Here is a 115,343-nt window from a genome sequence, read left to right as displayed (position 1 = left end):
GCCCACCATCAACAATAATACTTTGTCCTGTGATATAGCTGGCATCATCACTGGTTAAGAAGCGAACCAGTTTGGCAACTTCATCGGCACGACCGACACGTCCTAAGGGAATTTTCTGTCCAGCAAGTTTTAAACCTTCAGGACCAAGAGAATTTTGCGCATCTAAAGATTGTGGGGTTTCAATCAAACCGGGAATAACCGCATTACAACGAATTCCTCTAGGTGCCAGTTCAACAGCCAAAGATCTACATAAGCCAGGGATACCTGCTTTGGCAGCAGCATAATGGCTATGTGCTTGCCAACCATAAACACCCCCTGCGATAGAGGAAATGGCAACCATTGCACCTGAACTTTGCATGTATAGACTTGCTGCACGGAAGGTACGCATTACACCAGTTAAATCAACATTTAACATTTCATTCCATGCTTGATCTGTCATGTCGATGATTGAGCTTTGACGTAACAAACCTGCATTGGCAATCGCATAATCTAAGCGCCCAAAATGTGTTATTGCACTTTGTACTGCGCTTTGTACAGACTCAGTATCGGTCACATCTACTGCAACCATGACACATTGTCCGCCTACCTCTTTGACCAGTTGTTCGGTGATGTTTGGGTCATGTGGATCTTTCTCAAAATAACCGCCAACAACTCGAATATTCTGTTTTGCATATGCAACAGTCAAAGCTTGTCCAATCCCACTGGCAGCTCCAGTAATAAATGCTACGGGAGTATTGTTTAAAGTCATGCTCATTTCCTTATTTCACATCTTCAGGTTTTACATGGCGTGCCATAAGCATGACCACACCAGACAAGAAGCAAGGTAGGGCACCAAACCAAATTGCCGCACTTGCCCAAGCTCCACCACCAGTGAGAATACTGGTGATACCTGCACCAGCTAAAATTGCACCGATCGGTCCCATCGCATGTACAATCGCACCACCCGTTGCGCGTATGCGTGTTGGAAAAGATTCCCCCATAAAAAACAACATTGCAGAGTAAGGACCTGTTAAGAAAAATAAACCAACACTATAAAGGGCGACCACTGTGACCAGGTCATGAGAAGCAACGATCATGGCATAGAACGCCACACCGCCACACATCCAACCCATGGCAACAGTATTACGACGACCAATACGATCTCCTAACCAACCGTGAACCAAATAGCCAACAAAACCGATCAGATTCGAGAGAATCAAAATGATTAAGGAGTTTTGAAAAGACAAGTTGTGAACATTCACCAACACAGATGTTCCCAATACACTAAAGACTTGGATGGCAGACCAGTTCAGCAAAATCGCTAAACTTAGTACTAATGTTGGGCGTAATGCCGAACCTTTAAAAGCAGCCATCACGCCCACTTTTTGTTGTTCTGGGTCATCTAAATGGTACTGACGAGCCAATTGATCTGCTTGTTCATTTTCGCCAGACTGTTTCAGTTGATTAATTTTTTGCACAACTTGAAACTGGGGACTTTCTTTTAAATTTCTGGCTAGAAAAGCAATGATAAATGCTGGAATAGCAGCAAAAATAAAACAACCTTGCCAACCCACATAAGGAAGTAAAATTGCAGTCAATGCTGCTGCAAGTAATGCCCCTACAGGCCAGCCACTTTGCACCAAAGAGTAGATAAAGCCTTTACGTTTTTGAAATTTTTCATCTTTTGAAGTGGCATACATTTCGGTGAGATAAGTTGCATTTACCCCTTCTTCGGCATAACCCAGACCAGCAACAGAACGAATGGCAACCAGTGAGCTTTTTCCAACTCCTGCCATGGCGGTCATCGCTGTAGCGATTGCTGTACCTGTCATGGTGAAAATAATCCCTTTACGCCGACCAATACGATCTACAATTGGTCCAATAGCGAACGCAACAATTGCACCGCCGATGGCAATCCAAGTGACTAAACTGGCTTGTTCAGCTTCATTCCAGTTGAAATGACCGCCCATGACAGGCAATAAAGTACCAAACAAAATAAAGTCATAAACTGCAAACACCCATGCAAAAAAAGCAATCCAAGAGGCATAAGTGATATCTTTTTGCTGAATTTGCTCAGGATGCCAGTTGATTAATTTATCTTGCGAAGCAGCCTGATTCACATCAATGCTGCTTTTAACATCTATGTTTTCGCTCATCATTCCTTTTCCTTCTATGGAATTTTTAACCTTTGCGAGGACAGCGCTGCGCGAAGTCGTTTGCAATTTCATCCATGGTGACGAATTTCACCCCATCGTGGGCTTTGAAGTGTTCAATCAGACGTTCCAACATCAATAAAACTTGTGGTCGACCAGAAACGTCTGGGTGTAGGGTGATCGGGAAAACGGCATAATCCATTTCTCGATAGACCCAGTCAAATTGGTCTTTCCACATTTGTTCGATATCACGAGGATTGACAAAACCATGACTATTTGGAGATTTTTTAATAAACATCATCGGGGGTAAATCATCGAGATACCAATTGGCAGGAATCTCAATCAAGTCCGTTTCCTCACCACGAAATAGTGGTTTCATCCATGTTTCAGGCTGTTGGCTATAATCAATTTTGGTCCACGAATCACCCACACGAACGTAATAAGGTGTGAAATCGTTATGCATCAAACTATGGTCATATTTGATGCCTTTTTTTAACAAAAGTTCGTTGGTAACATTACTGAATTCCCACCATGGTGCGACATATCCTGTTGGACGTTTGCCCGATAATTCAGTAATGAGCGCAATTGCTTTATCCAGCACTGCTTCCTCTTGTTCAGGTGTCATCGCAATTGGATTTTCATGGCTATAACCATGCATACCAATTTCATGTCCAGCATCTACAACGGCTTTCATTTGTTCAGGGAATGTTTCTACAGAGTGCCCTGGAATAAACCAAGTGGTTTTTAAACCATACTTTTTAAATAGATTCAGTAAACGTATTGACCCGACTTCACCTGCAAACAAGCCTCGTGAAATATCATCTGGCGAGTCTTCACCGCCATAAGACCCTAGCCAACCAGCGACTGCATCAACGTCAACTCCAAATGAAACTAAGATTTCCTTTTTAGCCATGTCATCATCCTCGATAAAATAAAGTTAAGTGTTTGGTGGAACTAAAATGATTGTGCTAATCATTGTTGTGAAGAATATATTCAATACTCAGGGCGGCAGATAAAAGACTTTGATCATTACCACTGTAGCTTGAGAGTAAAATTCCTGTAGGGCGCCCATTTGAGTCGGTTCCATTCGGAAGTGAGATACTTGGCATATCTAAATAACTGCCGGGCATGGTTAATCTAAGCGTGTTGAGATTTGTTTGGATAAATAAGGCTTCATCTGCCTCTAAAGGTGCAAGTTCAGGTGCAGTATGTGCAGTAGTTGGCGTCAGTAAAAATCCTTCGGCCAGTTCTGTTTTTAAGCTTGCTTTTAAATGCTGTGCCATTTGATAAAGATGGATTTGGCTAGAAGCCAAGGTATCTTTTGCCGAAAGCAGGCGTTTTCTTACCCGCTGATCCATAAATTCTGCTTGATCACAGTGTAATAAGGCTTCATGTAAGGTATATGCCTCAGCAGCACCTAGCCATTGACCTGAGTCAATCAGGGTTTGTGCTTGATTAAATGCACCTATGCGTTTATGCACCACACGGATTTCTGCTTGTTCGAGTATTTCAATCGTTTGTAAGAAATTATGCTTCACACAATCCTGAACGCTTGGGTGGTTAAGCATGTCTAAATCGACATAGATTTGCATGTTTTTTGATTGCGGTTGAGAGGGGATATTTGACTGAATTTGTCCAAGCATAAGCTGATCTAAAACAATACAGTCACGAACACTATGACTGATTGGACCTACGCTATCTAAGCTTGCGGCAAGAGGAAAAACGCCTTTTTTACTATAACGTGAACTGCTACTTCGATAACCCACTAAGCCATTAAAGGATGCAGGAATCCGAATTGAACCTGCGGTATCCGTACCCATAGAAATAGGGACAATTTTTTGTCCTACAGATGTTGCTGCGCCTGATGATGATCCCCCAGGAATACATCGTGGATCAACCACATTCTTAGGTGTGCCAAAGTGTGGGTTTAAACCTAACCCAGAGTAAGCAAATTCAGTCAAATTGGTTTTTCCCAGATTGACCATACCCATACGAGTCAGTTGCATGACGCCATCTGCATCTTGCTGTGCAACGGCATGATGCTCTCGGTTTTTTGAACCTGCTGTGGTCACAGTTCCTTGCACATCAAAAAGGTCTTTCCACGCAATGGGAACACCATCAAATAGAGATAACGGTGCATGGGCTTTCCAACGTTCAGTCGAAGCGTGTGCTTCTCGATAAGCACGTTCTATGCTTAAGGAAATAAAAGTGCTGTCATTTACCTGTTGTATAACATCAAACGCTCTTTCCAGCTCTTGAATTGGATCGGTGATTCCTTGTGCATATTGCTGTGATAAGGAAATTGCGTCATCCATGCCATTCTCCTAATAATTGTATATTTTAATAACATATACATTTTTTAATTTATTTAATCTTAAGTTAAAAAATTAAAAGAGTAAATAATGTACGATTAAAAAATAAATTATTTTTTATTTCTTTATAATTTTTTCATTATTATAAATATCTTATTAAGAATAGTATAAAATGTATTTTTTAAAAAAAAGATCATTAAGTAGTGATTTCACTTAACTTTTCACTCGATTTAGTGCTATTTCGAATAGGATGACTGAGGTGAATGACGTAGATTTTTTTAAATGAACTGGTTAACTGCTTTGAAATTTTGAAGATTTTATTGTTGGCTTTCTGATTTGTTATTGTGATAAAGATAAATTTTTCTCATCAGTTTTAAAATAAGACAAACCACTTGCTCACCACACTGTCATTGCGTAAGGTAAATCATCAAAAAAATAATCTAAGGTATTGGGGATGTTGGTTTTAGAAGAAGTTTATAAAAGTAAAAAAGCGGAAAATTCTGAGCAATTCAATTTACGTATACATCGTGGCTTGAGCTGGCTCAAAAAAGCTGTGATTTTGGAAAGCGATCTTGATTTGAAATTCATCAGTTTATGGATTGCTTTAAGTGCAATCACACCACAATGGGTTAAAATCAAAGACGGTGAGCAAGATTTTAGTCAATTTTTCAGCGGTATAGTGCGATTTGATCGAGAGCAAAAAATTCAGCATATTTTATGGGATAGATGTCATGATGCAATTGCTCGACTGATTGAAAGTCCTTATACATTTCAAAATTTTTGGGATGATCAAAATCAAAAAATAAATCAGAAAACATGGAAGCAAGCATTTATTGCAGAAAAAAAGCGTGCAACGGAAGCACGACAGGCTCAGGATTCGATCACATTATTAGAGATTGTTTTTCAACGTTTATTGACTTTACAACATCAAATTATTTTGGGTGGAGCAACCTATAACAGTTCGATGAATCGCAAATTGCTACAAGACAGTTGTAATATCTTGATTGCTGTAATCCCGGCAAGTATGCATATTATTTTGGAAAATCCTCAAAATTTTGATTTTGATACGCCATTTTATCCATTATTACAAGTGTCATGAATTGAAAGAAAACAAGCCCTCTAAACATGAGGGATTGTTGCATAGATATTTTTAAGCAGATTGGATTTTATCGATATAAAGATGATCTAAAAGAGAAAACAGCGTTGCTCTAAATACTAAACTTAGTCTAACCAAGCAGGTTATTGTCCAGCCTTCGTGATGCTCAGCATATTTGCTAAAACAAACAAACTCAGTCTTGTTTGAATAGATTGAAGTTTATTTCAATCAAATCAGAAGGCATTCTGCAAATGGTCGGTTAAGCTCCGAAGTATTTGAGCAAAAATATTTTAAGATTTTAGAGCGAAATCCTGTCTACAATACTGATTAGTATTCGTTTTAATTTATGAGACTCAATAGTGGCTGAGTTTATCCGCAAGATTAGCTATACGGTTCAGGCGGCAAGACTGTGCATCTAACATTTGTCCCTGTCCTTCGGTTTTAGGATCCCAATTACAATACTTGTTGGTGTTTTCCCACCATGCTGCGATCTCATCCATCTGTTGGTCTTTTTTCACACTGTCTGGACGACTGATGATTTTGGCAAAGGCCTGTTCAACGCGGTTCTTATGTTGAGCATATTCTTGGTCCATACAGCTTTGCATTTCAAATGTTACAGCACCACTTTGCTTGATACATTGAGCATAACTGCTGCTTAATTTGGCATGAATATAAGAATCATCTGGAAGAGGATGAGGCATTTCATCATCGGCAAAAGCTGCAAAAGGAAGAAGAGAGATAAACAATAATGTAGTACTTTTAAATTTTTTCATATGTTTAACCTTTAGTTTTATCTTGATCTCGATGTTCGTTCTTGAGTACTTCTATGCTTTGATTTGCATTATTGCAATAAAATCAGATAGCGTTGCAATTGTGCAGTGCGGGCTGCTGTACGTTGTATCTCATTAAGTTCAATTTGCAAGTTGTCTGGCTGTGATTGACCATACAACGTTGTTTCCAGTTCAGCATCACTTTGACGTGATTGTAGCCAAATACGTTGTGATGCAACCAGTTTCGTTTTCTGGGTAGCATTCAAATGCGATTGTAATTTTTTATAGATACTATTCAATTGCTTATCTTGACGCTCCTCCTCATCTTTTAGACAAGCTGCCTGTTCAATAATGCCTTGGGCACTGTTGTCACAGTTTATAAAAGCTTGGCTTAATAATAAGTTTTCATTTCCTATTGGTGCAGCAGAGACCAAGCTTGAAAAAGTACATAAAAAACTGATCGGTAAGCATGCTAATCGTATTTTTTTCATAAGGGATAAACTCTTGGTTGATCTGTGAGGATGAATGTTGGTTATTGTGCGAGTTGAAAAAACTTACTTGAATGTCGTCAATCACACTTTAACAAAGACAGGACAGGGTTATCATTTTGACCAAAGTGTATCAACTTTAAATTTGAATAATCATGGATATTTGGATGTTTTTTCCCAAAAATATTGATTGTCCTGTACAAATTTCTTTAAAGTTCTGAGATTTATCTTCCGTATAATTACTGCTCCTCAACTGTTTATTCATATAGCTTCAAGATAGTAACCCGCATATCCATTTAAATTGTGTGCATCGCATTTTTTGGAGTTTTATCGCGACTATTAATGTGAATATATTATGATCGATTTTTTCACACAATAGTTACAGTGAATATTATTCAAATAGAATGATTTCAGTGTCCGTATTTTTATTAAAATAATAAGTCTCTTAAAAAATCAAAATCCCCCAAATTTTGAAGGATTTTGATTTTAGAATGCTTTAAATGGTCTGTGCTCTATTGAGATATAGGCGGTCTAAAAGAGAAAACAGTGCTGCTCCAAATACTAAACTTAGTCCAACCAAGCAGGTCATTGTCCAGCCTCCGTGATGCCAAGCATATACGCCCAATGCTGAACCACATGCACCCCCAGTGAAATAGGCAGTCATGTAGATAGAATTGATTCGCGATTTTGCATCTGGGCGTAGGCGGAAAATAATGTTTTGATTGCTGGTGTGTACCACAGCCAATCCAAAACTAATGAGACCATAGCCGAGAATGTATGCAGTTAAGTTGGTTCCCCCTAGATAGAGTAGTCCCCAACTTAAAATCATGACTGCGATTCCAATCCAAGTCAGAATTGTGGTATGTCCTCGATCGGCGATTTTTCCAATCTTTGCAGTTGCTAAGGCACCAAATACACCAATCAATGTGGCTACACCCACCAATACATCTGGCAGTTTAAAGGGTTCTGAGGTGAGTAAAACGGCAATCGTAGAAAACAAAATACTCATGGCTGCGAAAACAAAACCACCAATAATGGCGCGGTAAATTAAACGTCGTTCTTCTTTAAGTAGCAAAGCCATCGAATGAAAAATTCGAGCATAGCTCATTTTTAAAATAGGCACATGGGGTAGGCGAGTTTTCAGTAAATAAGCCAAAATGAGCATCAATACCGCACTAACAAAATAAATCAATTTCCAGTTAAATAAGTTTGACAACAAGCCTGCAAGACTGGTTGAAAGCAATAACCCGACCAAGAGACCACTCATGAGGAAACCAACTACTTCACCCGTTTTTTCAGGTTTTACTGCCATGGTCGCAAGCGGGATGAGAACTTGCGCAGCAACAGAAAATAAACCTGTAATAATGGTACCTGCCCAAAGCATAGGAAGATTGATGGCAAAAGCGCACATCAATAAACCAATGGCAGCACAAAACATCAGCCACGGAATAAATTTAATTTTATTGACAATATCACCCAGAGGCACAATGAATAACAGCCCAAGCGCATAGGATACTTGGGCAAAAGTCACAGTAAGCGCAACTTGCGATTCAGGCATATTAAAGTATTGTTGAATCGAGTGGATTAAAGGTTGGCTATAGTAGTTTGCTCCCGCACATAAACCACAGGCAATCGCCATTAGCCAAAGTAATGCTTTATTTTGGCTAATATCGAGTTGAGCATTCATAAAAATTTCCTAGTTCTCGAAGTTACATACAATAAGCGGTTGCTTCAATTTCAATGAGCATCCCTTGTAAGGCAAGACACGGGACAGGAATTAATGTGCAAGCTGGAAAGTTTTGATTTTTCCAAAGCTGTTGCATTTCCTGAATTAAAAACTGATGTTTTTTAGGGCTATGATCGACCACGAGTATTCTTAAAACAGCAATATCCATTAATGATGCATCTACTGCATGTAAAGCGTGTTGCAGATTGATAAAAGCTTGATGAACTTGTTGCGCAAAATCTTTGGATAATTGTCCTTGTTGGTTTTCACCACCTTGTCCAGATATGTGCAAAATACGTAAATAATGACGCACTTCAGCCACATGACTATACGCAAATGCTGTGGGATTATAAAGAGTATTTGGGTTGGTCATCTGAAATGATTTGATTTGTGGAAGATCTGATTTCGAATTCATATTGTCAACATTCTATCAATGGGAAACTTTTGCTAGTATCAAAGCTCAAGTTAACTGTAGGTCAAGCAAAAATTGAAATTAAATCATTGCGGGAAACAAAAACAGCCAGAGCAAACAAATTCAAAACAGATTGATCAACAGAATCTGATTCAAATGCTTGATGAAGAGCAAAATCAGCTTGCGGAAAAGCACTTGGGACAATGGTTGACCATCGGCGAGCTTGCTCAACGGAGTGGGGTAAGTGTACCTGCGATTCGCTTTTATGAAGATAAAGATTTGATTTGGAGTACGCGTACGCAAGGGAATCAAAGACGCTATCAGCGTGCAATGTTAAGACGTGTTGCGATTGTTAAAATTGCACAACAAGTCGGCATCAGTTTGCAACAAGTCAAGGATGCCTTCGCGATACTGCCTCGTCAGAAAGTTGCCAGTAAGTCCGATTGGCAGGAAATGTCTCAAGCATGGCAAACCCAATTGGATCAGAAAATTATGGATTTGCTGAAATTACGTCAACAGTTGGATAAATGTATTGGTTGTGGTTGCTTATCCTTGCAACAATGCCCCTTACGAAATCCAAATGATGAATTGGGACAAACTTCAGCAGGGGCTCATTTTCAGGAAGTGATCAGCAATTTAATCAATATGCAGTTTTTTCAAGATTGAACATCACGATCAGTGTTGAGTTCCGTTATTTATACCGCTTGATTCAATCGGTTTTATGTAGCCTCACCCAATGATTAACTGAGTACCTGTAATTTTTCCTTTCTGACCAATCCAAAAAGGGCGGTTGACTGCACCATGACCAAACCAATCACATTGGTAAAGTGGAATGTTGAGCGCTTCTAAGTGTTCCGCGACAATCTCTGCAATCGTTTGAGGTACGTTTTTCTGTGGACACTGATAAAAATCACCTAACACCACAGCTTTGAGGTTTGATGTATGAATACTTTGTAGAAGTTGAGTGAAAGCGCGTTCAATTCGATAATATGGTTCACCAACATCTTCAATCAGTAAGACACTCGGTTGATCAAGCACTAAACCATGAGGTGTTCCTTGTAAGCTACAAAGTACTGTCAGATTACCCCCTAATATATGTAAGTTCTCAAGCACTTGATTTTGATTAAACCTATTTATAGCAGATAATGCATACAGGTTTTGTTTGTGAGAGTCCGCAGTTAATAGACTAACGGTTTTTAATGCATCATAAGATAATGGTGAATTATCTAAGTTCTTAACCGCAATTTCTTGAAATACGGGGGCGTGTAAAGCTTGACCACCATGCATGGCAATATAATTTAATAATACGGTTGTGTCTGAATAACCAATAATTGGCTTATTTAAAATCCATTCACCTAAAAAGGGCAATAACATCGCAGCGCCTGTACCACCACGACCACACCAAACAGCATCTACGGTGGGATCTAAACAAGCTTGTTTTAAATCTTCTACACGTTGTTCGATCGTACCAGCCAAATAACGGTATTGTGCAAAAACATGTTGTCCTAAACTGACTTGATGACCTAAGCGTTCTAAATGAGTTTGAGCCAATTTGATATTTTCAATATCTACGCACGCACTTGGCGATACAATTTTAAAATGCATATTTCTTCCAAACTTTTACAAAACTTAGTGTGCAAGTTTCTTTTTAGATAAGGTGATCATCATGACACCGATGATATTCAACAAGCAACCAAACCATTGTATCGCATTCATATGTTCACCCAGCAAAGCAACTGCCAAAATAATGGTGAGAATGGGACCAATTGAACCAATCATTGCAGCTTGTGCTGCTCCCAAGCGAGAAATACTCTGAGCCACCAAAATCGTAGGTAATACTGTGACCAATAATCCCAGTGCAATACCATACCAAATGACGGTCATCGGCAGTTGATTGAGGAGTTGTATTGGGTGGGGTGTCGCAATAGCAAAATGGGTTAAAGTACCAAAACAAGCAATACTCAAAGCCAAACCTGTGTAATTCCATGAGCCAAACTTTTGAATCAAACGTGGTGTCATCAATAAATAAGTGGCAAAGGACACGGCACTGGCAAAGACTAGACTTACGCCTAGCCAGAAGTTTCCTTCATGTGGCACAGTACTTTGCTCTTGAAGCATCACAATGACGGTTCCGCCATAGCTTAATGCAATTGCGATGATGGTTCTAAGATTTAACTTCTGTTTATAAATAAAGCTTGTGGCGATTACAGTCAGTGTAGGGTAGAGAAATAAAATAATTCGTTCAAGTGAAGCACTGATGTACATTAAGCCAGCAAAATCTAACCAACTTGAAAAATAATACCCCATCAAACCAGCAGCGACCAATAAACCCCAATCCCTAGGTGTGATGTTTTTGTTATGGTGGTGATTGAACCAACATAACAGAAGAAAGAAGGGTAATGCACTTGCCATTCGTAAAGCCATAAGGACTGTACTATCGACTAATGGCGATAAAGCATAGGCTTGTTTAATAAAAATAGCTTTAGTACTAAACAAGAAAGCTGCACCCAGTGCGAAAATTGAACCAAGCTGTGTGCTAGAGATAGAAAATTTCATGAATTTGACTGCATTAACGATGTCGTCATTCGACATGTATATTTGAACAAGCAGTATAAATGTTGTTTTTCATCAGGTGAAATGCAAAAAAGCAATGAATTTGCATAATAAAAGGAATACTACACAAGGAAATAATACTTTATGCAATTTTTTACTCGGCAATCAGCTCGTATTAGAATAAAAAATTGATCAAAATCAACGCTGAATAATTTGTTTTTGTCGGTTTGAGATTGTCGTGTTGTTTTTTGCACAAAAGTGGTGCAATTTATAAGCAACTCACCTGAATGGTGTTCGGTACTATTAATTGACAAAATGGCAAATTGAAAAAGAGTAAAAATTTTTGTAATTGGTTTTGACTTGGATATAGGTTAATGAGGTTATTTATTCCAAGTACTTTTTTTTATTAATGAAATTAAAAAATGGAATGAAAAATGACTTACATTTTTGACTAAAAAAATGTCATAAAAAGCCAATTGAAGCAGGATGAAAACAGTTATAAATTGTCAGAAATGCCAATACTGTGAATGATATTTAGGTTAAATCTATTGTTTTATAGCGTATTTAAGCCACAATGGATACGCTAGAAAAAGATAAAAAAATGCCATAAATGCCAATCCATTGAAGCAAGTTTTGATGAAAAACAGTAAAGATATGATGAAAAAAAGATCAATTAGTCAAACTGGAGTCAAAGGATGTTAGAAAATGCAGGATGTGCATTACAGGAAAAATACAATAAATTGAATAGTAGGTATATCTTACAATTATATTTATGAATCATCAGTTCAAAATATGGGTATTTATTAAATAAATATTGGGTGGTATTTTAAAAAAGTTCAATTAGAATCCAAAAATTCATAACAAACGCATCTGGGGGAAGCATCGTTTATTGACGATGTTGACTTAAAGAAAAATTAGCTTGAGGAACGCTCATGCAGATTGGAATCCCAAAAGAAACTGTCATCGGTGAAAACCGTGTAGCTGCAACGCCAGAGACAGTAAAAAAGTTGATTAGTGCTGGTCATAGCATTGTCATTGAACGTGGAGCTGGTAAGAAAGCTGCGTATATTGACAGTGCTTATGAACAAGTCGGCGCTAAGATCACGGATGATGCCTATACTGGTAGTCAAATGATTCTGAAAGTTCGTTCACCGCAAGGAGACGAAATTCAAAAACTTGCTGCGGGTACAACCGTCGTGGCGATGTTTGACCCGTATCGCAATACTGAACTTGACCAATTTGCGTCACAACAAGTGTCTGCATTTGCGTTAGAGCTTTTGCCTCGTACACTTTCACGCGCGCAAAATATGGATGTATTGTCCTCTCAAGCCAACCTTGCAGGTTATAAGTCAGTGCTTCTTGCTGCTGCGGAATATCAACGAATGTTCCCGATGCTGATGACTGCTGCGGGTACAGTTAAACCAGCACGTGTCGTCATTATGGGCGTTGGGGTTGCAGGTCTTCAAGCAATTGCAACAGCAAAACGCTTAGGTGCTGTGGTTGAAGCTACAGATCTACGACCAACTGCTCGTGACCAAGTTGAATCATTAGGCGGAAAGTGGTTAGACGTTCCAATGTCTGATGAAGAAAAGCAAAAAGCTGCCGATGCTGCTAAAAATGGTTATGGCTGGATGCCTGGTGAGCAGTACATTCAAGATCAAGCTGTCATCGTAGATAAAGCAGTGTCAAATGCAGACATCGTGATTACAACTGCGTTGTTGCCAGGTCGTGATGCTCCACGCTTAATTAAGGCTGAGACCGTTGCCAAAATGAAACCAGGTTCAATCATTTTGGACATGGCAGTAGAAACTGGCGGAAACGTTGAAGGTTCCAAGAATGGTGAAAATGTTGTCACAGACAATGGCGTGACTATTTTGGGTATTCCAAATATTCCATCTACAGTTTCGACTGAAGCTTCAGCACTATACGCACGTAATGTATTTAATTTCGTTGAAACTTTATTTGATCAAGAGAAAAACTTTGCGATCAATCAAGAAGATGAGATTCAAAAAGCACTTCTAGTAACTCATGGCGGTCAAGTACTGCTGAAGCGTGGTTAAGGAGAGTCATCATGGTTGAAACTATTACTATTTTCGTCTTAGCCATCTTTGTTGGTTACTACGTGGTTTGGGGAGTAACACCTGCATTACATACGCCGTTAATGGCGGTAACTAATGCATTGTCCTCAATTATCGTTGTTGGTGCGATGATACAAACTGTTGGAATTCCAGGTGTTGTTGAAGCAAATGTACAATTTCAGTCCGTGAATGTTGTCAGTGTACTTGGTGCAATTGCAGTGTTCTTGGCAAGTATTAACATTTTTGGTGGTTTCGCAGTGACTGCACGTATGCTTGAAATGTTTAAGCCAAAGCAAAAGAAAAAAGAGGGCTAATCTATGGAGTTTATTCGAGAGTATGCGGATTGGTTCTACCTTGTTGGTGCGGTCCTTTTTATTTTGACGTTGCGTGGTCTTTCAGGTCCTAAAACTGCGATTGCTGGTAACCGTTACGGTATGATCGCGATGGCGATTGCTGTGATCACCACATTCTTTGTTGCAGATCATCCAGTCGTTTGGATGATTGGTGGTGCAATGGTGCTTGGTGCAATTGTGGGTATTGCACGTGCACGTACTGTTCCAATGACACAAATGCCTGAAACTGTAGCATTGATGCATTCACTTGTTGGTTTGGCTGCGGTATTGATTGCGATTGCTGCGATTTTACATAACAACCAACTGACTGCTTTATTTGCGCAAAACGAATCTGCTTTAACTGCTGCTGGTGTACAGCATGCACATATGAGCAAAGTTCATTTGTTTGAATTGTTCGTGGGTTGTTTTGTTGGTGCGATTACCTTTACAGCATCTGTATTTGCTTATGGTAAGTTGGCTGCAAAGAAATGGGCAAAAACCATTTCTGGTGCTTGGGTTAAACCTGTTCAAGCGATTGTTTTTCTTGCGATGCTGGCTTGTGGTGTGTACTTCTTTACCACTGGCAATATGCAGGCTTTCTGGGCGATGACAGCACTTGCACTAGTCTTTGGCTGGGTGTGGATTGCTCCAGTCGGTGGCGGTGATATGCCAGTTGTGGTTTCGCTACTGAACTCATTTTCTGGTTGGGCTGCGGCAGGTATTGGTTTTACGCTTGAAAACAACATGCTGATTGTTGCAGGTTCACTGGTGGGTTCTTCAGGTGCGATTCTGTCTTACATCATGTGTAAAGCAATGAACCGTTCAATCATCAATGTCTTGTTTGGTGGTGCAATGGGTGGGGCAGCTGTTGCTTCTACGGACAAAGGTGAACAAGTTCAGCGTAACTACCGTTCAGGTTCTGCGGATGATGCTGGCTTCTTGATGTCGAATGCGGATAGTGTTGTGATCGTACCAGGTTATGGTATGGCGCAAGGTCGTGCACAAAATGCCGTTAAAGAGCTTTGCGAAATTTTGAAAGAACAAGGTGTAACAGTTCGCTTTGCGATCCATCCAGTTGCAGGTCGTATGCCGGGTCATATGAATGTATTGTTGGCTGAGGCTGACGTTGCATATGAAGACATCTTGGAAATGGATGAGATTAACTCGGACTTCCCTGCAACAGACGTGGTGTTGGTTATTGGTGCAAATGACGTTGTTAACCCAGCAGCTAAAGATGATCCAAGCTCACCGATTTATGGTATGCCGATTCTTGAAGCACATAAAGCTCGTACCATTATGGTGATCAAGCGCTCTATGGCAACAGGTTATGCGGGTCTAGACAACGATTTGTTCTACAATGACAAAACCATGATGATCTTTGGTGATGCCAAGAAAGTTGTTGAAGAGATGACCAAAGCAATTAATGGTGGTGGGCACTAAACTGCTATCGGATTAAATCCACCCCGACCCTCCTTTGATTAAGGAGGGAACCTAACCGCCTTCGGGCGGTTTTTTATTATTCACGGTTTGATGTTATGATTTTAATCAAAATTGACTGAATAAAAATGATGAAGCAAGTAATTAAAACGATCTGTCAAAGTGTGGGTATTAGTCTTGTACTTTCCTTATCTATAGCACAAGCACAAGTTTTTGAAATTAAGAATGGTTCAAAACACTATGATGCCATTATTGATATGGCATGTGAGAAGAATGAATGTGGTGACAAGGCTGAAGTAAAGTTATTTAAAAAGGGCAGTAAAGCAGTATTTCAAGCATTTCACTCTGATGAATTGACCATGTATTTAGATGAAAATTTTATGCCCAGTGTTAATGTTATAGAGCTTTATGGTGAACAAAGTCCTTTGATTTTTGACGATTTTAACTTTGATGGAACACAAGACCTTGCAATAAGGAATGGTCATTATGGTCCTTATGGTGGTCCTGTGTATGATATTTATGTGTTTAATCAAAGCAAGCAAAAATTTGTTTTAAGTCAGGAGCTGTCTGTGCTCACTCAAGAAAATTTAGGCATGTTTCAGCTAGATAAAAAGCGCAAACGGATCATTGCTCTTAATAAAAGTGGCTGTTGTTATCATATTCGTTCTGAGTACCAAGTTGTGCCTAAAAAGGGGCTATTACTGGTTCGAGAATTTATTGAAGATGAACTCACCTCAAGTGGAAATCAAGTCAAAGTAACAGACCGTCATTTAATCAATGGAAAATGGAAAGAAAAAGTAAAATATTATCCAAGTGAAAAATATTATGCTCAGTAGTTATAATTTACATGGTATCGCTATTCTGTACTCAACCACCTAATTATTTATACATCTGATTTGCATCAAGTCATTAATTATAAATAAAACCTATGCATTTTATGAGCCTTTAGAATTCTGGGTGTTTAATTCGTTTTTGTGCTTGTGAATTCTAGATGCTTATCCAATTGTGAAGTAGAACAATGTCTTAGCAATCATAACACGACCATTTTCTTTGCGTTGTGAGGTAAATTTTAAGCATAAAAAAGCCCATCCAAAGATGAGCTTTTCCAATTAAAACTGAAGCTTAGTGAGGAATGTGTTCTTCATCTTCAAATTCAGGTTTAACTTGAACAATAAAGTCTTGACGGTTAAGACCACGCCACAAAGCAAATGCAGTACCGATATAGATTGACGAATAAGTACCTACAAATACGCCAATAAACATCGCCACAGAGAACCAGTGTAAACCATCACCACCCAAGAACATCATTGCAAGTACAACCAGTAATAGGGTCATTGAGGTATGAATGGTACGTTTTAAGGTCTCAGTCAATGCAATATTGACGATCTCTAATGGGGTTGCACCACGAATCTTACGGAAGTTTTCACGAATACGATCTGATACGACGATGTTATCGTTTAGTGAGAAACCAATTAATGCAAGAATCGCTGCCAAGACTGTAAGGTCGAATGGCCACTGCATCATTGCAAAAATACCAATCGTTACGATTACATCGTGCAGTAATGAAAGGACTGCACCCACTGCAAGTTTAAACTCGAAGCGAATGGTCACGTAGATCAGCATAAGCAACATTGCAAGTGCAACAGCGCCGGCAGAACGTAAATACAGTTCATTACCTACCTGACCACCGACAGAATCCACTTTATGAACAACAGCAGCATTATTCGGTAATTGAACAGCTTTAGTAATGGTATTGCTTAAGTCTTCAACTTTCAGATCTTGCGCAGGCATACGAACAATAAGGTCTTTATTTGAACCTAATGTTTGTACAACAGCATCTTTAAAGCCAGCTTGGTCTAGATTGGCAATTACATCAGCAGGTTTTGCTGCGTGTTGATAATTCAACTCAGCAGAAACACCACCTGTAAAATCTAATCCTAGATTTAAGCCTTTGGTTGCGATAAAGAAGATACTGGCGATGGTCAAAATGATCGAGATGATTGCCGCTGGTTTGGCAATCTTCATGAAATTAATTATATGCTCATCATCAGGGCGACCATATTTCTTTTTCGGTTGAGTCACATCAGTCATCATCGATCTCCTATATGCTCAACTTATTCAAGTTACGTTTACGACCGTACACGAGTTGGACAATTGCACGAGTGACTGTAATTGCAGTAAACATTGAGCAAATAATACCAATCATCAGTGTAACCGCGAAGCCTTTAATCGGACCTGTACCAATCGCGAACAGAATAAATGCAACCAAGAATGTGGTTAAGTTTGAGTCGAGAATGGTGTTATAGGCTCGATCATAACCTGCAATAATCGCTTGTTTGGGCGAGGCGCCCCAGCGCATTTCTTCTCGTATTCGCTCGCAGATCAGTACGTTGGCATCGACCGCCATACCAATCGTGATCACGATTCCCGCGATCCCCGGTAAGGTCAATGAAGCGCCAATCCAAGACATGACTGTCAGAAGCATTGCCAAGTTAATCACTAGCGCAATATCTGCGATTAAACCAAATAGGCGGAAGAATACGATCATCCAAAGCGCAACAAGGATGAAACCAACTTGGGTAGAGAGTACACCTTTGTCGATATTTTCTTGACCTAAGCTCGGACCAACCACACGTTCTTCAACAAAGTACATTGGCGCAGCTAACGCACCTGCACGAAGCATCAAAGCAAGTTCAGACGCTTCTTGAGGTGAGTCTAAGCCTGTAATACGGAAAGATGAACCCAATACAGCTTGAATGTTCGCAGCATTGATCACAACAGATTCTGTATATGGTGTACGGACTTCAGTCATTGCTCCTGTAACAGGATCAGGAACCGAGGTAATTTTTTGTTTATTTTCAATAAACAAAACTGCCATACGTTTACCAACAGCGTTACGTGTTGCATCTGACATCAACTTACCGCCAGCAGTGTCCAAAGTAATATTTACTTCAGCGCCACCAGTATCTTGGCTAAAGCCACTTGATGCATTTTGGACGCGTTCACCCGTTAAAATACGGTTGCGGTTTAATAATAACTCACGACCACTGTCTAACGATTCATAAGCAAAAACCTCAGTACCCGGAGGTAAAGGTTGCCCATTATATTTACCGGTAAAACGGTCAATATATTGATCATTTAAATCTGAAACTAAACGGAACTCTAAGTTTGCAGTGCGACCTAATACACGTTTTGCTTCAGCAGTATCTTGTACACCCGGCAGTTCAACCACGATACGGTTACTACCTTGACTTTGCACCAAGGCTTCAGCCACACCTAATTCGTTGATACGATTTCGTAGTGTGGTTAAGTTTTGGTTTAAAGCATAAGACTGAATGTCTTGCTTGGTCGCATCGTTATAGGTCAACTTAAGCGTAGAGCCAGTATCTGTAGCTAAAGCTTGTTGATTATATTTATTTCCATCGCGACGTAAGAAATCCATCACCGCTGCACGGTCATCATTATTGGCAAACTGAATGGTAATCACATTGTTATTCAATGCAAGACTATTGAAATTAATCTTGTTGTCACGGAATTCACGACGTAAATCAGTTGCTGATGTTTCCATACGCTGTGCAATCGCTTTATCCATATCTACTTCAAGTAGGAAATGAACACCACCACGCAAGTCCAAACCGAGCTTCATTGGTTTAGCACCAATTTTTTGTAACCACTCAGGTGTTGTTGGCGCAAGGTTTAACGCAATCGTATAGTTTTCACCCAAACCTTTGCTTAGTACATCTTTTGCCTTTAATTGGGCTTCTGATGTGCTTAAACGTAAGAGGGCAGCATTGTTGGTGAAAGTATTATCATGGCTGCTAATATTTTCACTTTTTAAAATTTGCTCTGCTTTTTGTATCACTGATTTGTCAATCGTGGTACCAGCCTTGGCACCCGAAATTTGAACAGCAGGTTCATCAGGATATAAACTTGGCAGCGCGTATAATGTACTGATTACTAGTACCACTAGAATCAATAAATATTTCCATGCAGGGTAACGCATTCGCTTTCTTCTTAAAATGAAAAAGTCGTGCTAAGTGCACGACCGTTTTATGATTAAAGGTTATTTAATGTGCCTTCAGGCAGAACTGAAATAACACTTGCACGTTGAATTTTCACTTCATTTCCTTTGCCTAATTCAACCACTGCAAAGTCTCCGTCGATTTTCAGAATACGACCCATTAAGCCGCCTGCAAATACAACTTCACTGCCCACACCTAAGCTTTCAATTAAAGTACGGTGTTCTTTTGCACGTTTTGCTTGAGGACGCCAGATGAGAAAATAGAAGATCGCGATAAATACAACGATCATCAAAATGTTTGCCATCATGCCTGGACCTTGTGCAGGCGCTGCCGCAGCGTGAGCAGAAGAAATAAATAAACTCATTTCAGTTTCCTAATGTTAAAAATTTTCTGCCATTTGCATGGCTTTTAAATCGACTTGTTCTGCAATTTACCTTGTCTTGGGTTTCAGCGCAAATACTGTTGAATTAATCTTCAATTCAGCTTTATATTGGGGCATTAGTCCTCAGGACAAGGTGGAACTTCTAAACCGCGACGTTGATAAAAATCTGTCACGTATTCATCAAAAGTACCTTGATCTAAAGCATCACGAATATCTTGGGTAAAGCGTTGGTAATAACGCAAATTATGGATGGTACCCAACATTGAACCGAGCATTTCACCACATTTTTCTAAATGGAATAAATAGGCACGAGTGAAGTTGGTGCAGGTATAACAGTCACAATGCGGGTCTAATGGACGTTGATCATGGCGATATTGGCTGTTACGAATTCGTACTAAGCCATCTGTAACAAAATAATGACCATTACGTGCATTACGTGTTGGCATCACACAGTCAAACATATCCACACCACGACGGATTGCTTCAACGATATCTTCTGGTTTCCCTACGCCCATTAAATAACGTGGTTTATCTGCTGGCATTTTCGCTGGGAGATAATCCAAAACTTTGATCATTTCTTCTTTTGGTTCGCCTACTGAGAGTCCACCAATTGCAAAACCATCAAAATCGATTTCTTTTAAACCATTTAAAGACTCTTCACGAAGATCTTCATACATGCCACCTTGAATAATTCCAAACAAGGCATTTTTATTTTTAAGCACATCATGATGTTGAGTTTTACAACGTTTTGCCCAACGCAATGACAATTGTAATGACTTTTGGGCTTCCTCATGTGTTGCAGGATATGGTGTGCATTCATCAAAAATCATCACAATATCTGAGTTCAAGGTATGTTGAATATCCATTGAAATTTCAGGTGATAAAAAGACTTTTGAACCATCGATTGGAGAGCGGAAGGTCACACCTTCTTCTTTGATTTTGCGCATTGCTCCAAGACTGAATACTTGGAAGCCACCTGAGTCCGTCAGAATAGGTTTGCCCCATTTCATAAACTCATGCAAACCGCCATGTTCACGAATAACATCTAATCCAGGGCGTAAATAAAGGTGAAAGGTATTTCCTAGAATAATTTGTGCTTGGATATCTTCAATATCACGTGGCAACATCCCCTTAACAGTACCGTAGGTACCGACAGGCATAAACACAGGTGTCTCAACGACACCATGTGCTAAAGTTAAACGACCACGACGAGCACGCCCCGACTGACCTAATTTTTCAAACTTCATAAATGACCTAAATCTGGCGAAAAAACAGTTCGCTGATTGATAATTGCAAAAGGGGCTATTTTCCCTGATTTTAGGGTTGAATACCAGTCATGTTATTTTTCATCATGTTAAAAATTGAAGATATGACTTGATTTATATATATGCGAATAGATAGTTGCAGGTGTTTGTATTTTATTCTTTATAAAAGAAGCGGACTTTGGTCCACTTCTTTTAGGTTAACCGTCCGATTAATCTTTGGCTTTGCGCCCCATGACGATTAACCCAATAATCGCAAGAACTAAAATAAAAATGCCATAATGATTCCAAAAATTGCGTTGCATTTTATTTTCTTGGTAATCAGGATTTTTACTTAATGATGCAATCACATCTTCAGGTAATTCATAAAAAGTATCTGGTTCAGCATCAGTCATTCCAACCAGTGTGCAATCCCATGTTCTCACATCTGCCCATAAAATTCCGAAGTGACTACATTTGTAGCCTACATTTAAGCTTTTAAGGTCTTCATATTGGCTGATGAGTTCTTGTGGAAATGCACCAACTTTAAACATTTCATCACCTGTATTGAAAACCAAGAGTCCTTTTGCTTGAGCAGGAGCTTGCCATATGAAACACAGACAGAACATCATGAATAGTTTTTTTAACATTGTATAACTCCAATCTTTAGATTGTTTTTTATAAGTTGATCGTTTTGTTCTAAAAATAGTCATTTTTTTAGCGGTTTGAAAAATATCAGAAAATGATCGAAATGTCATTTTTTAATCTAAAAATAGCTGTATTTATCTTCAAAGATGATCGAGATTTGCAAATGATGATTTATATTTTGGTTTTAAAATAAGTCTATTTGACGCATTCATAGTATAAAACGAAAATTCAAAAAAACCTTCTTAGCATTTATCTAAGAAGGTATACAAAAGGTCTGGGGAGATGTTGGTGACTAATTGAAATTTGGTTTGTAATCAAAGTTTTGAGTTACAACATTATCTGAAAATGGACGAATCGTCTTCTTCGCTAAAGTGATGGTGTTAATCATATTATTCGGGAAGATTTCGATAGTGTTGTTAAATTCTTCAACATTACGATTGAAGATTGTAATCGCTGCACCGACATTTTCATTTTGCTCTTGAATATCATCCATCATTTTTGCATACAGTGTATCAGCCTTAAGTTCAGGGTAATTTTCAACAACAACATTTAGGCTTTTCATTAAGTCTTGGTTGAGTTTTTCAACATGTTGTAATTGAGAAACATCAGTATTGTTTAAATTTAAATTCAAAATTTGCTGACGTAATTCAGTCACTTTTTCTAAGGTGGATTTTTCAAATTGAGTATATTGCGCCAGTGTCTGTTCTAAAGTCTCAAGCGTCTTTACTTTTTGACGTTCAAAATTCGCCACTTCGGCCCATGCACGTTGGGTTGCATTGAAATAACGCACAATATTATTTCTGACTAAAATGCCCCAAACGATAATGGCGATAAAAATCCCAATAAATATGATTAAACCCATTCTGATTATTCCTTATGATTTATGAAATCAAGTTTAGCATGCTCTGTTTGAATTTTTCATATTCAGGCATGGTTAATGTTCTTAAATGTCCACGTAGTGCCGAGATATCTTGAGGGCTTTGCTTTTTTCGAGCAATTCGAAATAAGTTTTGATCACCCATATAGCACAGCATATTTTCCTCAAAATGATAAACAATATCACCTGAATATTGTTGAAAAAAATCACTTAATTTTAAGGTAATACTTGGGCTGATAGTTCTTGCCAATTGATGTTGATTATAGCCAAAAATATATAAGTTTTGGTTAACCATAATATCGGCTGTTTTCCAGCGCTGTGTATACGGCGGTGTGAACTCATGATGTTTGTTGCTGGCAGCAAATCCAAGTGCAGGCATTTGAAAAATAAAAGCACCCCATTGGTCTTTGTGAATTTCTCTGATTTTTTGCTTTTCACCTTGGCTATTTGGGAGTGAAAACTCATCAATATAATGATATTGAAACAACATCACATGATGTTCTTGTGCTCCATCAAACCAAACTGTAGAGGCAAATTGTTCGATTTCATTTGATACATTGCCTTGGGCAAAAAAAGGGAAGGTTTGTTTTAATCTGCTCATGACCAATAAGGTATTGCTTGTGGTCGAGATATGAGTTGGTGTTTTATTGAAATGTAAGTCATACCGCAACAACATTATTTTCTGCTCTAGAAAATTAATGACTTCGTCAATTGGGTCACTGGGCTCATAAATTAAATAGGCAGCAAAACAGCATAATAATCCAGCTAAAAGCACCAGTGGATAGGGGATAAATGGATGAAAAAACCAGCCCATTAGCGCAGTTGCTATCCCCAAAATAAACAAAAATCGAGGAATTACATTATAGAAAAACAGATCTTTGCTTTCACCCCAGGGATGTAGACCATCCAAAATATCTTGTGCAGATTGAGCCTGTTGCCCAATCTCCCACAATCGAGCAATATTACGCATCACATGTTGATTTTTTCGAGTGCGGTAATGCAGTAATCGTTCAACGGTTTCTATAGGCATAATTGCTCATCATGATTTGGCCTTTCAGCAACTAAAATTTTAAATACTTTATCGATAATTATGCGATAAATCACATTAAATACCAATTAACTTATTTATTTTTAAAACTTATTTGTTTCAGTGTTAGGTTGAACTTCTTGCAATATTGTTATGAGTGATTGTTTAAGTTGCTCATAATCAGGCATGCTCATGCTTTCCAGTTGAGCTGCTAGGTCATGTACAGTCTGGACTTGATTCACTGGCAAATGCGGTTTGGTGATGTCAATCTTAAATAACCAACATAATGCCGGGTGTTGAGGGTGAATGTAAAAATCACCTTTGAAATTCGACATCGCCTGATCAAGCATGAGTACATGATTGGGACTGAAAAATTTAGCCAAACGCATTTCGTTGGTTCCGCTGAGTTGATATTGATTGTCAAAACGAATATCGCCACTGGACCATTTCGTTCCAAGTCGGCACGCGCGGTTTTGTTTGGAAGAAATACTGATACCTTGGGTTGGAAAATTCTCAACAATGATTCCCCATAAATCGTAATGGCGATATTCAGTTTTTGTTTTACCATCCGAATCGCGAGTTTCAACTTCATCAACATAATGATAGTTAAACAACATATAGGGATAGATGAAACCATTAATTTGCCAAGTACCATAAATGGTATTGCGAATTGAATTTTCATAGTCCCCTAAGCCAAATAATGGAAAATCATAAGGAGAGATAATTTTGTTATCCGTCTCATTAGGAAAGAAGCGAATTTGATATTTTGCCTCTAAATTCTTTTGCTGGAGATAATCTATGAGTTGATTGAGTGGCTTGGTTGAAGTACGTTTATAAAAAGCAAAGGCAATACTGGCTATTGCAAATAAAAATAGAATTGGGTGAGTAAAAAAAGCCAAAATGGCAAAGCCTATACCCACACAGATAAAAAGCCAAAAGGTATAATTTTGAATAGACAGGCTTGGATCATCTTGCCAATGCTTTAACTTTTCGATCAAGTGCTCAAAATTTTCAGTTGAAGCTAATAATTGGTTGATTGAATCAATATTACTTTGGGTTTTACCATTATTGACATGTTGTTGACTAAACGCATTTTGAATTTTTGTTGGTAAATCATTCATCTTTATTCATTATTGTAACGAGTTTTCAGAAGCTTAATTGTAACGAAAAAATGATTTTAAATGCAAAGCATCCTTTGAATGAATACTTTGCAGATCTTGCTGTGAATTATGGCGTAAACTATTCTGCTGTCGTTTGTTCTGTCTTTGCATTTTCAATCAGCATGGCATCGCCATAACTAAAGAACCGATATTTTTGCTCAACTGCATGTCTATAAGCATTTAAAATATTGTCTCGATTGGACAATGCAGCAACCAGCATTAACAGCGTTGATTCAGGCAAGTGGAAGTTAGTGATCAAGCGATCCACCACACAGAACTGATAGCCAGGATAGATAAAGATTTGGGTATCTCCTGTCCAAGCCGCAATTTTACCACTTGAAGCTTGTGCAGCACTTTCCAATGCACGTGTTGCTGTGGTCCCCACGGCAATGACTTTATTCCCACGTGCTTTGGTTTCTTGAATAAGTTTTGCGGTTGCCTCAGGTACATCACACCATTCACTGTGCATAATGTGATTTTCGATATTGTCTGTCCGCACAGGTAAAAATGTACCTGCACCGACATGTAAGGTCACAAAAGCTTGTTGGATACCTTTTTGTTTTAATTTTTCCAGCAAGCTTTGATCAAAGTGCAGACTTGCGGTCGGTGCTGCAACACTTGCTAACTTGGTTGGATCATTGAATACGGTTTGATAGCGTTCAGTATCGATCGCTTCAGCTTCTCGATTAAAATAAGGTGGTATAGGTAATTGCCCATACAAATCCAGAACCTGCAAAATTGGCTGAGAAAACTCGACAATAAATAAGTTTTCATGACGCCCTTGTACAGTGGCTTTAACACCATCTACACCAATAAATAGTTCAGTACCTGCTTTAGGTGAATTACTGGCTTTGATGTGACAATGTGCAATAGTTTGATCAAATATACGCTCCACCAAGACTTCAACTGCACCTCCAGATGCTCGTTTACCTTTAAGGCGTGCCTTCATCACTTTGGTATCATTGAGTACCATCAAGTCACCTTCATCGAATAAATCTAATATATCGGTGAAACTGTGATCTTGATATGAGCCATCTGCATTGAGATGTAAAAGGCGAGAAGCGCTACGTGTTTCAAGTGGGTAGCGTGCGATAAGTTCATCGGGAAGTTCGAAACTAAAATCAGAGAGTTGCATCATGGGAAAGAAAAACTGACATTGGAGATTTAAAAACTGCGCTTAGTATAGTCTTTTTTCAAATTAAAGGCTGAAATTGGTGATTTATAATCCAAAAAAACCAGATATGCATTAATTTTATACAAATGTGAAAACTTGTCGTTGACAAGAAAATGAAACGCGCTATTATACGCACACAACCTCTCCCGAGGTGGTGAAATTGGTAGACGCGGTGGACTCAAAATCCACTGTCAGCGATGACGTGTCGGTTCGAGTCCGACCCTCGGGACCATTAGTTTGGGTTAAACAGATTAGATAAACCCTGAAGCCTTGCTATACAAAGGCTTCGGGGTTTTTTGTTTCTGAGTATTGGAGTTTTTTTTAAGGTATTTTGAGGTATTCATTTACACATTTTTTAACTTATGTTTATTTGTATAAGTCATTGAGGTTGTAAACTTTATGAGTCTGTCAATTTATCAACTTGATAATGGTAAGTGGAGAGCAGATCTTATTGCCTTCAATCAAAGAAAAAGTAAAACATTTAAATCCAAGAATGATGCGAAACGATGGTCAGAGATTCAAGAGCGTGAATTTTTCTACCATACAAGCTTTAAATAATAAAATAGTTCTTACAGTAGAAGAAGCATTGACTAGATATATGAATGAAGTATCTAGGTATAAGAAAACTGGGAAAAAGGAGATCCAACGGCTAAAATATTATCAAAATAATCTACCTTTTGTGGATTGGCCATTAGCTAATTATCGCTCTGAATATCTCAAGCAATGGGAAAGCGTAGTTATGAACCAGACAATACGCCCTTTAAGTGCTGCGAGTGTACTTCGTGACTATTCAACACTATCTGCATTTTTTAACTGGTGTATGGGGCAGAATGATTTAGAAGCACTCCATAAAGCAGGTGTGGATGTTTATTACCTAATTACTGCTGAGAGGACTCAGCCAAATTTACTTTCAGATGACGCCAAGAAACTGCTTAAACTGTGGGATTCCGTAGAACTGAGTCAGAGAGATACTTTGATGACTTTGATAAGGAATTATGCTGAGAGTTTTTCTAAAAAGTGAATGAATGAGTAAATGGGTAAAATCTCATTTACTCTAAGCTTTTATAAAAAAAAGAAAAATGCTATAAATTGAGCAATTTAAAATTATTAAGTTTATAAGAGTTTTATATGTATATTAATGAAGTTGTTAGTTATTTAGGGGCTTGGGAAACTTTTCAAAATAAGCATCCATATTTATTAGACGAATTACAGCAAATTTTCGAAAATGTCTCACATCAGCTCTACAGAAAATATAAAGAAGATAATTCAAATTTTAGAGTTTTTGCATCGATTAAAGACTCTTTGATTCACGAATTAGACGTTCTAAATTGGGATGATAACGGTTATTCCAACATCACTATAGGACCAGTAGTTAATCCGAGTTTAGGTCTAAAAAAAGACTCATGTTATATCAAAATTGCTACTGCAAGTTCATCCTCTATTTTAATGTCATGGATATACAGCGATATCCAAACAGCCAATAGGATTGGAGATATCTCTATACCTATTCTTTTAGTTTTAGATTTTTCAGAAAAGGAATTCTTAGATAACTTAGATAAAAATGATGTAACCAATCCATCAATTGGAACAAGAAAATACTTAAAATTCGTTAAAAGAAAATTAGAAAGAATTTCACCACTTACGTTTGAGTATCCCTTTTTAATTTTAGGAGTCGGATTTAGCGAATTTGCAATCAAAGTATTAGAAGTTGAACATGAAACTCAAAAGAAAAATGATCAAGATATAAAAATTGATAGATGTATAACTTTTGAGCCTGAATATTATCAAGCTGGTATTGGAATTCTTAGCTATTTTGGTACCGTATTACGTGATAAATATCCTGATCAGAATGCAACTGTTAAAATTGAACAACATGATTTAACTGTTCGCATGATTATAGAAACTGAAGACGGGAATATAGAAACTTTAGAAAAAGCATTGCATGAATATGAACTTGTACTCAAAGGTCAAAAGAGTGCTGAAGAGTTTTATCTATCCCCAATAAAAGCATTAGAGTTAAAAAATCAGCTTCATTTATTTAAGTTCCAGATCGAGTCTCAAAAAGAAATCATCGCCTTACAAAGAGGTCAAATTCTTAGCTTAGAAGCTATTGTTGATAAAGCACTAGCCCCTATAACTCAGCCACCATTAACCATCGTTAATCGATTAAGTAATACTCAAACTATAGCGATGAATCATAGAATAGAGCTCAATCGTTCATATGATGATTTAGATAAATTGATAGATATTACTGAGAATGAATCATTAAAAAAACGCTTAGAAAGGGCTTTAATTGCATTAGATGCTGCTCAGAATTTAGATGATGAAGAAGAAGTGAAAAATTCTGGTGGTATGAAGCAACTTGCTAAAATATTGAATGAAGCGAATGAGGTAGGATCTGAAGTTAATGATTTAATAGAAAAAGGTGGCCAAGCGGTTGAGTTAATAAAAAATTTAGGCCGAAAATATAATAGTGTTGCAGAGTGGTGTGGTTTACCTGTTATTCCTAGTTTCTTTGTTAAAGGTTAATATGAGAGTTACAATTCTAACGGTAATCCCCCCTCAAAATAATTGAACTCAAAAGTAGAAAATCGAAAGAAAGTTCCCACGGTTTGATTAAGATATGACTCTTGAGCACACTGGAGAACTTTCTCTTTTTAATATGTTTGTGTGATTAAATTGAATTTTAATCAAAGCTTTAAAAATTATAGAAGAACAATAAATTTAACATTTTATGAGTCGGTTTATTATCAGCTATTGCTAAGGATTGCATATTTCCGTTAATAAATGGATCATTTTTTCCAAAAATATATTCTGTTGCAAAAGAGAACTTTTTCACATCAAGTTGTGCTCCAATCGTATGACGTGTTGAGTCTTTATAATCATCAATATTTTTATTATATAGCGAATAAGTCGCATACGGTGTTAGATTAAAACGACCATTTGGATCTTTATAAGCATAATTAATATCGATGGCATAGAAATCAGCATCATTCGCAACATAATAATTAGTATCAAATGCCCCCATGACGGAATAATTAGGTTGTAATAGATCTTTGTTTTTAATTTTGTTCCTACCAGTCGTTAATGTTAAATTAAAGTTATTATAATGAGCACGAGAGAAAATAGCCCAACTATTACGATGCCCTGTCTGATTATTGGTTTTATTATCCAACTGTGAATACCAATAAGAGCCTCCTGCGCTTAGATTCAGTCCGTCAATCCATTGAGGTAATTTTTGATCGATACGTGAAACGAGTATATTTTTTTCTTGCAAGCGGGTTTCATTCGGATCATTGGGATTGACATAACTGGCAGAATAGCGTGCAGCATTTTTACTATCTCCTACATAACTTCCCGCATCACGGACGAAATAGGCGAGGTCGATTGTCGTATCATCAGAGAGCTGAGTATTGAAGTTCACGCCCAAATGGTGAATATCTGATAAACCTGAAGTCACAGTAATGTCTCCAAACCAATTGGTTGACCAGCCACGACCAGGTCCGAAAGGTACATCCTGTATCCCAATAGTTATACGATTACTTGGATTAATCTTATAGCCAAGATTGGCATTGACCAAAGAAGAAAAATCACAGATTTCATCAAATTGATAGCAACGATATTCAAAATTACCAAAGAATTGGGTTGCGTCATATTGAATGGCTAATTTTGCGGCATCAAATTTGAGCTTATGTTCATCATTCGAATAGTTTTTATCCTGAATATTGGCACGTAGCCATCCTGAAAATGTAAGTGCCCCAAGATTAGATTGGGGATCTCCGATTTGAGAGGAAGCTTGTGTCATCTGAGGATAAAATATAGATAATAGGGTCAAGTTTATAGCTAAGTATTTGAATTTAAACATTGATATCTTCCTTGATATTGATTTACTGAATTTATTTTTTTGTGCTTCAGACTGAAGCTTGAAAATATATTTGTTATGAATTTCTATATGGAGAAATTTAGAACATGGATTTTCTTTGATTTATTAATAGCAAAACACGAAAAGAAAAAGAATATTGCATGCATTAAATGTCTACGAAAATAAGTCGTAAAGACATTCCCTTTTTTCGTTTGTAGGTCAGAATCAGTAAAAACATACTAAATTAGTTTATTGAAATTGATAGTTTTGTGAATCGATCAATTATCTACAGTTATAAAATGGAGTGTACTGTAGTCGTTTATTAGAATTTTTCTAAATTTAATATATGGATCAATAAACAATTAAAATTTATAAGGAAGGATTCAATGGAACAACATGACAATATATCTAATCGTAGTGATACGGACAATAAATTATGCCACAGTTTATCAAGCCGACAGGTGGGTATGATAACAATTGGTGGAATTATTGGTGCAGGTCTATTTATTGCATCAGCATCAGCCATTAATACGATTGGTCCCACGATATTATTTTCTTACATGATTGTAGGTATTTTAGTGTTCTTAGTGATGCGTATGTTGGGTGAAATGGCAGTGCTACATCCAGACTCAGGCTCATTTTCAGTTTATGCTGAAAAAACATTAGGACATTGGGCTGGTTTTACCACAGGTTGGTTATACTGGTGGTTTTGGATGTTAGTTGTTGCTTTTGAAGCAATAATGGGGGCAAATATATTAGTTGCTTATTTTCCTGATGTACATCCCGCTATTTTTGCTTTTAGTATTCTTTTAATCTTAACTTTAACAAATCTTTTCGACGTAAAAAAATTTGGTGAGTTTGAATTTTGGTTTGCTTTAACTAAAGTTGCTGCCATAGTTATTTTCATTGTTATATGTGTTTCAGCAATTTTGGGTTATTGGTCATTAAATCCAAATATTAGTGGTATTGCTAATTTATATCAGCATGGCGGACTATTTCCTCATGGCTATGGGGCTATTCTGTCTGGGATATTAATTGTGATGTTTTCATTCTTTGGTGTGGAAATGTTGTCAATTGCTGCTGCAGAGGCAAAACATCCAGGCAAGGAAATTCGCCGTTCAACCAATCTGGTGATTTATCGTATTGCAATATTCTATGTACTTTCCATTTTTCTAGTGCTGTGTATCGTGCCATGGACAGATAAAGGGTTACAGGAAATGGGAACGTTTCAGTATGTTCTGCATGTTCTAAATGTGCCGGGTTCAAAACTCATCATGGATCTGGTTGTTTTCGTTTCGGTAAGCAGTGTTTTAAATACAGGCACCTACATAAGTTCTCGTATGTTGTTTTCTTTAGCAAGTCGTGGAGATGCACCTAAAATTTGCGCTCATGTAACCCGGGCAGGTGTACCACGAACAGCAGTTATCGTCACCACCATTTTCTCAATCATTTGTTTAGGACTTAATTATTATGCTTCTGAGGGATTGTTTTTCTTCTTTTTATCTACCTTAGGCGCAATTAGCTTACTCATTTATTTAATTATCGCGTTATCTCAATTAAAAATGCGTAAATCATTAGACAAACAAGGTATTCAGCTTGATTTTAAAATGTGGTGTTTTCCATATTTGACTTATGTTGTCATTGCTTTAATTACACTCACATTGGGATATATGTTTGTGAATGAAAAGTATCAGTACGAAACCATAGTCACTTTAGTTTTGGCAATTGGTACAGTGAGTGCTAGTTTCATTGTTAAATTCATAAAGAATAAATCGAATTCTTAAATATACGAGACAACTGTCAAAAAGAATTCTTTAATCAAATGAGTTCGAGCTCTTGTGGAGCTCGAATGTTATGAATGCTCTGAGGAGTTAAGGACACTATGTTGCGTGCTTATGCTGCACTTGTCTTACTGGGTATCATTTGGGGAAGCAATTTCATCTATATGAAATGGGCGACCGCTTTAATTTCGCCAGCTCAGACGGTATTCATGCGGATTTTCTTTGCTTTCATCCCTCTTTTAATCGTTGCTTTGTATACAGGAAGTATTTCATTGAAGCAACTACGTTATCTAAAGCATTTTGTGGTCATGTCTGTTTTAGCAGCGATCCTTTATTACTATGGTATTGTTGCTGGAACGGCATTATTACCAAGTAGTATCGCTGGATTATTAAGTGGAATTATTCCTATTTTTACTTTACTTGCAGCACTCATTTTTTTGCGTGAAGATCGATTGTCACTAGGCGTCATTATGGGCATTGCGCTCAGTTTTTCGGGGATTATCTTAAGTGCTCGTCCGTGGGAAAGTTCAGAATTTATTTCATTAATGGGAATATTCTGGGTAATGGTCGGATCTTTGAGCTTCGGTATCTCATTTGTTTATGCCCGATATTATCTTTTGCCATTAGAGATACCATCCATTGCACTTGCAACTTGGCAATTAGGTATAGCAGTACTGATACTTATTTTATTCATTGATTTTAAAGGTATTACAACAATATATTCTGATAGACATGTACTTTTAGGTACTATTATTGGGCTAGGTGTAATGGGTACGGGAGGAGCCTTTCTTTTGTATTATTACATTATTCAAAAATTAGGAGCAGTGAAAGCTTCAGTTGCAACATATATAGCACCTGTCATTGCTGTGATTATTGGTGCTGTAATGGGGGAAAATGTAACAGCAATTGAGTGGTTCGCGCTCACACTTATTATCGGAGGAGTAATTGTCATCCAAACTACAAAGTTAGGTTAAGGTGATTGTTGTTAAAAAGGACAGCGAAAAGATGAAAAAAATCTGCTTGATTGGGTATTTTTTGAATTTTTATTTTTTACTGAATGAGTTAAATTGAAATTCGTATTATTGAGTCAGTGATCTAAAGGTATTTGGTCAAAGCAATGATATGGCAGACTAAAAAACAAGTAACTTTCAATGGATTTGGGCACTCTTCAATATAAAAAAAGGAATTTAAAAAATGCATAAAATGACATCCAGAACTTTTCCATCGACGACATCATTACGATGCTTTGAAGCTTCTGCTCGATTTTTAAGTTTTACCAAAGCTGCTCAAGTCCTCCACATGACTCAAAGTGCTGTAAGTAAACAAGTCATCCATTTAGAGGATAGCCTTAACACGACTTTATTTGACCGTTCTTTAAAGGGTTTAAATCTTACTCCTTCAGGTAAAATATTCCTGGCAGAAGCCCAAAAGATACTCAATCAAATCGAAATCTCTGTTTTAAATATATTGGCACATGGGAGTGAAGCAGAGACGGTGAATATCGCTGTTCACCCTACGTTATGCGCGAGATGGTTGATTAAAGCATTAAAAGGATTTGGAAAATCTCATCCCAATATACATCTCGATGTTCAAGAACAAATTCATGATTCGGAAATTGAAAATTTACAAGCAGATATTGCCTTTTTATATGGTGAAGGCGTCTGGAGGGATATGACCAGCATCAAATTATTTGAAGAGCAGTGTGTAGCCGTGTGTTCTCCTGAAATTACACAAACGCCTTTTAATAGTTTAGAAGACTTTCATTGCCATGTTTTAATTCAATGTCGATCACGTCCTAGAGCATGGGATGAATATTTTCAAATGCAAGAGTTCGTAAATGAACACCCATTTATTGGTCCAAGATTTGATACTTTTTATTCATGTATTAATGCGGCAATAATAGGTTGTGGTGTTGCACTTATTCCCAAATTTTTGATTGAAGAAGAGTTATTAACTCAAAAATTAATCTTGGCTTGGCCTTATGAATTAAATAATACCAAAGCTTATTATATGACTTATCCAACATCGATGGCGAAAACGCCAAAAGTCGTGACAATTACACAATGGATTCAAGATCATTTAAATTAATGTTAACCTGAGTTCGATAAAAATTCTTGATGAAATGTGATACTCGGAAACGTCATCCGCAACTGTTTGAGGCAGGGCTACTTCTATAAAGTATTATTTCTGCGACTGATTAAATATGTTGCTGGTGGTTGACGAGTTTTGCGGCGAGCAGCGATACCGCTGCGCAAGATGGTTGCCCTTGCGGAGCTTCGCTCCTCATCCCGAAAGAAAAGTAGGGCGAGCCGCAGGCTGATCCTGAAATTGGGTGAAAACTCAGTAAGACTCCGCCGAGACTTATTGTTTTTCAACGAGTTGAAGATGTATTTGCATCGAACTCACGTTAATGTTAAAACGCAAAAGATTGGATAATTAAGGGGCTAACCACTGTCCTTGCCATTCTCCATTTTTATCTTTTTCAAAAAAACATCTTATATGGGGATTTTCATTCAGGTCCAACCACTCTAAACTTGTTATGTGGATATCAATAAGATCAAAAAAAATCGATGGTTCTTTATTGCCATATTCTTCATCTATATATTTGACTTCGTGAGGTGAAGCAATTTTTTTGCCAGGTGAAACCGATGTTTTAAACAGTAAATGGGTGTGTTGTTTTAATTTATGCCAAGCTTCTTTTTTTGTTTGCGTATCTTGAATAATATTTGCTTCACCTTCGATTCGTAATTGGGTTCCTTTAGGATCAAATGCAGCTAAAGCAACTTTATGATTATTATTTATTTCTTCTATTTTTTGAGAACGTGTATCAGTAAAAAAAGAAATTATTCCTTTCTCTGCGTTGAAGTCGCGAAGTACAATTGTCCTAAGCTTAGGTTCATTTTTTGAATTTATGGTCGCAAGTTGCATCAGGGTAAAAGGGGAGCGCTCTATAGAAGCTTGGGTCAGGTGATCCATAATTTGTTTGAATAAATCACTTTTAAGCGGTATACCCATATAACACCTCGTCTGACCGATAGGATAAGGCTGTAAGATTTTAATTCCAGCCTTATATCATTAAAATCTTATTGATCAGGTTCAGCGTAAAACTTTCCTGCATGTGCCCAATCAGATGATGGTATTTCTTTAAAAATAATATCAATGGTCTCTGTTGGACATTTTAATATCATTGAAGTCAAGGTTGTGACTTCTTGCATAAACGCTTTCTTTTGTGCATGTGTACGCCCTGGGGCAAGTTCAATTGTAATTAACGGCATTTTGTAAAACTCCCAAAGGGATAAAGCTACATCGCTTTATCCCAATAATCACTGATATTTGTTATTAGATCGAACGAGCTAGACCGCCATCTACACGAATGTTTTGACCAGTAATATATGCAGCACCTTCTGAAGCTAAGAATGCGACCGTCGCTGCAATTTCTTCTGTAGTACCATAACGTTTCATTGGAACACTATCACTGCGTTCGTTTGTCATTGGCAAACTATCAATCCAACCTGGTAAGACATTATTAAAACGTATATTGTCAGTGGCATACTGATCTGAGCAGATTTTTGTAAAGGCAGCTAGACCTGCACGAGCAACCACCGAGGTTGGGAATAATGGACTTGGTTCAAATGCCCATGTAGTAGAAATATTAATAATCACGCCACTTTTCTGCTTTTGCATAATCGGTACAACTAATCGAGTTGGACGTACAGCATTTAAAAAGTAAGTATCAATACCAGCATGCCAATCTTCATCCGTTAACTCTAAAATTCCTTTACGCGGACCGTGACCAGCACTATTAACTAAGACATCAATTCGTCCCCAACGTTTAAGTGTCTCATCAATCAGGCGTTGAATATCTTCAGGAGACTGGTTTGAGCCAGTCACACCTAAACCATTTAACTCTTGAGCAAGCGCTTCCCCTTTTCCTGAAGAAGAAAGAATGGCTACTTTGTATCCTTCATTGGCCAATTTTCTTGCGACTGCGGCGCCCATGCCACTCCCTGCGGCTGTAATAACTGCAACTTTATCAACCATTTTCATTTTCCTCACTATAGATGGTAATCATTTTATTTATTGAGTTTAAGTGTTGAGTACACCGCAAACAAACGATATTATTTTGTATGATCAGATAGAAAAACTATTGGCTAAGTTCATGAGAAAGCTTCCATCGTTAAAAGGTTTATATGTATTTGAAGTTGTATCAAGGCACTTAAATTTTAGATTAGCTGCTGATGAGTTAGGGGTCACACAAGCTGCTGTGGCTCAACAAATTAGAGGCTTAGAGGAGGAGTTGGGTCTCAAATTATTTGAAAGAACACCAAGAAAATTAACAATGACTGAGAGTGCATATCGATATGCGATAAGTGTAAAACAGGCATTTAAAATATTAGAAGAAGCAACAGAAATATTACATCCGACTCAACCCTATCTTACTATCAGCGTTCCCCCCTCATTTGCTGCGAAATGGTTACTTCCTCGTTTAAATGAATTTGCAGAGACTTATCCTGATTTGGATTTAAGAGTTGTTGCGAGTCCAAAGGTACAAAATTTTGGCACAGATGGAATTGATTTAGCTATCCGTTTAGCAGCCCCACCTTTTGAAAATAGTGTGAATGCCGATTTGCTTTTTGAAAACCAGGTGGTTGCTGTAGCAAATCCTTTGCTCATTGAAAAAATAGGGCATCCGCATGATTCTAAAATTCTTCAATCGTATACTTTAATTCATGATGCCCATAATTTTTGGCCTAAATATCTTCAGGTCGCTTTTCCTGATCATGATTTGTTTAATTCTAAAAATATTTATTTTAATCAGACCTCACTTGCCATTGATTCAGCAATTGCTGGGCAAGGGATAGCCTTAACTTGCCTAAATTTTGTCAAAGATGATTTAGAGGCAGGGAGATTAATACGTTTAAACTCAATTACACTCGATACAGGATCAGGCTTTTACCTTATTTCTCCACGAAAACCTCATCAATCACCATCCTTGCCATTGGTAAAGTCATGGTTAATGAATTCACAATGATTTATTAATTTGAGTCAAAGCACTTGATGATTCAGACATGTGATTTGAATCATTCATATCCAATCTACTTGATACTTTTTATATGAATTTTTAAAAGTTTTGCTTAAACATATTTTTTGCATTTTTGAGTTATAGATGGTCTTTCTATGGTGAGGCGACATTGATGTCGCCATGTTGAGCGAGGAGAATTATAAGCAAGGACAAAGCCATACTTTGTTCTTGCTCAGGGCTGTGGCTAAAATTATCTCACCATACATTGTAAAACTTAAAAATAGTTTCTCAATTTTCTTCGTTTCATGCTTTAAAATGTATCGGTCTCATGCCAAATTTTAACCTATAACAAGAGCTATTTATAAAAGGTCAACAGACCCGATGATATTTAAGACTCAGCCCAATTTTTCTAACAGAACCTGAATAGGATGGCGAAGTTGAGTTTTTTCTAAACGTTTGACTTGAGTTCGACATGAATATCCAGTTGCTAAAATCCGTTGGCGATATAGTTCTACCTTACTTTGCCATGACTGTTGGTAAATCACTTTTGATTGATTCAAATGTTCAGTTTCATGACCATAAGTTCCAGCCATACCACAACATCCTAATGCAAGGGATTTAAGTTCTAAGCCAAACACTTGAAAAATATCTTTCCACATTTGATTCGATTTAGGTTCTTGTGTGCGCTCAGTGCAATGCCCAGCTAAATAATAAATGGATTGAGTTGTTGATAATTCTGGCAGTTCAAACTTGTCCAAGCGTTGCTTTAGCCATTCTTGTACCAGCATGACTTGATAATGGAGTTCAGGTAAATCTTCAGTAAATCTTTTATGATATTCTTGACGAAAAACTAGAGTCATTGCTGGGTCCAAACCGATTATAGGATAGCCTAAATCAGAAACTTGATTTAAGAGGGTAATATTTTTTCTTCTCAGTTTTTCAAACTCATCTAGGAAACCATGCACATGTAAAGGTTTTCCGTTGGGGAAATAGGGCAATACATAAGGGATAGCCCCTAATTTTTTGATTAGCGTGATTAAATCCAAAAAGACAGAAGTATCAAAATAGCGTGTGAATGCATCTTGTACAATGAAAACCACATCAAGCTCATTACTGGGTAAATTATTTAAGTCCTGATCAACGAGGACTGCACCATATATTTGTAATTTTTCCTTTACTTTAGGATGAAACAATGGGATATCTGTCATTCTGAGTATTTTTCTCTGGAATGATTTTAGTAAGGACAGTCTTTGTGTCACATTATATAAAGATGAAATAGATGCGACTTGCGGTAAGACAAATTCTAATTTTGCCAATATATAATCACGAAGTTGACGAGGATATCGTTGATGATAGTGGGCTAAGAAACGCGCTTTTGCATCAGGAATGTCTACTTTAACAGGACATTGTCCAACACAGGATTTACAAGACAAACAACCATGCAAAGCCTCATATACCTCCTGATCAAAACCCATACTGGATTGTTGATTTTCCTCTCTTCTAAGCCACTCTTTCACTAAGGTTGCACGTCCTTTGGGGGAGTGAATACGATTCCGTGTCACTTTATAAGAAGGGCACATGGGATCATTCAAATCATAATTAAAACATGCGCCATTTCCATTACAGTGCATGGTCGTACCAAAATTATTCCAGTCGATCTTTGAAATTTGACGATCATAATCCCCCCGTAGTGGAATTTCGGTGAGTCCGATCAATTTACTGGTGGGTAATGTTGCAGGCGTTGCAATTTTCCCAGGATTGAGTTGATTAAATGGATCAAAAAGCGCTTTGATTTGTTGTAATAGAGGATAGGCTTGTCCAAAAAATATAGGGGCATAACCAGAACGTAAGCCTTTGCCATGTTCCCCCCATAGTACACCACCATAATGATGCGTTAATTCGACGACCTTCTCTGTAATTGACCTCATCATTTGCAGTGATCTATGGTCTTTCATATCCAATGCCGGGCGTACATGCAGTACACCAGCATCAACATGTCCAAACATGCCGTATTCCAGACCATGATGATCTAAAAGCTGTCTAAAATCTGCTATATACTCCGCCAAGTACTCAGGGGGAACGGCAGTATCTTCAACAAAAGGTTGAGGTCTTTTTTCCCCTTCGACATTACTCAATAATCCGACTGCACGCTTACGCATTGCATAAACGTGATTAATTTCAGTTTCTCCCCATGCAACAGTGGTACTGAGTCGTTCGATCTGTCTGTCCTGAGATAAATGCTGTAAAAAAACTTCTAGATGTTGTCTTAATTCAATTTCAGTTGCTGCATCAAGTTCAACTAAATTAATCCCCTCAATCGGTTTTTCTAAATGATTATCTGGAAAAAATTTTGCGACATTGTGCCAAACGATATCATTTTTAGCTAAATTTAAGACTTTGGAATCAATCGTTTCAATTGATAGGGGCTTATGTTGCATGAGCACTTTGGCATCTTTTAATGCATCCTGAAAGTTGGTATAGCCGATATTTATTAACAGTCGATACTTTGGAATCTCTAAAACGTTTAATTCTGCCTCGACAATAATGCCTAAAGTTCCTTCACTACCACAGAGTAGGGCGTTTGGATTAAAATATTCATCATCCAATAAATTAGGCAAATCATAACCCGTCAATGATCGATTCAACGATGGGAAACTATTTTTAATTATGTCTTGATTAATTTTAGCGACTGTAAAAATCTGGTGGTATAAATTTTTCTGAAAGGGAGTTTTATCTAAAATTTGTTGTTGCCATGATTCTCGTTTTAATGCTTGGGAATGTAAAATCTCACCACCCCTTAATACTGTAGATAAACGCGTTACGTGATGATGTGTTTTTCCATATCGGCAACTCCCTTGTCCACTTGCATCTGTATTAATCATTCCTCCAATGGTTGCTCGATTTGAAGTAGACAGTTCGGGAGCAAAAAATAAACCATATTTTTTTAATTCAGCATTGAGTTGATCTTTGACCACACCAGCCTGAACAATAGCCTTTTTTTGTTGAACATCGATCGATAATATTTTATTCATGTGTCGAGAAACGTCGATGACAATTCCATTTGTTAAAGATTGTCCGTTCGTTCCTGTACCACCACCGCGAGCAGTCAATACTACAGATTGATATTGATGTTCACTCACAAGACGCATAATCATTTCAATATCATGTTGATGTTTCGGATAAATAATCGCTTGCGGATGGTATTGATAAATTGAATTATCTGTAGAAAATACTTGGCGAGTCGCTTCGGAACAATCTATTTCACCTTCAAAACTGGATTGGAGTTGTTCAATAAACTGCTGCGTTATAATTGCTAAATCCTGTTTCATATATATGCCTTATTAAAATCACGAACAAGCATTGTCTTGCTTTGGCAATGACAGTTTTAGATAAGAATTCTTTAACTCTTGGTCATTTAAGAGATAATTCTTAAACATTGACCTGCGTGATATAAGGTAATGCCACAGTCATAGAACATTGCTCGAGCATTACGGAAAGAGACTTTGCTTGATTCCAGATCACTAAAAGGTAGCGGTAAGTTTTCACGATCATCATCTTGAAGATACTGAGCAAATGCTTTCCCCATTAATGTTCCAGTTGTGATCCCTCGACCATTAAAGGCAGTTGCAGCCACAATTCCTGGTGCGGGTTCAAAAATACGCATAATATGGTCTGTGGTAAATCCAAATTTTCCAGTCCATTGATATTGCCATTTGAGTTTACCCAATTCAGGAAAGTATTTTTGGGTGATTAGATCAGCCCAAGAATGATAAATGCTCTCTTTTCCTTCATGTCCACCGACAGTTCCGAGTAACAGACGATTTTCTTTATCTCGGCGAATACTTGATAACGCTAAACGTGTATCCCATGAACCATTTTTATAAGGTAAAATTTTATCTGCAATTGAGCCAGTCAAAGGTTCAGAGGCAATTTGATAATATTTAACAAAATAAATAGTTTTTAGAATTTCAGTCCATTCACCTTGTGTGTAAGCATTGGTTGCTAAAACAACTTTATCCGCAGTAATGCTTCCGGAGGTGGTTTTAACACACCATTGCGAGTCGCTTTTCACAATCTCATTCACAGATGAATTTTCGTAAATTTCAACATTTAAACGCTTGGCAGCTTGTGCTAGACCTGTGACATAGGCATATGGGTTTATGGTTCCTGCTCGCTTATCAAGTAACGCTTTTTGAACCACTTTTGTCCCACAATATTCATGACATTTTGCACCTGTCAACACTTCAACATTTGCACCGCGACGACTCAGTTGAAGGTAACGGTGATCAATATCAGCTTCACCTTCCGAGTTATGCGCCATGTGTAGATTACCAGTGCGAGTATCTTGTGCTTGTATACCTAAGCGATCAATCGTATCAAAGACCAGTTGTGGTGCATGACCTAATGCTGTGGTCAACTTTTCTCCGACTTTTTCTCCCAAATATTTATTTAGCTCATCTGGTTGAGCCCATGTTCCTGCATTGACCAAACCGACATTACGCCCAGATCCTCCAGAACCAACTTCTAAACTTTCTACGACTACGACACGGTGTCCTGCTTCTGCTAAATGAATTGCTGCTGATAGACCAGTGAATCCGCCACCAATAATACAAACATCAGTATTTATATCTGTTTGTAATTGAGGGAAATGAGGTACATTATCCACGAGGGTTGACCATAATACTTGATTTTTTAACATGATTATTGCTCTATCCTTATAGCAATCAAATCGCAACATCAAAATGTTGTTGTTTTTTAGATCATTCAATATACTTTTGCATTTTAAGGGTTAAATAAGGTTATATGCTCATTTAACCCTGTGATTATAATAAATAATTAACCAAAGTTAATCCCTTGAGCTAAAGGTAATTCTCGAGAATAGTTGATGGTATTTGTTTGTCTGCGCATATAGCCTTTCCAAGCATCTGAACCAGATTCACGCCCACCGCCTGTCTCTTTCTCACCACCAAATGCACCACCAATTTCTGCACCACTCGTACCAATATTGACATTCGCAATACCACAATCACTCCCAACAGCACTGAGGAATTTTTCAGCTTCACGAATATCGTTGGAGAAAATACATGAAGATAATCCTTGAGGAACATCATTTTGGAGATCGAGGGCTTCGTCAAAATCCTCATAGCCAATCACATATAAAATCGGTGCAAAAGTTTCTGTTTTAACGACATCATCTTGTGCCGTCACTTCAACCAATGCTGGTTTGACATAGTAAGCATGAGGAAATTGATCTGATAATACTCGTTCACCACCTGTTACTTTTGCACCTGCTTGTTGCGCTCGAACAAGCATTGTCTGCATTTGATTAAAAATATGTTCGTCAATTAATGGTCCAACAAGATTACCTTCTAAAGGGTGTCCAATTGAAACTGTGGCATACGCTTTCTTTAATTTTTCAACAACCTCAGCTTGAATCGATTTATGCACAATTAAACGACGTAGTGTAGTACAACGTTGACCTGCCGTACCTACTGCTGAGAATAAAATACCGCGGATGGCTAAATCCAAATCAGCTGTTGGCGCAAGAATCATGGCGTTATTCCCCCCCAATTCGAGAATACATTTGCCAAAGCGTTCTGCGACTTTCGGACCAACAATTTTACCCATACGTGTACTACCCGTTGCACTAATCAATGCAACACGCTCGTCAGTCACTAGTTTTTCACCAATTGAAGCATCACCAATGAGTAATTGGGATAGCTGTGCAGGTGCATCACGACCAAATTGTTTAACCGCTTTTTCAAACAATGCCTGACAAGCTAATGCAGTAAGTGGCGTTTTTTCTGAGGGTTTCCAAATTACAGCATTACCACAGATTAAAGCCAATGCTGTATTCCAAGACCAAACGGCAACAGGAAAATTAAATGCGGAAATTATGCCGACAACACCTAATGGATGCCAAGTTTCGCGCATGTGATGTCCTGGTCGTTCTGAAGCAATCGTTAAACCGTACAATTGGCGTGATAAACCGACTGCAAAGTCGCAAATATCAATCATCTCTTGAACTTCGCCTAGACCTTCCTGAGCAATTTTACCTGCTTCCCACGAGACCAAAGCGCCAAGTTCATTTTTATATTCGCGTAAAATTTGCCCAAAAATACGCACCAGTTCGCCACGTCGCGGAGCAGGGACTTTTCGCCATTCTTTAAAAGCAATGAGTGCCTGTTGAATACAGGTATCAGCTTGTTTAAGATCATTTACAACAACCTGTCCAATGACACTTCCGTCAATTGGAGTTTTTACGGTTAATGAACCTGTTTGATACGCTTCAGCAGCAACACCTAATTTATTTAATAATTCCTGAATCATGTTATTTCCTTTCCATCATTAAAATGAATAACTCATCAAAGCCTTGTTATACCTTTGACACAATTGATTGATTTAAAGTTGCTAAACAAGCCTCTATTGATTGCTGTTGAGCCTGGGCATAAAGTTGGATTTCATCAAATACTTTTGTGCCTAAACACTGCTCAAAAACGTCTTGATTTGAAGTTGAGCTGTAATCTGTTTGTTCATTTCCGCCCAAATTGGACTGAAAAATTCCTGCTGCAGAGACAGGTAAAAAATCTTCATAGACAATCGGTTCAATTCGAACTCGACCTGTATGAATCAATTCAGGCAAATCCGTTTCTGTCCATACCTGATGAGTGCTAAATGGTTGTGCGTAATAATAAAAGTAAGCTAAATCCTCTACGGCCAATGTGGTGTAACAATCTGGAAACGCTTTGAATGTTTCCTCTAAAATCTGCATATATTGCGCTGCATTTTCTTCAGTCGCGATACCGCCTAATTGCTGTTGTGCTTTGACAAGCAATTCATCATAAAGTTGACGACCTTTTGGTGTAAGCGCGACGCCTCGTTGTTCAATTTCACCAAAACGAGCAGTATGACTTCCTTGTTGATCTGTAAAGATCACTTGTTCCTGTAAAGCTTTAAAGCTGGTTTGACGCAATAAAATCGGACAACGTCGACGAGGTGGTCCTTCGATTATCGCTTTAGGTGTAATCCCACGTCCCATCATTCCATTTTGAACTTGGTCAATATCAAGTGTTCTCGGTGTTAAATGATTGATATGTGGTCCTTTAAATGCAACAACATCAGCAATTAAACGATGTTGGTCATGTAATGCTTGATATAAATCAGCAGTGACTGGTGCATGAGTATGCCAACGGAATGTCTCTAAAACTTCAATAATAAACAGATCTGCATCATCTACACTCAATCCACCTTGCAGTTCATGTTTTGCCGTCAAAGCCAGCGCTTTTTCAGTAAAAATTTGACGTTTTGCCAGCGTTTCTTTTGCGAGTTGGCGTAATTCAGAATGATCCACTAACTCCAGACGTAATAAAGAAGTAAATACTCGGAATGGACTATGATTTAAAGCATCTGTTTGGATTGCCCGAAATGCAGTTGCATGTACAGGAACACCAGCAGGTACTAAGTCATAATAACCTACAGGGTACATTCCCATCACCGCAAAAATGCGACGCATATTATGAAGTTCTTCTGCTGTTCCCAATCGAATTGCGCCGTGGCGTTCTTGTGATAAACGAGTTAATTCACCAGTTTGTTGTAATTGCGCTTTTAAAACAGTTTGCTGTTCTAAAACAGATTGGTTTACGTCATCCACTAATTCTATTAAATCACCATATAATGGAACTTCATTTTGATACATCTCTGACATTAACTTTGAGAATTTCGCTCGGATCTCATCCACATTGATCCAATTAGTCATGACTATCTTCCTTTTTAAACACTTGTCATCATTTCTTGATGAGCAGTTTCTGCCAAAATTTGTTCCAATATATTCAGACCTTCTTTTAATACTTTAGGTTCTATCGTCAATGGGGTTAATAGACGAATAATATTTTTCTCTTGTCCACTTGACATGAGTAATAGACCTTTATTTCTAGCCTGAGTCAGAATGTTTGCTAATACATGTGTACCTGCACCATATTGGGGGTGGTAAAGTTCAATACCACGCATCGCGCCAATACCGGTTAAACGTCCCAACCAAGGTGTTAAATTCTGTTGTTTCCACTTTGAATAATAAGCTTCAATTGTCTCAATATAATGTTGAATATTGTCTTGGTAAATTTGAGATCGCATGATGTCGAGTGTGGCTAAACCTGCTGCACAAGCAATCGGATTACCTGAATATGTTCCACCTAAAGCCCCTTTATGTGGATGATTCATGTATTCTGCTCGACCAATTAAAGCGCCTAAAGGTATGCCACCTGCAATACTTTTTCCGAGTAACAGTAAATCAGGTTCAATCCCTAACTTTTTAAAAGCAAAAGCTTCACCTGTACGACCAAAACCAGATTGAATTTCATCCAGAATGATTAAAATGCCATTTTTTTGACAGAATTCTTGTAAAAAATGAGCAAAATCAGCATTCATGATGTGAAAGCCTCCTTCACCTAAGACCGGTTCAAATATAATTGCCGAGATATTTTTTATATCCACTTCGACTTGGAACAATCGAGCCAAAGCTTTTTTTGCTTCCTCGGAAGTTATATCGTTGTCTTTGCTCGGATATGGAAGATGATAAACAGGACCGGGTAAAGCACCGAGCCCATCTTTATAAGGTGCTACTTTGCCGTTTAAATTCACAGCAGCTAAGGTGCGACCATGGAAGCCACCATCGAAAGCGATGACACCGGATCTTCCCGTAACTGTACGAGCTACTTTTAATGCATTTTCGGTTGCTTCGGCACCGCTATTGGTGAGCATTCCTACAATTGGATATTCAACTGGAATAAAATCAGTGAGTTGTTCCATGAACTGTACATAAGGCTGATGATGTGCAGCATTAAAAGCATAATGAGTAAGTTTTCGGGCTTGGTGCTGGATCGCTTTGACAATTTTTGGATGACAATGCCCAAAATTTAGGACACCAATCCCACCAATAAAATCAATATACCTTTTACCATTTTGATCCCAAACTTCTGCATTCAGACCTGTCTCAAGTGTAATGGGGTGAATAAGTCCTAAAGCACTTGAAATTCTTTGATAATTATCCACTTCATTTTTCTCGATAGAATTTATTTGATGTTGTTATTTAAACCTTCGAAATATCGTCCTACAAACGAATTAAAATACTCGCACTATTCCTTTTTTTCGTATCACTTTTTCCGAAAATTGCTTTCATAAACAAAAAAATTAACCTAGTTTAATTGATTAAAAGTTAAGTAAATATCTTTGAGAAATTTGTGTATTTACTTAGACATTATTAATAACGTGATAGAGCAGAACAAATATCAGTTGGATATTCAATATGACAAAACTCTCTTATATCCAAGCAAATGATGCAGCTTGGTTAACTTTTCTTGAACAAATTGAACGCGTATCTCCCTATTTAGAGCATCTAAAACAACATATTGAGATATTAAAAAGACCCAAAAGAGTTCTTATCGTAGATGTACCGATTGTCATGGATGATGGTTCAATTCAACATTTTGAAGGTTATCGTGTACAACACAATTTATCACGTGGTCCTGGTAAAGGTGGTATCCGCTATCACCAAGATGTCAATCTGAATGAGGTTATGGCGCTTTCAGCATGGATGACGATCAAAACAGCGGTATTGAACCTACCATTTGGAGGTGCAAAAGGGGGTGTCCGTGTCGATCCACGTAAATTATCGGCTCGAGAATTAGAGCGTTTAACTCGTCGCTATACCAGTGAAATCAGTCATATTATCGGTCCTCAAAAGGATATTCCTGCACCAGATGTTGGAACAAATCAACACGTAATGGGGTGAATTATGGACACCTATTCATCAGGTCAGGGATATACAGTTACTGGTGTGGTCACTGGTAAACCTATCCACTTGGGTGGTTCATTAGGTCGTGTAAAGGCAACTGGTCGTGGAGTATTTGTTACAGGTCGCGAAGTTGCGAAGAAAATTAAGCTCTCCCTTAAAGGAGCTAAAGTTGCTATTCAAGGTTTTGGTAATGTAGGGAGTGAAGCTGGTTTTTTATTTGTGGAATCAAATGCAAAAGTTACTCACATTCAAGACCACACAGGGACTATTTTCAATAAAAACGGTATTGATCTTGAGGCATTACGTGATTATGTCACTGTGAATGAAGGTGTCGGTGGTTTTACTGGTGCACAGCTCATTGCTGATGAAGAATTTTGGTCAGCAGAAGTTGATATCATGATTCCTGCGGCTTTAGAGGGGCAAATCACCATTGATCGTGCTCAGAATATTCAAGCTCAACTGATTTTAGAGGGGGCAAATGGTCCAACTTATCCAAAGGCAGAAGATATATTGGTTGAACGAGGTATTGTTGTCGTTCCTGATGTAGTCTGTAATGCGGGTGGGGTGACTGTAAGTTACTTCGAATGGGTACAAGATATGGCAAGTTATTTTTGGAGCGAAGAAGAAATTAATGAGCGTTTAGACAAACTCATGGTTCAAGCAATTGAGGATGTTTGGAATACGGCAAACAACAATACATGTACCTTACGTACAGCGGCTTATATCTTGGCGTGCGAACGTATTTTAAAAGCGCGTAAAGAGCGTGGTGTTTTCCCTGGATAAAGAAATAAATGACTCAAGAAATATGTTTTACTGGATGGCTATTAGCAGTAATACATGTGTTTTGGAGCGGTAATTAACTATAAATATTTAAATAAAAAATAATTGTTTTGCTGCTTTTATTGACACGATGTTTATATAAAATCATGTCATTCAAAAATCTACTTTCAGTGATGGCATATCGGTTTACACGCTCTCCTTGCCCATCTATAGAATCATTCTCTATTCAACAGAACCCAAGCGAATACAAATGGCTTGGGTATTTTTTCAGTTCACAGAATTAAATACTATTGTGATTTGATAGACGTTGTTTGATTACAAAAATATGATTTTTTTTGAAATTTTTAACTTTTCTATTTTAATTAAAAGTATTACTGCTATAGTGTTTTATGTGAACATTTGTAAATGTACAGCGACGTCTTTGATGCTATTTTTTTATTTTTCGAATTAAGTTTTTATCTATTTAAAAGAAATTAATATTAGAAATGGGTGAGTTTAATCAATAACGTGTGAACTGAAAGTGAAAATGAGGTAAACATGAAAATAGAATTCTTAGACTCTCATCAAACTGAGCAACTCAGTGCATGTCGATTGTCGCTCATTTTAGGAGCTTATACGCCAGACAATAAAATTGAGCGCTATCTGAAAATTGTCCGTGCTATTTTGAATGTCGAAAATGCCTTTTTTAGCTTTCACAATGAACCTTATGCATGGGTTGCTAATAGTGAATGTGACTTTGTTGCCGCTTATCTTTCTCCAAAGCCTAATCTTTTACCAGATTTTCAAAATACGTTAATTGTTGAGGGTACACACCCAAGTTATCCAGAATGTTCAGATTATATCACGGAGATCGGTCTTAGCCATACACGACTTATCGCTTATGACTTTAGACTTCAAGACAGCGAGTCCATCGCGCATGTCTATTTTTATGATCATCAGTCCGAGAATTTCTCGGCTAAACAAAAACTATTATTAGAAGAGTTGAGTGATGACCTTGTGACGATATTGCAGCGCAAGTCGGAGTCTCAAGACTATTATGAGCTTTATGAACAAGAACGTGCTCTAAATTTCAGTAAAACAAAGTTTTTTCAGGTGATTGCCCATGATTTACGTGCACCATTTCATGGATTGATTGGTTTTTCAGATGTTTTAGCCAATGAGCGAGAAACCTTGGATGAAGAGAATATTCATAGTATTGCACAATATTTGCATGATACTTTGCAGTCCACATATGCTTTACTTGAAAATTTACTCAATTGGGCGATGTCAGAAGGAGGTCGTTTTGTCTATCACCCGATTAATTTTAAGCTCAAACAGACCACCAAAATTGTTTATGATGTACTGCAACCCTTAGCAGTCAATAAAAATATTCAATTGATTGAAAATGTTGCTGATGATCTAACGGTTTTTGCAGATATGAATATGGTAACCTCCATTATTCAAAACTTAGTGTCCAATGCTTTAAAATTTACTCAAACTGATGGTTTAGGCAAAGTGACGATTTCCGCTCAACCTGTGGGAAATCGTATTGAAATCATTATTCATGATACTGGTTTGGGGATGACTCAGGCACAGATTGAACAGGTTTTTGAACCACAACTTAAAGCCAGTATAAAAGGTACGATTGGTGAACAAGGTACAGGATTAGGATTGGTATTGTGCAAGAGATTTGTTGACTTAAATCATGGGCAAATATCAGTTAGCTCTCAAAAAGGTGAGGGAACAACCTTTGTCGTTGCCCTCCCTGCGGCAAAAAATGCCCATCAGTCTTTGCTAGATACAGACCTAAAATCAGATAAAGTAAAAATTTTCTAATCTTCAACGTCTGCGATAAAATTTTAAAGTGATGGATGTGTGTTTTTTGATGTTTTTTTAATCTGTGCTTTTTTATACAACGATAAAAGATTCCCTAACAGTCAAGCAAACTGCTATAAATAATCATATAAAACATCAGTACAGGCTTTTCTAATGAATGCTGAGCAATTGCAAAAAACCTTACATGCCAGTCAGTATGCAGAACAAGTATTAAGTCTACATCAAAGTGTATTAGAACATGATTATGCAATTGATCAATTTCAAGTACCGCTCAGTACCCCGCAAATTCAACAACTTGTTGATGATAATTTAGCAGCTATTCAAGATGAAATTACATGGATGCGCGTGTTAAGGATACTTCGTGCACGTTTGATGTTCCGTTGGATTTGGCAGGATGCCAATCAACTCACCGATGTAGTGACATTGACCCGTGAACTTTCGGATTTTGCAGATATTTGTATCGTTGCAGCCAAAGATTTTGCGCGGGTTCCACTCATTGCTAAACATGGTGAGCCAGTCGGGTATAACGGTAAGATTCAAGATCTGATCGTGATTGGTATGGGGAAGCTTGGCGCACAAGAGCTTAATTTATCAAGTGATATCGACCTGATTTTTGCTTTTGATGAACAAGGTGAAACCAATGGACGCAAATGTATTGATGTACAGCAGTTCTGTATTTTGTGGGGACAGAAGCTGATTTATTTGCTGGATCATATTACTGCGGATGGTTTTGTTTTTCGTGTAGATATGCGTTTACGTCCTTGGGGGGATGGTTCAGCCCTCGCGATTAGTCATGTGGCATTAGAAAAATATCTCAGTCAGCATGGACGCGAATGGGAACGCTATGCATGGATTAAGGCACGTATTATTACGGGGGGACATGAGGGTGATAGTCTATTGGATATGACGCGCCCATTTGTATTTCGTAAATATGTTGATTACACCGCATTTGAAGCCATGCGTGAAATGAAAGCCATGATTGAGCGTGAAGTGGCACGTCGCAATATTGCTGATGATATTAAGTTAGGTGCAGGTGGGATTCGTGAAGTTGAATTTATTGTCCAAGTTTTTCAATTGATTTATGGTGGCGCTAAATTAGAGCTGCAAGATCGCCAATGTCTCGTCAGTCTTCAGCATTTAGGTGAGGTTGGATTACTCGATTCACAATCTGTTGTTGACCTTGAAGATGCCTATTTATTTTTACGTCGCGTTGAACATGCGATTCAAGCACTGAATGATCAACAAACTCAATCTTTGCCGACTGAGCCTGAGTTACGTCAACGGCTGATTGATACATTGGGCTTTACTGATTGGAATAATTTTATTGATTTTTTAAATCAAAAACGAGAAAAGGTGACGTTCCAATTTGAGCATCTGATTAAAGAAAAAGGGCTTGAGTCACCTATTGAAAGCTATAGTCAGCTTGAGAGTCAGCTCAATGAAATTTTAGATGATGATGCTAAAAACTTAATTCATGAGTTTTGGTATGGTCATGCCATCAAAAAATTACCTGCAAAAGCCGTTCAACGTCTAAAAGAGTTTTGGCCACATTTGGTTGAAGCAATTTTACAGTCGAATAGCCCGCAAGTTGCGTTGATGCGTTTAATGCCATTGGTCGAGTCTGTCATGCGCCGTACGGTGTATTTGGTTATGCTGATCGAAAGTAAAGGTGCATTGCAGCGGTTGGTTAAAATGGCGACAGTAAGTCCATGGATTTGTGAGGAATTAACGCATTATCCAGTGCTTTTAGATGAGTTTCTTTCGATGGATTTTGAGCTTCCACCAAGACATTATTTGGAGGATTCTTTACGTCAACAATTACTGCGCATTGAAATTGATCAAGTTGAAGATCAAATGCGAGTTCTGCGTCTGTTTAAAAAGTCCAATGTACTGACAGTGGCTGCAAGTGACGTATTGGCTGAAAGTCCGTTGATGAAAGTGTCTGATGCTTTAACGGATATTGCGGAAGTTTCAGTTATTGCAACATTAAATTTAGCCTATCAAACAGTGGCGAAACGTCATGGATATCCAATAGATGCAGAAGGGCAGCGTTGTTCTTTGGAACATATGGCATATTGTGTGATTGGTTATGGTAAGGTCGGGGGAATTGAGCTCGGTTATGGTTCAGACTTGGATTTGGTGTTTATTCATTATATGGATGAACAAGCAGATACAGATGGTCAAAAAGCCATTAGTGGCTTTGAATTTGCGATGCGTGTTGCTCAGAAGTTTATGTCATTGATGACAACGCAGACCTTAGATGGTCGTGTTTATGAAGTGGATACGCGTTTGCGTCCTTCAGGTGAAGCAGGACTTTTGGTGACCAGCTTAAAGGCATTTGAACAGTATCAACTGAAAAGTGCATGGTTATGGGAGCATCAAGCCATTGTTCGAGCACGCTCTATCGCGGGTGAGCCAACATTGAGAGCCAAGTTTGAGGAATTGCGTTGCAAGATTCTTACCTTGCCAAGACAAGAAGAAACGGTTCGCCAAGAAGTGCTTAATATGCGCCAAAAAATGAAAGATCATCTTGGCTCATCAAAAGATCAGAAAAAAGATGGAATTTTTCACTTAAAACAGGACGCAGGTGGTATCGTTGACATCGAATTTATGGCACAGTATGTCGTATTAGCCTGGAGTGGGACGAATCCTGATCTCGCCCATTATTCCGACAACGTACGAATCCTTGAAGATGCCGCAAAGGCAGGTTGCTTATCCAGCGACGATGTATCCGCATTGATTCAAGCTTATCTCAGTGAACGCGCCGAGAGCCACCGTTTAGCACTTGCAAATCATAATATGCAAGTAAGTGCTGCGGATTGGCACGATACCCGAGAGGTCGTTTGCAAGTTATGGCAAAGATTAATTGATCCAACAGCGACTTTCGCTTTGGAAAGTGAATAATTGTGTAAAAATTTGGAGTGTGCGCCATGAATTTGGCTGATCGTGATGGTTTTATTTGGCAAGATGGACAAATGGTTGAATGGCGTGAGGCTAAAATTCACGTCTTAACACATACTTTACATTATAGTATGGGTGTGTTCGAGGGTGTCCGTGCTTATGAAACACCAAATGGTACCGCGATTTTCCGTCTCCAAGATCACACAAAACGTTTGTTAAATTCTGCAAAAATTTATCAAATGAAAGTTCCATTTGATCAAGCAACGCTTGAGCAAGCTCAGATTGATGTGGTTCGTGAAAATAAATTGGCATCATGCTATTTACGCCCAATTATTTTCATTGGTTCGGAAAAATTAGGTATCGCTGCAACAGATAATACCATTCATGCAACAGTAGCTGCGTGGAGCTGGGGTGCATATCTTGGTGATGAGGCAATGGCGAAGGGTATTCGTGTTAAAACCTCATCATTTACCCATCATCATCCAAACGTGACGATGTGTAAAGCAAAAGCATCAGGTAACTATACATTGTCAATTCTTGCTCACCAAGAAGTGGCACATTCTGGTTATGACGAAGCGATGTTGATGGATCCTCAAGGTTATGTATGTCAGGGTTCTGGTGAAAACGTATTCTTGGTGAAAGATGGTGTTTTACATACACCAGATATCGCAGGCGGTGCTTTGGATGGTATTACCCGTCAAACGATTATTACCATTGCTAAAGATCTTGGTATTGATGTCGTTGAACGCCGTATTACTCGTGATGAATTCTATATTGGTGATGAAGCATTCTTTACCGGGACTGCTGCTGAAGTGACGCCGATCCGTGAATATGACGACCGTCAAATTGGTTCAGGTGCGCGTGGTCCGATTACTGAGAAGATTCAAAAAGCATTCTTTGATGCTGTTCAAGGTAAAGATCCAAAATATGCACATTGGCTGACTTATGTAAAATAAGCCATTCAATGCTAAAAAGGATTCCATTTGGAATCCTTTTTTTATTTTTAAATCAATGTATTAAGATCGGTCTAAAATAAATAGTATGAGATTAGACTTTATAAAATTCTCGGTACCAATCAACAAACTGTTTTACACCTTCATCTACAGAAACTGATGGTTTATAACCCACCATATTTTCCAAGGCACTACTATCAGCAAAGGTATCTGGAACATCACCTGGCTGTAAGGGTAATAATTCTAAAATAGCGTCTTGACCGACAGCCTTTTCAATCGCATGAATATATTCGATCAATTTGACTGGATTATTATTGCCGATATTAAAAATACGGAATGGTGCATAGCTGGTCGATGGATCTGGATTTTTGCTGTCCCAATTTGGATTAGGCTGTGCAATTTGATCACTTGAACGAATAATACCTTCGACAATATCTGAGATAAAAGTAAAGTCGCGGGTGTGATTGCCATGATTGAAGACAGGAATAGAGCGACCTTCAATAATATTTTTAGTGAATTTAAATAGTGCCATGTCTGGACGTCCCCAAGGACCGTATACTGTGAAGAAGCGCAGTCCTGTCGTGGGTAAATTAAATAAATGGCTATAACTGTGCGCCATGAGTTCATTGGCACGTTTGGTTGCCGCATAGAACTGAACAGGGTGATTGACACCATGTTTTTCACTAAATGGCATGGTGGTATTGGCACCATAAACACTACTGGTGCTGGCATAAGTCAGATGTGGCGTTTTGGCATAGCGACATGCTTCAAGAATATTGGTGAAGCCAATAAGATTACTCTCTACATAACTAGACGGGTTTTCTAGAGAGTAGCGTACACCTGCCTGAGCTGCTAAATGAATCACTCGATCAAATGAATGATCTTGGAAGCATTGGTCAACAATAGTTTTATCTGCAAGGTTGGCACGAATAAAAATGAAAGAACCTTGAGCGTGTTCTGCTGTATTTTTTAAAACGTCTAATCTGGCTTCTTTCAATGCAGGATCATAGTAATCATTGACATTGTCAAACCCAACAACATCATCACCACGTTCTAATAGTTTTTTTGCAACATTGAAACCAATAAATCCTGCTGCCCCTGTAACGAGAACTTTCATTCATCTGCTCCGAAAATATCTCGTGTATAAACTTTGTCGAGTACATCACTGAGATCGCTTGAAATACGATTGGCAATAATTACATCACTTTGCTGTTTAAATTGCGCTAAATCATTGACCACTTTTGATTTAAAGAAATCATCATCTTGTAAAGTTGGTTCATAGACAATCACTTCAATTCCTTTTGCCTTGATACGTTTCATCACGCCTTGAATTGCTGAAGCCCTAAAGTTGTCTGAACCACTTTTCATAACTAAACGATAAATTCCGACCGTATTCGGGTTGCGTGCAATGATCGAGTCAGCAATGAAGTCTTTACGTGTACTATTTGAATCAACAATGGCCTGAATCAAATTGCTCGGCACATGATGATAATTTGCTAGAAGTTGCTTGGTATCCTTAGGGAGACAATATCCGCCATAACCAAAAGATGGGTTGTTATAATGATTCCCGATGCGTTGGTCCAGACAAACACCCTCAATAATTTGTTGAGTATCTAAACCAAAAATTTGCGCATAAGTATCAAGTTCATTGAAGTAAGCAACACGCATCGCCAAGTAAGTGTTGGCAAATAGTTTGATGGCTTCTGCCTCAGTAGAGTCAGTAAATAAAACTGGACTATCTTTTTTAATTGCGCCTTCGATCAGTAAATCAGCAAATTGCTGTGCACGCTCAGACTTTTCACCCACAATAATTCGGGATGGGTATAAATTGTCATGTAGTGCTTTGCCTTCACGTAAAAATTCAGGTGAGAAAACGAGATTCTCAGTATGAAATTTTTCTTTTAAACTTTTGGTAAAGCCCACTGGGACAGTAGATTTGATCACCATTACAGCATGCGGATTAACTGTTAAGACTTGCTGAACCACACTTTCCACACTTTGCGTATTAAAATAATTGGTTTTGGTGTCGTAATCTGTTGGGGTTGCGATGATCACAAAATCAGCATTTTGATAAGCTGTTTTATAATCTGTGGTCGCTGTGAAATTCAGTGTTTTTTCTTTTAAAAATAATGAAATATCAGCATCTTGGATAGGCGATATTTGATTGTTGAGCATGTTAACTTTAGATTCTAAAATATCAACAGCAACAACTTCATGATGTTGTGCAAATATCATTGAATTGGATAAGCCAACGTAACCTGTTCCAGCGACTGCTATTTTCATAAAAACCTAATATAGAAAATGTGCTTGCAAAAGTTGTATTCGGCATTTTAACGAATTGTTTAAAGCATCCCATTCTCAAAAAACTGGAATAATGAAATAAACATCATACGTATAAATGACTTGAGCATCATAGCATATTCTGATGAAACAAATTGTTCAGCATATGCAATCGAATACAGTAACTTGGCTATGGTAATGGTATGATATAGAGATTGCTCAGGTGGAAGATTGATGCATGCAGGTTAATGAATCAAATTTACAGTCAAATAATTTAGTTGAATCAGAACAAAATATTGTTTTGTGTATGAAATGGGGAACCAAGTATGGTGCAGACTATGTCAATCGACTGTATAACATGGTCAAAAGACATACCACCATTGATTTTAAAATGGTCTGTTTGACTGACCGTACAGAAGGTATCAACGCCGACATTCAATGTTTTCCAATTCCACCATTAGCATTGCCTGAAGGAAGCCCAGAACGTGGCTGGAACAAATTATCGACTTTTGAACCTGACTTATATGGTTTAAAAGGGAATTTACTGTTCTTAGATCTTGATGTGGTGATTGTTGATAATATTGATGATTTCTTTACTTATCCGGGTGAGTTCTTAATTATTCATGATTGGAAACGCCCTTGGCGAGTCACAGGAAATAGTTCTGTGTACCGTTTTAAATTGGGTTCTTTTCCAGACATTTTGCCTTACTTTCGAGAAAACTTTAAAGAAATTAGCCATAAGTTTAGAAATGAACAAGAATATTTGTCGTGGTATGTCGATCAGCAGAAAAAGCTCAGCTATTGGCCAAAAGATTGGTGTAAGAGTTATAAATATCATTGTTTACAAAAGCTGCCTTTGGCCTATTTTAAGCCACCAGTAAAACCACAAGATGCCAAAATCATTATTTTTCATGGTGAAATTAATCCACCTGATGCAGTCACGGGTGGCGGTGGTAAATGGTATCGTTATGTATTGCCTTCAGACTGGATTAAAGACGCTTGGCAATAATGTCATTCATATTATTTGATAAAATTTGAGAACAAGATAGATGCAGAACCTTGATATCGTGATTGCTTGGGTCGATGGCAATGATGTTGAGTTAAAACGTAAACGTCATTTGTACCTGACAGGCAATGATGCCAGTGATGCTGTCAGTGAAACCCGTTTTGCCAGTAATGATGAAATCTATTACAACATTGCATCTATATTGAAATATGTTCCTTTTTGCCGTCATATTTTGATTGTTACGGATGGTCAGCAACCTGAGTTTTTAAATGAATTTGTCGTACAAGGTCTTTGTGATACAAATAAAATCCGAGTGGTTGATCATCGAGAAATTTTTGCAGGCTTTGAACAATTTCTACCGACTTTTAATACCCGCTCTATAGAAAGTATGTTGTGGAATATTCAAGGCTTGTCAGACTATTTTATCTATTTAAATGATGATTTCTTTTTTAATGCATCGGCTCAGGTTGAAGATTTTCTTGAACAAGACAAAATCGTGACCTATGGGCATTGGAAAAGTTGTTTTAGTTACAAGACTAAACTCAAATATCGTCAATTTTTAAATCGAAATTTTAACAAACCCATTCAACCTGGACATGTCATTGCGCAGATGTTGGGTGCTGATATCTTAGGGTTTAAAGAATTTTTTGAAATCCATCATTATCCGCATTGTGTAGATCGTAAAATTTTAAGCGAATATTTATTGAATCACCCAACCTTATTAGAAACACAAATTAAATATAAATTTCGTAGTGTTGAGCAATTGAATCCAATTTCGTTGATGAATCATTTAAAAATTCAAAAAGGTGAAGCAGTGTTAAAGCCAGATTTAGCTTTAGCCTATTTAAAAAATGCTGAAAGTTTAAATGTGTTTATACAAGCTCTAAATCAAGATCAGATTAAATATGGCTGTATTCAAAGTTTGGATCAGTTGACTCCACAAGATGCAGTCCAAGTCAAAAATGCAATGATCGCTAAGTTTAGTGATTATCTACCTCAGTCTGTCATCTCAAAGGACGTTTTATCATTGGAAGTTTTTCATGAAAGTTGAAACATATCTTATTAATCTTGATGGCAGTGATGAGCGACTTCAACGAGCAACGGAACAGTTACAAGCAGTTGATTGGTCGTTCCAACGATTTTCTGCCTATGATGGTCGAGGGCAGGATTTAGCTTCATTTGAAAATTATGATGATGTTGCAACTCAACAAACTTTAGGGCGTCGACTGCTGAATTCTGAATTAGGTTGTTATCTCAGCCATTATGGTTGTGCCGAAAAGTTTTTACAAACTGATGCAGATTATTTGGTGGTTTTAGAAGATGATATGAAAATCACCACTGACTTTAAAACATCTGTAGAGCAAATTTTGTCATATTTAGATCAGCATCAGGATCTAGATTGGTATCTGATAAATTTGGCTGCCAAGAAGAAAAAGTTTGCAAAAGATATCGTAAAAATAGATGATTTTTCACTATGGCATGCTTATTATTTCCCGATTCGCGGATTAGGTTTAATATGGTCAAGAAAAGGTGCTGAAGCATTCGTCGTTTCTGGTAAAACGATGACCATGCCAGTAGATATTTTTTTCCAAACATGGCTGAGTAAAAATGGCAAAGGCTTAGGTGTTTGGCCAGCCTTGGTGAAGCCAGCTGGTTTAGATAGTGATATTTTGGGTACTGTGGCAACACAGGGGATTTCTCGGAAAGAGAAGGAAAATCGTGACAGCTCTTATGGCTTAAAAAAACAAAAGCGGATGTGGCGTGATCGTCTGTATGCTTTTAAACATCTTTATTTTTGAATGAATTAAGGTTTTAAGTTCTGGAATGTATTCGATATTTTGAATGCTGTTTAGGGCGCTTGTTATTGTTATTGTGTGCTTATTAAAGTATTAGGTCTTTATATGAAAATTTTTAAAAAACTATTCTATTTGGCTAAATTTCATATGATGTACTATTACAAAATTAGACATACCAATAAAAAGATTGATAATTTTGCGGGACAATTGGTTTTTAATCCTGTTGCTAGCTCTATTGAACTGCCAAAAAAAATATGGATATATTGGGAAGGTAATTTTCCTGAGTTTGTAGAGAAGTGTGTTCAAAATATTCGAGAAAAAAACCTGTCTTATCATGTATATGTACTTAATCCAGAAAATGTAAGTGAGTACAGCGATATTGATTTCTCCTTATTGAAGGATGCAACACCTCAACAAAAGGCTGATTTACTCAGATTTGATCTATTATACCAGCACGGTGGGATTTGGTTGGATGCCAGTATTATTGTTTATGAAAATCTGGACTGGATTCCTGAACTGATGCAAAAAAATCAGACAGAATGTTTTTCTTATTATCGTAAAAAAAATACCACAAATTTTGATTATCCTGTATTGGAAAATTGGTTATTGGCAAGTGTTAAAAATAATGTTTTCTTTAAACATTGGTATGATGAATTATATTTAGCAATTCAGCAAACACCTAAAAGCTATGTACAAAATATTCGAAATACAGAAAAAAATAGCAAAGATTTTTTTCAAAGAATTAGTAATTTGGAATATTTAGTTGCTTATGTTGCCTGCCAGAAAATACTAAGACATTTTTTTCCAAGTATTACTCTGATTGATTGTGATGAAAATGCATTTTATTACCAAGTAAAAAACCGTTGGGTTAAAGAGAAAATTTTGATTAATATGGCAATAAATTATCCGGCTGAAGAATATCCAAAATTAATTAAACTTGCCGGTAAAGAGCGAAATTATTTATGTCAGTATTATAATAAAGGAATGTATTTTAAAGGTTCATTAATTGATTTTTAAAGTTAAATGAAATGTTGAAAGCTATCTTTCTCAAAGGCTTGTACTGAGCTGTTAGGAGATAGATTAATTACTTGAACTTTGTTTTTTTCCAGAAAGGATGCGGCTGCTTTGAATGCAAGAGAAATTGCTTCAAAATCTTGTTCTAAGCGAGTGGGTTGTTTATTTTCAATTGTTTCATAAAATCTTGGTTGAGTAAAATTGCTCATATCAAGACCAGTAATTAATATTCTTTTATAGTTTAGAGCATATGCTATCTGTAATGCGACATAAGCAACAGTATAGTAATCATATACAGCATTGAAAATTTCAGTAGAGAAACCAATATGACTATTTTCAACTAAGTCAGAATTACTTAACGGCTGAGTTAAAATTATTTTGGGTCCCATAAACCGTTCAAGTTTTTTTTCTGTAATCGTTTCTATAATCTTAAGCGTGCATTGAATTTCCTTGCTGAGATATTTTCTTAAAATCAGTTCTAAGCACCGTGGTGTTGTAAAAAAAATACATTCTTTATTTATTAATATTTGAGTAACGAGCTTGAATCTATTCTCAATAAAATCATGATCGATAATAACATAATATTTAAAATTGGTATCTGCTAAACTAATAGCTCCATTTAGCCCAAAATAATCATATTTTTGATTCTTAAAAAAAACCTCATCAATTTCGTTTATTGATGGTCCTGTTGCAACAATTACACAAGTATCATTAACAGGCTTGTGCCATTTTGTATTATCAGAAATTAATCTTTTTTTATAAAATACTTTATCTAAATGACCTAGTTTATTTCTTTCCACATTAAAATATGGCCAATATCGACGATTATGATTAAATGATTTTGAATGAGAGATTTTGTACAAATATTTAAAAAAATTTCTTAATAATATATTTGAAAAAAAATTACTCATAAATTTGATCCATTAGATTGTGTTTTTTACTGAATTAGTTCATATAAATAGAGAAATCATGATACTAATTCAGTAGTAATATAGATGATATGGTTTACAGAGCTTACTCATCTAATGTAAATTTTTGTGCTTTAAACTTTGATTTTATTTTTCCAAAAAATTTATTTAACCAGTGAGTTTCAATTTCAGGACGAGTTATCTTATTTCCGTGATAATTGATTTGTGATGCTTTATTAAAGTCACCATATGCAGGAACTTTGTAGTTTTCTAATGAATAACCAGCATCTATTGCATTTTGATAATATTGATCAAATAACTCAGTCAAGTCCTGTCGAGGGTGAGGAAAAATTTTACCGTCGAACCAATGCTTTTGGTTGTTTAATTTTAAACGTGGAATTGAATATTTATGACTAAATTGGGTACCCATATCTGAATAGTGGAGTATTTTAATCTCTGTTATCGGAAGCTCTTCACCATCGATACAATTGTATGAGCTTATATAATTTTGTACGAGCTCAGGTTTATCTTGGATAAGCTTCATTAATTTTTTATGACCATCAGGATCTGTTTTGAGTTGTTGCAATGGAGGTAAGTATTTCTTTGCAACTTCACAATTCCACACACAAGTACATAATCTTGCTGTGCTTTTTCCACCTTTTGCAATGACCATTGTATCTTGGTTGAAAGGTGTATTCCACAATTCAGCTATATCGGTTAAAACAATTACATCGGCATCCATATAGATAGCACGACCTTCAAAATTACATAATTGAGGAATAGCCCAGCGGAAACCAGAAAAGGGTGTAGCCCATTTTTCAGTATGCCAACCTAAATGATGAGTTTGGTCTGAAAACCAAGGACTATCAGGATCATGACTAAGTTGCATCCAAGTGATTTCAACTGGATACTGTGTATTTTTTCGAATGCTGTAGTCAAGAACCATCATTTGTTCAAGGTCACAATTATTAGGATCACAACCTACAAAAATTTTAATGACATCATTTGACATATAGATTCTCTTCAAATTTTGTATATTTGCTATATTAGCAAATTATTGGTAGTAATTAAGAATAAATTAGAAAATATCATGAAATCTAGTATATGAATTTAAATATATGATTTTTATTCACTTTATTTGGGGTTTGCATGAGGTAAATTGATTTCTGTGTATGGATGGCAATCTAATAAATTTCTGATCCAATTTTTAAAGCCATATTTCTCTCGGATTTTGATATCAATTGAGACAAGTGGTTTTGATAGAAAGTCTTTTAACATTGATAAATCTTTTCCATCCCATATTAAGATATTATTGGGGTGATAAAAATCGTAATCCATGACAGTTTTATTGTTCGTAATTAATTTTTTTTCATAATATAATGCTTCAAATGTTCTAAATGATAAACCATTGTGAACAGGATTAACGATGTCTACTAAAATATCTGCCTGATTAATATGATATAAATTGTCATCAAATTCGATGTTCTTTTTAATTAATTTAATATCTTTGCATTTATACTGAGCTTGATTATCAGGATCTCTCTTTAAAAATCTAATATTAAAATCCAATTTTATTCCGTGTTTAATTAATTCTTGAGCACAAATATCAAGAGAAATAACTCGTTCATCAAAATGTAAACCAACAAAATAAGCAATAATGCCTTGATGTGGAATTGGTTGAGGTTGATACATGTCAAAATAAAAATTTGTAGTGCCTAATAAATTGTATTTATTATAGTCTGCATTAGATAGATCAGTATTATCAAAAACAAAAAAACGATCAAAGTAAGGAATAGATAATAATGTTGTGGGGAAACGTGCTAATCCATTCCATTGATAACCAATAAACTGACTGGTATGAGTTTTAAGAAGTTGTAAGTGTTCTAACTCAAATAAATCTGGTCGAATAACTAAGGTGTAATCGCTTTTTTGGTCAATAAGCTGTGTTTGAATACTTTGAGTAATAGTCTTATGTTTTATAATCTGTTTTGCTTTTAACTTATATGAAGAGTCAGAGAAAAACAATTTACGGAAAAAACTATAAAGTGAATTTAAAAATGGTAACTTTATACGTTTCAAATGCTCAGGAGAACTATTAATAAATTTAATATCAAAATTATGATATTTTAGATTCTTTTGAATAGGAGATGCAAAGTTACTATGGCTTGGCATAGCTAAGACTATTTTAGTGATTTTCATATGCTATCTCCAGACCAGAATCTATAAGGCGTCTATTGAGTAATTTAAATTAATGAATTTTAGATCATTTATTTATACAAATTCCGTTCACCCTCTAATTTACGGAAACGTTTATAGCCCCATAAATACTGTTCTGGTGCAACATTAATCATCCGTTCCATTTCTTTATTGAGTGTGTCTACAGAAAGTTGTAAATCCTTGGAATTAATATCTGGAGACAATGCTGTAAAATGCAAATCAAAACCAGCGTAATCTGCACGACGAATACAGGTGAGTCCAACCACAGAACATTGGGTTTTCGCTGCTAGTTTAGACAGTAAGGTTGATGAAAAAGCCTTTTGTCCAAAAAAGTCCGAATATACACCGCCAGATTCTTTGGGAATATGATCTGGAAGTATGGCAGAAAAGCCACCTTGTTTTAAGTGTTTAAATAAAGCACGTACACCCGTATCATCTGTGGGAACTAATGTTGCTTTGAGTTGTTGTCTAGACTCTAGCATAAATCGGTCTAGATCTTTATTTTTACTCGGTTTATACATAATGACAGGATGTGTGTGCTGGTTCACCCAAGCATTCATCAATTCCCAATTCCCAAAATGAGGAACAACACCTAAAGTTCCATTGGGATTTTTTAACGCATTGAGAAAAATTTCAGCATTATGTACTTGTTTGATTTGATTTAAGGCAAATTCAGGAGGAGAGCCCCAAACTTTGATCGACTCTACATAGGTCATGCACTGACTTTTCAAACTGGCTTTAATCAATGCCTGACGTTGCTGTTCTTCAAGCGTAGGATAGGCTGCTTGTATATTGATTTCTGTAATTCGTTTTGCTGAGGAGTTACTGATAAATAATAAACTGCCAACCCCTCTCGCAATAGTCTGAATCATGCAGAAAGGCAAACGAGAAAAATTTTTAAGTAAGTTATACATGGATTAGAAATTAATCGCGATCAGCATTACCTTTCAACACCAAATAGATCAGTGCTGAAATAATAAAAAAACCAGCAATAAAACTACTCATACTGAAATAGAGAATACGTTGATAAGTATCTAAGTTAAATAACTGGTGATTGAGAATATAACGCATGAATCCCCATTGAACCACTGAAAATACAATGATAATGATTGTATGACGAAGTACATTAGGACGCATAGCCATCGGTTTTCACCTTAAAAGTTAACCTGCTCATTATGCCATTTATGAGAATTTATCTCAATTCGAACCTAAATAAATAAGATGCTACTTAAAAATAAAAAACCCTGTTAAAAAACAGGGTTTTTCATGCTGAATAAAGAATTAAGCTTCTTTGGTTTCAACTTTAGCTTTTTCACGTAAGCGAATACCAAGATCACGTAATTGATTTGGTTCTACTGGTGCAGGTGCTTGTGTAAGCGGACATTCAGCTGTTTTAGTTTTCGGGAATGCAATCACATCACGAATCGAAGATGAACCTGTCATCAACATAACCAAACGGTCAAGACCAAATGCTAAACCACCATGCGGAGGCGCACCGAATTTTAATGCATTTAATAAGAAGCTAAATTTCTCTTCAGCTTCTTCTTCACCAATACCTAATGCTTCAAAAATCGCTTTTTGCATTTCTAAAGTATAGATACGAAGTGAACCACCACCAATTTCAGTACCGTTAAGTACCATATCGTAAGCGACTGAAAGTGCTTGACCTGGATTGTTTTTCACCTCTTCAACACTTGATTTTGGTAGTGTGAACGGGTGATGAACAGAGGTCCATTTACCATCATCAGTTTCTTCAAACATTGGGAAGTCAACCACCCAAAGCGGTGCCCACTCACAAGTCGACATGTTCATGTCATGTCCGATCTTGATACGTAACGCACCCATTGCGTCATTTACGACTTTGGCTTTATCTGCGCCGAAGAATACGATATCACCATTTTCAGCACCAACACGTTTTAATAGATCGAGTACGATTGGCTCGATAAATTTAACGATAGGTGACTGTAGCCCTTCAACACCTTTTTCAAGTTCATTGACTTTAATATAAGCCAAACCTTTTGCACCATAGATACCAACAAATTTTGTATATTCGTCAATTTGGCTGCGTGGTAAAGAACCTGCGCCTGGAACTCGTAGTGCAACAATACGACCTTTAGGATCTTTAGCTGGACCTGCAAACACTTTGAACTCAACGTCTTGCATCATGTCGGCAACGTCTACAAGTTTCAAAGGAATACGCAAATCTGGTTTATCTGATGCATAGTCACGCATTGCATCTGCATAAGTCATACGCTGGAATTTATCGAATTTCACGCCAAGAAGTTCATTGAACATCTTCACAGTCATGCCTTCCATCAAATCCATAATATCGTCATCGTTTAAGAACGATGTTTCGATGTCGATTTGAGTGAATTCTGGCTGACGGTCTGCACGTAAGTCTTCGTCACGGAAACACTTAGCGATTTGGTAATAACGATCTACACCGCCAACCATTAACAATTGTTTAAATAATTGTGGTGATTGTGGAAGAGCATAGAAGCTACCATTTGAAACACGGCTTGGCACTAAATAGTCACGTGCACCTTCTGGAGTAGCACGTGTTAAAATAGGTGTTTCAACATCAAGGAAACCATGTTCGTCTAAGTAGTTACGAATTAATGTTGTTACTTTAGAACGGAAACGTAAGCGATCAATCATCTCTGGACGACGAATATCAAGGAAGCGATATTTCAGACGAATTTCTTCAGAAATGTTGGCATTTTCATCATTCAATGGGAATGGTGGGGTTTCAGATGCAGCAAGAACTTCGATTTCTTTACCTAAAACTTCAATTTGACCGCTCACCATATTGGCATTTTCAGTACCTTCGTAACGACGACGTACACGACCAACTATTTTTAATACATATTCTGAACGTGCTTTATCGGCGGTTGAAAATGCTTCTGGTGTATCAGGATCAATGACCACTTGAACGAGACCATCACGATCACGCATATCAAGGAAAATTACACCACCGTGATCACGACGACGATGTACCCAACCACACAGGGTTACAGTTTGGTCAATTTGAGCTTCGGTTAAAGAACCGCAATAATGAGTTCGCATCATAGCGTTAGAAATCCAACTATATGGGTTAAGGAAGCGAATACGTAAACAGCGCATCGCCTAAAAATGTAATGTGAGATTATGCCTCTTTGGGCGATGAGTCACAAGGACTTGTGCTAAAAACTACAACATTGCCTGATGAATTTAAGCTAATTTGTGCAAAATTTTGCTGACTCAACCTGCAAAGTTTAAACGAAAGTATTTAGTGTCTATTGACAATGCAACCATGTATTTGTGATGTGTCAACAGACTCTAAACTGAGTCAAAATATTTTTTATGATTTAAATACAGAAAAAGACAGCAACCTAAGCTAAAGCAGATCATGGAAGCTTGAGTAAAAACTTTCATAAAGAAACCAATCAGTACATAAAGATCTGTTTGTTTGGGAATTATGCCACTTTCATTTGCTGTATGAATGTAATAAAGACAGCCACTAAAGAAGGAAATTGCAAATAAAGATAGACAGAAAATGAATACTTTGCGGTTAAGTGGTTCGGTACTTCTATATTTAAAAAAATAGTGTAGCCCCATCCAGAATAAGAATGGTAAAGCAACAACTGAACAACCGATTTGTAGGACTTTATGCATTGGGTACACATGGTCAAAGATTGAGACAGATTGTGCTAAAAAGTCGTTAAAAGCAAAAGTTCTAAAATCTAAATGTGTTAAACCATCCCAAATAATATGGGTAGCTGTGCCTAATATAATCGCCAATATCATCCAGAATAAAAATTTAAAAAAACTTAAAGCTGAATGGATATTGAGTGGCTTAGAAAGCCCCAAAAACCTAAACAATAAGGGGCGATACAGTACGTACCACAATAGGCAAAATAATAATCCAACATACAAATCTGGATAAATTATACCTTTAAACTGATGATTTAAATGGATTTCAGTTTGTACTAGCACACGATATAAATCAGGCGTCATTGTGCCAATTGCGAGTGCGGCAATTGGTAAACGATTACCTGAAAGTTTAGAAAGTGGTGGCGCTAAAACAGCATGAGACAGTGTAAACGGCATTGAGTTGAAAGATTGCAAACATGATTTTAATTTGATTCTAAACAAAATAATAAAGCTAGAATGTTTTTTATTGCAAAAATATTGAAATGTTATAATATAACATAAATTCAAAACATCGAGCTTCGAGAGCACCTCATGTCTTTTTCTAAAAGCGTACTGACACTTTCAATAACAGCGATCATTTCGACCTCTATTTGGGCAGAAGATCAGACCAATACAGAGAAAAATCCACAACAATTAGAAACCATTACAGTTGTTGGTCATCCACTGGTTCCTTCTAGCCAAGATTTTGGTGCTGCAGATGAAACTGTTTCACGTGAAAAATTACAACAATCAGGAACAACTTTGGGGGAAGCGCTGAAAGATGAGTTAGGGGTTTACTCTAATACATTTGGTACAGGTTCGAGCCGTCCAGTTATTCGAGGTCAGGAAGGGGCTCGTGTAAAAGTTACACAAAATGCGACAGAAACGATGGATGTTTCTAGTTTATCGCCAGACCATGCTGTCACTGTAGATCCACAGCTTGCACAAAAAGTAGAAATTGTTCGTGGACCGTCCACATTACTTTATGGTGCAGGTTCAGTCGGTGGTTTAGTCAATGTGATTGATAGCAAAATCCCAACTGCAATGCCTGAAAATGGTTATGAAGGGAATGTGGGACTTCGTTATAACACAGGCAATGATGAAAAAATGGCACATGCAGGCGTTACCGTTGGACTGGGTTCAAATGTGGCTTTGCGAGTTGAAGGATTAAAACGTGATGCGAATGATTACATTACGCCAGACTATATGGTCACAGAAGAGCATGGTGATCACGCACATACAACGAAAGAACGTCGTGTAGGCAATACTTTCTCAGAATCGGATAATGTCAACGTCGGTTTGTCATGGATTGGTGAGCGTGGTTTCGCCGGAATTTCTTATAGTAATCGTAAAGATCAGTATGGTTTGCCTGGACACAGTCATGAGTATGAGTCATGCCATTTGCATGGTTTATCACTACATTGTGGTGCGCATGATGATGGCGATGACGATGATCATGCTGGACATGATCATGGTGAAGAGGGTCATGATCATGCAGAAGCTGGTCCATGGATTGATATGAAAACGGATCGCTATGATTTCCGTTCTGAGTTAAATGAGCCATTTGCGGGCTTCAAGAAACTCAGAGCGCAGGCAAGTTATACAGACTACAAGCATGATGAAATTGAAGATGGTACGCCAATGACAACGTTCAAGAGCAAAGGCTATGAAGGTCGTATCGAATTGGTACATAATCCCGTTGCTGCATGGGACGGTGTTTGGGGTGTACAAGCAAGCCAACAAAAGCTAGATATTACTGGAGAAGAAGCTGTTCTTGCTCCAAATAAGACACAAAAATATAGTCTGTTTGGCTTAGAACACCGTCAAATTGGTGATTTCCATGTTGAATTGGGTACCCGTTTTGATCACCAAACGGTCGATGTCGATTCTGAACAAAAAGATTTCGATGGAAATGCATTCTCATATTCAGGTGCTGTAAATTGGGCTTTCTCACCGAATTACACGCTCTCTTTAACTGGTTCTCATCAAGAACGTTTACCTTTGGCGCAAGAGCTTTATGCGGATGGTAAACATTATGCAACCAATACATATGAATTGGGCAATGAAAACCTAAATAAAGAAAAGTCAAACAACGTTGAACTCGGATTACATTTTGACAATGATAAGCTCAGCTATCATGTGCATGTATACCACAATTGGTTTGACAACTATATTTATGCCAAAACGCTAGATCAATATGAAAACTTCCGTTTAATTAAATATAGCCAAGACAAAGCCAAGTTCTACGGTACAGAAGGTGAAGTTGCATATCAATGGAATGAAGTCTATAACACCAGTTTGTTTGGTGATTATGTTCGTGGCAAAATCGAAGATGAAAATGCTCCACGTGTTCCAGCAGGGCGTTTAGGTGCACGTGTAAATGCTGACTTTGACGATCATTGGTCTGGCTCTGCTGAATATTCGCATGTATTTAACCAAGACAAATTTGCGTCTTATGAGCAAGAGACCAAAGGTTATAATATGGTGAATGTCGGATTGGCTTATAAATACCCAATGTCAAATCAGCAAGAAGCAAAAATTTTCTTTAAAGCAAACAATCTGTTAGATGAGAAAGTATATAATCACACTTCTTTCTTAGCGAACATTCCACAAATTGGACGTAACTTTGTGATTGGAATGGACTATAAGTTCTAAGTTATTTATTCTCATTCACCAAATCGTTATTGAAAAATAAAGGAATTCGACCTAGGCTCTAATGGTCTGTTCATGATTGATCAATCTTTACTTGAACGTAAGTGATTGATCACTTGTACAGACCCTGAATTAGTCTAGGTCTTTTTTATGCGTATCTTTAATAGAATTCACAGCAAGCTGAATTGGTCAAAACGCCGCTATTTCGGCATTATTTTGAGTGTGTTGGCTTTGGGTTATCTCGCATCAGCGATTTACCACACCTATAAACCAATGCCAAAAGGTTTAAATTTTACCGGACCTTTGCGTCATGCAGATGTGAAATTCATTGCTGATGAAACCTATATTGATGCGCAGGGTAAACAACAACTTGATCAGCATATTTTTGATCAAATCTTACAATTGATTAAACAAGCAAAAACCACCATTGTCATAGATATGTTTTTGTTTAATAGCGAAGTGGGTGAATCAAAAGTTCAGCAACGTGCGTTAACTCAACAGTTGACGCAAGCTTTAGTCAATCAGAAAGTTGTGAATCCAGCATTGGAAATTAAGTTTATTACTGATCCAATTAATTCGGTGTATGGTGGTATTCAACCTGAACAATATCGGCAATTACGCTTGGGTGGAATAGAGGTCATCGAAACTAATTTAACGCCATTACGAGCTTCGAATCCAGCATGGTCTGGGATTTGGTATCTGTGCTGTCAGGATATTGGAAATAATCCTGAAAAAGGATGGTTGAACAATCCTTTTGGTAAAGAAAAAATCACCGTACGTAGTTATTTAAACTTATTTAATTTTAAGGCCAATCATCGTAAAACCATAGTCGTGGATACGGATGAAGGCTGGAAAACGCTAGTCACTTCTGCCAACCCGCATGATGGAAGCTCTCGCCACTCCAATGTCGCTTTGTTGGTTAATGGTGCGATCGCAACAGATCTTTTGGCATCAGAACAAGCTGTTGCGCATTTATCTGGTGCAGATACACCGTTTATTGTTTTTGGGAAATTGCCAGAAAACCCAAATGCTCCTCAAGTGCAAGTGCTGACTGAAAAAGCGATTTATGAGGCAGTTTTAAACATGCTGGCATCTGCAAAAGCCAATGATCAAATTGACTTAGCGATGTTTTATTTATCTGAGCGCAAGATTGTTCAAGCATTGATTGCTGCAAAACAACGTGGGGTAAAATTAAGAATTTTACTCGACCCCAATAAAGACGCTTTTGGTCGTCAGAAAAATGGTATTCCAAATCGACAGGTTGCTTCAGAATTACATAATGAAGGTATTGATGTCCGTTGGTGTAATACACAAGGCGAGCAATGCCATAGTAAGATGATTGTAAAACGCAACGCACAATCAGCAGAGTTGATTTTAGGTTCAGCCAATTTTACCGCACGTAATTTGAAAAACTATAATTTAGAAACCGATTTACGGGTCTTAGGCAATCCACAGCAGCAAGTATTTATTGATGCTGAACAGTATTTTAATACAGCTTGGTCAAATCTCAATGGTCGTCAAATGAGTGTGGATTACAGCAAATATGCGGATGATTCGAAACTGAAATATGGAGTTTACCGATTTATGGAGTGGAGTGGTTTATCCACCTTTTAAAAAAATATGTACCGAAATGAATGGTTTTCGGTACATAATCTTCAGCTGAGTATATTTTAATAACAAAGCTGAGCTTTTTATGAGAACTTTACAAACTTCATTTTTAAAATCCCTTTTTACATTTAGCCTTATTATTTCACCATTGAGTTTTGCTGAAAATCCTTTATTAACTCAAGCAAAAATATTGCAAACAGGTAGCCCAACTGTTTTAATCAATACGGATAAAGCAATTCAATTACTTCAACAGGCATCCGATCAAGGAGATGCAGAAGCTTACTTTTTACTGGCGAAGTATTATTCTAATTCAGCAGATTATCGGTTTTTACCTGAAAATAATCATTTATATAAAAAATTACGCTTAGAAGCTGCACAGCGTGGAAATTTTGATGCCTATTTATCATTGGATTTAGAAGCAGAAGTGGCTGAAGGCTTTGGTATTTCTAACGATATTAAGCAAAATTTATTAAAAATTCGCCCGAAGATTTTAGAACTTGCTGAACAAGGTGATACAGGTGCAATGCGTACTTTAGTTTATGCATTGGATAATGATGCTGACGGGTATAGTGATGAACAGTGTCAGTGGTTATTTCAGGCAGTCCAAAAAGGAGACACATTAAAAGCTGGAGCGCTGATTCAAAATTGTCCAGAGAAAATATTAAAAAGACTGGGGGCAAAGACTAAACAAGACTATGCAAGAGCCTATAAAGACAGTGATTTAGCTTATTTTAAAATGCTTCAGCAACGTTCTAATCAAGGCGATATTAATGCAAAAATCAAATTACTTGATGATTATGCTTCAGACTCATATTTATCAGACAAGGAGATTAAGCAACTAGAAAATTCAATTTTAGCACACTATGAAAAACAAGCTGCCAAAGGGGCAAGTGATGCATATTTGATGCTCGCATTAAAAAAAGACACAGATAAAGATAAGCAAGATTTGTATAGCAAAGCGGCTTTACTCAATAATCATGTTGCATTAACCGAGCTTGGATCTGATTATTTATTGGTGAATGATGAAGATCAAAAAGATATTCACAAGGGATTAGATTATTTAAAGAAAGCGGCTGCCCAAAACGATCCTGAAGCAATAAATTATCTTGGTGTTTGGTATTTCAATGAAGAAAATGAAGATTACGATGAAGTGCTTGCCCAAAAATATTTTAAGCAGGCTGCGGAATTAGGATCAGTCAATGCAATGGATAATCTTGCACGTATTATGGATCAGCCTGAGGATTATCGTTGGGCGGTTTTAGCTTATGAAAACGGATCATCTGAGGAAGATACGCAAAGCAAAGCTTTAGAGGCGTATCAAACAGGTAAGGGAACAACGAAAGACCCCGTTAAAGCGAGAAAGCTTAAAACCTATATTCAGATGCGTGCGCAATTCAATAATAACCTCAGTGGTCTGATGAAAAGTTTGAATAATGATAGTGAGCAAGCTGAAACCGAATCTAAGAACCGAAAAAGATAGATTCGGTTCTCAGAATTTTACACAGATTATGGATTTGGCGGAATAATCTGATCCAAATCCTGATCAGAGACTTGATCCAACTCATGTAAATCGGTCTTTATTTTCCATTTTTCAAGGTCATCTACCGGCTTGGGTAAACGTGCTTCTAACCAATCACAGACCACATCTGGAGAAAAGTCTGAATGATTACATTGAATGACCCAGGCTAAAAACTGCTTTGCTTCACCATTCATATAGGGCGGTGGTGAAACAGGTAGAAACTGAGTAGGAAGTCGTTCATTTTTAGAAATGTAATTTAAAACATGACCCAGTTCTTGTACAGTTTGCCATGCGAGTGGATGGTCAATATTAATTTGAAACTTGAACCACCAAGCCTGTTTACCATCTGAACCATAGCTATCAATAAATGCTTCTTGCACACTTGGGACTTTGCAAAAAAATTGATGTAAACGGTCAAAGCTCAGTTCAGCCACAATACAGCACTCATCAGATTAAAATCATATTTTATCAGATTGATGTCAGAATTTGCCCAAGTTGATGTATAAACAATTAAACAAGATAAATAATGCTTGTTATTTATCCATAATTTCTCTGGAATGATGTATTAAAATAATCTATCTGCTGAACTTTGGAGGTTGAAATGAAACAGATACTCAGTTTAAGTGTCTTGATGTGGATGCTTTCAGGTGTTTCGGCAACGACATGGGCAGATGGTAAAGATTGGGGCAACTATCGCAGTGTTGAACGCCCTCAAAAGAAATATCCGACCACGACGTACAAATACACAGATCAATATGGTCGACAAATGACGCAGGAAATTCCTGTCCGTCCACAATACCCGCGACCATATCCATCTTATCCAAGCTATCCAAATCGACCTTATCCTCATCCAAATCAACCCTATCCAAATTATCCACCACAAAATGGTGTGACGATTATTTATAACCATCAGTTTCCAACACGAACAGAGTATTCAGGCAATAGTTATGGTTATGTGAATGGAGAGGGTGGTCAGATTGAAAGCTCGCATTACACGTTAATTAGTGATTGGCGTCGTTATGGTTTACCTGATCCCCAGGTTGGAATGCATTGGATTTTTGAAAGTGGACGTTATTTACAAGTGCCGAATGACCGTTAATTCTGTTTACTATGGATTATGTTTGGAAATGAAATGTGAACACACTAATCTAAACATGATTGCAGCCTTCTTTGGCGATGTGAATCAAATTTGATGTTGATTTCACAACGCTGAGAAGGTTTTATTTCAGATATAGATAAAGAAATTTGATGTTAGGCTAACTCATCATCTTCGGGTCGTGGCGTTTTTCCATGTGCCAATGGTTTTTCACTATGTTTATCTCGAATCACAGAGGGATAAGTCCAAGATGCATAACGTACAATCAAGATTGCAATTGCCAAAATTAAAACTGAACCTGTAATAATCACCAAATCAATATCCGCTTTATGGTCATGTTGGATATCTGAAATCAATAATCGAGTCAGTGCTGTAATCGCGATATAAATTAAAAAACGCACAGGCATGTGATTGGTTTTAAAGTAAATCCCCACCATTGCCCCTAATTCTAGGTAAATAAATAAGAGTAAAATATCATCAATGCTGGCGTATTGTTTTACAGTCAAAATTTCGATGATGGTATGCACTGCGGACCATGCAATCATACAACCGATGATAAATAGGGCAATATAGTGAAAAGCTTCTACGGCAATATTGCCTAATTTATCGAGGAGGTTTTCTATTTTTTCTATACGTGGATCTTTGTTCATAACTTCCTCCATTTCTATGTTGTATTGTGAATTAAACATCATGCAAATTTCATGCACATGAAAGTTATATTTATTTTGTTTTTATCTTGGATTTGTTTCAGCAACTTAAAGAGTAGGATCTATGATTACAAGTTGAAAATAAAATTCACGTGATCAGCTATTTGATAAAATCGTCTTTCATTATAGATTCAATCAAAATAAAACAAACTTTTCACTATGGTGGAATCAGTGAAAATTCTTGTATCGTCTCAATACAAGATAAACCAATAGTGTAAAGTCATTAATATTCAGTCATGTTAGATTGTGATGTCGATAATTTATTAAATTAAATTTTAATGATCAACGGATAGTAAAGATGAAAATAACCCGCATAGTTGCATGTTTCAATATTCTATTATTTAGCCAGTTTTCGAGTGCTGATACGATCAAAGTCCCTACAGTTGCAGAAGCAAAACAAGCCACAGCTGAGTTGTTGGGAACAGAAATCGGCGCAATGATTTCAGAAATAAAATTAGGTACATGCATTCCTGCTGTAAATTCTACACATCCAGAACAAATTGCATGTACGATTTCAGTCAAGTTAGGCGCTGCAACCAATGAAACACAATCTGATTTTTACCAAGACAAAGGTAAATGGGTTGCAATGCCTAGCGAGTCCCAGGATAAATTACCATTTCCAGATCCAAAACTACTTGAATGAATGATCAATGAAAAACGCCCGATGAATCGGGCGTTTTGATTACTGGTTTCAATTTATTTTGGACTTAAGCTTGTGTCGTAAAATAATCTTCGCTGAAGTTCATTAATACTTCTGCACCTGCTTTGATTTTTGCAATACGTGCATGTAAATCAGGCAATACACGTTGAATGAAGTAATGCGTTAATGCCAATTTATCTTGGTAGAACTGACCGTCTTTATTTTTTGCAGCATTGGCAATGCGTGCAAACATATAGCTAAAGCTTAACAAGCCTACAGCGTGTAGATAGTCCACAGCAGCAGCATTAGCGAAATCTGCATTTTCTTTTGCGCGTTCTAAAATGTGCTGAGTGATCATGTCTACTTCAGTTGCTACGTCTAAAGTTGCATCTTTGATGAAGTTAAGATCTGTGTCTAAATCATTAGCAAAATCACGGATTTCTGCGATATATTCGGCAATAAATTCGCCATTGCATTTAATGGTTTTACGACCGATCAAATCTTGTGATTGTACGCCGTTTGTACCTTCATAGATCTGAGCAATACGTAAATCACGTACGCATTGTTCCATGCCCCATTCACGAATGAATCCGTGACCACCGAAAACCATTTGTGCATCAATTACTGCATCAAAAGCAGTATCAGTTAAATAGGCTTTCGCAATTGGGGTTAATAGTGCAACTCGATTATTGGCTTTTGCTATCGCTTCGGCATCAGTAGAAAACTTAGTAATGTCGAGTTGTTGCCCAACATATACAGCAAAGGCACGAGATGCTTCATTATTGGCACGTGCATTCAATAACATGCGACGCACATCACCATGAACAAGGATGCTGTCTGCTGGTTTGTTTGGAGATTGAACGCCATTTGCGCTACGACCTTGCAGACGATCAGTCGCATATTGAGCTGCATTTTGATAAGCGTATTCAGAAGCACCAAGACCTTGAATACCCATCGACAGACGTTCGTAATTCATCATCACGAACATTGCAGCTAAACCTTCGTTTTCTTTACCGACCAAGTAACCTTTGGCAGCGTCAAAGTTCATGACACATGTTGCAGAGGCTTTGATTCCCATTTTGTGCTCAATTGAACCAGGACCAGCTGTATTGCGTTCACCCAATGAACCGTCGGCATTGACAATAAATTTAGGTACGATAAACAACGAAATGCCACGTGAACCTGCTGGAGCATTCGGTGTTTTTGCTAAAACAAGGTGAATGATATTTTCAGCTAAATCGTGGTCACCACCAGTAATAAAGATTTTCGTACCCGTAATGTTATACGAACCATCTTCATTTGGTTCAGCTTTAGTTTTGATGATCCCTAAATCCGTACCTGCATGTGGCTCAGTTAGACACATGGTGCCAGACCATTCACCTGAATAAATTTTAGGTAAATAGGTTTCTTTTTGCTCTTGAGAGGCATAGCTGTTTAACGCCATACCAGCACCCACAGAAAGAAGCGGGTAGAGCATGAAAGAAGGGTTGGTTGCAAATAGCATTTCGTCTGCAAGGACAGTCAGCATTTTCGGCATTGCCTGACCGCCCCATTCTTCATCTGCACCTAAACCGATCCAACCACCTTCAGCGTATTGTTGGAAAGCTTCTTTAAAGCCAGCAGGTGTCGTTACTTTGCCATTTTCATAATGTGCGCCTTCTTCGTCACCAGTACGGTTGAGCGGAAGCGTAACATTTTGAGCAAATTTAGCCATTTCTTCTAAAATCGCTTCAGCCGTTGCTGCATCAACATGTGCAAGCTTTTCATTGGCTTGCCAGAATTGCTCTGCATTGAAAACGTCATTCAGAATGAATTTCATATCTGCAAGTGGCGCATTATAAATTGGCATGTTCGTTCACCTGTTTATTGTTTGAATCTGTAGACTCAGACCAGTCTAATCAACAATGATGAATGTTGTTAGATGATCTAAGTAAAATTACGGTCTATTTATAAAGAAAAAGGACTGTCAAAGCTATGACCGTCCTTTCTCTATTTCTGCACTCTTGAGTACAGTTTTTTAAATGTCTAATTCGACATTCTATTTAGAATGCAAAATCTTCAGCATCTAATGACATCAAAGGATCTAAGCCACCTGCAATCACATCTACATGTGAGCGAACACGTGGAAGAATCTTTTTGAAGTAGAAACGAGCAGTCTTGATTTTTGCGTTGTAGAAGCCAGTTTCGGTAGAACCTTCAGCTAATTTCTGTTGAGCAACAAGCGCCATGCGCGCCCACAAGAATGCAAGTGTTACATAGCCAGAGAAGTATAAGTAATCTACTGCTGCAGCACCCACTTCATCAGGGTTTTGCATAGCTTTCATACCGATCTGCATGGTTAAATCACCCCACTCTTTGTTCAGAGCAGCCAATGGTTCAACAAATTCTTTTAGATCAGCATTGTCTTTGTTTGCTTCTGCAAACTTATGGATAATCTTGGTGAAGTCTTTCAACATTGCACCTTGAGTTCCCAATACTTTACGACCTAGCAAATCAAGTGCTTGGATTTCAGTCGTCCCTTCGTATAAGCAAGAGATACGTGTATCACGTACAATTTGCTCCATACCGTGTTCAGAAATAAAGCCGTGACCACCAAAGACTTGCACACCATGTTTCGCTGATTCTGAACCTGTTTCAGTTAAGAATGCTTTTGCAATTGGTGTTAATAAAGACAAGATGTTGTCAGCGAATTTACGATCTTCTTCAGTAACGCCTTGTTCAACGATATCTGCATATTGAGACAAGAAGTAAACCAGTGCACGACCGCCTTCAGCAAATGCTTTTTGCGTCATGAGCATGTTGCGTACAGCAGGGTGAACGATGATTGGATCTGCTTCTTTCTCTGGTGATTTTGGACCAGAAAGTGAACGCATTGCTAAACGGTCTTTGGCATAGGCAAGTGCGCCTTGGAAAGATGATTCAGATGCTGTTAAACCTTGAACTGCTGTACCGATACGTGCAGTGTTCATAAACGTGAACATGCAGTGTAGACCTTTATTTTCTGGTCCAATCAAGAAGCCTTTCGCATTATCAAAGTTGATTACACATGTGGCATTACCATGGATACCCATTTTGTGTTCAATTGAACCACAACGAACGCCATTACGGTCTGCAATAGAGCCATCCGCATTGACATTGAATTTTGGTACGATGAATAATGAAATTCCTTTGGTGCCTTTAGGAGCGCCTGGTAAACGAGCAAGAACAATGTGAACAATGTTCTCAGCCATATCATGCTCACCAGCTGAAATGAAGATTTTCTCGCCAGAAATTGCATAACTACCATCTGCTTGTGGTTCAGCTTTAGAGCGGATGATACCAAGGTCAGAACCTGCATGAGATTCTGTTAGACACATTGTACCTGTCCATTCACCTGAAACCAGTTTAGGCAAATACGTTGCTTTTTGTTCAGCAGAACCATGGTGTTCGATGGTACGAACTGCACCATGAGAAAGACCAGGGTACATGCCCCACGCCCAGTTTGCTGCACCGACCATTTCTGAAATAGCTGTTGCTAATGAGCCTGGTAAGCCTTGACCACCATGTTCTTCAGGAACTGAAAGAGAAGGGAAACCGAGTTCTACATATTTGTCATAAGCTGCTTTGAAGCCTGTTGGTGTAGTCACAACACCATCATCCCATTTACAGCCTTCACGATCACCGATCTGGTTTAAAGGAGAAAGTTCGTTTTCACAGAAATCCGCGCCAGCTTCTAAATACTGATCAATCAATTCACGGCTTACGGTTTCTTGGAACGCAGGGAGTTTAGCGTAATGTTCTTCTGCATTTAATAATTCATGCAAAACGAAGTGCATATCACGTAAGGGTGCTTTGTATTGTGGCATATCGGTTTCCTCAATACTGGTTAAACCAGATTTATAATCTTCATAAATACGATGTGTGTCTTCTATGACACATATTTGTTCTGCTACATCGTGCAACATCTTATAGTGACGTACAAGTATTTCATGGTTATTTCTCTGTGACTGTAAAGTCAAAGAAAAATAGCTTGAAACTTGTAAGTGCATTGAGTGTAAACAGTTTTCATTGAAAAATATGGATACAAATAGTCAAAATCGTAAAAAGTTGTGTCCAATAAAATGACTGTAAAAGTAGATGCTATTAGATGAAGGTTGGCTACAAAATAACTAAACTATTCAAGTGATGAAGAGTTTTATAAAAAACGGTGTTTTATGCTGATTTTGTGATGAGAACAAGCCATTACATTTACTCACTGATGTTACGCAGTAACTCTAAAATTAAATGTTGGAGCTAGAAGAATGTGGGTACGCGGAAACGTCATCCGCAATTGCTTGAGGCAGGACTCCTTCTAATAAGTAAAGTTTCTGCGAAACTTTGAATATTTTGACGATAGTGAACGAGTTCTGCGGTGAGCGGGGATGTCGCTGCGCAAGATGGTTGCCCTTGCGGAGCTTTGCTCCTCATGCCAAAACAAAAGTACCTTGAGCCGAAGGCTATTCCATAAATTTAAACTTTGGCTGTAAGACTCCGTCGTGTAAATTTAGCTTTTTCTTTTTCACCTACTTAATTTCATTCAAGTGCGTAACATCAGTTACTCATAGAATTTTTAAAATAGTTGAGCATTATTTAGATTTTTTTAGCCCAGAGTTGTTCTACAATTTCTTCAGTTGAATATTCAAAGTATTTACCATTCTGATCTTTATTACGCTGAAATAGGCGATGATGAAAATATTTAAAATTGAGTTTTAAAAAATTATAGAAATAACCACCCGGAAAGACGGTGCGAATATAAAAAGAATGAATAAAATTATTTTTATGTTGAGTCGTAAAATCTGATTTTTTAATACGTTGTACAATTTCAGTTAGTTCTTGTTTTGAAATATCCTTAATGATTTTAGGCTCGGGTAGGCAAATATCAAAGCTTAAGTTTTCAATTCCTTCGGCTTCCCACCACTCCCAGAGATCATATTGGTTGATATCTTTAAGGGTGATTTGTGTAAGTTTTTCACTGAGTTTTTGATATTCCACGGAGTCTTCATCACCGAATTCATCACAAAAGCGGGTGTAATTTGCAATTAATTCGAGCACAGTCGGATAAAGTTGTTGTGCCGTTTCGAAGTCGGGTTCTATTTCTATACGTAATTTATTCATGGCTTAGTATTTTATCGTATAAAACAAGGGACTAAAAAATCATCAACCTATCGGAGTCGCTTAGTCTATCATCAGGGCTTATCGTGTCCTCTCTTTTAGATCATTCACTTTGCTTAGACGAGCCAAAGATGATTTCTATGAAGAGAGAATCACGACATTTAAATCCTTACTGAAACTCACCTACAGCGCGTTCTTTTGCCCAGTCACGTAAGATAAATTTTTGTAATTTTCCTGTTGAAGTTTTTGGAATCTCACAAATCACCACGCTCTTTGGTACTTTAAAACGTGCCAGATGTTGTTTGCAGAACTCAATCACTTCTTCAGGAGTTGTTTCTGCGCCTTGCTTAAGCTCAATAAAGGCGCAAGGCACTTCTTGCCAACGTGGATCAGGTTGAGCAACGACCGCTGCTGTCATAATAGCAGGGTGGGTATAGAGGATTTCTTCGACCTCTAAAGAGGAAATATTTTCCCCACCAGAAATAATGATGTCTTTGGAGCGATCCATGATTTTTGCATAACCATCTGGTTGGCAGACAGCTAAATCGCCCGTATGAAACCAGCCCCCCTTGAATGCTTCTTCAGTGGCTTGAGTATTTTTTAAATAACCTTTCATGACAATGTTGCCACGGAACATAATTTCCCCCATGGTCTTGCCATCATTTGGAACTGGCTGCATGGTTTCAGCATCGAGAACACGCATACCATCTTGCAAAGGATAAGGTACGCCTTGACGTGAATGTAATTGAGCTTGCTCTTGAATTGACAAATCACTCCATCCGGCTTGTGATGCACATAATGCAGAAGGACCGTAGGTTTCTGTAAGTCCATAAACATGATTCACTTGAACACCAATATGATGCATACCCTCAATAATCGCTGCTGGAGGTGCAGCACCAGCCACCATGACTTCAACATGATGTTTAAATTTAATTTGCTTATCTTTTGGTGTGTTAATCAACATTGACAAAACAATCGGTGCGCCACAGAAATAATCAACTTTGTATTGATCAATCAGTTGATAGACCAGTTCAGGATCAATTTTACGTAAGCAGATATTGGTGCCACCATTTGCTGCGATGGTCCAAGCAAAGCACCAACCGTTACAGTGAAACAAGGGAAGTGTCCAAAGATATTTACAACGAGGGGCCATTCCACAGGCAATAATATTACTCGCAGCATTGATATAAGCCCCACGATGGTGATAGACCACGCCTTTCGGGTTGCCAGTAGTTCCAGAAGTATAATTTAGGCTAATAGCATCCCACTCGTCTTGAGGTAAGTGCCATTCAAAATCAGTATCACCCCCTTGAAGCCACTGTTCATATTCGATTTGACCAATGCGAGAAGTAGAGTCATTTTTGTCATATTCAACGTCAGCAACATCAATGATATAGATATTCTGAGACAGCATGCCTACAGCTTCTTGCGCCAATGTCGCAAATTCAGGGTCAACCAAAAGCACTTTAGTTTCAGCATGTTCAAGCATAAATGCGATGGTTTTGGCATCTAAACGGGTATTCAAGGTATTTAATACAGCTCCAGCCATAGGGACTGCAAAATGCGCTTCAATCATGGCTGGAATATTCGGTAAGAGAACAGAAACCGTATCATTTTTCTCGATGCCTAAATTTCTTAATTGATGCGCAAACTGGCGACAACGTTGATAAGTTTCTCGCCATGAAATATGACGATGACCATGAACAATTGCATCCTGATCAGGATAAATATAAGCAGCGCGTTCTAAGTAACGTAAAGGTGATAATGCTACAAAATTTGCAGGTGTGCGTGGTAATTCGTCATATGCACTGACCATGTTGAGCTCCGTCTCTATTTGTTCTAATGTCCATGCTTAAAAGATAGGCATAAGATGATTAAAATTCATTTATGCTTTAGTCGAGTATTTGTAAAATGTAAATATGTTTACATAGTGTTGTCCTGTTGAGCGTTGAAAGTTTATTTTCAAAAATATGAATTAAATAAATATTTTAAGAAGTTTTTGGTTGTTGGAACATGTGTATACTGTATGTATATTTACCTATTTAAATACTAAGAAACTGAACTTAAGAGTTTAGTTTTTTTATACTCACTTGGAGAAAATCCTGTCCATTTCTTGAATGCGCGACGAAACTCTCGAAGCTCACTAAAGCCTAAATTAAAACTGATTTGGCTGATTGATTGATTTTCTTCAAGCCATTGTTTGGCTTTTTTTTCTAAGACTTGTTGCTTTAAGTGCTGAAAACTCAGACCATCATTGAGTAGTAAGCGTCTTAGGTGGCGTTCGCTTAAATGGAAATGCTGTGCAGCTTGGTGCATATCAAAACGCTCTGGCAAATGGCTCTCAATTAAATGTTGTAATACCTGAACTATGCTGTGTTGGTTGATTTGATTAAATTGCTTTAATGCTTGCTGACACATTTGAATCGCAATTTGATAGTTGACTGGACTATGATTTTTAAGTGTTTTGGCTAATAGGGTATTTGGAAATCGAATTAAATTCCTGTCGCTTTTAAAAAGTATAGGGCATTGAAAAATACGTTGATAATCTTGTGAATAAGCAGAATGATCATAACTCAGTTCTAAGCTAATCAGTTCATAATCTCGATCTAACATCATGTTTAAACAGGTCATGATGCTGGCAAAAACTTCATCGCAAAAAAATGCTTTGAGTGGACCACAATCACTGCGTTCTATCAGCTCGATTTCACAATAATCTTGACTCAAATGAACACTCAAATCCAAAACACTGCCTGAAATAGGGTGGTACTGCAAAGCTGTTTCCAGTGCTTCTGCAACAGTTTTACACGCTTGCATTGCAAAACCCAAAATACCAATAGAAATTTGACCCTCATGGCTACCCAGCAATAAACCTAAATGCTTTTGTTGAGTACAGTTGAGTGCATCTTGAATAACGCCACAAAGTTCCGAAAATGCAACGAAACCTTGCCCTTGGCGAATCTGTTCCAAATCAAGATTGTGTAATTTAAACCAATCTGCATATTGCCAATGTTGTTGTTCCCCATAATGAATCAAACTGGTAAGGATCATAGGCGGAATATAAAATTGCGAATTGGCAGATTCCTTTTGTTGTGAGCCCATAAAGTCCGTTTAGCCCCCCATATTGTTGTTGCTTTTACCCTAGTTGGTATCGCATATTTTTGATTAATATTCAATCTGGTTCTGCTGATGTATCACATAAAAAAGATAAAGGAATACCATATATGTTTAGGGTAGGCTGGGCAAAGCAAGAGATTGAAATCCAACCACAAGGTTATGCCATGTTTGGTTATGGCATGTGGTCACATCGCGCTTATGTAAAACGTACAGCCTTATTTGCACGAAGTTTCAGTATTCGCCGTTCAGACTCAGAACAACCCTTATTATTTTGCTGTTTGGATTTAGGTTGTATTACCTATGCAATGCGTGAAGGTGTAGTTAAAGCTTTAACTGAAAAGTTGAACGAACAATTTAATCCGCAACGATTGGTATTGATGGCGACGCATACCCATTCTGGACCAGGTGGCTGTGCCTATGAAGCATTATATAATATGCCGACGCCGGGTTTTGTTCCTGAGCATTTAAATGCTGTGATCAATGCTGCTTTGTCCAGTATTCTTCAAGCAATTCAATCGGAACAAGAAACAGAAATTTTTTATCAAACCTGTCAATTTCCTCAAGATACACCAGTCGCATGGAATCGATCATTAGATGCCTATAATCGAAATCCAGACGTGATACATCGAACTGAGGCTGAAACCCACCTTGCCTTAAATCGTGAAATGCAATTAATTGGATTTTATCGTGATCAGCAACTTGTTGCATTTATCTCATTATTTGGCGTACATGCTACATGTTTGGGTAATCAACTCAATGCACATGATGGTGATAACAAAGGATATGCTGCGATACAGAGTGAAGAGTATTTATTGCAACAAGGTGTGCAAAATCCTGTTGCAATATTTGCACAAGCCACAGCTGGAGATGTATCTCCACATTTTCATGGTCCGAAACAAAATATAATTCGCAGTCGAATCAAAGGTGAAAAAGAATATCAATATGCCCAACAAAATGGGCGCTATCAAAGTGAGTTAGCCATCAAGGCTTTAACTAAAATAGATCTTCAAAATTCTGAGAATCAAAATAAAAGTGCGATTGGAAGCATGTGTCTAAAAGGCGGTATAGATGCCATTTTGAGTTATGTTGATTTAAGTCAGGTTGAAATCCCAAGCGAGTTCAGTCAAAAGTCTGAGAAGATGAGAACCAGTGCTGCTTGTCATGGTGTTGGATTTATGGGCGGAACACCCGTTGATGGTCAAGGTGCGTCAAAGCCTATCATTAAAATTTTAACACTGCTGTCAAGGCAAGTACGTAAGAAACGTTTAGCAGATCCGAATGCACCAGATTATGCAAAATATAAAGCATTGTATGACGCTCAATTTCCCAAAGATATTGTGCTTGAAAGCCCTGACAATCAATTATTGGGTAAGCCGCTGGATTTCACCCCGAGTTTTGTTGATCCTCTTATTGCAGAAATGAATCGACAAGTGAAAGCAGGTGCGATTCAGACCAGTCCACTTGTTCCGAGTGTTATTCCTTTACAGATTATTCACATTGGTGCATTGGCATTGGTGTGTTGTCCGGGAGAGATTACCACGACAGCAGGGCAGCGTTTGATTCAAACAGTGGCAAAGCAACTGACAACTCATCAGATGATTTCAACCACGGCTCTAGTGTCTTACTGCAATGATTATATGGGATACATTACCACACAAGAAGAGTATCAAGAGCAAGCCTATGAAGGCGCGCACACCTTATATGGGCAGTGGACACATGCTGCAATTCAATACAAGTTTCAATATCTTGCAAGCCAATTAATGATTGATGAGTCGCAACGCAAGTTTGATCAAGTCACTCGCCCTACAAAAATTTCACAACACGAAATAGACCTGAGAACAAATCATGGCAGTGTAAAAACCGCAGTACGCTAAAGGATCAGCATTATGAATCAGCAAAAATGGAACAATTGGTCTGGGTTTCAACATTCTCAACCAGAACATATTTTAAAACCCAGTAGTATAGATGAATTAAAAAATATTGTTCAAAACCATCATAAAATTCGTGTGGTAGGTGCTGGTCATTCATTTACCCCGTTGGTTTGTACCGATGCGACACTATTATCCTTAGATCATTTTTCTGGTGTAGAGAACGTAAATACAGCATTAACACAAGCCAATATTTGGTCAGGAACACGTTTGTTTAATTTGGATCAATATTTAGAACCAATACAACAGTCTTTAATCCAACAGGGGGATATTGATCAACAAAGCTTGGCAGGGGCAGTATCGACTGGAACACACGGAACAGGTCTGAATTTGCACTGTATTTCTGCTTATGTGGAAGCCTTCGAACTCTTAACAGCTTCAGGAGATATACTGACGTGTAGTCGCCAAGACAATCCCAATATTTTTGAAGCAGGGCGCGTATCTTTAGGAAGTTTAGGAATACTCACCAAGATCACCATGCAAAACAAACCTCGTTATAAGTTGAAGGAGCATGTGCGACTTTGTTCAGTTAAAGAATTTTTTGAAAATATCGATCTTTGGAAAACGCAACATCGCCATATTGAGTGCTTTGCATTTTCACACGCAGACCAATTGATATTAAAAACACTCGACATCACAGATGAGGATATTCAACCGAGAAAATTATCATGGCCATCAGAAGATGCCTTACTTACGATATGCTGTGGTTTGACGAAATCTTTTCCTGCATTGAATCCAAAATTGCAAAAATTATTAGGTGTCTTTATCAAACCCACCACATTCGTCGATTGGTCCAGTCAAATTTTTCCGACTCCACGCGAAACAAAGTTTAATGAGATGGAATATCAGATTCCAATTGAGTCTGGTATGGAATGTTTAGAAGCAGTATTAACCGCGCTAAAAAATGCTAAAGCACAAACATTTTTTCCAGTAGAGTTTCGTTTTGTCAAAGGCGATGATATTTGGTTGAGTCCGTTTTATCGGCAAGATTCGATTTCAATTTCAGTTCATCAATATCACAAACAAGCTCCAAACCAATTATTTGATGAAATTGAACCGATTTTTCAGCATTATCGAGGTCGCCCACATTGGGGGAAAATGCATAATATGGGGGCTTCACAGCTCCAAGCCTTATACCCAAAGTGGGATGATTTTATGCAGTTAAGGGCTCAGTTGGACCCTACGCAAAAGTTTTTAAATCCGTATTTAGAAAAGTTATTCTTTACAGCGTAATTCAGGGTATTGGCGCAATGATGCATCAATAAGATTGAATCAAGTGGGTATACCGCAAATGAATAGTAAAATATAAGGATATGCGATGAATCATTTTTTTGAACAATTAAATCGTGATTTAAAACAATCCGCAGATGCGCTACCGCAATTGATCATTGATGGTCAAGCTTTGGAGCAAAATTTGCAATATGCAACAACCAAGTTTAAATACGCAACCCATTTACAGCCTCGTCTTGTGGTCAAATCTTTAGCATCTATGGAATTGCTCAAGACGGTAAGTGCTAAGTTGTCCACACAACGTTTTATGGTTTTCCATTTACCTCAATTGCTGCCGATTTTGGAAAATTTTTCAGAAGCTGATGTTTTACTGGGAAAGCCGATGCCTGTAAGGCTTGTACAGCAGTTTTATACCCAGCATCCTCAATCGGAACACGCCAATATTCAATGGTTGGTAGATACCAAGGCACGTTTATTACAATATCTTGAAGTGGCGAAAGTTTTAGCAATTCAGCTTCAAATCAATATCGAGATAGATGTGGGGTTGCATCGTGGAGGTGTAGACTCAAAAGCGCAAATGATTGAACTACTCAGGTTGATTGAGCAGCATCCTGACAATTTAAAATTTTCAGGGCTGATGGGGTATGACGCTCATGTAACAAAACTACCATCCGTCATTAAGAAAGTTGAGGTGGCGTATCAGGAGTCACAAGCAACTTACCAACGCTACAAAGATATCATTCAACAGCAATTTCCTCAGCTTTGGCATGCTCATCTTTGTTTTAATGGGGGAGGAAGTCCCACATTTTATCTGCACGTAAAACAGAGTGTGTGTAATGATCTTGCTTTTGGTTCAATGTTGCTTAAACCAAGTGACTTCGACAGTGAAGGGTTGCGTGTTTTGCAGGCGTGTCTATGGATTGCAACACCTGTACTAAAAGTATTGCCATATTCCCAATTACCGGGTTTAACGATCTTGAATAAGCTTCCACATCGGTCTAAAGCATTATTTGTTTATGGGGGTTATTGGATGGCTGACTATGTTTATCCTCAAGGGATTCATCCACATGTGCTATATGGGCGTAGTACCAATCAAGAAATGGTGAATGTACCAAAAACAACTCAAATCGAAGTTGATGATTTTGTATTTTTACGTCCGACTCAAAGTGAAGCCATTATTCCTCAATTTGCTCAGGTTACTTACTATCTAGATCGAAGTTTTAGAAAATGGGAAAACTTTAGAGAGTGAATATATAAAAAAACCGCCATAGAAATGACGGTTTTTCAATAAGCATTTCAGTTGTTAAAGCGTTGCATTGATCGCATCTGCGATAGTTTGTATAGCTGTTTTATTGAAATATAATTCATTGACTTCCTGACCAGTTTCGTAGTCACTAATATATTGAATAAAGTTACCTGGTATCGCCCATTCAGTATTATAAAGATTCCCCTTCATCTCTACGATTGGATCAATACCATAGACATATTTTCCAGTAGTTGAGTTGATGGCATAAAGTACGTTTAACCCACCCATTGTATCTTTTTTCCAGCTTTCACCAGTGTTCAAAGAATGACTTGCAATATAATCATCTAAGGTTTTTTCATCTTCATTCTGACCCTCACTGAATGATATAACTGGCGCATTGTAAATCTCTTGATCATTGAAACCGATAAATGAACCTTGAGGAAAAGTAAATTGGCTATTTTTAATTTTTTCGCCAATCTCTGGTTTTTCCCAAATCATGTAATGAACCAAGTTGTTGGTCAGATATGTATATTCTTTTTGACCTTTTGAGTTAACGGTATAAGCAAAAAGCTCTGAAATTTTCTTACCTGAAAGATCAACACGTTTTATATGAGTTGAAACTTGGAAATCTGAACTTAAATTACATGAATCTGTGAACATGACAAATTGCGCTGAGTCATTATTCTGAGACAGGATGTAGCCTAATGGAATACCAGAACTGGTTAACCTACTTTTATTTGTGGTTTCAAGTTTAGATGGTGTCAGAATATAATCAATAGAATCACTGTAGTCATCGAGTGGTAGTGTATTTTTAAGTAAATTTGTACTATTTTGATAAATTACGCCATTTTTGAGAACATTTGAATAAATCACAAATTGTTCATTGTGTTGTGCATCGTAATCGGCATTAAGTACAAAGAACTCTTCATCATAAAAACCTGAACCTTGAGTTTTGAGATTTTTTGGAATCCCGTCAATACACTCAATTTTTTCGGATGGTTTTTGGTTGTTGCCATTTGATGTTTGTTCGTTATTGCTAGAACCTCCACCACAGGCTGTTAATGCCAAGCCAACGATTATTGCTGAACTAAGTTTAGTTAAGTTTATCGAATTCATTTAGTTATCCATTCGTTTTATGTTTTTAAAGTCAATAAAATGTCACGCGGCGATGATAAATGACTGTTTCGACAAAATCAAAAACTAAAATTTAGATTAATTGAAGACAAAGGTTTATAAATATTCAGCAAAGGTGTAAAATTTGACACACTTTTTATTTTGTTCCACCGATTTTATCTTGAGGATCTTCCTCGATCATAATCTCGCGGTGACATGCTCCATTGTACGGGGCATCACTCCTTAAGGATTTTTAAATATGCCTATTATCACATTGCCAAATGGCGATCAGAAAAGTTTTGATCATGCTGTTTCCGTTATGGAAGTTGCTCAAAGTATTGGACCTGGACTGGCTAAAAATACAGTTGCAGGGAAAGTAAATGATCGCTTAGTCGATGCAAGTGATTTAATTACCGAAGATTCAACATTACAAATCATCACTCCAAAAGATCAAGATGGTGTCGAGATTATTCGTCACTCTTGCGCACACTTGGTGGGTCATGCGGTAAAACAACTCTTTCCAGAAGCTAAAATGGTGATTGGTCCTGTCATTGAAGAAGGTTTCTACTATGACATTTGGATGCCTCGTCCATTTACATTAGATGACATGGCTGCGATCGAAGAGCGTATGAAAAAGCTTATCGATCAAGATTACGATGTCATTAAAAAAATGACGCCTCGTGATGAAGTCATTGCTGAATTTACTGCGCGTGGTGAAGATTATAAATTGCGCTTGATTGCAGACATGCCTGAAGAAACTCAAATGGGCTTGTACTATCATCAAGATTATTTAGATATGTGTCGTGGTCCACACGTTCCAAATACTAAATTCTTAAAATCATTTAAACTCACTAAAATCTCTGGTGCATACTGGCGTGGTGATGCGAAGAATGAACAATTACAGCGTATTTACGGTACAGCGTGGGCAGATAAAAAAGAATTAGCTGCTTATATTAAGCGTATCGAAGAAGCTGAAAAACGTGATCACCGTAAAATTGGTAAAGCCTTAGACTTGTTCCATATGCAGGAAGAAGCGCCTGGTATGGTGTTCTGGCATGCTAATGGCTGGACGATTTACCAAGTGCTTGAACAATATATGCGTAAAGTTCAGCAGGATAATGGCTACCAAGAGATTAAAACACCACAGATTGTAGACTTTACACTGTGGGAAAAGTCTGGTCATGCTGCAAACTACGCAGAAAATATGTTTACGACACATTCAGAAAGTCGTAACTATGCTGTAAAACCAATGAACTGCCCATGTCATGTGCAAGTGTTCAACCAAGGCTTAAAGTCTTATCGTGATCTTCCAATTCGTTTGGCAGAGTTCGGTTCATGTCACCGTAATGAACCATCAGGTTCGTTGCATGGCATTATGCGTGTACGTGGTTTTACCCAAGATGATGCGCATATTTTCTGTACAACAGAACAAATTGGTAAAGAAGTTGCAGACTTTATTAAACTCACATTAGATGTTTATAAAGACTTTGGCTTTGAAGACGTTCAAATGAAGTTGTCTACTCGTCCTGAAAAACGTGTCGGCGCCGATGAACTTTGGGATGTCGCAGAAAAATCTCTAGCAGATGCGCTAGATGCTGCAAACCTAACTTGGGAAGAACAACCCGGCGAAGGTGCTTTTTATGGTCCTAAGATTGAATTCTCATTGAAAGACTGCTTAGGTCGTATTTGGCAGTGCGGTACAATTCAGTGTGACTTTAACTTGCCGTTACGTTTAGACGCTTCATATGTAACAGAAGATAACGATCGTGACCATCCTGTGATGTTACATCGTGCAATTCTTGGCAGTTTTGAGCGTTTTATTGGTATACTAATTGAACACTACGCAGGCTTTATGCCACCATGGTTGGCTCCAATCCAAGCATGTGTCATGAATATTACAGATTCTCAAGCGGAAGCTTGTGAACAAGTCGTCGCAAAACTCAAAGAAAATGGAATTCGAGCAATTTCAGACTTGAGAAATGAGAAAATCGGCTTTAAGATTCGTGAGCGTACATTAGAGCGTATTCCGTACTTATTAGTACTCGGAGATCGTGAGGTCGAGGAAGGTACTGTGAATGTCCGTACTCGCTCTGGAAAAAATTTAGGTACTATGTCGATAGATGCATTTGTTGACCTAGTGAAAGCAGCCGTAGCCGAACGCGGCCGGTATATTGTGGAGTAAGAAAGATTAAACAGCCTGACCGTAACCAACAACAAGGTGCTAAAAGCAATCGTCCTGCATTAAATGATGAGATCAAAGCTAAAGAAGTGCGTCTCGTTGCTGCAGATGGAGAGCAAAAAGGCATCGTTTCACTTGCTGAAGCTTTGCGTGCTGCTGAAGAAGCTGATCTTGATCTTGTTGAGATCGTGGCGAATGCAGAGCCACCTGTTTGTAAAATCATGGATTTCAACAAACATTTATTTGACCTGAAGCAAAAGCAAAAAGATGCGAAAAAGAAACAGCATCAAGTTCAAGTGAAAGAAATTAAGTTGCGCCCTGGTACAGACGTTGGTGATTACAATGTTAAGTTGCGTGCTATTCTGAAGTTTCTTGAAGAAGGCAACAAAGTCAAAATTACTCTACGTTTCCGTGGTCGTGAAATGGCTCACCAACAGTTGGGTCTTGCGCAATTACAAAAAATTGAAGCAGACGTCGCTGAATCAGGTGTAGTTGAACAAGCACCAAAAATGGAAGGCCGTCAAATGGGTATGTTACTTGGACCTAAAAAGAAAAAGTAATGTTACATTTGTAGAAAAGAGCACTGCTTAAAGCGGTGCTTTTTTTATTATTGAAAAGAAAATATGTTAAATGTTGAGGAATAAAGATGTCATCAATCCAAAATTCAAACCAACTATCGAGTATTAACCAGAAAATTATTCAAGAGGGTGAAGTTCTCCCAGCGGTTACTTTGAAAGATGGGACTAAAGTGCAAACAGGAACTGTAGCGACCATGTTGCACAATATTGATTTATATAACCAAGGTTTAAGAGGAGAAGTCGAACAAGAACTGATACTTGCCATTCCAACTTTGATCAAAGTTGGATTATTTGATTTATTTAGTCCTGATGAATGGATGTCAGGAGATAATTTAGGACGTCGCTTTGTCGGAGAAAAAGCCAAGCAATTTTTAGCATCACAATGATCAAGATATTTTTAAATATAAATGTCATAGATTGAGAAATCATCTTGTTAAGAAAAAGCGAATAACTGAATTTAAGAATAGATTATTAAAATAATCTATGTCTATTGCCTACAGATGATGAAGAATTCATGTTATAAAAGAAAACCATTAACGTAATAAAATTCAGAAAATACGTGAAAATGAAGAAGGACGAAATATGATTGATCTCTATTATTGGGGAACCCCCAATGGCCATAAAATTACCATCGCGCTTGAAGAAATGGGATTGGATTATCAGATTTTTCCAATTAACATTTTAGAAAATGATCAATTTCAACCTGATTTTCTGCGTATTTCCCCAAATAATAAAATTCCAGCGATTGTCGATCAAAATGGTCCCAATGGCGAAGCTATTTCAGTTTTTGAATCAGGTGCAATACTACAATATCTTGGTCGTAAAACAGGTTTGTATTATCCAAGCAATGAACAAGACCGTGTTGAAGTGGAACAATGGCTGATGTGGCAAATGGGTGGTTTTGGACCAATGTTGGGGCAAAATCATCATTTTGGAAAATTTGCCAAAGAAAAAATACCCTATGCAATTGAGCGTTATGTCACTGAAACAAAACGTTTATATGGTGTTTTAAATAAACAGCTTATCGGACAAAAATATGTTGCAGGCGAATATTCAATCGCCGATATGGCAATCTTACCGTGGGTTTTGCGCTATGAATGGCAACAAATCGACTTAAATGATTATCCGTATGTGAAAGAGTATGTAGAACGTTTAACTGCTCGACCAGCGATACAGAAAGCACTCTCGATCAAAGTGTAAAATTCATTTTATGTTAAAATAAGAAACCACCTTGTGTGGTTTTTTTTAGATGTAAATTTTTGCACAATTGAAAGGTTTGGTCATGAAAGATTTCTTTTTAAATTTTACGAAAATATTAGAGACCAATCCAAAAATTTATTGGAGTGTCATTGTTGGTATCGTTGCTTGTCTGATTTTATATATTGCTGAAATTGTGCATATTCAAAATATACTGGGTCAAATGCAGGGGCAGGATGTTCAGTTGATCCGAGCTGTAATCGATCCCATTGCACAACGGTATCAATGGTCACGTATTGCATTGATTATTGTTGCTTTAATAGGGGCAATTTTTCAGTATCGTAAAACCAAAAAAATGCTAAATTTAGCATGATTAAACTGTTAGTCGTATATTCATCAGGAGGAGTATGAAGCAAAAATTTGTTTGGCATTTCCTTATTTCTTTGGGTGTAATGTTAATCACAGCAATGCTTTGTGGCATCTTGCAGTATCACTCTGCATATGATTACTTTTGGTTTATTATTTTGAGCATTGTGAGTGTTTCAGGCTTGGTTTTTGCTATGCTCTTTGGCTTTTTTCAAAGTAAATTAAAGCAAAGTCTTTTGAATACCACGATTTTAGTCGTTTTGCTTTCGCTTTATTTTATTGTTTTATTTTACGGTTTTATTCATATCAAAATTGATTGGCAAGCGATTTCAGAGGGTAAAGCTCAACTTACATTGGTGCAGAAATTTTTTAAATCAGAACTTTCATTTTGGTTGGCTTTTCTCATTCCCTTTATATTGTCATTCTTGACTTATACCTTAAAACCTAAACCCAACTTTAACTAATGTTATGGCTTATTTGCTGTTATTTCTTTCTGCATTTGGTGCAGCGACGCTATTACCTTTACAGTCAGAAGCCGTGTTGGTTGGGCTCCTAGTACAAACACAGTATTCCGTGTATTTGCTTCTAATCGTCGCAACCATTGGAAATGTATTAGGCTCATGTGTGAATTGGTATTTAGGACTGAAAATAGAACAATTCAAAGATAAAAAATGGTTTCCTGTTTCTGAGAAAAATATGCTCAAAGCGGAAAAAATATATCAAAAATATGGTTTTTGGTCCTTACTATTCAGTTGGACCCCTGTGATTGGTGATCCAATTACGCTTATCGCAGGATTAATGAAAGAAAAATTTTGGCGTTTTTTGTTGATTGTAACAATTGCTAAAGGAGGTAGATATTGTGTGATCTACCTGATTTTTAGTGGATGGATTTAGTTGCAGTCTTTAGGATCGAAACTGATATAGTCTTGATGTGTCGTTTTAAAAATTTGCCACCACTTTTTATCTGATGTGATTTGAGCATTCATAAAAGCAGAAATAACCTCAGTATCAATTTGGTTAATTTGGGTGCTGTGAATCAATTTAACATCAGAAACTTTATCTTTTCTTGACAATTTAAAAGAGAAATCAATATGCCGTTTTTCCCCATTTAAAAGTGCTGGATTAACTGCTAAATAGGGTTGTTTAAGATAGCGAAAGCTGGTTGGTTTTCCCTTTGTTTGAGCTTGCCAAACCTCGCTATCAAAACGAAAGAAACAACGTCTTGCTGATGGGTTAGATGAGTTTTTAACTGCTTCAAAATTAAAGTCTTGTCTAGCCCGTATCGGAGAGTTTGTGGGTTTAAATGATGCCTTATGTACAGCATATAAAACCTTATCGTCTAAACTAGTTAAGCCAGAGCTTTGGATAATTTTTACGTCTGTCACACGTCCGCTAGGATCGGCTGAAATAAGAAGATCGATATAGCGACTTTGTCCATGTAATTCGTAGTCACGAATCTTTAGTTTAGGTAATTTATGCCAAACTGCTTCATCATCTGGGTAAGTAGCGGGCGTTTTTATGTGCGTTTGTTCAGCATATGCCATAAATAGACTACTCAGAGAGAGTAATATGGCAGCAAGATAAAATTTGTTCATTGTATTATTTAAATTTTTGAAATAAATAGATTGATCAACTCAAACAACAAATTTATTTGAGTTGATGATTAAACTCGTTGCAATCGTTGATTTTAAATTGAATTTCATCATTAAATGAACGTGGTTTAAAAGTCCATAAGGTTCGATAAGAGCGTTTTACTTGTATTTGAGTTTGCTCAACAGCTTGGATAACCTGTTGGTCAATCGCATTTACACCTGATAATTGAGTTAATTTGACACGCTTTACATTGCCTTGTTGATCAACTTTAAACTTAAATTTGACTGTTCGATCTTTGTTTTTGAGTAAAGCTGAGTCAAGCGAGAGCTGAGGCTGTTGCGTATAATGAAAGGCAACTGACTTATCTTGAGTTTGCTTTATCCAGTGTTTTGAATTAAACGCAAAGGTACATTCAGACAGTTGTGCATGAGCCTGTGTATTGTCTTGGGCATTATCCATATTTAAAGTAAACGTTTGATAACCCACAATCGGTATGGCTTTACCATTTTTACTATATGGTTTTACCTTGGCAGCCTCTACAGCATCAATGAGTTTTTGATCGAGAGCCGTGATTCCTGTACTTTCTTGCACTTCAGCATCTGTGACTTGTCCTAAACTGTTGGCGCTCACGCGGATGATGGCAGAACGATCCTGTGTTTTTAATTCTGCTGTTTGATATTGGACTTGAGGGAATTTAACCCATTGTATACGTGTCGTGAGGTGTAATGGGGCATTGCGGTCAGATTGTTCTCCTTTAACTTTTATTGTTGGGAGTTTTTCTGCGCTATGTCCATAAGTTGAAAGGCACATCAGACCAGTGATTAAAAGAGCTTTATTCATAAGTTTAGCTTTCCATGCAACTGAGTGTGCATGAGGTTAATTTAATTGCGCAAAGTATTTATCGAATTTGCTCATCTCGCAATAGAAAATGCACCCTAAGGTGCATTTTTTACGATTATTTATGTCAACAATCGCTATTTTTGCCCTTTGGTAATATCGACTGAAAACAAATCAGCGGTTTTAATCCAGCTGATTGCAACGACTGCCATTGTCATGCATCCGCCAAATATCGTTGCTGTGATCGTTCCTAAGTACTTGGCGGCAAGCCCTGATTCAAAAGCACCCAGTTCATTACTCGATGAAACGAACATTCCATTCACAGCTGCAACTCGACCACGCATATTTTCAGGAGGGTAAACTTGTAAAATAGTTTGGCGCACCACCACGGAAATACTGTCACATGCGCCAGTCATGCCTAAGGCAAACAAGGAAAGCCATAGATTGTTTGAACATGCAAAAATGATGGTAAAGATTCCGAAACCAGCAACCGCAATCAGTATATTTCGCCAAGCGTGATGTGTTGGTGGGAACTTAGTGAGTGCAATCATCGTGATGAGCGCGCCGATCGATGGCGCTGCACGTAGATATCCCAAACCTTCAGGACCTACTTTCAGAATATCTTCAGCAAAGATCGGAAGTAAGGCGATGACACCACCAAACAACACTGAAACCAAATCCAGCGAGATCGCCCAAAGTACAATCTTAGTTTTCCAGATAAATCGAAAACCTTCGCTTAAACTGTCCCAAAGATTGTCTTGTTCCATGGTCGGGAAAGTACGCTTTTTTAACAGTGTGATTAAGCAAAAGCAGATAAATAAAAGCATGGATACAGAAAGTAAGCTATTTTCCCGTCCAATTCCAGCAAGCATAAAACCGCCCAGCATGGGACCAATAATGACACCACTTTGCCATCCGATCGTGGTCCAAGTTGCACCATTTGCATAGAGTTCACGGGGAATTAAAAATGGTTTTAATGATGTTGCAGATGGATTATAGAAACCACGAATAGTACCCAAAGCAAAGATCACAGCATAAATGCCCCAAGACAGGGTGGTGACACCAATCTGTCCATGATCGTAACTGTGAAATAAGTACCAAAGCACTAAGGGTAAAGGGAAAGAAAAGAATAAACATACTTTCATAATACTTTGTTTATTCAGCTTATCGGCAAAATAACCACCCCATAGGGACAATGCGATAAAAGGAATCGCCTCAGCCAATCCAATCAAACCGAGTGTAAGTGGATCTTTGGTAATTTGATACAGTGAATAGGCGACAATAATTTCTTGGATCAAAATTGCCAGTGTTAAGCAAAATTGATTGATCGTGACGATGGAGAAATCTCGATAGCGAAGCGCAGCAAAAGCATCCTGTGCAGGGGTCATAACTGTCCAGTTTTATCATGATGTGACGATTATAAAGATTAAATGCAGATTTTTCTTATGAAAAATGATGGAATTTTCATCGGAAATTACACTGAATAACTGATAAATAGTGCAAGGTTTTGCTTTTGTTTTGTACAGAGATGATTTAGAATATTGCCTCCCTTACCTGCAGGTCGTACTCGCAATGGTGCGAACGTACCGAACAGGTGTTTAAAGAGGTTGTTATGGCTAAGTTAAAAACTCGCCGTGGTGCAGCTAAGCGTTTCAAAGCGACTGCTAACGGTTTCAAGCGTAAACAAGCGTTCAAACGCCACATTTTGACCAAAAAATCTGCTAAACGTATTCGTCAATTGCGCGGTTGTGTCATGGTTCACGTAAGTGACATGAATTCAGTTCGTCGTATGTGCCCATACATCTAAGGAGATTATAAATGGCTCGTGTAAAACGTGGTGTACAGGCTCATCGCCGTCATAAAAAAATTCTTGCTCGTGCTAAAGGTTACTATGGCGCGCGTTCACGTGTTTATCGTGTAGCGTTCCAAGCAGTAATCAAAGCAGGTCAATACGCTTACCGTGACCGTCGTCAAAAGAAACGCCAATTCCGTGCTTTATGGATTGCGCGTATCAATGCTGGTGCTCGTCAAAATGGTTTGTCGTACAGCCGTATGATCGATGGCTTGAAAAAAGCTCAAGTGATCATCGACCGTCGCGTACTTGCTGACATTGCTATGCATGACTCAGTTGCATTTGCTGCTTTAGCTGAAAAAGCTAAAGGTGCATTAGCTGCTTAATCATTTTTGATGATTGAAAAAAGACCGCTTTGTAGCGGTCTTTTTTATGCTTGAATGTTGGCGTTTGAGTAGTGATTTGCCGCATTGACAATAAGAGATGGATAAAAATTATTTAAGGCTTGTACGGCTTGATCAAATAACTGTAGTTCATGACGAGTTGCTTGATTACACCAGGCTTGATCATTTCTCGTTTCACTTTCTAGTAGATAATTTTTATAAAGATTTTCAGCATGAGTTAATAAGCTTGCTGCATAATTGCTTGTGAAGTCCTTTGGGAAAAGATCAAAATGTGTATTGTAATTTTGATGGTCCTTAAATTGAATATTTGCAAGGTGTTCAATCTGATTTGCAGATCCCAATGTAAAAGCGACTTCATTGATATAAACGCAGTCAAAATAAGATTGCGAAAAATGTTTCCAGTCTATGGCTTTTAATTCTCCCAAATTCTCAATAAAACTTTCATTTAAGTCGAACAGTGTATAGGTTGCGATTCTGTCTGTGAGCGCATTGACATTGTTAAAATAAAAATCAGCATCATTGTTCTGATGGTGTAGATACCATAGCTCTTTTTCCTCACAACCGATTAAAATTTGTGGGTGATCATGCCGGTACTGAATTAAAATCATATAGTTATAAAAGTGATCAGACAGATAAAAAATAGGGGATTCTTGTATTGTCGATGCTAATCGTGGCGCGTGGATCAAACTTAATTTATACGCGCCTTTGTGCTTTAAATGATAAAGAATGAGTTGTAATGAACCCGCCAAAAGTTGACCACAATGAAAATCTCTAAGAATTGGATGTAAAATTTGAAAATGAGGCATTTTGTTTAAATCATCTTGAAGGTGATCATTGAGAAATTGGTTGCCATAAATCACCAAAGCCATTTGTCTATAAATTAAATTGAAGTTCATGATACTTCCTTATGCAATTTTTCTTACTTATTTGACCAGATGGAGAGGAAAATAATAATAAGGGTGAATACAACAAATCTGGCAATTTCATAATGTGTTACTAGTCAAAACGCACCGTATAAAAGCCCAATTGTGATAGCACAAAATAAGATCAAGTAGAATATAGAGGTGACAATAAAACTTGATTGGTCTTCACGAGTTTCCAAATCACGGACCAGAAATAAGCGATTAGTCGCTGAACATCATGGATGCTGGCGATGGTGTTCACTCCTTGGTTGATTCAAGTAAAGTTGGGAATTATGTTGTAAGACGAAATTAAATTGCCAATAGTTATTTTGCATGGCAAACGAATAAGCTTAGGTTTATTGTTGAGCTATCAATAGAGCATTAATTTTTAATCAGAAGGTTACGGAGCATCTATGCGTAGGCAATACCATTTCCGTCTTGTGGGTACAGACACATATATTTGGGATGTACACTGTTTGGTTAGATTAAGCCGATATTTGCCCATTCATGAGGTTTTATTATCCGAGATACAGGAACTGAACGAACCTTATTGGTTTCCAGATAAACATCCCACGACACAGCAAATAATTGTACATTTCCAACTGATCCAAGAGGCTGATTTAGCTTATCCTATTATTCTGTCAGCAGATGGAAGAGTCATGGATGGGATGCAGAGTTGCCAAGGCAAAATTACTCAGCCAGCAAAACATTAACGCTGTTCGATTCGATATTACGCCACCACCGGACTATATCAATGTGGATGAAGATGATTTGGATTATGAGGATGAATTGATTGATGAACCGGCTAGACATAAGCCTTCTGAATGATAAATTTGAATATTTGCAGTTGAAATGTACCGTTATTACATAATTTCAACGTGAAACTATTATCGATTTTAAAATAGCTCGCATAGAGTAGAATGATAAAAGTGAAAATATTCTGGAGTATTTATGCGTGTAGAAATTGCGGGTTTACAGCAAGGTGCTATTGAAGTCGAATTACAATTATTGCCAAGAATTGGTGAAACTTTAAAAGTGATGTATGGTGCAGATGCTGAGGTAAAAGGTGAAGTAACTGCTGTTGAACACTATATTAATCAGCATGACAACGAACATAAAGTGATTTTGACGATTCGTCCACTTTTCTGAAAGTTGATCATTCAGCTCAGCAAAAAAAATTAAAATCTTGGTGATAAAAAGTAGCTGTCAGGCTACTTTTTTATTTAAGAAGTGAATTCTAATGAATAAAATTAATGTGGTGGGCACCTCTGCTGTTGGTAAAACCACTTTTGCAAAAAAGCTTGCTGATAAATTACAACTTCATTATATCGAACTAGACGATTTGTTTTGGTTAGATGATTGGGAGGAAACTTCAGACCATGCTTTTTTCTTAAAAATTCAACAGGCAATTGAATCGGCAAAGCATGGTTTTGTAATCGATGGAAATTATACGCGAACAACACATGTTAAATGGCAGACCATTGATACTGTTATATGGTTAGATTTTCCTTTTCATATCAATCTTTACCAATCTATAAAACGTGCCATATCTCGGGCAGTTTTTAACAAGAAGTTGTGGCAACATTCGAATAATCGGGAAAGTTTTGGCAAAATATTCAGTGCTGACTCAATTATTTGGTGGATGATCAAAACTCATCAAAAAAATCGCCAGCAATATATTACAATGATGAATGATCCTCAATATTCACATATTCAGTTTATACATCTGAAATCTCGAAAAGATTGCGATCAATTTTTACGCTCGTTCTAAGTCCTTTATGCTTGGCTAAATTTTATAAATCATCCTAACGGGCTTGATGATGAAGGATTTTAAATAATTTTTGTGATTTTTTGATTTGGAAATGATCTGTATGTTTTATTGAGAGGCATCAAATACCATAACTGCTGGTTATTAAAGCGATATATTGAAACAGACGTTGGATGAGTGATTTATAGCGATTATGATGATTGCGTGATATCAGTTAAAAAAGAAGTGAAAGACAGACAGGAAAATAAAATGAGTGATTCTCAGTTATTAACAACTTTACAAGAACATATAAAGCGTGGACAAAAATATAGTTATTTGTGTTTTTGGGGGCATCGTCAAAAGACACCAGAAAAGATAGACAAGAGCTGTTTAAGCCAATGGTATCCTGCAAAATTTGAAATTGAGGGTGTGGATTATCAAAATACCGAACAATACATGATGGCGCAAAAAGCTAAACTGTTTAAGGATGAAAATATTTTTCAGCAAATTCTTCATACTGATGATCCAAAGAAAATAAAAGCATTAGGTCGTCAGGTCAAAAATTATCAAGATGAAATTTGGATTGCACATCGTTATGAGATTGTGGTTCAAGGAAATCTGGCAAAGTTTTCCCAAAATAACCATCTCCAACAATTTTTGTTGAGTACCTCTGAGCAAATCATTGTTGAGGCTTCACCTGTAGATCAGATTTGGGGGATTGGACTAGCTGCTGATCATGCAGATGCGATGAACCCACTGAAATGGAAAGGTTTAAATTTATTAGGGTTCGCATTGATGGATGTGAGAAAGCAACTTTAGGGTTACTTTCTCATGAGTACAGATTTTATCTGGATATTAAGCCTTATAGTCCAAAATAATAAGCAGCCAGACAGATAAGAATAGTCACGATAATTAAAGCAAAAACGCCTGTCTTTGCTGGTTTGTGCTCATGCTGTGTATGGGATGGATGAGAACTAAACGATTGGCGTTTGTCTGTCTTTATATCCTCAATATTGTCAAATGGAGATGCAATAGCTTTCGGGGTTAAACGCGCAGATTGATAGTGATTGGCAACTTTGACAATAAATTTTGCTTTTAAATCCTCAATCTTCTGCAAGAAGTGACGCAAATTCATTTGTTGTTCTGGGCTCAGACTTTGTTCACTCTCATCATAGGGGTGTTTTATTTTTGCCGAAATAAATTCTTCGAGCGCATCGAAACGATACAGTGTTTCATTGGCATAATCTGCTTGATCATCGCTAGGAATAAGGGCAAGTTTAAGACTACTATCATCTACAATATATTCGCTACTCTTTAAGCCATAATAAGGTAAGTCTCTGTTGATTGGTTCAGAAAAACCTTTGGCATATTGGCTATCAAATAATTCATTGTCTGTATAAACCTGAATATCATCCCAATTTGGGGTCACAAGATCTTGTTCAATACGCTTAATGAGTTTCGCATTAAGATCATAACGCCAGAATATTTCTGTTCGAATATTTGGACGTTGTTGTTCTGGTGCCTCATAGTCATTGTCAGCGCTATACCATTCCGGTAATTCTTTACCAAAAATCCAAGCAGTTTTCTTTTGAGATTCGTGACTGACAATAAAATGAGGAATCGCCAATAATTCAACATTGGCATTGGGGTTCTGCTCATCATTCAAAAGACTTGAGCTATGTAAACTGATGCGATTCACCCCTTGCTTTTTTAAACCTTCAAGCCAAATTTGAAAGTGTTGTGCTAGAAGATGTTGGGTGGTTAAATCTCGAAAGCCAAACGCGTGGTGATTAAAAATGGCATGATTGACCCAACGAGAAAAACTAATTTCTTGGGTCAGATATTGATTGCCATAAGTGACGAGTGCAAGTTGACGTTTCCAGATTTGATCAAGTGCCATTTTTTATAGATCTCAGCGACATTGGATTTATTTTATACCGTTTATAAATCAGAGTTCTAGCGTTTCAACAGTATTCGAACAGGGAAATATACAAATTATCGAGAATTAGTTGTGACTAATCGTATTTTTCGTCAGGAGGAAACTTCATCCAACTGCATAAAAACTGTTAGAATATGCAGTTATATTATTTTTCTAAAATATTGCTTTGAGAGTTACTATGTCACTGGAAGCCCTGACCACTGAAGCGCTCGCTGCGATTGCAGCAGCTCAAGACCTTGCAACACTCGATCAAGTACGAGTGCAATTTACAGGGAAAAAAAGCCAGCTTGCGGAACAATCTAAGGCACTGGGTAAAATGGACCCTGAAGAACGTAAAGTTCAGGGTGCTGCAATTCATGCTGTGCGTGAAGCTATCTCTACAGCATTGACTGAGCGCCAAGATGAATTACAAAAAGCAGCGCTAGAACAAAAGCTTGCAAGTGAAACCATTGATATTACCTTGCCTGGTCGTGGACAGGTTGTAGGCAGTATTCATCCTGTTACTCAAGTTCAGGAACGTATTTGCCAATTCTTTACCAAAGCTGGCTTTACTGTTGCAACAGGTCCAGAAGTTGAAGATGACTATCACAACTTTGAAGCACTCAATATTCCAGGGCACCATCCTGCACGTGCAATGCATGATACTTTTTATTTTGATGCCAATCATTTGTTGCGTACGCATACTTCAGGTGTGCAAGTCCGTACTATGGAAAACAATCAACCTCCGATTCGTATTGTATGTCCTGGCCGTGTTTATCGTTGTGACTCTGACCAAACGCATTCACCTATGTTTCATCAAATCGAAGGTCTGTACGTTGCTGAAAACACCAGTTTTGCTGAATTAAAAGGCTTGTTGATTAACTTGTTGAACGAGTTTTTTGAAAAAGACTTAAAAGTTCGTTTCCGTCCTTCATATTTCCCGTTCACTGAGCCAAGTGCGGAAGTGGATATTATGGATGAGCGTGGTCGCTGGTTAGAAGTTTTGGGGTGTGGAATGGTGCATCCTAATGTATTGCAAGCCGCGGGTATTGATCCTGAAAAATATAAAGGTTTTGCTTTTGGTTTGGGTGTAGAGCGTTTTGCAATGTTACGTTATGGCATTAACGATTTGCGTATGTTCTATCAAAACGATGTGCGTTTTTTACGCCAATTTGCTTAACAAATTTATACCTCTCCCTAACCTCTTCTAAACAAAGATGGAATGTCCTAGACAAAAGACGAAGGGTTCTCCCAATTTTCAAAGGGAGTTAGAGAGGAATTCATAAATATTGAATATAGGTTTTAGAAATGAAAATTAGCGAAAATTGGCTTCGCACATGGGTTAACCCAGCAATTGATAGTGATACTTTATCTGACCAACTCACGATGTTGGGACTTGAAGTTGATGAGCTTGTACCAGCCGCTAAACACTTTACTGGTGTTGTGGTGGGGGAAGTTTTAACGGTCATTCAACATCCTGATGCAGATCGTTTACGTGTAACCACTGTAAACATTGGTTCAGGAGAACCTCTACAAATCGTATGTGGTGCACCGAATGTACGTGTTGGCATGAAAGCACCAGTTGCGACAATTGGTGCAGTACTTCCTGGTGATTTTAAAATCAAGAAAGGTAAGCTACGTGGCGTTGAATCACAAGGGATGCTATGTGGTGCTTCGGAAATTGATCTTGAAGATAAAATTGATGGGCTTTTAGAGCTTCCTGATGATGCACCGGTTGGTGTAAACATCCGCGAATATTTAAATCTGGATGACCATGTCATTGATATCAGTATTACCCCGAACCGTGGAGACTGTTTTAGTATTCGTGGTGTAGCACGTGAAATTGGTGTAATTAATAAACTTCCAGTGACAGCACCTGAAATTACAGAAGTGGCTGCAACCATTGCAGATCAAAAACAAGTTCATGTCAGCACTGATGGATGTCCACGTTATTTAGGTCGTGTTATAAAAAATGTAAATACCAAAGCAGCTACCCCTGAATGGATGGAGCAGGCTTTGGCTCGTTCAGGGATTCGTCAACACAGTATTTTGGTGGATATTACCAACTATGTATTGATGGAACTAGGACAGCCTTTACATGCTTTTGATGGTGGTCAAGTTCAAGGTTCAGTCCATGTACGCCAAGCAACAGCAAATGAAAAACTTGTTTTATTAAATGAGCAAGAAATTGAATTGACTGAAGACGTTATGGTCATTGCTGATGATGCTAAAGCGCTCGCTATTGCAGGGATTATGGGGGGATTATCTTCTTCTGTAACAGATGCAACGACAGAGATCTTCCTTGAGTCTGCGTTCTTTGCACCATTGCATATTGCAGGTCGTGCGCGCCGTTATGGCTTACATACTGATGCTTCTCAACGCTATGAACGTGGTGTGGATTTTGAATTGCCAATGATCGCGATGCATCGAGCATCACAATTGATTCAGAGTTTAGCGGGTGGTGAATTTGGTCCAATCACTGTGGCTGAACGTACCGCGCTTTTACCTAAACGTGAAGCCATTGAATTAACTCAAGCACAAGTTGATCAATTACTTGGTTATTCTGTTGAATCAGCATTTATTACTGATGCACTTCAACGTTTAGGTTGTGTTGTAACAGTCAAAGCTGAAGGCGAGTGGACTGTTGTACCGCCATCACATCGCTATGATATGGCAATTTATCAAGACTTAATTGAAGAAGTTGCTCGTATTCATGGTTATGACAATATCCAAATTAGTTTGCCTGTGATTGATGTCAAGCTTGCTAAGCATCAAGATCAGTTTGAATTGCCACAATTACGTCAAACCCTGGTGACTTTGGGCTATCAAGAAGCAATCAGTTTTAGCTTTGCTGATTTAAAGCTGGAGAAGCAATTAAATTCTCAAGTTAATCCATTGGCATTGGCAAATCCAATTTCAAGTGATTTGGCTGTAATGCGTTCTACTTTGCTTTCAAGCTTAATCCCTTGTATTCAATACAATATTAACCGCCAACAAAGTCGTGTGCGTTTCTTTGAGTTAGGTTTACGTTTTGATTATCAAAATGCTCAAACTATTGATGACTTAAATCAGATTCCAACTTTGGCAATGATTGCGGTGGGCTCAAAACATGCTGAATCATGGCATGGCAAAGCTCAAGGAATGGATTTCTTTGACTTCAAAGGAGAGGTTGAAGAAGTTTTAGCTGCTGGACGGGTTCAAGTTGAATATGTGCGTTCTGAGCGTGAATGGTTACATCCAGGTCAGTCAGCAGAGATTTTAATAGATGGAAAATCGGTTGGTTATTTGGGGCGTTTACATCCATCTTTAGAAAATGCACTGGATTTGAGCACGACTTGGGTTGCCGAACTTGATCAATCGGCTGTTTTGCAAACTTATGTATCTAATTTTACAGAATTATCACGATTTCCGTCGGTTAGACGTGATATTGCGCTTGTAATTAGTGATAAGATTAATGTCAGTGAAATTCAGCAACTTATTGAAAAAACCGGTGGGGAGCTTTTAGACTCTACATGGTTATTCGATGTGTATACAGGGCAAGGTGTTGAGCAAGGTAAGCGCTCTTTGGCATTTGCATTGTTATGGCAACATCCATCACGTACACTTGAAGATGCTGAAATTAAATCCGGTATGGATCATATCATTCAAGTGTTAGAAAGCACTTACCAAGCGACATTGAGGGCCTCATGACAGCATTAACAAAAGCAGAAATGGCTGATCATTTAAGTGAGCTTACGAGTTTAAACCGTCGTGAAGCAAAACAAATGGTCGAGTTGTTCTTTGACGAAATTAGCCAAGCATTAATTGCAGGCGAACAAGTTAAACTTTCAGGTTTTGGTAATTTTGAACTACGTGACAAACGTCAACGTCCAGGTCGAAACCCAAAAACTGGCGAAGAAATTCCAATTTCGGCACGTCGAGTTGTTACGTTCCGCGCAGGACAGAAGTTTAGACAACGTGTAGGCACAGAACAAGAAGGTTAATCAACCCACTTGATTTTGTAAAAACCCCAAGCCATTTTGCTTGGGGTTTTTTATTATTTACGCATACGAGAGCTTAAAAATAAATTAAACTATAGCTAATCTGTTGAAAAAACCATACAGTAAATATAATTTCTAGATCAATAAAATCAATGTGATCAATATATTGTTTGATGATATAAAGCTTTCACTGCCAGGCTTTAGCGCTAAAGTTTAAATCGTTTTCCGTAAGCGATGACGCTCATTACTTAACCCGTTTCTTGTTTAACCGCATTCTTGCGCAAACAAAGTAGTATTTTGTTTTTGCTCATATATCTTTAGCCAACATATGGCGTCCATGTGGCTTCACGATGGAAAGATGGTCTATGATTTAAAAGTATGATCCTAGCCAAAATAAATGAATCGGGAGATCTTCTAATCCTTTGTATCAAAGCATAAAGATCATTGACTATAAATGATTGATATCAAATTCTTGGTATGAATAGTCTGCGGCTTTGATTATAAAAATAATGTTCGTTTTTTAAGGATTAAAAGTGAGATGGAGGATTCATCACTTGAGTGTATTTCAATATAGCATCTTGACAGTATGGAATCGAAGCGGGGCGTTCTAAATTGGCTGGATAAGTTTATTCAATGAATTAGGGCATGTGTTTCGAATCAGTTCGCAGATTTGAGGATAATTATTGATTTGAAAGCAAAAAAAAGAGAACCAAAGGTTCTCTTTTTTTGATAATAATCTAAGCGATTATTATTGAGCAGCTGAAGCAGCAGCTGAAGCGTCAGCAGCAGCAGCAGTAGCGTCAGAAGCAGCAGCAGTAGCGTCTGCAGCAGCAGTAGCAGCAGCGTCAGTTGCAGAAGCAGCAGCAGCGTCAACAGCAGCAGTAGCTTCAGAAGCAGCTTCTACAGCTTGAGAAGCAGCAGCGTTTGCATCAGCAGCAGCTTCTTCAGTTTTTTTAGCACAACCAACGAAAGCTAAAGTAGTAGCAACTGCAGCAGCAATAGCGATTTTTTTGAATAACATGGCATCACTCTCATAAAATTAATTGAGACAAAAAACCCAAGTTAGCCTGTTTTTTGCTTTTTGCATGAGCAGTCTAACTGGTATGCGAATATGCTATCACTGCGCATTTTGAATTGCTACTGTCTAGATGAAAAAAACTGACCAAATTGATGAAAAAATGATGCTTTTTTAACAGTTAATTACAATTAATTCGCACTTTTAGATTGGATTATTGATAATTAAGTTATTAAAAAATATAAAAAATATGCGAGAATGATTTTTATATTCAATTATTTGCAAAATGCTGTTACGCCAAAAATCAGCAATTGTATATTTATGTAAATTCTGTCAACCAAAAAAAAGGTCACTATATCAGTGACCTTTTTTGACTTTTTATACCAATCAGTTGGCAGCTTTACGCTTCATTTGATCGAAGAAATCATCATTGGTTTTGGTTTCTTTCATACGATCTAAAAGGAATTCCATCGCCGCTAACTCATCCATTGGGTGGAGAAGCTTACGTAAAATCCAAACTTTGCGTAGGTTTTCTTCACTCATGAGGCGTTCTTCACGACGAGTACCTGATTTCTTGATATTCATGGCAGGGAAGACACGTTTTTCAGCAATACGACGATCCAAGGTAATCTCTTGGTTACCCGTACCTTTGAATTCTTCGTAGATCACTTCATCCATTTTACTGCCTGTTTCAATCAATGCAGTTGAAATGATTGTCAGTGAGCCGCCTTCTTCAATGTTACGTGCCGCACCAAAGAAACGTTTCGGGCGTTCAAGTGCATGTGCATCTACACCACCGGTCAATACTTTGCCTGATGAAGGTACAACAGTGTTGTAAGCACGTGCTAAACGCGTGATTGAATCTAACAGAATCACCACATCTTTCTTATGTTCAACAAGACGTTTGGCTTTTTCAATCACCATTTCGGCAACTTGTACATGGCGTGCTGGAGATTCATCAAATGTTGATGCAACAACCTCGCCACGAACAGTACGTTCCATTTCAGTCACTTCCTCTGGACGTTCATCAATCAAGAGAACGATAAGGAAACATTCAGGGTTATTACGGACAATGGATTGAGCAATGTTCTGTAACAACATTGTTTTACCCGCTTTAGGCGGCGCAACAATAATTGAACGTTGACCTTTACCAATAGGAGCAACCAAGTCAACAACACGTGCTGTTAAATCTTCCGTTGAACCATTTCCTAGTTCCATTACCAATTGCTCAGTTGGAAACAATGGGGTTAGGTTTTCGAATAAGATTTTATTACGTGAATTTTCAGGTGTGTCATAGTTAATTTGATTAACTTTTAATAATGCAAAGTAACGTTCACCTTCTTTGGGTGGGCGAATCGTTCCCGTAATCGTATCACCTGTGCGTAGGTTAAAACGACGGATTTGTGATGGGCTAACATAAATGTCATCAGGACCTGCAAGATAAGAACCTGCAGCCGAGCGTAGAAAGCCGAAACCATCAGACAAAATTTCAAGAACACCATCACCAAAGATTTCTTCACCATTCATTGCATGGCGCTTTAGGATGGCAAAAATGATGTCTTGCTTACGGTTACGAGCCATTCCTTCAAGGCCCATAAACTCAGCAATTTTAATGAGTTCGCCAATCGGTTTTTTCTTGAGTTCAGTTAAATTCATAAATGGTCAGATTGAATAAGGATGTGTGGAACACAGATAAAGAGAAAAGAAGCAAAAGTCGCCAACAGTGCAATAGGTGAGTTGATGTTGTATAGACACAAAAACAAACTCAGAGTCTATGTAGTTCTTTCGAGGAGAAATATGTAAAACAATTTCTGTTGCCGAACGGCGATCTTATGTGTTGTCCTTTAAGAAACAGGCAGAGAATCCTTATGTTCCTTGAGCATGAAATATAAGTGAGATCAACAAGTTTGTCAAATTATAGTCGAAAAAAAATACGCCAGAAAATCAAGCGTATTTTTTGTTTTTGCAGATTTATACAAATAATCTATAAATTCAGCAAATTAAATATTTTCTTCGATGAAAGCAGTCAGTTTAGATTTTGGCACCGCACCGATTTGTTGAGCAACCACTTCACCATTTTTAAACATCAATAATGCTGGAATGTTACGGATATTATAGTTAACTGCAGTTGCTTCGCATGCAGTCACATCCACTTTAACAATCTTTACTTTGCCTTCAAATTCTGTAGAAAGTACTTCAAGAACAGGTGCAATCGCTTTACATGGTGCACACCAACCTGCCCAGAAATCTACAATTACAGGAATATCTGATTCAAGAACGTCTGCTGCGAAGTTGTCATCAGTTGTGTTTACGATATTGCCAGACATGGATTTTGCTCCAAAAATATTTTAAAGATGAATCAATCTATGAAGCTAAGTATTACATAGACATCTTTAACAATGTAGGGGAATGTTTAAATTTTCATTCTTATTTGTGAGAATGTCCAATTGATGCTCACGATATTTACAATCGGTTCCTTAGAAAACTCAATCTAATTGTCATATAATTGTCATATATGCTGAAAAAATAATGACTCATCAAATTGTCTAAATAAATGGCTTTTAAAAAGCGTGCATGTGAATTAATCTAAGCAACAATTCAGTATGAGTTTGTATAAATAATGTCTGATTTTTTGATTGATGAAGAATTACTTGCTGCCATCGATATGGGGTCGAATAGTTTCCATTTAGCAATTGCTCGAGTGGATCATGGTGAAGTTAAAAAAGTTGCTTCGATGTCAGAAAAAGTTCAGCTTGCTGCTGGATTGGACGAGAATAAAAACTTAACTGAAGCAGCGCAACAACGTGGTTTAGCCTGTTTGGCACGTTTTGTAGGAAGATTGAGTTCAGTGCAACCGAATCGTTTACGGATTGTTGCGACGAACGCTTTACGTCAAGCAAAAAATGGGCATGAATTCATTCAAAAAGCAGCTGAAATTCTACCTAAACCGATTGAAATCATTGCAGGACGAGAGGAAGCACGTTTAATTTATTTAGGTGTGTCTCATACCATGGTCAATAGTGGGCGCCGTCTGGTGATTGATATTGGTGGTGGTTCTACAGAATTAATTATTGGTGAAGAATTTGAGCCAATTCATACTGAATCTTTACAAATGGGATGTGTGGCATTCACAAAAGCCTATTTCCCTGAAGGTGATATCAACAGTAAAGCTTTTGAAAAAGCAGTTGTTGCTGCACGTAAAGAACTATCTTCTATTGCCAATACATATAAGGCAGCTGGATGGGACACTGTGGTGGGTTCGAGTGGAACAATCAAAGCGTGTCGTCAAATTGCTGTCAATATGGGATGGAGTGACGAACAAGAGAATTTAACTCGAGAAGGTTTAGAAAAATTAAAAGACAAACTTTTAAAATTTAAACATATCTCCGATATGGAGTTTGATGGATTAAAAGAAGATCGTCGAGCTGTTTTACCTGCGGGTATTGCGATTCTCTATGCTGTTTTTGAAGTACTGAATATCGATAAGCTGGTTTACTCTGATGGTGCATTACGAGAAGGCGTCATGTATGACTTGCTTGGGCGTTTTCAACATGAAGATATTCGAGACCGTAGTGTGCAAGCGATGGTGGGGCGTTATGGTGCAGATGCCAAACAAGCTGAACGTGTGGTTGAAACAGCACAACATCTCTTTAATGGTGTAGCAAATACCTTACATTTAAATAGTGATGACAGTGATCTATTGCGTCGCGCAGCTTATTTACATGAAATTGGTTTGGCAATCAGTCACAGTGGTTATCAAAAACACAGTGCTTATCTCTTACAGCATTCCGACATTCCTGGTTTCTCACAAATTGATCAGAATCATTTGTCACATTTGGTCGCTCACCATCGTCGTAAATTACGTACAGATGCCAAACTTGATGTGCTAAAAGTAGGTGGAAACAAGCTACTACACCTATGTTTGCTCCTCCGTCTCGCTGTTTTACTCAATCACAGTCGCAGTGATGAGATGCTTCCTGCCATTGAATTGACAGTGGATAATGCGCAACAATGGCAACTCAGCGTTTCTGGCGATGCCAAGCAATGGCCTTTACTGGTTGCAGATTTGCATGATGAGCAAGTGCAATTTAAGCATTGGGACATTGAATTGAATATTCAGTCGGAACAGTTTATCGATTAACTAAAGGTCTTGTGTTGATTGAATGAATTGTATAAACCATTCAATAGCACTTGATCCTGAACTTCCGATGTGTGAGGCATCGGTGAATTAGGGATAATACTCGACTTATGAAAAATAAAGCTGCTCAATCTAAAGCTTGGAAAACGGTTCAAATTGCACGTCATCCTGAACGCCCGCAATTTTTGGATTATGTAGGCGAAATTTTTACTGAATTCGATACCTTACATGGCGATCGTCTTTATGGTGATGATGGTGCAATGGTTGGCGGATTGGCGCGTTTTAATGGTCAGCCTGTCATGGTCGTTGGTCAGCATCGTGGTCGTAGTACCCGTGAAAAATTACAGCATAACTTTGGGATGTGTAACCCAGAAGGCTATCGTAAGTCACAGCGTTTGCTGGATATGGCAGAACGTTTTAATCTTCCAGTATTCACATTTATTGATACGATGGGGGCATACCCAGGCATTGGTGCTGAAGAACGTGGTCAAGCAGAAGCGATTGCAACCAGTCTTGCTCAACTTTCAAGCTTAAAAGTTCCTGTTATTGCAACAGTTTTAGGTGAAGGCGGCTCTGGTGGGGCTTTGGGAATTGGTGTGGCAGATCGTGTGGTTATGCTGTCTCATAGTATTTATTCAGTGATTTCACCAGAAGGCTGCGCTTCTATTTTATGGAAAACAGCGGACAAAGCAGAACAAGCCAGTGAAGCACTTGCACTTACAGCAGACAAACTCAAAGAGTTAGGTGTAGTTGAATATGTTGTCGATGAAGGCGAGGGAGCACATTTGCAACCATTTGAGGTTATGGAAAAACTCAAAGATGTGTTAAAACAAGCGCTTGATGAATTACAGCCTATGACTGCGGAAGATCGATGCGAAGCACGTTATCAACGTTTAATGAAGTTTGGCAGCGACAATTTAGGTCTCGCTTCTTAAAACAACACGCTCAATTTGCTGAAAATACGCATTTCCTCATTGGATGCAGTGGTGGCATGGATTCCATGTTATTGCTGCATTTGATGGTGCAGTTTTTCCCTCATCACGTTCGTGCAATATACGTCAATCATCAGCTACAAACAGCCAGTGATGAATGGGCTGATTTTGTTGCTCAACAATGTACCATCTTACAGATTCCTTATATTATTCAAAATGTTCAAGTTGCTGAAGGCAATCTTGAAAATCAAGCACGCCAAGCCCGTTACGATGCTTACCTTCAACATATAAAAACCGACGAAGTATTGGTGCTCGCCCATCATCAACAAGATCAAGCTGAAACCCTGATTTTACGCCTATTATCAGGTGCAGGTGTTGCTGGATTGTCTGCGATGAAATCAAAAGATCAGCGCGAACAACTGACCATTTGGCGCCCCTTGTTGGATATCTCTCGTGAGCAGATTTGCCAATGGGTTCAACAGTTACAGATTACCTATGTCAATGATCCGACTAATCTAGATACTCAGTATGATCGTGCGTGGTGTAGACATGAACTTTGGCATATTTTGCAAAGCCGTTACCCCAAAATGCAACAAGCATTGGCGCGCACCAGTTATTTGATGCAAGATGCCAATGAAATTCTCAATGAAGTGCTACAACAAGATCTTAGTTTCTGTGGAAATGAAGAAAAGCTTGATTTAATAAAACTCAAGCAATTGTCATTGGCAAGACAGCGCCAACTTCTATCTACATGGATGAAGGGACAGGACACCTATCGACCTGCTTTTGAAATGGTGCAGCGCCTATATGATGAAGTGATTGACTCTAAAACAGATTCACAAGCAGCATTACATTGGAATCATTTCTATTATTTGCGTTACCAAAATCATTTATATCGCGTTGAACAGCAACACTATTTAGCAGCGCAATCGAAACAGCAAGTTCCCGAGCAAACATATCAATTTCAACTTCATCAGCAACTACAATTCACATCTGGTGTATTTCAAATTGAACGATCTAAAATAGGTCTGTCTTTTGCATTATTTAATCAGAAGCTGACATTGAAACCACGTTTAGGTGGTGAAAAAATTCATCTTTATGGCAGAATAGGTGCTTGGCCTTTAAAAAAGGCGATTCAAGAAGCACATATTTTTCCTTGGATGCGTCATACAATTCAAATATTAAGTGTAGATAATGTTATGCTTGGGGTGTTTACACCAAATGGTTTTTGGTTGGCACAGTCTGAATACTGTGAAATCGGTGGTTGGCAACCAAATTTAATCTCTAAGATAAAAACTAAGGTCGAGTGTGATTCATGAGTGCAGCTTTAAATTGTAATATTACTTTCATTGGTGGTGGGAATATGGCTCAAGCCCTAATTGGTGGCTTATTGAGTCGTGGCTTACCTGCTACACGTATTACAGTTTCTGATCCCTTTGAAAAAATTCGACTGTTGTTACAAGAAAAAGATGTCCATGTTACTGAAGACAATATAGAAGCGATTAAACATGCAGATATTGTTGTATTTGCAGTAAAACCTCAAGTTTTAGGAAGCGTGCTTAAGCCCTTGAAAGGTTTACTTGATGATAAATTGCTGATCTCTATTGTTGCAGGCGCTGAAATTAAAACGATTTCAGATTTGACAGGCAGTGAGCGAATTGTCCGTGTAATGCCGAATACTCCTGCATTGGTTCAAACTGGTGCACATGGTATCTATGCCAATCCAGAAGTAAGTGCAAAAGACCGTGAATTGACCACGCAGGTTCTTGCGGCAACTGGTTTAACCCTTTGGGTAAATTCAGAGGCACAGATTGATGCTGTAACCGCAGTTTCGGGTTCAGGTCCTGCATATTTCTTCTATATGATGGAAAGTATGATACGTGCTGGTAAAAATATGGGGTTGGATGAAAAGGTGGCAACGGCATTGACTTTGCAAACCGCATTGGGTGCAGCACAAATGGCAATTACCAGTTCAAGCGCTCCATCTGATTTACGTAAAAATGTAACTTCCCCTAATGGGACAACTCAAGCGGCTTTAGAAGTATTTGATCGCGCTCAAATCTCTCAAAATATTCAAACAGCTTTGGCTGCTGCGCAAAAGCGTAGTCAGGAATTGGCTCAAGAATTAAGCGACAGTATTAAATAATTTTTGATTTTAGGAACGTTCAAGTATGGGTGCAAATTCTGCGCAAATTTTTGGCATTATTATTAACGTAGCGATTTTGCTCGTATTCTTTCGTTTTTTAATGCAATTGGCGATGGTCAGTCCATACAACCCTGTGGTGATGTCGACAGTCAAAGCAACCAAGATTGTAGATCTATTTAGCCGAATTTTTCCGACGATGGCGAAAGGGCGTGTCAATACGGCTGCTTTGGTTTTAGTGGTAGTGTTATATCTACTCAAAATCTTTGGCATGATGTATTTGCAAGGTGCAATGCCAAATAGTCCTGTACACCTCATTATTCTCACTTTTGTGACCATGATTCAGGACTTGATTCGCTTTTGTCGTTATTTAATTTTTGCGACGATTATTTTGAGTTGGGTGGTGATGTTTACTCAATCAAGATCGCCTTATATTGAAGTGATTCAAGAGTTGGCTGAGCCATTATTGGCGCCGTTCCGTCGAATTATGCCAAATATGGGGATGATTGATCTTTCTCCTATTTTGGCTATCTTGGCATTGATTATTGCTGAAAAAGTCATGGAATATGCTGCAATTGCGCTACTAACTGGTCTTTAATAGGCAGTATTCTTTTAGCGTCAAATAGATTGATGATCCTTTATAAAAAACCGAGTTGTATAACCAACTCGGTTTTTTTATAGGTTATGGATGTCTTTTTTAATTGTGAATTTAATTTAAATCTATCGCGAATCTACTGAAAAACTTATAGTTTAAAATCAATGCGATGAATGTATTTTTGAATGAGCGAATGCTTTCATTGCCAAAACTTACATCTAAAGTTTAAATCGTTTTGTGTAGGTGATTCTTCACTTTGCTTAACTAATTTTTATTTAGTCGCTTTCTTGCGCTGCAAACAAAGCAGTGCTTTGTTTTTGCTTATATCCTCCCGCTCAACATGGTGACATTCATGTCGCCTCACGATAGCAAGGCCAACTGTAAATCAATAATACAAAAAACTGTTTAAGCAAAACTTTTTAAAAATTCATATAAAAAGCATAAAGTTGATTGAGTGTACATGCTTTAAATCAAAACATTTGTATGAACAATCGGGCAATTTAGCTATATTTTTTAAGGTTTTATATTCTATCGTATTCAGTGATCTTAGCTTAGCTCTATCAATATTAGAGCCTTCAATAAAGACTTATATATCACATAAACGAACTATAAATTTATAAAAACTCATAAGGACATATTTAAATAAATCATATGAGACTAGACAGAATCGTATGTATACTGATCAATATTTTTAACAAATATTAAAAACTATGTTAAATAATATTTACTTTTTATTGGAAAAATTGGGATTAACAACACAAAAGCGTGCACTACATGCCCAGTTCAGTAATCATACTCTCAATGACCATGTATTCTTGCAATGTATTCATGGGACACATGCCATCAATGATGGGGTGAACTTACAACTGATTTGTCTATCTACGCAGAACAATATCGCATTAAAAAGCTTTATAGGCTGTCGTGTAGCCATTGATGTGGTCAATGATCGCTCCGAACTCAATCGTATTTCAGGGATCGTGACCAAAGCAGAGGTGGGTGCCTCTGATGGTGCGTTGACGATTTATCGCTTAACAGTAGAAGACCCAACCGCACTATGGAAACAGCGTAGAAACTCGCGCGTATTTATGAATATGTCTGCTTTACAGGTAGTCGAAGTTATATTTAATGAATGGCGAGACAGATCTCCACTGTTTGCTTCAAGTTTAACTTTGGAGAAAAGTGGTCTAACCAAAGACTATGATATTCGACCACTCATTATGCAGAATAATGAACGAGATATAGATCTTATTCAAAGGCTTCTAGCATCGGAAGGTGTGACGAGTTTAATTGATGAAGCACAGCTTAAAGTCTCTCATTTTAATGAACCCATCCAGCCTCAAAAACTTCGATTGATTGATGACAATACTCAATACGAAAGT

Annotated in this window: 101 protein-coding genes, 1 tRNA gene and 3 pseudogenes (1 of these 105 running past the window's edge); 52 read left to right on the top strand and 53 right to left on the bottom strand. The window is 37.7% G+C overall.

Annotated features, from left to right (window positions below; all coding sequences use genetic code 11):
* The 4 genes in view from ACINWC743_RS12740 to ACINWC743_RS12725 are tightly spaced (at most 55 nt apart) and all read right to left on the bottom strand, a layout consistent with a single transcriptional unit that may run on beyond the window.
* A protein-coding gene (locus ACINWC743_RS12740; RefSeq protein ID WP_009585661.1) for an SDR family NAD(P)-dependent oxidoreductase crosses the window boundary here: on the bottom strand, window positions 1–748 show its 5' portion. The gene continues 23 nt to the left of window position 1, outside the view; only the first 748 of its 771 coding nucleotides appear in the window; it begins with the start codon at window positions 746–748; the stop codon falls past the left edge of the window.
* A gap of 10 nt (window positions 749–758) precedes the next feature.
* Entirely contained in the window at window positions 759–2,138 is a 1,380-nt protein-coding gene (locus ACINWC743_RS12735) for an MFS transporter (RefSeq protein WP_009585782.1), read from the bottom strand.
* Window positions 2,139–2,160: 22 nt separating this feature from the next.
* The gene (locus ACINWC743_RS12730; RefSeq protein WP_009585707.1) at window positions 2,161–3,045 is read right to left on the bottom strand and encodes a polysaccharide deacetylase family protein; all 885 of its coding nucleotides are present in this window, start codon (window positions 3,043–3,045) and stop codon (window positions 2,161–2,163) included.
* A 55-nt stretch (window positions 3,046–3,100) separates the two neighbouring features.
* Window positions 3,101–4,447: an amidase gene (locus ACINWC743_RS12725; protein ID WP_009585752.1), complete on the bottom strand. Its 1,347-nt coding sequence runs from the start codon at window positions 4,445–4,447 to the stop codon at window positions 3,101–3,103.
* 451 nt (window positions 4,448–4,898) lie between these two features.
* On the opposite strand from ACINWC743_RS12725, the gene ACINWC743_RS12720 reads away from it, so the two are divergent.
* Complete coding sequence (locus ACINWC743_RS12720; protein WP_009585665.1) at window positions 4,899–5,543, top strand: HEPN domain-containing protein; 645 nt, start codon at window positions 4,899–4,901, stop codon at window positions 5,541–5,543.
* 178 nt (window positions 5,544–5,721) lie between these two features.
* Window positions 5,722–5,871, top strand: a pseudogene (locus ACINWC743_RS24870) (IS3 family transposase); the annotation flags it as partial.
* A 22-nt stretch (window positions 5,872–5,893) separates the two neighbouring features.
* Here the strand turns inward: ACINWC743_RS24870 and ACINWC743_RS12715 are convergent.
* The 4 genes from ACINWC743_RS12715 to ACINWC743_RS12700 form a co-directional block, all read right to left on the bottom strand.
* Window positions 5,894–6,313, bottom strand: coding sequence for a hypothetical protein (locus ACINWC743_RS12715; RefSeq protein ID WP_009585732.1), 420 nt, complete (start codon window positions 6,311–6,313; stop codon window positions 5,894–5,896).
* A gap of 68 nt (window positions 6,314–6,381) precedes the next feature.
* Complete coding sequence (locus ACINWC743_RS12710) at window positions 6,382–6,801, bottom strand: lysozyme inhibitor LprI family protein (RefSeq protein WP_009585720.1); 420 nt, start codon at window positions 6,799–6,801, stop codon at window positions 6,382–6,384.
* Window positions 6,802–7,294: 493 nt separating this feature from the next.
* Entirely contained in the window at window positions 7,295–8,485 is a 1,191-nt protein-coding gene (locus ACINWC743_RS12705) for an MFS transporter (RefSeq protein WP_009585688.1), read from the bottom strand.
* 22 nt (window positions 8,486–8,507) lie between these two features.
* Window positions 8,508–8,939, bottom strand: coding sequence for a RidA family protein (locus tag ACINWC743_RS12700; RefSeq protein WP_004827725.1), 432 nt, complete (start codon window positions 8,937–8,939; stop codon window positions 8,508–8,510).
* 72 nt (window positions 8,940–9,011) lie between these two features.
* Between ACINWC743_RS12700 and soxR the strand changes: the two genes are divergently transcribed.
* Window positions 9,012–9,602 (top strand): redox-sensitive transcriptional activator SoxR, encoded by a 591-nt coding sequence (soxR, locus tag ACINWC743_RS12695; protein ID WP_009585678.1) that lies wholly within the window; start codon window positions 9,012–9,014, stop codon window positions 9,600–9,602.
* Window positions 9,603–9,665: 63 nt separating this feature from the next.
* On the opposite strand, the gene ACINWC743_RS12690 is transcribed toward soxR, so the two are convergent.
* A complete protein-coding gene (locus ACINWC743_RS12690) occupies window positions 9,666–10,541 on the bottom strand; it encodes a S66 peptidase family protein (protein ID WP_004827730.1) in 876 nt (291 codons plus the stop codon).
* A gap of 24 nt (window positions 10,542–10,565) precedes the next feature.
* Window positions 10,566–11,492: a DMT family transporter gene (locus ACINWC743_RS12685; RefSeq protein WP_009585763.1), complete on the bottom strand. Its 927-nt coding sequence runs from the start codon at window positions 11,490–11,492 to the stop codon at window positions 10,566–10,568.
* A 929-nt stretch (window positions 11,493–12,421) separates the two neighbouring features.
* On the opposite strand from ACINWC743_RS12685, the gene ACINWC743_RS12680 reads away from it, so the two are divergent.
* The 4 genes from ACINWC743_RS12680 (at window position 12,422) to ACINWC743_RS12665 (ending at window position 16,172) form a co-directional block, all read left to right on the top strand.
* Window positions 12,422–13,549 (top strand): Re/Si-specific NAD(P)(+) transhydrogenase subunit alpha, encoded by a 1,128-nt coding sequence (locus ACINWC743_RS12680; RefSeq protein ID WP_004827733.1) that lies wholly within the window; start codon window positions 12,422–12,424, stop codon window positions 13,547–13,549.
* An 11-nt stretch (window positions 13,550–13,560) separates the two neighbouring features.
* Window positions 13,561–13,881, top strand: coding sequence for a proton-translocating transhydrogenase family protein (locus ACINWC743_RS12675; RefSeq protein WP_005030974.1), 321 nt, complete (start codon window positions 13,561–13,563; stop codon window positions 13,879–13,881).
* Window positions 13,882–13,884: 3 nt separating this feature from the next.
* On the top strand, window positions 13,885–15,339 hold the full coding sequence (locus ACINWC743_RS12670; RefSeq protein ID WP_009585734.1) for an NAD(P)(+) transhydrogenase (Re/Si-specific) subunit beta: 1,455 nt from the start codon (window positions 13,885–13,887) through the stop codon (window positions 15,337–15,339).
* 125 nt (window positions 15,340–15,464) lie between these two features.
* Window positions 15,465–16,172: an XAC2610-related protein gene (locus ACINWC743_RS12665; protein WP_009585693.1), complete on the top strand. Its 708-nt coding sequence runs from the start codon at window positions 15,465–15,467 to the stop codon at window positions 16,170–16,172.
* 286 nt (window positions 16,173–16,458) lie between these two features.
* Here the strand turns inward: ACINWC743_RS12665 and secF are convergent, their stop codons facing one another.
* The 9 genes from secF to queA all read right to left on the bottom strand — a co-directional run bounded on the left by secF (window position 16,459) and on the right by queA (window position 25,828).
* The gene (secF, locus tag ACINWC743_RS12660) at window positions 16,459–17,430 is read right to left on the bottom strand and encodes a protein translocase subunit SecF (RefSeq protein ID WP_009585739.1); all 972 of its coding nucleotides are present in this window, start codon (window positions 17,428–17,430) and stop codon (window positions 16,459–16,461) included.
* A gap of 7 nt (window positions 17,431–17,437) precedes the next feature.
* Window positions 17,438–19,339, bottom strand: coding sequence for a protein translocase subunit SecD (secD, locus tag ACINWC743_RS12655; protein ID WP_004827743.1), 1,902 nt, complete (start codon window positions 19,337–19,339; stop codon window positions 17,438–17,440).
* A gap of 53 nt (window positions 19,340–19,392) precedes the next feature.
* Complete coding sequence (gene yajC, locus ACINWC743_RS12650; protein WP_004827744.1) at window positions 19,393–19,722, bottom strand: preprotein translocase subunit YajC; 330 nt, start codon at window positions 19,720–19,722, stop codon at window positions 19,393–19,395.
* A 134-nt stretch (window positions 19,723–19,856) separates the two neighbouring features.
* Complete coding sequence (gene tgt, locus ACINWC743_RS12645; RefSeq protein ID WP_009585724.1) at window positions 19,857–20,987, bottom strand: tRNA guanosine(34) transglycosylase Tgt; 1,131 nt, start codon at window positions 20,985–20,987, stop codon at window positions 19,857–19,859.
* 227 nt (window positions 20,988–21,214) lie between these two features.
* A complete protein-coding gene (locus ACINWC743_RS12640; protein WP_004827746.1) occupies window positions 21,215–21,631 on the bottom strand; it encodes a hypothetical protein in 417 nt (138 codons plus the stop codon).
* 290 nt (window positions 21,632–21,921) lie between these two features.
* Window positions 21,922–22,491 carry a LemA family protein gene (locus ACINWC743_RS12635; protein ID WP_005030971.1) on the bottom strand — a complete coding sequence of 190 codons (570 nt, stop codon included), beginning with the start codon at window positions 22,489–22,491 and terminating at the stop codon, window positions 21,922–21,924.
* A 19-nt stretch (window positions 22,492–22,510) separates the two neighbouring features.
* Window positions 22,511–23,536, bottom strand: a complete 1,026-nt coding sequence (locus ACINWC743_RS12630; protein WP_009585750.1) for a hypothetical protein — start codon at window positions 23,534–23,536, stop codon at window positions 22,511–22,513.
* Window positions 23,537–23,637: 101 nt separating this feature from the next.
* The gene (locus ACINWC743_RS12625) at window positions 23,638–24,654 is read right to left on the bottom strand and encodes a hypothetical protein (RefSeq protein ID WP_009585668.1); all 1,017 of its coding nucleotides are present in this window, start codon (window positions 24,652–24,654) and stop codon (window positions 23,638–23,640) included.
* A gap of 118 nt (window positions 24,655–24,772) precedes the next feature.
* Window positions 24,773–25,828, bottom strand: a complete 1,056-nt coding sequence (queA, locus tag ACINWC743_RS12620) for a tRNA preQ1(34) S-adenosylmethionine ribosyltransferase-isomerase QueA (RefSeq protein WP_035301123.1) — start codon at window positions 25,826–25,828, stop codon at window positions 24,773–24,775.
* 184 nt (window positions 25,829–26,012) lie between these two features.
* Between queA and ACINWC743_RS12615 the strand changes: the two genes are divergently transcribed.
* From ACINWC743_RS12615 to ACINWC743_RS12605, 3 genes are all read left to right on the top strand, one after another.
* A tRNA-Leu gene (locus ACINWC743_RS12615) sits at window positions 26,013–26,099 on the top strand.
* 219 nt (window positions 26,100–26,318) lie between these two features.
* Window positions 26,319–26,888, top strand: coding sequence for a hypothetical protein (locus ACINWC743_RS24865; RefSeq protein ID WP_227510906.1), 570 nt, complete (start codon window positions 26,319–26,321; stop codon window positions 26,886–26,888).
* Window positions 26,889–26,995: 107 nt separating this feature from the next.
* Entirely contained in the window at window positions 26,996–28,396 is a 1,401-nt protein-coding gene (locus ACINWC743_RS12605) for a hypothetical protein (RefSeq protein ID WP_009585725.1), read from the top strand.
* A 169-nt stretch (window positions 28,397–28,565) separates the two neighbouring features.
* Here ACINWC743_RS12605 and ACINWC743_RS12600 read toward each other — a convergent pair whose 3' ends face one another.
* A complete protein-coding gene (locus ACINWC743_RS12600) occupies window positions 28,566–29,732 on the bottom strand; it encodes a hypothetical protein (RefSeq protein ID WP_035301120.1) in 1,167 nt (388 codons plus the stop codon).
* A gap of 383 nt (window positions 29,733–30,115) precedes the next feature.
* On the opposite strand from ACINWC743_RS12600, the gene ACINWC743_RS12595 reads away from it, so the two are divergent.
* From ACINWC743_RS12595 to ACINWC743_RS12585, 3 genes are all read left to right on the top strand, one after another.
* Window positions 30,116–31,513, top strand: a complete 1,398-nt coding sequence (locus tag ACINWC743_RS12595) for an amino acid permease (protein ID WP_009585744.1) — start codon at window positions 30,116–30,118, stop codon at window positions 31,511–31,513.
* Window positions 31,514–31,611: 98 nt separating this feature from the next.
* Complete coding sequence (locus tag ACINWC743_RS12590; protein WP_009585654.1) at window positions 31,612–32,484, top strand: DMT family transporter; 873 nt, start codon at window positions 31,612–31,614, stop codon at window positions 32,482–32,484.
* A 220-nt stretch (window positions 32,485–32,704) separates the two neighbouring features.
* The gene (locus ACINWC743_RS12585; RefSeq protein ID WP_005030962.1) at window positions 32,705–33,598 is read left to right on the top strand and encodes a LysR substrate-binding domain-containing protein; all 894 of its coding nucleotides are present in this window, start codon (window positions 32,705–32,707) and stop codon (window positions 33,596–33,598) included.
* A gap of 348 nt (window positions 33,599–33,946) precedes the next feature.
* Here ACINWC743_RS12585 and ACINWC743_RS12580 read toward each other — a convergent pair whose 3' ends face one another.
* The 3 genes from ACINWC743_RS12580 to ACINWC743_RS12570 form a co-directional block, all read right to left on the bottom strand.
* Window positions 33,947–34,525, bottom strand: a complete 579-nt coding sequence (locus ACINWC743_RS12580; protein WP_009585667.1) for a pyridoxamine 5'-phosphate oxidase family protein — start codon at window positions 34,523–34,525, stop codon at window positions 33,947–33,949.
* 68 nt (window positions 34,526–34,593) lie between these two features.
* Complete coding sequence (locus ACINWC743_RS12575; protein ID WP_009585671.1) at window positions 34,594–34,785, bottom strand: 4-oxalocrotonate tautomerase; 192 nt, start codon at window positions 34,783–34,785, stop codon at window positions 34,594–34,596.
* 64 nt (window positions 34,786–34,849) lie between these two features.
* Window positions 34,850–35,551 (bottom strand): SDR family oxidoreductase, encoded by a 702-nt coding sequence (locus tag ACINWC743_RS12570; RefSeq protein ID WP_005030959.1) that lies wholly within the window; start codon window positions 35,549–35,551, stop codon window positions 34,850–34,852.
* A gap of 118 nt (window positions 35,552–35,669) precedes the next feature.
* Between ACINWC743_RS12570 and ACINWC743_RS12565 the strand changes: the two genes are divergently transcribed.
* Window positions 35,670–36,542, top strand: coding sequence for a LysR substrate-binding domain-containing protein (locus ACINWC743_RS12565; RefSeq protein ID WP_227561101.1), 873 nt, complete (start codon window positions 35,670–35,672; stop codon window positions 36,540–36,542).
* Window positions 36,543–36,928: 386 nt separating this feature from the next.
* Here the strand turns inward: ACINWC743_RS12565 and ACINWC743_RS12560 are convergent, their stop codons facing one another.
* From ACINWC743_RS12560 to ACINWC743_RS12540, 5 genes are all read right to left on the bottom strand, one after another.
* Window positions 36,929–39,862 carry an FAD-binding and (Fe-S)-binding domain-containing protein gene (locus ACINWC743_RS12560; protein ID WP_009585753.1) on the bottom strand — a complete coding sequence of 978 codons (2,934 nt, stop codon included), beginning with the start codon at window positions 39,860–39,862 and terminating at the stop codon, window positions 36,929–36,931.
* Window positions 39,863–39,948: 86 nt separating this feature from the next.
* Complete coding sequence (locus tag ACINWC743_RS12555) at window positions 39,949–41,232, bottom strand: NAD(P)/FAD-dependent oxidoreductase (protein ID WP_004827763.1); 1,284 nt, start codon at window positions 41,230–41,232, stop codon at window positions 39,949–39,951.
* 137 nt (window positions 41,233–41,369) lie between these two features.
* The gene (locus tag ACINWC743_RS12550) at window positions 41,370–42,863 is read right to left on the bottom strand and encodes an aldehyde dehydrogenase family protein (RefSeq protein ID WP_004827764.1); all 1,494 of its coding nucleotides are present in this window, start codon (window positions 42,861–42,863) and stop codon (window positions 41,370–41,372) included.
* Window positions 42,864–42,909: 46 nt separating this feature from the next.
* A complete protein-coding gene (locus tag ACINWC743_RS12545) occupies window positions 42,910–44,289 on the bottom strand; it encodes a VOC family protein (RefSeq protein WP_005030950.1) in 1,380 nt (459 codons plus the stop codon).
* Window positions 44,290–44,303: 14 nt separating this feature from the next.
* Window positions 44,304–45,581 (bottom strand): aspartate aminotransferase family protein, encoded by a 1,278-nt coding sequence (locus ACINWC743_RS12540; protein ID WP_009585663.1) that lies wholly within the window; start codon window positions 45,579–45,581, stop codon window positions 44,304–44,306.
* A 253-nt stretch (window positions 45,582–45,834) separates the two neighbouring features.
* Here ACINWC743_RS12540 and ACINWC743_RS12535 point away from each other — a divergent pair.
* The 4 genes and pseudogenes from ACINWC743_RS12535 (at window position 45,835) to ACINWC743_RS12520 (ending at window position 52,775) form a co-directional block, all read left to right on the top strand.
* A pseudogene (locus ACINWC743_RS12535) lies at window positions 45,835–47,106 on the top strand (Glu/Leu/Phe/Val family dehydrogenase).
* Between the two features lie 534 nt (window positions 47,107–47,640).
* Complete coding sequence (locus ACINWC743_RS12530; RefSeq protein WP_009585677.1) at window positions 47,641–48,918, top strand: sensor histidine kinase; 1,278 nt, start codon at window positions 47,641–47,643, stop codon at window positions 48,916–48,918.
* A gap of 153 nt (window positions 48,919–49,071) precedes the next feature.
* The gene (glnE, locus tag ACINWC743_RS12525) at window positions 49,072–51,822 is read left to right on the top strand and encodes a bifunctional [glutamate--ammonia ligase]-adenylyl-L-tyrosine phosphorylase/[glutamate--ammonia-ligase] adenylyltransferase (protein WP_009585754.1); all 2,751 of its coding nucleotides are present in this window, start codon (window positions 49,072–49,074) and stop codon (window positions 51,820–51,822) included.
* Window positions 51,823–51,848: 26 nt separating this feature from the next.
* Window positions 51,849–52,775 carry a branched-chain amino acid transaminase gene (locus ACINWC743_RS12520; RefSeq protein ID WP_004827770.1) on the top strand — a complete coding sequence of 309 codons (927 nt, stop codon included), beginning with the start codon at window positions 51,849–51,851 and terminating at the stop codon, window positions 52,773–52,775.
* A gap of 91 nt (window positions 52,776–52,866) precedes the next feature.
* Here ACINWC743_RS12520 and ACINWC743_RS12515 read toward each other — a convergent pair whose 3' ends face one another.
* Together ACINWC743_RS12515 and ACINWC743_RS12510 are read right to left on the bottom strand one after the other, a co-directional pair.
* Complete coding sequence (locus tag ACINWC743_RS12515) at window positions 52,867–53,889, bottom strand: NAD-dependent epimerase (RefSeq protein ID WP_009585683.1); 1,023 nt, start codon at window positions 53,887–53,889, stop codon at window positions 52,867–52,869.
* Window positions 53,886–55,055: a nucleotide sugar dehydrogenase gene (locus tag ACINWC743_RS12510; RefSeq protein WP_009585664.1), complete on the bottom strand. Its 1,170-nt coding sequence runs from the start codon at window positions 55,053–55,055 to the stop codon at window positions 53,886–53,888. The genes ACINWC743_RS12515 and ACINWC743_RS12510 overlap by 4 nt, the downstream gene beginning before the upstream one ends.
* A 235-nt stretch (window positions 55,056–55,290) precedes the next feature.
* On the opposite strand from ACINWC743_RS12510, the gene ACINWC743_RS12505 reads away from it, so the two are divergent.
* The 4 genes from ACINWC743_RS12505 (at window position 55,291) to ACINWC743_RS12490 (ending at window position 58,871) form a co-directional block, all read left to right on the top strand.
* A complete protein-coding gene (locus tag ACINWC743_RS12505) occupies window positions 55,291–56,061 on the top strand; it encodes a hypothetical protein (protein WP_009585747.1) in 771 nt (256 codons plus the stop codon).
* A 40-nt stretch (window positions 56,062–56,101) separates the two neighbouring features.
* Window positions 56,102–57,109 (top strand): hypothetical protein, encoded by a 1,008-nt coding sequence (locus ACINWC743_RS12500; RefSeq protein WP_009585710.1) that lies wholly within the window; start codon window positions 56,102–56,104, stop codon window positions 57,107–57,109.
* Entirely contained in the window at window positions 57,099–57,857 is a 759-nt protein-coding gene (locus tag ACINWC743_RS12495) for a glycosyltransferase family 25 protein (RefSeq protein ID WP_009585733.1), read from the top strand. The genes ACINWC743_RS12500 and ACINWC743_RS12495 overlap by 11 nt, the downstream gene beginning before the upstream one ends.
* Before the next feature lie 102 nt (window positions 57,858–57,959).
* Window positions 57,960–58,871, top strand: a complete 912-nt coding sequence (locus ACINWC743_RS12490; RefSeq protein ID WP_009585755.1) for a glycosyltransferase family 32 protein — start codon at window positions 57,960–57,962, stop codon at window positions 58,869–58,871.
* Between the two features lie 2 nt (window positions 58,872–58,873).
* On the opposite strand, the gene ACINWC743_RS12485 is transcribed toward ACINWC743_RS12490, so the two are convergent.
* The 7 genes from ACINWC743_RS12485 to ACINWC743_RS12455 form a co-directional block, all read right to left on the bottom strand.
* Window positions 58,874–59,779, bottom strand: a complete 906-nt coding sequence (locus ACINWC743_RS12485) for a hypothetical protein (protein ID WP_009585690.1) — start codon at window positions 59,777–59,779, stop codon at window positions 58,874–58,876.
* Between the two features lie 103 nt (window positions 59,780–59,882).
* Window positions 59,883–60,788: a glycosyltransferase gene (locus ACINWC743_RS12480; protein ID WP_009585766.1), complete on the bottom strand. Its 906-nt coding sequence runs from the start codon at window positions 60,786–60,788 to the stop codon at window positions 59,883–59,885.
* 122 nt (window positions 60,789–60,910) lie between these two features.
* Complete coding sequence (locus tag ACINWC743_RS12475; RefSeq protein ID WP_009585699.1) at window positions 60,911–61,975, bottom strand: hypothetical protein; 1,065 nt, start codon at window positions 61,973–61,975, stop codon at window positions 60,911–60,913.
* Between the two features lie 68 nt (window positions 61,976–62,043).
* Window positions 62,044–62,907 carry a lysophospholipid acyltransferase family protein gene (locus ACINWC743_RS12470; protein ID WP_009585746.1) on the bottom strand — a complete coding sequence of 288 codons (864 nt, stop codon included), beginning with the start codon at window positions 62,905–62,907 and terminating at the stop codon, window positions 62,044–62,046.
* Between the two features lie 10 nt (window positions 62,908–62,917).
* Complete coding sequence (locus ACINWC743_RS12465; RefSeq protein ID WP_004827797.1) at window positions 62,918–63,136, bottom strand: hypothetical protein; 219 nt, start codon at window positions 63,134–63,136, stop codon at window positions 62,918–62,920.
* A 138-nt stretch (window positions 63,137–63,274) separates the two neighbouring features.
* The gene (aspS, locus tag ACINWC743_RS12460) at window positions 63,275–65,062 is read right to left on the bottom strand and encodes an aspartate--tRNA ligase (protein ID WP_005030933.1); all 1,788 of its coding nucleotides are present in this window, start codon (window positions 65,060–65,062) and stop codon (window positions 63,275–63,277) included.
* Between the two features lie 249 nt (window positions 65,063–65,311).
* Window positions 65,312–66,082, bottom strand: coding sequence for a DUF4184 family protein (locus tag ACINWC743_RS12455; protein WP_009585722.1), 771 nt, complete (start codon window positions 66,080–66,082; stop codon window positions 65,312–65,314).
* Between the two features lie 135 nt (window positions 66,083–66,217).
* On the opposite strand from ACINWC743_RS12455, the gene znuD reads away from it, so the two are divergent.
* The 3 genes from znuD to ACINWC743_RS12440 all read left to right on the top strand — a co-directional run bounded on the left by znuD (window position 66,218) and on the right by ACINWC743_RS12440 (window position 71,405).
* Window positions 66,218–68,320 (top strand): zinc piracy TonB-dependent receptor ZnuD, encoded by a 2,103-nt coding sequence (gene znuD, locus ACINWC743_RS12450; protein ID WP_009585653.1) that lies wholly within the window; start codon window positions 66,218–66,220, stop codon window positions 68,318–68,320.
* A gap of 147 nt (window positions 68,321–68,467) precedes the next feature.
* Complete coding sequence (locus ACINWC743_RS12445; protein WP_009585721.1) at window positions 68,468–69,931, top strand: phospholipase D family protein; 1,464 nt, start codon at window positions 68,468–68,470, stop codon at window positions 69,929–69,931.
* 79 nt (window positions 69,932–70,010) lie between these two features.
* Window positions 70,011–71,405 (top strand): tetratricopeptide repeat protein, encoded by a 1,395-nt coding sequence (locus ACINWC743_RS12440; protein WP_009585743.1) that lies wholly within the window; start codon window positions 70,011–70,013, stop codon window positions 71,403–71,405.
* 26 nt (window positions 71,406–71,431) lie between these two features.
* On the opposite strand, the gene ACINWC743_RS12435 is transcribed toward ACINWC743_RS12440, so the two are convergent.
* Window positions 71,432–71,878, bottom strand: a complete 447-nt coding sequence (locus ACINWC743_RS12435; RefSeq protein ID WP_009585706.1) for a hypothetical protein — start codon at window positions 71,876–71,878, stop codon at window positions 71,432–71,434.
* A gap of 167 nt (window positions 71,879–72,045) precedes the next feature.
* Here ACINWC743_RS12435 and ACINWC743_RS12430 point away from each other — a divergent pair, with 167 nt between their 5' ends.
* Window positions 72,046–72,543 (top strand): RcnB family protein, encoded by a 498-nt coding sequence (locus ACINWC743_RS12430; RefSeq protein WP_009585658.1) that lies wholly within the window; start codon window positions 72,046–72,048, stop codon window positions 72,541–72,543.
* A 152-nt stretch (window positions 72,544–72,695) separates the two neighbouring features.
* Here the strand turns inward: ACINWC743_RS12430 and ACINWC743_RS12425 are convergent, their stop codons facing one another.
* Window positions 72,696–73,190, bottom strand: a complete 495-nt coding sequence (locus tag ACINWC743_RS12425) for a phosphate-starvation-inducible protein PsiE (RefSeq protein WP_005030925.1) — start codon at window positions 73,188–73,190, stop codon at window positions 72,696–72,698.
* A gap of 355 nt (window positions 73,191–73,545) precedes the next feature.
* Between ACINWC743_RS12425 and ACINWC743_RS12420 the strand changes: the two genes are divergently transcribed.
* The gene (locus tag ACINWC743_RS12420; protein WP_009585771.1) at window positions 73,546–73,890 is read left to right on the top strand and encodes a hypothetical protein; all 345 of its coding nucleotides are present in this window, start codon (window positions 73,546–73,548) and stop codon (window positions 73,888–73,890) included.
* Window positions 73,891–73,954: 64 nt separating this feature from the next.
* On the opposite strand, the gene ACINWC743_RS12415 is transcribed toward ACINWC743_RS12420, so the two are convergent.
* From ACINWC743_RS12415 to ACINWC743_RS12395, 5 genes are all read right to left on the bottom strand, one after another.
* The gene (locus ACINWC743_RS12415) at window positions 73,955–75,736 is read right to left on the bottom strand and encodes an acyl-CoA dehydrogenase C-terminal domain-containing protein (RefSeq protein ID WP_009585717.1); all 1,782 of its coding nucleotides are present in this window, start codon (window positions 75,734–75,736) and stop codon (window positions 73,955–73,957) included.
* Window positions 75,737–75,929: 193 nt separating this feature from the next.
* Window positions 75,930–77,732 carry an acyl-CoA dehydrogenase C-terminal domain-containing protein gene (locus tag ACINWC743_RS12410; RefSeq protein WP_035301142.1) on the bottom strand — a complete coding sequence of 601 codons (1,803 nt, stop codon included), beginning with the start codon at window positions 77,730–77,732 and terminating at the stop codon, window positions 75,930–75,932.
* 763 nt (window positions 77,733–78,495) lie between these two features.
* Window positions 78,496–79,020, bottom strand: coding sequence for a hypothetical protein (locus tag ACINWC743_RS12405; protein ID WP_009585777.1), 525 nt, complete (start codon window positions 79,018–79,020; stop codon window positions 78,496–78,498).
* A 166-nt stretch (window positions 79,021–79,186) separates the two neighbouring features.
* Window positions 79,187–80,833: an acyl-CoA synthetase gene (locus ACINWC743_RS12400; protein WP_009585715.1), complete on the bottom strand. Its 1,647-nt coding sequence runs from the start codon at window positions 80,831–80,833 to the stop codon at window positions 79,187–79,189.
* Between the two features lie 233 nt (window positions 80,834–81,066).
* Window positions 81,067–82,116 (bottom strand): AraC family transcriptional regulator, encoded by a 1,050-nt coding sequence (locus ACINWC743_RS12395; protein WP_009585727.1) that lies wholly within the window; start codon window positions 82,114–82,116, stop codon window positions 81,067–81,069.
* 122 nt (window positions 82,117–82,238) lie between these two features.
* Between ACINWC743_RS12395 and ACINWC743_RS12390 the strand changes: the two genes are divergently transcribed.
* From ACINWC743_RS12390 to ACINWC743_RS12380, 3 genes are all read left to right on the top strand, one after another.
* The gene (locus ACINWC743_RS12390; RefSeq protein ID WP_009585698.1) at window positions 82,239–84,005 is read left to right on the top strand and encodes a neutral/alkaline non-lysosomal ceramidase N-terminal domain-containing protein; all 1,767 of its coding nucleotides are present in this window, start codon (window positions 82,239–82,241) and stop codon (window positions 84,003–84,005) included.
* A 12-nt stretch (window positions 84,006–84,017) separates the two neighbouring features.
* Window positions 84,018–85,292 (top strand): D-arabinono-1,4-lactone oxidase, encoded by a 1,275-nt coding sequence (locus tag ACINWC743_RS12385; protein ID WP_009585680.1) that lies wholly within the window; start codon window positions 84,018–84,020, stop codon window positions 85,290–85,292.
* Window positions 85,293–85,377: 85 nt separating this feature from the next.
* Window positions 85,378–86,538, top strand: a complete 1,161-nt coding sequence (locus ACINWC743_RS12380; protein WP_009585703.1) for an alanine racemase — start codon at window positions 85,378–85,380, stop codon at window positions 86,536–86,538.
* Window positions 86,539–86,592: 54 nt separating this feature from the next.
* Here ACINWC743_RS12380 and ACINWC743_RS12375 read toward each other — a convergent pair whose 3' ends face one another.
* Window positions 86,593–87,651 carry a hypothetical protein gene (locus tag ACINWC743_RS12375; RefSeq protein ID WP_009585775.1) on the bottom strand — a complete coding sequence of 353 codons (1,059 nt, stop codon included), beginning with the start codon at window positions 87,649–87,651 and terminating at the stop codon, window positions 86,593–86,595.
* A 256-nt stretch (window positions 87,652–87,907) separates the two neighbouring features.
* On the opposite strand from ACINWC743_RS12375, the gene thrS reads away from it, so the two are divergent.
* From thrS to ACINWC743_RS12340, 7 genes are all read left to right on the top strand, one after another.
* A complete protein-coding gene (thrS, locus tag ACINWC743_RS12370; protein WP_004827843.1) occupies window positions 87,908–89,830 on the top strand; it encodes a threonine--tRNA ligase in 1,923 nt (640 codons plus the stop codon).
* Window positions 89,831–89,835: 5 nt separating this feature from the next.
* On the top strand, window positions 89,836–90,387 hold the full coding sequence (infC, locus tag ACINWC743_RS12365) for a translation initiation factor IF-3 (protein WP_080633117.1): 552 nt from the start codon (window positions 89,836–89,838) through the stop codon (window positions 90,385–90,387).
* An 86-nt stretch (window positions 90,388–90,473) separates the two neighbouring features.
* Window positions 90,474–90,791 carry a hypothetical protein gene (locus ACINWC743_RS12360; protein WP_009585718.1) on the top strand — a complete coding sequence of 106 codons (318 nt, stop codon included), beginning with the start codon at window positions 90,474–90,476 and terminating at the stop codon, window positions 90,789–90,791.
* A gap of 196 nt (window positions 90,792–90,987) precedes the next feature.
* On the top strand, window positions 90,988–91,605 hold the full coding sequence (locus tag ACINWC743_RS12355) for a glutathione S-transferase N-terminal domain-containing protein (protein ID WP_004827849.1): 618 nt from the start codon (window positions 90,988–90,990) through the stop codon (window positions 91,603–91,605).
* Between the two features lie 82 nt (window positions 91,606–91,687).
* Entirely contained in the window at window positions 91,688–91,975 is a 288-nt protein-coding gene (locus tag ACINWC743_RS12350; protein ID WP_004827851.1) for a hypothetical protein, read from the top strand.
* Between the two features lie 34 nt (window positions 91,976–92,009).
* Window positions 92,010–92,432 carry a hypothetical protein gene (locus ACINWC743_RS12345; protein ID WP_009585685.1) on the top strand — a complete coding sequence of 141 codons (423 nt, stop codon included), beginning with the start codon at window positions 92,010–92,012 and terminating at the stop codon, window positions 92,430–92,432.
* Window positions 92,433–92,436: 4 nt separating this feature from the next.
* A complete protein-coding gene (locus ACINWC743_RS12340) occupies window positions 92,437–92,862 on the top strand; it encodes a YqaA family protein (protein WP_009585691.1) in 426 nt (141 codons plus the stop codon).
* Here the strand turns inward: ACINWC743_RS12340 and ACINWC743_RS12335 are convergent.
* The 3 genes from ACINWC743_RS12335 to ACINWC743_RS12325 all read right to left on the bottom strand — a co-directional run bounded on the left by ACINWC743_RS12335 (window position 92,859) and on the right by ACINWC743_RS12325 (window position 95,786).
* Window positions 92,859–93,563, bottom strand: a complete 705-nt coding sequence (locus ACINWC743_RS12335) for an energy transducer TonB family protein (protein WP_035301114.1) — start codon at window positions 93,561–93,563, stop codon at window positions 92,859–92,861. The genes ACINWC743_RS12340 and ACINWC743_RS12335 overlap by 4 nt on opposite strands.
* Window positions 93,564–93,615: 52 nt before the next feature.
* A complete protein-coding gene (locus ACINWC743_RS12330) occupies window positions 93,616–94,401 on the bottom strand; it encodes a TonB family protein (RefSeq protein ID WP_009585675.1) in 786 nt (261 codons plus the stop codon).
* 134 nt (window positions 94,402–94,535) lie between these two features.
* On the bottom strand, window positions 94,536–95,786 hold the full coding sequence (locus ACINWC743_RS12325) for an MFS transporter (protein ID WP_009585751.1): 1,251 nt from the start codon (window positions 95,784–95,786) through the stop codon (window positions 94,536–94,538).
* Between the two features lie 224 nt (window positions 95,787–96,010).
* Here ACINWC743_RS12325 and rpmI point away from each other — a divergent pair, with 224 nt between their 5' ends.
* The gene (gene rpmI, locus ACINWC743_RS12320) at window positions 96,011–96,205 is read left to right on the top strand and encodes a 50S ribosomal protein L35 (protein ID WP_002054552.1); all 195 of its coding nucleotides are present in this window, start codon (window positions 96,011–96,013) and stop codon (window positions 96,203–96,205) included.
* Window positions 96,206–96,216: 11 nt separating this feature from the next.
* On the top strand, window positions 96,217–96,576 hold the full coding sequence (gene rplT / locus ACINWC743_RS12315) for a 50S ribosomal protein L20 (protein ID WP_004723060.1): 360 nt from the start codon (window positions 96,217–96,219) through the stop codon (window positions 96,574–96,576).
* A gap of 44 nt (window positions 96,577–96,620) precedes the next feature.
* On the opposite strand, the gene ACINWC743_RS12310 is transcribed toward rplT, so the two are convergent.
* Window positions 96,621–97,490 carry a hypothetical protein gene (locus tag ACINWC743_RS12310; protein WP_009585705.1) on the bottom strand — a complete coding sequence of 290 codons (870 nt, stop codon included), beginning with the start codon at window positions 97,488–97,490 and terminating at the stop codon, window positions 96,621–96,623.
* 419 nt (window positions 97,491–97,909) lie between these two features.
* Between ACINWC743_RS12310 and ACINWC743_RS12305 the strand changes: the two are divergent.
* The 4 genes and pseudogenes from ACINWC743_RS12305 to ACINWC743_RS12290 all read left to right on the top strand — a co-directional run bounded on the left by ACINWC743_RS12305 (window position 97,910) and on the right by ACINWC743_RS12290 (window position 100,062).
* Window positions 97,910–98,324, top strand: a pseudogene (locus ACINWC743_RS12305) (hypothetical protein).
* A 123-nt stretch (window positions 98,325–98,447) separates the two neighbouring features.
* Window positions 98,448–98,645: a hypothetical protein gene (locus ACINWC743_RS12300; RefSeq protein WP_009585662.1), complete on the top strand. Its 198-nt coding sequence runs from the start codon at window positions 98,448–98,450 to the stop codon at window positions 98,643–98,645.
* A 91-nt stretch (window positions 98,646–98,736) separates the two neighbouring features.
* Window positions 98,737–99,267, top strand: a complete 531-nt coding sequence (locus ACINWC743_RS12295; RefSeq protein WP_009585716.1) for an ATPase AAA — start codon at window positions 98,737–98,739, stop codon at window positions 99,265–99,267.
* A 246-nt stretch (window positions 99,268–99,513) separates the two neighbouring features.
* Entirely contained in the window at window positions 99,514–100,062 is a 549-nt protein-coding gene (locus ACINWC743_RS12290) for an NADAR family protein (protein WP_009585759.1), read from the top strand.
* Window positions 100,063–100,105: 43 nt separating this feature from the next.
* On the opposite strand, the gene ACINWC743_RS12285 is transcribed toward ACINWC743_RS12290, so the two are convergent.
* Complete coding sequence (locus tag ACINWC743_RS12285; protein ID WP_009585726.1) at window positions 100,106–101,143, bottom strand: hypothetical protein; 1,038 nt, start codon at window positions 101,141–101,143, stop codon at window positions 100,106–100,108.
* 217 nt (window positions 101,144–101,360) lie between these two features.
* Between ACINWC743_RS12285 and pheS the strand changes: the two genes are divergently transcribed.
* From pheS to ACINWC743_RS12270, 3 genes are all read left to right on the top strand, one after another.
* Complete coding sequence (gene pheS / locus ACINWC743_RS12280) at window positions 101,361–102,341, top strand: phenylalanine--tRNA ligase subunit alpha (RefSeq protein ID WP_004827876.1); 981 nt, start codon at window positions 101,361–101,363, stop codon at window positions 102,339–102,341.
* A gap of 128 nt (window positions 102,342–102,469) precedes the next feature.
* Window positions 102,470–104,851, top strand: coding sequence for a phenylalanine--tRNA ligase subunit beta (gene pheT, locus ACINWC743_RS12275; RefSeq protein WP_009585714.1), 2,382 nt, complete (start codon window positions 102,470–102,472; stop codon window positions 104,849–104,851).
* Window positions 104,848–105,144 carry an integration host factor subunit alpha gene (locus ACINWC743_RS12270; protein WP_004827881.1) on the top strand — a complete coding sequence of 99 codons (297 nt, stop codon included), beginning with the start codon at window positions 104,848–104,850 and terminating at the stop codon, window positions 105,142–105,144. Before pheT ends, ACINWC743_RS12270 begins: the two co-directional genes overlap by 4 nt.
* A gap of 745 nt (window positions 105,145–105,889) precedes the next feature.
* On the opposite strand, the gene ACINWC743_RS12265 is transcribed toward ACINWC743_RS12270, so the two are convergent.
* From ACINWC743_RS12265 to trxA, 3 genes are all read right to left on the bottom strand, one after another.
* Window positions 105,890–106,162: a hypothetical protein gene (locus ACINWC743_RS12265; RefSeq protein ID WP_005030898.1), complete on the bottom strand. Its 273-nt coding sequence runs from the start codon at window positions 106,160–106,162 to the stop codon at window positions 105,890–105,892.
* 381 nt (window positions 106,163–106,543) lie between these two features.
* Complete coding sequence (gene rho, locus ACINWC743_RS12260) at window positions 106,544–107,812, bottom strand: transcription termination factor Rho (RefSeq protein ID WP_004827884.1); 1,269 nt, start codon at window positions 107,810–107,812, stop codon at window positions 106,544–106,546.
* A gap of 344 nt (window positions 107,813–108,156) precedes the next feature.
* Window positions 108,157–108,483, bottom strand: coding sequence for a thioredoxin (gene trxA / locus ACINWC743_RS12255; protein WP_004827886.1), 327 nt, complete (start codon window positions 108,481–108,483; stop codon window positions 108,157–108,159).
* A 293-nt stretch (window positions 108,484–108,776) separates the two neighbouring features.
* Between trxA and ppx the strand changes: the two genes are divergently transcribed.
* The 6 genes from ppx to ACINWC743_RS12225 all read left to right on the top strand — a co-directional run.
* Complete coding sequence (gene ppx, locus ACINWC743_RS12250) at window positions 108,777–110,297, top strand: exopolyphosphatase (RefSeq protein WP_005030896.1); 1,521 nt, start codon at window positions 108,777–108,779, stop codon at window positions 110,295–110,297.
* A 107-nt stretch (window positions 110,298–110,404) separates the two neighbouring features.
* Complete coding sequence (locus ACINWC743_RS12245; protein WP_004827891.1) at window positions 110,405–111,229, top strand: acetyl-CoA carboxylase carboxyltransferase subunit alpha; 825 nt, start codon at window positions 110,405–110,407, stop codon at window positions 111,227–111,229.
* Window positions 111,166–112,545 carry a tRNA lysidine(34) synthetase TilS gene (tilS, locus tag ACINWC743_RS12240; protein ID WP_080971990.1) on the top strand — a complete coding sequence of 460 codons (1,380 nt, stop codon included), beginning with the start codon at window positions 111,166–111,168 and terminating at the stop codon, window positions 112,543–112,545. Before ACINWC743_RS12245 ends, tilS begins: the two co-directional genes overlap by 64 nt.
* Window positions 112,542–113,372, top strand: a complete 831-nt coding sequence (gene proC, locus ACINWC743_RS12235; RefSeq protein WP_004827895.1) for a pyrroline-5-carboxylate reductase — start codon at window positions 112,542–112,544, stop codon at window positions 113,370–113,372. The genes tilS and proC overlap by 4 nt, the downstream gene beginning before the upstream one ends.
* Before the next feature lie 25 nt (window positions 113,373–113,397).
* Window positions 113,398–113,967: a YggT family protein gene (locus ACINWC743_RS12230; protein WP_004827896.1), complete on the top strand. Its 570-nt coding sequence runs from the start codon at window positions 113,398–113,400 to the stop codon at window positions 113,965–113,967.
* Between the two features lie 707 nt (window positions 113,968–114,674).
* On the top strand, window positions 114,675–115,343 hold a 669-nt coding region (locus tag ACINWC743_RS12225), incomplete at its 3' end, for a phage late control D family protein (RefSeq protein WP_009585694.1).

This window comes from Acinetobacter sp. WC-743 (assembly GCF_000335555.1).
Classification (GTDB): domain Bacteria; phylum Pseudomonadota; class Gammaproteobacteria; order Pseudomonadales; family Moraxellaceae; genus Acinetobacter; species Acinetobacter bereziniae.
The sequence above is the reverse complement of the archived record's forward strand: the minus strand, read 5'-3'. Positions and strand labels throughout refer to the sequence as shown.

What these genes read in the sequence shown, in the direction of transcription:
- ACINWC743_RS12735 (WP_009585782.1), bottom strand. Translation starts at nt 2,138, where the DNA reads ATGATGAGCGAAAACATAGATGTTAAAAGCAGCATTGATGTGAATCAG.
- ACINWC743_RS12730 (WP_009585707.1), bottom strand. Translation starts at nt 3,045, where the DNA reads ATGGCTAAAAAGGAAATCTTAGTTTCATTTGGAGTTGACGTTGATGCA.
- ACINWC743_RS12725 (WP_009585752.1), bottom strand. Translation starts at nt 4,447, where the DNA reads ATGGATGACGCAATTTCCTTATCACAGCAATATGCACAAGGAATCACC.
- ACINWC743_RS12720 (WP_009585665.1), top strand. Translation starts at nt 4,899, where the DNA reads ATGTTGGTTTTAGAAGAAGTTTATAAAAGTAAAAAAGCGGAAAATTCT.
- ACINWC743_RS12715 (WP_009585732.1), bottom strand. Translation starts at nt 6,313, where the DNA reads ATGAAAAAATTTAAAAGTACTACATTATTGTTTATCTCTCTTCTTCCT.
- ACINWC743_RS12710 (WP_009585720.1), bottom strand. Translation starts at nt 6,801, where the DNA reads ATGAAAAAAATACGATTAGCATGCTTACCGATCAGTTTTTTATGTACT.
- ACINWC743_RS12705 (WP_009585688.1), bottom strand. Translation starts at nt 8,485, where the DNA reads ATGAATGCTCAACTCGATATTAGCCAAAATAAAGCATTACTTTGGCTA.
- ACINWC743_RS12700 (WP_004827725.1), bottom strand. Translation starts at nt 8,939, where the DNA reads ATGAATTCGAAATCAGATCTTCCACAAATCAAATCATTTCAGATGACC.
- ACINWC743_RS12690 (WP_004827730.1), bottom strand. Translation starts at nt 10,541, where the DNA reads ATGCATTTTAAAATTGTATCGCCAAGTGCGTGCGTAGATATTGAAAAT.
- ACINWC743_RS12685 (WP_009585763.1), bottom strand. Translation starts at nt 11,492, where the DNA reads ATGAAATTTTCTATCTCTAGCACACAGCTTGGTTCAATTTTCGCACTG.
- ACINWC743_RS12680 (WP_004827733.1), top strand. Translation starts at nt 12,422, where the DNA reads ATGCAGATTGGAATCCCAAAAGAAACTGTCATCGGTGAAAACCGTGTA.
- ACINWC743_RS12675 (WP_005030974.1), top strand. Translation starts at nt 13,561, where the DNA reads ATGGTTGAAACTATTACTATTTTCGTCTTAGCCATCTTTGTTGGTTAC.
- ACINWC743_RS12670 (WP_009585734.1), top strand. Translation starts at nt 13,885, where the DNA reads ATGGAGTTTATTCGAGAGTATGCGGATTGGTTCTACCTTGTTGGTGCG.
- ACINWC743_RS12665 (WP_009585693.1), top strand. Translation starts at nt 15,465, where the DNA reads ATGATGAAGCAAGTAATTAAAACGATCTGTCAAAGTGTGGGTATTAGT.
- secF (WP_009585739.1), bottom strand. Translation starts at nt 17,430, where the DNA reads ATGATGACTGATGTGACTCAACCGAAAAAGAAATATGGTCGCCCTGAT.
- secD (WP_004827743.1), bottom strand. Translation starts at nt 19,339, where the DNA reads ATGCGTTACCCTGCATGGAAATATTTATTGATTCTAGTGGTACTAGTA.
- yajC (WP_004827744.1), bottom strand. Translation starts at nt 19,722, where the DNA reads ATGAGTTTATTTATTTCTTCTGCTCACGCTGCGGCAGCGCCTGCACAA.
- tgt (WP_009585724.1), bottom strand. Translation starts at nt 20,987, where the DNA reads ATGAAGTTTGAAAAATTAGGTCAGTCGGGGCGTGCTCGTCGTGGTCGT.
- ACINWC743_RS12640 (WP_004827746.1), bottom strand. Translation starts at nt 21,631, where the DNA reads ATGTTAAAAAAACTATTCATGATGTTCTGTCTGTGTTTCATATGGCAA.
- ACINWC743_RS12635 (WP_005030971.1), bottom strand. Translation starts at nt 22,491, where the DNA reads ATGGGTTTAATCATATTTATTGGGATTTTTATCGCCATTATCGTTTGG.
- ACINWC743_RS12630 (WP_009585750.1), bottom strand. Translation starts at nt 23,536, where the DNA reads ATGCCTATAGAAACCGTTGAACGATTACTGCATTACCGCACTCGAAAA.
- ACINWC743_RS12625 (WP_009585668.1), bottom strand. Translation starts at nt 24,654, where the DNA reads ATGAATGATTTACCAACAAAAATTCAAAATGCGTTTAGTCAACAACAT.
- queA (WP_035301123.1), bottom strand. Translation starts at nt 25,828, where the DNA reads ATGCAACTCTCTGATTTTAGTTTCGAACTTCCCGATGAACTTATCGCA.
- ACINWC743_RS12605 (WP_009585725.1), top strand. Translation starts at nt 26,996, where the DNA reads ATGTATATTAATGAAGTTGTTAGTTATTTAGGGGCTTGGGAAACTTTT.
- ACINWC743_RS12600 (WP_035301120.1), bottom strand. Translation starts at nt 29,732, where the DNA reads ATGTTTAAATTCAAATACTTAGCTATAAACTTGACCCTATTATCTATA.
- ACINWC743_RS12595 (WP_009585744.1), top strand. Translation starts at nt 30,116, where the DNA reads ATGGAACAACATGACAATATATCTAATCGTAGTGATACGGACAATAAA.
- ACINWC743_RS12590 (WP_009585654.1), top strand. Translation starts at nt 31,612, where the DNA reads ATGTTGCGTGCTTATGCTGCACTTGTCTTACTGGGTATCATTTGGGGA.
- ACINWC743_RS12585 (WP_005030962.1), top strand. Translation starts at nt 32,705, where the DNA reads ATGCATAAAATGACATCCAGAACTTTTCCATCGACGACATCATTACGA.
- ACINWC743_RS12580 (WP_009585667.1), bottom strand. Translation starts at nt 34,525, where the DNA reads ATGGGTATACCGCTTAAAAGTGATTTATTCAAACAAATTATGGATCAC.
- ACINWC743_RS12575 (WP_009585671.1), bottom strand. Translation starts at nt 34,785, where the DNA reads ATGCCGTTAATTACAATTGAACTTGCCCCAGGGCGTACACATGCACAA.
- ACINWC743_RS12570 (WP_005030959.1), bottom strand. Translation starts at nt 35,551, where the DNA reads ATGGTTGATAAAGTTGCAGTTATTACAGCCGCAGGGAGTGGCATGGGC.
- ACINWC743_RS12565 (WP_227561101.1), top strand. Translation starts at nt 35,670, where the DNA reads ATGAGAAAGCTTCCATCGTTAAAAGGTTTATATGTATTTGAAGTTGTA.
- ACINWC743_RS12560 (WP_009585753.1), bottom strand. Translation starts at nt 39,862, where the DNA reads ATGAAACAGGATTTAGCAATTATAACGCAGCAGTTTATTGAACAACTC.
- ACINWC743_RS12555 (WP_004827763.1), bottom strand. Translation starts at nt 41,232, where the DNA reads ATGTTAAAAAATCAAGTATTATGGTCAACCCTCGTGGATAATGTACCT.
- ACINWC743_RS12550 (WP_004827764.1), bottom strand. Translation starts at nt 42,863, where the DNA reads ATGATTCAGGAATTATTAAATAAATTAGGTGTTGCTGCTGAAGCGTAT.
- ACINWC743_RS12545 (WP_005030950.1), bottom strand. Translation starts at nt 44,289, where the DNA reads ATGACTAATTGGATCAATGTGGATGAGATCCGAGCGAAATTCTCAAAG.
- ACINWC743_RS12530 (WP_009585677.1), top strand. Translation starts at nt 47,641, where the DNA reads ATGAAAATAGAATTCTTAGACTCTCATCAAACTGAGCAACTCAGTGCA.
- glnE (WP_009585754.1), top strand. Translation starts at nt 49,072, where the DNA reads ATGAATGCTGAGCAATTGCAAAAAACCTTACATGCCAGTCAGTATGCA.
- ACINWC743_RS12520 (WP_004827770.1), top strand. Translation starts at nt 51,849, where the DNA reads ATGAATTTGGCTGATCGTGATGGTTTTATTTGGCAAGATGGACAAATG.
- ACINWC743_RS12515 (WP_009585683.1), bottom strand. Translation starts at nt 53,889, where the DNA reads ATGAAAGTTCTCGTTACAGGGGCAGCAGGATTTATTGGTTTCAATGTT.
- ACINWC743_RS12510 (WP_009585664.1), bottom strand. Translation starts at nt 55,055, where the DNA reads ATGAAAATAGCAGTCGCTGGAACAGGTTACGTTGGCTTATCCAATTCA.
- ACINWC743_RS12505 (WP_009585747.1), top strand. Translation starts at nt 55,291, where the DNA reads ATGCAGGTTAATGAATCAAATTTACAGTCAAATAATTTAGTTGAATCA.
- ACINWC743_RS12500 (WP_009585710.1), top strand. Translation starts at nt 56,102, where the DNA reads ATGCAGAACCTTGATATCGTGATTGCTTGGGTCGATGGCAATGATGTT.
- ACINWC743_RS12495 (WP_009585733.1), top strand. Translation starts at nt 57,099, where the DNA reads ATGAAAGTTGAAACATATCTTATTAATCTTGATGGCAGTGATGAGCGA.
- ACINWC743_RS12490 (WP_009585755.1), top strand. Translation starts at nt 57,960, where the DNA reads ATGAAAATTTTTAAAAAACTATTCTATTTGGCTAAATTTCATATGATG.
- ACINWC743_RS12485 (WP_009585690.1), bottom strand. Translation starts at nt 59,779, where the DNA reads ATGAGTAATTTTTTTTCAAATATATTATTAAGAAATTTTTTTAAATAT.
- ACINWC743_RS12480 (WP_009585766.1), bottom strand. Translation starts at nt 60,788, where the DNA reads ATGTCAAATGATGTCATTAAAATTTTTGTAGGTTGTGATCCTAATAAT.
- ACINWC743_RS12475 (WP_009585699.1), bottom strand. Translation starts at nt 61,975, where the DNA reads ATGAAAATCACTAAAATAGTCTTAGCTATGCCAAGCCATAGTAACTTT.
- ACINWC743_RS12470 (WP_009585746.1), bottom strand. Translation starts at nt 62,907, where the DNA reads ATGTATAACTTACTTAAAAATTTTTCTCGTTTGCCTTTCTGCATGATT.
- ACINWC743_RS12465 (WP_004827797.1), bottom strand. Translation starts at nt 63,136, where the DNA reads ATGGCTATGCGTCCTAATGTACTTCGTCATACAATCATTATCATTGTA.
- aspS (WP_005030933.1), bottom strand. Translation starts at nt 65,062, where the DNA reads ATGATGCGAACTCATTATTGCGGTTCTTTAACCGAAGCTCAAATTGAC.
- ACINWC743_RS12455 (WP_009585722.1), bottom strand. Translation starts at nt 66,082, where the DNA reads ATGCCGTTTACACTGTCTCATGCTGTTTTAGCGCCACCACTTTCTAAA.
- znuD (WP_009585653.1), top strand. Translation starts at nt 66,218, where the DNA reads ATGTCTTTTTCTAAAAGCGTACTGACACTTTCAATAACAGCGATCATT.
- ACINWC743_RS12445 (WP_009585721.1), top strand. Translation starts at nt 68,468, where the DNA reads ATGCGTATCTTTAATAGAATTCACAGCAAGCTGAATTGGTCAAAACGC.
- ACINWC743_RS12440 (WP_009585743.1), top strand. Translation starts at nt 70,011, where the DNA reads ATGAGAACTTTACAAACTTCATTTTTAAAATCCCTTTTTACATTTAGC.
- ACINWC743_RS12430 (WP_009585658.1), top strand. Translation starts at nt 72,046, where the DNA reads ATGAAACAGATACTCAGTTTAAGTGTCTTGATGTGGATGCTTTCAGGT.
- ACINWC743_RS12425 (WP_005030925.1), bottom strand. Translation starts at nt 73,190, where the DNA reads ATGAACAAAGATCCACGTATAGAAAAAATAGAAAACCTCCTCGATAAA.
- ACINWC743_RS12420 (WP_009585771.1), top strand. Translation starts at nt 73,546, where the DNA reads ATGAAAATAACCCGCATAGTTGCATGTTTCAATATTCTATTATTTAGC.
- ACINWC743_RS12415 (WP_009585717.1), bottom strand. Translation starts at nt 75,736, where the DNA reads ATGCCAATTTATAATGCGCCACTTGCAGATATGAAATTCATTCTGAAT.
- ACINWC743_RS12410 (WP_035301142.1), bottom strand. Translation starts at nt 77,732, where the DNA reads ATGCCACAATACAAAGCACCCTTACGTGATATGCACTTCGTTTTGCAT.
- ACINWC743_RS12405 (WP_009585777.1), bottom strand. Translation starts at nt 79,020, where the DNA reads ATGAATAAATTACGTATAGAAATAGAACCCGACTTCGAAACGGCACAA.
- ACINWC743_RS12400 (WP_009585715.1), bottom strand. Translation starts at nt 80,833, where the DNA reads ATGGTCAGTGCATATGACGAATTACCACGCACACCTGCAAATTTTGTA.
- ACINWC743_RS12395 (WP_009585727.1), bottom strand. Translation starts at nt 82,116, where the DNA reads ATGGGCTCACAACAAAAGGAATCTGCCAATTCGCAATTTTATATTCCG.
- ACINWC743_RS12390 (WP_009585698.1), top strand. Translation starts at nt 82,239, where the DNA reads ATGTTTAGGGTAGGCTGGGCAAAGCAAGAGATTGAAATCCAACCACAA.
- ACINWC743_RS12385 (WP_009585680.1), top strand. Translation starts at nt 84,018, where the DNA reads ATGAATCAGCAAAAATGGAACAATTGGTCTGGGTTTCAACATTCTCAA.
- ACINWC743_RS12380 (WP_009585703.1), top strand. Translation starts at nt 85,378, where the DNA reads ATGAATCATTTTTTTGAACAATTAAATCGTGATTTAAAACAATCCGCA.
- ACINWC743_RS12375 (WP_009585775.1), bottom strand. Translation starts at nt 87,651, where the DNA reads ATGAATTCGATAAACTTAACTAAACTTAGTTCAGCAATAATCGTTGGC.
- thrS (WP_004827843.1), top strand. Translation starts at nt 87,908, where the DNA reads ATGCCTATTATCACATTGCCAAATGGCGATCAGAAAAGTTTTGATCAT.
- ACINWC743_RS12360 (WP_009585718.1), top strand. Translation starts at nt 90,474, where the DNA reads ATGTCATCAATCCAAAATTCAAACCAACTATCGAGTATTAACCAGAAA.
- ACINWC743_RS12355 (WP_004827849.1), top strand. Translation starts at nt 90,988, where the DNA reads ATGATTGATCTCTATTATTGGGGAACCCCCAATGGCCATAAAATTACC.
- ACINWC743_RS12350 (WP_004827851.1), top strand. Translation starts at nt 91,688, where the DNA reads ATGAAAGATTTCTTTTTAAATTTTACGAAAATATTAGAGACCAATCCA.
- ACINWC743_RS12345 (WP_009585685.1), top strand. Translation starts at nt 92,010, where the DNA reads ATGAAGCAAAAATTTGTTTGGCATTTCCTTATTTCTTTGGGTGTAATG.
- ACINWC743_RS12340 (WP_009585691.1), top strand. Translation starts at nt 92,437, where the DNA reads ATGGCTTATTTGCTGTTATTTCTTTCTGCATTTGGTGCAGCGACGCTA.
- ACINWC743_RS12335 (WP_035301114.1), bottom strand. Translation starts at nt 93,563, where the DNA reads ATGAACAAATTTTATCTTGCTGCCATATTACTCTCTCTGAGTAGTCTA.
- ACINWC743_RS12330 (WP_009585675.1), bottom strand. Translation starts at nt 94,401, where the DNA reads ATGAATAAAGCTCTTTTAATCACTGGTCTGATGTGCCTTTCAACTTAT.
- ACINWC743_RS12325 (WP_009585751.1), bottom strand. Translation starts at nt 95,786, where the DNA reads ATGACCCCTGCACAGGATGCTTTTGCTGCGCTTCGCTATCGAGATTTC.
- rpmI (WP_002054552.1), top strand. Translation starts at nt 96,011, where the DNA reads ATGGCTAAGTTAAAAACTCGCCGTGGTGCAGCTAAGCGTTTCAAAGCG.
- rplT (WP_004723060.1), top strand. Translation starts at nt 96,217, where the DNA reads ATGGCTCGTGTAAAACGTGGTGTACAGGCTCATCGCCGTCATAAAAAA.
- ACINWC743_RS12310 (WP_009585705.1), bottom strand. Translation starts at nt 97,490, where the DNA reads ATGAACTTCAATTTAATTTATAGACAAATGGCTTTGGTGATTTATGGC.
- ACINWC743_RS12300 (WP_009585662.1), top strand. Translation starts at nt 98,448, where the DNA reads ATGCGTGTAGAAATTGCGGGTTTACAGCAAGGTGCTATTGAAGTCGAA.
- ACINWC743_RS12295 (WP_009585716.1), top strand. Translation starts at nt 98,737, where the DNA reads ATGAATAAAATTAATGTGGTGGGCACCTCTGCTGTTGGTAAAACCACT.
- ACINWC743_RS12290 (WP_009585759.1), top strand. Translation starts at nt 99,514, where the DNA reads ATGAGTGATTCTCAGTTATTAACAACTTTACAAGAACATATAAAGCGT.
- ACINWC743_RS12285 (WP_009585726.1), bottom strand. Translation starts at nt 101,143, where the DNA reads ATGGCACTTGATCAAATCTGGAAACGTCAACTTGCACTCGTCACTTAT.
- pheS (WP_004827876.1), top strand. Translation starts at nt 101,361, where the DNA reads ATGTCACTGGAAGCCCTGACCACTGAAGCGCTCGCTGCGATTGCAGCA.
- pheT (WP_009585714.1), top strand. Translation starts at nt 102,470, where the DNA reads ATGAAAATTAGCGAAAATTGGCTTCGCACATGGGTTAACCCAGCAATT.
- ACINWC743_RS12270 (WP_004827881.1), top strand. Translation starts at nt 104,848, where the DNA reads ATGACAGCATTAACAAAAGCAGAAATGGCTGATCATTTAAGTGAGCTT.
- ACINWC743_RS12265 (WP_005030898.1), bottom strand. Translation starts at nt 106,162, where the DNA reads ATGTTATTCAAAAAAATCGCTATTGCTGCTGCAGTTGCTACTACTTTA.
- rho (WP_004827884.1), bottom strand. Translation starts at nt 107,812, where the DNA reads ATGAATTTAACTGAACTCAAGAAAAAACCGATTGGCGAACTCATTAAA.
- trxA (WP_004827886.1), bottom strand. Translation starts at nt 108,483, where the DNA reads ATGTCTGGCAATATCGTAAACACAACTGATGACAACTTCGCAGCAGAC.
- ppx (WP_005030896.1), top strand. Translation starts at nt 108,777, where the DNA reads ATGTCTGATTTTTTGATTGATGAAGAATTACTTGCTGCCATCGATATG.
- ACINWC743_RS12245 (WP_004827891.1), top strand. Translation starts at nt 110,405, where the DNA reads ATGAAAAATAAAGCTGCTCAATCTAAAGCTTGGAAAACGGTTCAAATT.
- tilS (WP_080971990.1), top strand. Translation starts at nt 111,166, where the DNA reads ATGCGAAGCACGTTATCAACGTTTAATGAAGTTTGGCAGCGACAATTT.
- proC (WP_004827895.1), top strand. Translation starts at nt 112,542, where the DNA reads ATGAGTGCAGCTTTAAATTGTAATATTACTTTCATTGGTGGTGGGAAT.
- ACINWC743_RS12230 (WP_004827896.1), top strand. Translation starts at nt 113,398, where the DNA reads ATGGGTGCAAATTCTGCGCAAATTTTTGGCATTATTATTAACGTAGCG.